At 64.1% G+C, this 115343-nt stretch carries 92 protein-coding genes, 6 pseudogenes and 1 riboswitch (1 of these 99 running past the window's edge); of the genes and pseudogenes, 49 read left to right on the top strand and 49 right to left on the bottom strand.

Features of this window, described 5'->3' with window-relative positions:
• Nucleotides 1-131: 131 nt before the first annotated feature.
• The 9 genes from FPB55_RS11280 to FPB55_RS11245 form a co-directional block, all read right to left on the bottom strand.
• Nucleotides 132-938, bottom strand: a complete 807-nt coding sequence (locus FPB55_RS11280) for a CpsD/CapB family tyrosine-protein kinase (RefSeq protein ID WP_009682735.1) — start codon at nt 936-938, stop codon at nt 132-134.
• A gap of 11 nt (nt 939-949) precedes the next feature.
• Nucleotides 950-2512, bottom strand: coding sequence for a Wzz/FepE/Etk N-terminal domain-containing protein (locus FPB55_RS11275; protein WP_029885426.1), 1563 nt, complete (start codon nt 2510-2512; stop codon nt 950-952).
• A 19-nt stretch (nt 2513-2531) separates the two neighbouring features.
• On the bottom strand, nt 2532-3647 hold the full coding sequence (locus FPB55_RS11270) for a hypothetical protein (RefSeq protein WP_115294070.1): 1116 nt from the start codon (nt 3645-3647) through the stop codon (nt 2532-2534).
• A gap of 24 nt (nt 3648-3671) precedes the next feature.
• Nucleotides 3672-4229 (bottom strand): polysaccharide biosynthesis/export family protein, encoded by a 558-nt coding sequence (locus FPB55_RS11265; RefSeq protein ID WP_029885424.1) that lies wholly within the window; start codon nt 4227-4229, stop codon nt 3672-3674.
• Nucleotides 4230-4482: 253 nt separating this feature from the next.
• Nucleotides 4483-4659 (bottom strand): hypothetical protein, encoded by a 177-nt coding sequence (locus tag FPB55_RS26250; protein WP_009682731.1) that lies wholly within the window; start codon nt 4657-4659, stop codon nt 4483-4485.
• Nucleotides 4660-4919: 260 nt separating this feature from the next.
• Nucleotides 4920-5462, bottom strand: a complete 543-nt coding sequence (locus FPB55_RS11260) for an XRE family transcriptional regulator (protein ID WP_029885423.1) — start codon at nt 5460-5462, stop codon at nt 4920-4922.
• A gap of 55 nt (nt 5463-5517) precedes the next feature.
• Complete coding sequence (locus FPB55_RS11255; protein WP_029885422.1) at nt 5518-6936, bottom strand: TIGR00366 family protein; 1419 nt, start codon at nt 6934-6936, stop codon at nt 5518-5520.
• Nucleotides 6937-7081: 145 nt separating this feature from the next.
• The gene (locus FPB55_RS11250) at nt 7082-7738 is read right to left on the bottom strand and encodes a CoA transferase subunit B (RefSeq protein WP_009682728.1); all 657 of its coding nucleotides are present in this window, start codon (nt 7736-7738) and stop codon (nt 7082-7084) included.
• Nucleotides 7739-7773: 35 nt separating this feature from the next.
• Nucleotides 7774-8472 carry a CoA transferase subunit A gene (locus tag FPB55_RS11245; RefSeq protein ID WP_009682727.1) on the bottom strand — a complete coding sequence of 233 codons (699 nt, stop codon included), beginning with the start codon at nt 8470-8472 and terminating at the stop codon, nt 7774-7776.
• Nucleotides 8473-8612: 140 nt separating this feature from the next.
• Here FPB55_RS11245 and FPB55_RS11240 point away from each other — a divergent pair, with 140 nt between their 5' ends.
• Nucleotides 8613-9518, top strand: coding sequence for a LysR family transcriptional regulator (locus FPB55_RS11240; protein ID WP_047149790.1), 906 nt, complete (start codon nt 8613-8615; stop codon nt 9516-9518).
• Complete coding sequence (locus FPB55_RS11235; protein WP_144188166.1) at nt 9506-10327, top strand: aldo/keto reductase; 822 nt, start codon at nt 9506-9508, stop codon at nt 10325-10327. Before FPB55_RS11240 ends, FPB55_RS11235 begins: the two co-directional genes overlap by 13 nt.
• A 57-nt stretch (nt 10328-10384) precedes the next feature.
• Here the strand turns inward: FPB55_RS11235 and FPB55_RS11230 are convergent, their stop codons facing one another.
• From FPB55_RS11230 to lexA, 4 genes are read right to left on the bottom strand one after another with little or no spacing between them, the layout of a single operon-like run.
• Nucleotides 10385-13465, bottom strand: coding sequence for an error-prone DNA polymerase (locus tag FPB55_RS11230; protein WP_144188164.1), 3081 nt, complete (start codon nt 13463-13465; stop codon nt 10385-10387).
• Entirely contained in the window at nt 13462-14880 is a 1419-nt protein-coding gene (locus FPB55_RS11225) for a DNA polymerase Y family protein (protein WP_144188162.1), read from the bottom strand. The genes FPB55_RS11230 and FPB55_RS11225 overlap by 4 nt, the downstream gene beginning before the upstream one ends.
• 6 nt (nt 14881-14886) lie before the next feature.
• The gene (imuA, locus tag FPB55_RS11220) at nt 14887-15507 is read right to left on the bottom strand and encodes a translesion DNA synthesis-associated protein ImuA (protein WP_029885417.1); all 621 of its coding nucleotides are present in this window, start codon (nt 15505-15507) and stop codon (nt 14887-14889) included.
• Entirely contained in the window at nt 15507-16124 is a 618-nt protein-coding gene (gene lexA, locus FPB55_RS11215) for a transcriptional repressor LexA (RefSeq protein WP_029885416.1), read from the bottom strand. The genes imuA and lexA overlap by 1 nt, the downstream gene beginning before the upstream one ends.
• 92 nt (nt 16125-16216) lie before the next feature.
• Between lexA and FPB55_RS11210 the strand changes: the two genes are divergently transcribed.
• Together FPB55_RS11210 and FPB55_RS11205 are read left to right on the top strand one after the other, a co-directional pair.
• Nucleotides 16217-16879, top strand: a complete 663-nt coding sequence (locus tag FPB55_RS11210) for an HAD-IA family hydrolase (RefSeq protein WP_144188160.1) — start codon at nt 16217-16219, stop codon at nt 16877-16879.
• A 60-nt stretch (nt 16880-16939) separates the two neighbouring features.
• On the top strand, nt 16940-17851 hold the full coding sequence (locus tag FPB55_RS11205) for a LysR substrate-binding domain-containing protein (protein ID WP_009682715.1): 912 nt from the start codon (nt 16940-16942) through the stop codon (nt 17849-17851).
• A 556-nt stretch (nt 17852-18407) separates the two neighbouring features.
• Here FPB55_RS11205 and FPB55_RS11200 read toward each other — a convergent pair.
• From FPB55_RS11200 to FPB55_RS11185, 4 genes are all read right to left on the bottom strand, one after another.
• Nucleotides 18408-19178: a helix-turn-helix domain-containing protein gene (locus tag FPB55_RS11200; RefSeq protein ID WP_029886042.1), complete on the bottom strand. Its 771-nt coding sequence runs from the start codon at nt 19176-19178 to the stop codon at nt 18408-18410.
• Between the two features lie 64 nt (nt 19179-19242).
• The gene (locus tag FPB55_RS11195; RefSeq protein WP_144188158.1) at nt 19243-20700 is read right to left on the bottom strand and encodes an amidase; all 1458 of its coding nucleotides are present in this window, start codon (nt 20698-20700) and stop codon (nt 19243-19245) included.
• Nucleotides 20697-22007 (bottom strand): citrate-proton symporter, encoded by a 1311-nt coding sequence (locus tag FPB55_RS11190; protein WP_144188156.1) that lies wholly within the window; start codon nt 22005-22007, stop codon nt 20697-20699. Before FPB55_RS11190 ends, FPB55_RS11195 begins: the two co-directional genes overlap by 4 nt.
• 84 nt (nt 22008-22091) lie before the next feature.
• Nucleotides 22092-23267, bottom strand: coding sequence for a M20 aminoacylase family protein (locus tag FPB55_RS11185; RefSeq protein ID WP_144188154.1), 1176 nt, complete (start codon nt 23265-23267; stop codon nt 22092-22094).
• Between the two features lie 295 nt (nt 23268-23562).
• Between FPB55_RS11185 and FPB55_RS11180 the strand changes: the two genes are divergently transcribed.
• Nucleotides 23563-25551, top strand: coding sequence for a TonB-dependent receptor (locus FPB55_RS11180; RefSeq protein WP_144188152.1), 1989 nt, complete (start codon nt 23563-23565; stop codon nt 25549-25551).
• 55 nt (nt 25552-25606) lie between these two features.
• Here FPB55_RS11180 and FPB55_RS11175 read toward each other — a convergent pair whose 3' ends face one another.
• Nucleotides 25607-26569, bottom strand: a complete 963-nt coding sequence (locus FPB55_RS11175) for an AraC family transcriptional regulator (protein WP_125855299.1) — start codon at nt 26567-26569, stop codon at nt 25607-25609.
• 182 nt (nt 26570-26751) lie between these two features.
• Between FPB55_RS11175 and FPB55_RS11170 the strand changes: the two genes are divergently transcribed.
• The 13 genes from FPB55_RS11170 (at nt 26752) to FPB55_RS11110 (ending at nt 43523) form a co-directional block, all read left to right on the top strand.
• Nucleotides 26752-27810: a class I SAM-dependent methyltransferase gene (locus FPB55_RS11170; RefSeq protein WP_125855298.1), complete on the top strand. Its 1059-nt coding sequence runs from the start codon at nt 26752-26754 to the stop codon at nt 27808-27810.
• Nucleotides 27811-27814: 4 nt separating this feature from the next.
• Complete coding sequence (locus FPB55_RS11165; protein ID WP_029886048.1) at nt 27815-29095, top strand: MFS transporter; 1281 nt, start codon at nt 27815-27817, stop codon at nt 29093-29095.
• Nucleotides 29092-31461, top strand: coding sequence for a thiamine pyrophosphate-binding protein (locus FPB55_RS11160; RefSeq protein WP_125855297.1), 2370 nt, complete (start codon nt 29092-29094; stop codon nt 31459-31461). The genes FPB55_RS11165 and FPB55_RS11160 overlap by 4 nt, the downstream gene beginning before the upstream one ends.
• Nucleotides 31461-33980, top strand: coding sequence for an aminotransferase class III-fold pyridoxal phosphate-dependent enzyme (locus FPB55_RS11155; protein WP_125855296.1), 2520 nt, complete (start codon nt 31461-31463; stop codon nt 33978-33980). The genes FPB55_RS11160 and FPB55_RS11155 overlap by 1 nt, the downstream gene beginning before the upstream one ends.
• A gap of 170 nt (nt 33981-34150) precedes the next feature.
• Nucleotides 34151-35323: a molybdopterin-synthase adenylyltransferase MoeB gene (gene moeB / locus FPB55_RS11150; protein WP_144188150.1), complete on the top strand. Its 1173-nt coding sequence runs from the start codon at nt 34151-34153 to the stop codon at nt 35321-35323.
• 10 nt (nt 35324-35333) lie between these two features.
• Nucleotides 35334-35744 (top strand): M67 family metallopeptidase, encoded by a 411-nt coding sequence (locus tag FPB55_RS11145; protein WP_009681733.1) that lies wholly within the window; start codon nt 35334-35336, stop codon nt 35742-35744.
• A gap of 46 nt (nt 35745-35790) precedes the next feature.
• Nucleotides 35791-36063, top strand: coding sequence for a MoaD/ThiS family protein (locus tag FPB55_RS11140; RefSeq protein ID WP_125855294.1), 273 nt, complete (start codon nt 35791-35793; stop codon nt 36061-36063).
• A gap of 70 nt (nt 36064-36133) precedes the next feature.
• Nucleotides 36134-37936, top strand: a complete 1803-nt coding sequence (locus FPB55_RS11135; RefSeq protein WP_125855293.1) for a CoA transferase — start codon at nt 36134-36136, stop codon at nt 37934-37936.
• Nucleotides 37933-39582: a class I adenylate-forming enzyme family protein gene (locus FPB55_RS11130; RefSeq protein WP_009681730.1), complete on the top strand. Its 1650-nt coding sequence runs from the start codon at nt 37933-37935 to the stop codon at nt 39580-39582. The genes FPB55_RS11135 and FPB55_RS11130 overlap by 4 nt, the downstream gene beginning before the upstream one ends.
• Before the next feature lie 3 nt (nt 39583-39585).
• Nucleotides 39586-40794: an acyl-CoA dehydrogenase family protein gene (locus FPB55_RS11125; RefSeq protein WP_029886054.1), complete on the top strand. Its 1209-nt coding sequence runs from the start codon at nt 39586-39588 to the stop codon at nt 40792-40794.
• Nucleotides 40791-41969: an MFS transporter gene (locus FPB55_RS11120; RefSeq protein ID WP_144188148.1), complete on the top strand. Its 1179-nt coding sequence runs from the start codon at nt 40791-40793 to the stop codon at nt 41967-41969. The genes FPB55_RS11125 and FPB55_RS11120 overlap by 4 nt, the downstream gene beginning before the upstream one ends.
• The gene (locus FPB55_RS11115; protein ID WP_054881960.1) at nt 41953-43011 is read left to right on the top strand and encodes a hypothetical protein; all 1059 of its coding nucleotides are present in this window, start codon (nt 41953-41955) and stop codon (nt 43009-43011) included. The genes FPB55_RS11120 and FPB55_RS11115 overlap by 17 nt, the downstream gene beginning before the upstream one ends.
• Nucleotides 43012-43211: 200 nt before the next feature.
• Nucleotides 43212-43523 (top strand): hypothetical protein, encoded by a 312-nt coding sequence (locus tag FPB55_RS11110; protein ID WP_033690092.1) that lies wholly within the window; start codon nt 43212-43214, stop codon nt 43521-43523.
• A gap of 310 nt (nt 43524-43833) precedes the next feature.
• On the opposite strand, the pseudogene FPB55_RS11105 reads toward FPB55_RS11110, so the two are convergent.
• The 9 genes and pseudogenes from FPB55_RS11105 to FPB55_RS26560 form a co-directional block, all read right to left on the bottom strand.
• Nucleotides 43834-44046, bottom strand: a pseudogene (locus FPB55_RS11105) (sugar-binding protein); the annotation flags it as partial.
• Nucleotides 44047-44203: 157 nt separating this feature from the next.
• Nucleotides 44204-44590: a hypothetical protein gene (locus tag FPB55_RS11100; RefSeq protein WP_009681724.1), complete on the bottom strand. Its 387-nt coding sequence runs from the start codon at nt 44588-44590 to the stop codon at nt 44204-44206.
• Nucleotides 44591-45256: 666 nt separating this feature from the next.
• Nucleotides 45257-45787 carry a DUF4303 domain-containing protein gene (locus FPB55_RS11095; protein ID WP_009681722.1) on the bottom strand — a complete coding sequence of 177 codons (531 nt, stop codon included), beginning with the start codon at nt 45785-45787 and terminating at the stop codon, nt 45257-45259.
• 9 nt (nt 45788-45796) lie between these two features.
• Nucleotides 45797-47416, bottom strand: a pseudogene (locus tag FPB55_RS11090) (RHS repeat-associated core domain-containing protein); the annotation flags it as partial.
• 207 nt (nt 47417-47623) lie between these two features.
• Nucleotides 47624-48250, bottom strand: coding sequence for a DUF1629 domain-containing protein (locus FPB55_RS11085; protein ID WP_165944178.1), 627 nt, complete (start codon nt 48248-48250; stop codon nt 47624-47626).
• Between the two features lie 5 nt (nt 48251-48255).
• Nucleotides 48256-50202 (bottom strand): annotated as a pseudogene (locus FPB55_RS11080) (RHS repeat-associated core domain-containing protein); the annotation flags it as partial.
• A gap of 158 nt (nt 50203-50360) precedes the next feature.
• Nucleotides 50361-50792 (bottom strand): tetratricopeptide repeat protein, encoded by a 432-nt coding sequence (locus tag FPB55_RS11075; protein WP_009681916.1) that lies wholly within the window; start codon nt 50790-50792, stop codon nt 50361-50363.
• Entirely contained in the window at nt 50789-51220 is a 432-nt protein-coding gene (locus tag FPB55_RS11070; protein ID WP_009681917.1) for a hypothetical protein, read from the bottom strand. The genes FPB55_RS11075 and FPB55_RS11070 overlap by 4 nt, the downstream gene beginning before the upstream one ends.
• Nucleotides 51221-51227: 7 nt before the next feature.
• Nucleotides 51228-52601, bottom strand: a pseudogene (locus FPB55_RS26560) (RHS repeat-associated core domain-containing protein); the annotation flags it as partial.
• On the opposite strand from FPB55_RS26560, the pseudogene FPB55_RS11060 reads away from it, so the two are divergent.
• The 19 genes and pseudogenes from FPB55_RS11060 to FPB55_RS10970 all read left to right on the top strand — a co-directional run.
• Nucleotides 52596-54122, top strand: a pseudogene (locus FPB55_RS11060) (type IV secretion protein Rhs); the annotation flags it as partial. The pseudogenes FPB55_RS26560 and FPB55_RS11060 sit on opposite strands and share 6 nt — an antisense overlap.
• Nucleotides 54116-55573 (top strand): annotated as a pseudogene (gene tssF, locus FPB55_RS11055) (type VI secretion system baseplate subunit TssF); the annotation flags it as partial. The pseudogenes FPB55_RS11060 and tssF, both read left to right, overlap by 7 nt.
• The gene (gene tssG, locus FPB55_RS11050) at nt 55537-56607 is read left to right on the top strand and encodes a type VI secretion system baseplate subunit TssG (protein ID WP_009686740.1); all 1071 of its coding nucleotides are present in this window, start codon (nt 55537-55539) and stop codon (nt 56605-56607) included. The pseudogene tssF and the gene tssG, both read left to right, overlap by 37 nt.
• The gene (gene tssH / locus FPB55_RS11045) at nt 56604-59201 is read left to right on the top strand and encodes a type VI secretion system ATPase TssH (protein ID WP_029887850.1); all 2598 of its coding nucleotides are present in this window, start codon (nt 56604-56606) and stop codon (nt 59199-59201) included. The genes tssG and tssH overlap by 4 nt, the downstream gene beginning before the upstream one ends.
• A gap of 25 nt (nt 59202-59226) precedes the next feature.
• Nucleotides 59227-59949 carry a type VI secretion system lipoprotein TssJ gene (tssJ, locus tag FPB55_RS11040; protein WP_125854813.1) on the top strand — a complete coding sequence of 241 codons (723 nt, stop codon included), beginning with the start codon at nt 59227-59229 and terminating at the stop codon, nt 59947-59949.
• Nucleotides 59946-61289: a type VI secretion system baseplate subunit TssK gene (gene tssK, locus FPB55_RS11035; RefSeq protein ID WP_009686737.1), complete on the top strand. Its 1344-nt coding sequence runs from the start codon at nt 59946-59948 to the stop codon at nt 61287-61289. The genes tssJ and tssK overlap by 4 nt, the downstream gene beginning before the upstream one ends.
• Nucleotides 61286-62002: a type IVB secretion system protein IcmH/DotU gene (gene icmH / locus FPB55_RS11030; protein WP_009686736.1), complete on the top strand. Its 717-nt coding sequence runs from the start codon at nt 61286-61288 to the stop codon at nt 62000-62002. The genes tssK and icmH overlap by 4 nt, the downstream gene beginning before the upstream one ends.
• 30 nt (nt 62003-62032) lie before the next feature.
• Entirely contained in the window at nt 62033-65833 is a 3801-nt protein-coding gene (locus tag FPB55_RS11025) for a type VI secretion protein IcmF/TssM N-terminal domain-containing protein (RefSeq protein ID WP_125854809.1), read from the top strand.
• Complete coding sequence (gene tagF, locus FPB55_RS11020) at nt 65830-66738, top strand: type VI secretion system-associated protein TagF (RefSeq protein ID WP_029887854.1); 909 nt, start codon at nt 65830-65832, stop codon at nt 66736-66738. The genes FPB55_RS11025 and tagF overlap by 4 nt, the downstream gene beginning before the upstream one ends.
• Nucleotides 66735-69227 carry a type VI secretion system membrane subunit TssM gene (gene tssM / locus FPB55_RS11015; RefSeq protein ID WP_144188146.1) on the top strand — a complete coding sequence of 831 codons (2493 nt, stop codon included), beginning with the start codon at nt 66735-66737 and terminating at the stop codon, nt 69225-69227. Before tagF ends, tssM begins: the two co-directional genes overlap by 4 nt.
• Before the next feature lie 143 nt (nt 69228-69370).
• Entirely contained in the window at nt 69371-69889 is a 519-nt protein-coding gene (locus FPB55_RS11010; RefSeq protein WP_029887856.1) for a type VI secretion system tube protein Hcp, read from the top strand.
• Between the two features lie 94 nt (nt 69890-69983).
• Nucleotides 69984-71081: a type VI secretion system protein TssA gene (tssA, locus tag FPB55_RS11005; protein WP_115294039.1), complete on the top strand. Its 1098-nt coding sequence runs from the start codon at nt 69984-69986 to the stop codon at nt 71079-71081.
• Nucleotides 71082-71138: 57 nt separating this feature from the next.
• On the top strand, nt 71139-73655 hold the full coding sequence (locus tag FPB55_RS11000) for an excinuclease ABC subunit UvrA (RefSeq protein ID WP_144188144.1): 2517 nt from the start codon (nt 71139-71141) through the stop codon (nt 73653-73655).
• A gap of 100 nt (nt 73656-73755) precedes the next feature.
• Nucleotides 73756-74265, top strand: a complete 510-nt coding sequence (locus tag FPB55_RS10995; RefSeq protein ID WP_009686728.1) for a sigma-70 family RNA polymerase sigma factor — start codon at nt 73756-73758, stop codon at nt 74263-74265.
• Nucleotides 74262-75227 carry a FecR domain-containing protein gene (locus FPB55_RS10990; RefSeq protein WP_009686727.1) on the top strand — a complete coding sequence of 322 codons (966 nt, stop codon included), beginning with the start codon at nt 74262-74264 and terminating at the stop codon, nt 75225-75227. Before FPB55_RS10995 ends, FPB55_RS10990 begins: the two co-directional genes overlap by 4 nt.
• A gap of 112 nt (nt 75228-75339) precedes the next feature.
• On the top strand, nt 75340-77742 hold the full coding sequence (locus FPB55_RS10985; RefSeq protein ID WP_125854807.1) for a TonB-dependent receptor: 2403 nt from the start codon (nt 75340-75342) through the stop codon (nt 77740-77742).
• A 213-nt stretch (nt 77743-77955) separates the two neighbouring features.
• Nucleotides 77956-79605, top strand: a complete 1650-nt coding sequence (locus tag FPB55_RS10980; RefSeq protein WP_029887240.1) for an MFS transporter — start codon at nt 77956-77958, stop codon at nt 79603-79605.
• Entirely contained in the window at nt 79602-80735 is a 1134-nt protein-coding gene (locus FPB55_RS10975; RefSeq protein WP_125854806.1) for an HlyD family secretion protein, read from the top strand. The genes FPB55_RS10980 and FPB55_RS10975 overlap by 4 nt, the downstream gene beginning before the upstream one ends.
• A gap of 326 nt (nt 80736-81061) precedes the next feature.
• Nucleotides 81062-82357 (top strand): MFS transporter, encoded by a 1296-nt coding sequence (locus FPB55_RS10970; protein WP_009686723.1) that lies wholly within the window; start codon nt 81062-81064, stop codon nt 82355-82357.
• Between the two features lie 29 nt (nt 82358-82386).
• On the opposite strand, the gene madM is transcribed toward FPB55_RS10970, so the two are convergent.
• The 9 genes from madM to mdcA form a co-directional block, all read right to left on the bottom strand.
• Complete coding sequence (gene madM / locus FPB55_RS10965) at nt 82387-83151, bottom strand: malonate transporter subunit MadM (protein ID WP_009686722.1); 765 nt, start codon at nt 83149-83151, stop codon at nt 82387-82389.
• A 2-nt stretch (nt 83152-83153) separates the two neighbouring features.
• Nucleotides 83154-83576: a malonate transporter subunit MadL gene (gene madL / locus FPB55_RS10960; RefSeq protein ID WP_009686721.1), complete on the bottom strand. Its 423-nt coding sequence runs from the start codon at nt 83574-83576 to the stop codon at nt 83154-83156.
• A gap of 123 nt (nt 83577-83699) precedes the next feature.
• Nucleotides 83700-84620, bottom strand: a complete 921-nt coding sequence (gene mdcH / locus FPB55_RS10955; RefSeq protein WP_115294034.1) for a malonate decarboxylase subunit epsilon — start codon at nt 84618-84620, stop codon at nt 83700-83702.
• Nucleotides 84617-85231, bottom strand: coding sequence for a malonate decarboxylase holo-ACP synthase (locus tag FPB55_RS10950; RefSeq protein WP_125854804.1), 615 nt, complete (start codon nt 85229-85231; stop codon nt 84617-84619). Before FPB55_RS10950 ends, mdcH begins: the two co-directional genes overlap by 4 nt.
• A gap of 1 nt (nt 85232) precedes the next feature.
• On the bottom strand, nt 85233-86024 hold the full coding sequence (gene mdcE, locus FPB55_RS10945) for a biotin-independent malonate decarboxylase subunit gamma (protein WP_125854803.1): 792 nt from the start codon (nt 86022-86024) through the stop codon (nt 85233-85235).
• The gene (locus tag FPB55_RS10940; RefSeq protein WP_064314480.1) at nt 86021-86869 is read right to left on the bottom strand and encodes a biotin-independent malonate decarboxylase subunit beta; all 849 of its coding nucleotides are present in this window, start codon (nt 86867-86869) and stop codon (nt 86021-86023) included. Before FPB55_RS10940 ends, mdcE begins: the two co-directional genes overlap by 4 nt.
• Nucleotides 86862-87161 carry a malonate decarboxylase subunit delta gene (locus FPB55_RS10935; RefSeq protein WP_009686716.1) on the bottom strand — a complete coding sequence of 100 codons (300 nt, stop codon included), beginning with the start codon at nt 87159-87161 and terminating at the stop codon, nt 86862-86864. The genes FPB55_RS10940 and FPB55_RS10935 overlap by 8 nt, the downstream gene beginning before the upstream one ends.
• Before the next feature lies 1 nt (nt 87162).
• Nucleotides 87163-88068: a triphosphoribosyl-dephospho-CoA synthase gene (locus tag FPB55_RS10930; RefSeq protein ID WP_144188142.1), complete on the bottom strand. Its 906-nt coding sequence runs from the start codon at nt 88066-88068 to the stop codon at nt 87163-87165.
• Nucleotides 88068-89729: a malonate decarboxylase subunit alpha gene (gene mdcA / locus FPB55_RS10925; protein ID WP_125854801.1), complete on the bottom strand. Its 1662-nt coding sequence runs from the start codon at nt 89727-89729 to the stop codon at nt 88068-88070. The genes FPB55_RS10930 and mdcA overlap by 1 nt, the downstream gene beginning before the upstream one ends.
• 329 nt (nt 89730-90058) lie before the next feature.
• Between mdcA and FPB55_RS10920 the strand changes: the two genes are divergently transcribed.
• Both FPB55_RS10920 and FPB55_RS10915 read left to right on the top strand, forming a co-directional pair.
• Nucleotides 90059-91129: an enoyl-CoA hydratase/isomerase family protein gene (locus tag FPB55_RS10920; RefSeq protein WP_115294029.1), complete on the top strand. Its 1071-nt coding sequence runs from the start codon at nt 90059-90061 to the stop codon at nt 91127-91129.
• Nucleotides 91130-91145: 16 nt separating this feature from the next.
• Nucleotides 91146-92297 carry an acyl-CoA dehydrogenase family protein gene (locus FPB55_RS10915; RefSeq protein WP_115294028.1) on the top strand — a complete coding sequence of 384 codons (1152 nt, stop codon included), beginning with the start codon at nt 91146-91148 and terminating at the stop codon, nt 92295-92297.
• A 39-nt stretch (nt 92298-92336) separates the two neighbouring features.
• Here the strand turns inward: FPB55_RS10915 and FPB55_RS10910 are convergent, their stop codons facing one another.
• Complete coding sequence (locus tag FPB55_RS10910) at nt 92337-93269, bottom strand: LysR family transcriptional regulator (protein ID WP_009686710.1); 933 nt, start codon at nt 93267-93269, stop codon at nt 92337-92339.
• Between the two features lie 124 nt (nt 93270-93393).
• Here FPB55_RS10910 and FPB55_RS10905 point away from each other — a divergent pair, with 124 nt between their 5' ends.
• Nucleotides 93394-93654, top strand: coding sequence for a DUF2790 domain-containing protein (locus tag FPB55_RS10905; protein WP_009686708.1), 261 nt, complete (start codon nt 93394-93396; stop codon nt 93652-93654).
• A 1-nt stretch (nt 93655) separates the two neighbouring features.
• Here FPB55_RS10905 and FPB55_RS10900 read toward each other — a convergent pair whose 3' ends face one another.
• Complete coding sequence (locus tag FPB55_RS10900; RefSeq protein WP_054904768.1) at nt 93656-94348, bottom strand: tRNA (adenine(22)-N(1))-methyltransferase TrmK; 693 nt, start codon at nt 94346-94348, stop codon at nt 93656-93658.
• A gap of 136 nt (nt 94349-94484) precedes the next feature.
• Between FPB55_RS10900 and FPB55_RS10895 the strand changes: the two genes are divergently transcribed.
• Together FPB55_RS10895 and FPB55_RS10890 are read left to right on the top strand one after the other, a co-directional pair.
• Nucleotides 94485-94865 (top strand): RidA family protein, encoded by a 381-nt coding sequence (locus FPB55_RS10895; RefSeq protein ID WP_115294026.1) that lies wholly within the window; start codon nt 94485-94487, stop codon nt 94863-94865.
• 123 nt (nt 94866-94988) lie between these two features.
• Entirely contained in the window at nt 94989-96989 is a 2001-nt protein-coding gene (locus tag FPB55_RS10890) for a U32 family peptidase (RefSeq protein WP_029887226.1), read from the top strand.
• 47 nt (nt 96990-97036) lie between these two features.
• Here the strand turns inward: FPB55_RS10890 and FPB55_RS10885 are convergent, their stop codons facing one another.
• Complete coding sequence (locus tag FPB55_RS10885) at nt 97037-98362, bottom strand: sigma-54 dependent transcriptional regulator (RefSeq protein ID WP_009686704.1); 1326 nt, start codon at nt 98360-98362, stop codon at nt 97037-97039.
• Between the two features lie 340 nt (nt 98363-98702).
• Here FPB55_RS10885 and FPB55_RS10880 point away from each other — a divergent pair, with 340 nt between their 5' ends.
• Complete coding sequence (locus FPB55_RS10880) at nt 98703-98969, top strand: hypothetical protein (protein WP_009686703.1); 267 nt, start codon at nt 98703-98705, stop codon at nt 98967-98969.
• A 106-nt stretch (nt 98970-99075) separates the two neighbouring features.
• Here FPB55_RS10880 and FPB55_RS10875 read toward each other — a convergent pair whose 3' ends face one another.
• The 4 genes from FPB55_RS10875 to cobW all read right to left on the bottom strand — a co-directional run bounded on the left by FPB55_RS10875 (nt 99076) and on the right by cobW (nt 105588).
• Entirely contained in the window at nt 99076-99654 is a 579-nt protein-coding gene (locus tag FPB55_RS10875; RefSeq protein WP_054913473.1) for a VWA domain-containing protein, read from the bottom strand.
• Between the two features lie 89 nt (nt 99655-99743).
• Nucleotides 99744-100754 (bottom strand): AAA family ATPase, encoded by a 1011-nt coding sequence (locus FPB55_RS10870; protein WP_009686701.1) that lies wholly within the window; start codon nt 100752-100754, stop codon nt 99744-99746.
• 1 nt (nt 100755) lies between these two features.
• Nucleotides 100756-104517, bottom strand: coding sequence for a cobaltochelatase subunit CobN (cobN, locus tag FPB55_RS10865; protein ID WP_144188140.1), 3762 nt, complete (start codon nt 104515-104517; stop codon nt 100756-100758).
• A gap of 3 nt (nt 104518-104520) precedes the next feature.
• Nucleotides 104521-105588: a cobalamin biosynthesis protein CobW gene (gene cobW, locus FPB55_RS10860; RefSeq protein ID WP_009686698.1), complete on the bottom strand. Its 1068-nt coding sequence runs from the start codon at nt 105586-105588 to the stop codon at nt 104521-104523.
• Between the two features lie 99 nt (nt 105589-105687).
• Nucleotides 105688-105901: riboswitch (cobalamin riboswitch) on the bottom strand.
• 480 nt (nt 105902-106381) lie between these two features.
• Here cobW and FPB55_RS10855 point away from each other — a divergent pair.
• From FPB55_RS10855 to FPB55_RS10845, 3 genes are all read left to right on the top strand, one after another.
• Nucleotides 106382-107401 carry a branched-chain amino acid aminotransferase gene (locus tag FPB55_RS10855; RefSeq protein ID WP_009686697.1) on the top strand — a complete coding sequence of 340 codons (1020 nt, stop codon included), beginning with the start codon at nt 106382-106384 and terminating at the stop codon, nt 107399-107401.
• Nucleotides 107402-107630: 229 nt separating this feature from the next.
• Nucleotides 107631-107882 carry a hypothetical protein gene (locus FPB55_RS10850; RefSeq protein ID WP_009686696.1) on the top strand — a complete coding sequence of 84 codons (252 nt, stop codon included), beginning with the start codon at nt 107631-107633 and terminating at the stop codon, nt 107880-107882.
• A gap of 81 nt (nt 107883-107963) precedes the next feature.
• Nucleotides 107964-108683, top strand: coding sequence for a TorF family putative porin (locus FPB55_RS10845; protein WP_009686695.1), 720 nt, complete (start codon nt 107964-107966; stop codon nt 108681-108683).
• On the opposite strand, the gene FPB55_RS10840 is transcribed toward FPB55_RS10845, so the two are convergent.
• Nucleotides 108658-109572, bottom strand: coding sequence for a DMT family transporter (locus tag FPB55_RS10840; protein WP_009686694.1), 915 nt, complete (start codon nt 109570-109572; stop codon nt 108658-108660). The two genes, FPB55_RS10845 and FPB55_RS10840, sit on opposite strands and share 26 nt — an antisense overlap.
• 140 nt (nt 109573-109712) lie before the next feature.
• Between FPB55_RS10840 and FPB55_RS10835 the strand changes: the two genes are divergently transcribed.
• Complete coding sequence (locus FPB55_RS10835; RefSeq protein ID WP_009686693.1) at nt 109713-110024, top strand: hypothetical protein; 312 nt, start codon at nt 109713-109715, stop codon at nt 110022-110024.
• A 72-nt stretch (nt 110025-110096) separates the two neighbouring features.
• Here the strand turns inward: FPB55_RS10835 and FPB55_RS10830 are convergent, their stop codons facing one another.
• Together FPB55_RS10830 and FPB55_RS10825 are read right to left on the bottom strand one after the other, a co-directional pair.
• Nucleotides 110097-110309 (bottom strand): PLDc N-terminal domain-containing protein, encoded by a 213-nt coding sequence (locus FPB55_RS10830; protein ID WP_009686692.1) that lies wholly within the window; start codon nt 110307-110309, stop codon nt 110097-110099.
• An 89-nt stretch (nt 110310-110398) separates the two neighbouring features.
• Nucleotides 110399-110869, bottom strand: a complete 471-nt coding sequence (locus FPB55_RS10825) for a hypothetical protein (RefSeq protein WP_009686691.1) — start codon at nt 110867-110869, stop codon at nt 110399-110401.
• A gap of 181 nt (nt 110870-111050) precedes the next feature.
• On the opposite strand from FPB55_RS10825, the gene FPB55_RS10820 reads away from it, so the two are divergent.
• Nucleotides 111051-112058 (top strand): GlxA family transcriptional regulator, encoded by a 1008-nt coding sequence (locus FPB55_RS10820; RefSeq protein WP_009686690.1) that lies wholly within the window; start codon nt 111051-111053, stop codon nt 112056-112058.
• Nucleotides 112059-112074: 16 nt separating this feature from the next.
• Here FPB55_RS10820 and FPB55_RS10815 read toward each other — a convergent pair whose 3' ends face one another.
• Both FPB55_RS10815 and FPB55_RS10810 read right to left on the bottom strand, forming a co-directional pair.
• Nucleotides 112075-112758: a TetR/AcrR family transcriptional regulator gene (locus FPB55_RS10815; RefSeq protein WP_029886484.1), complete on the bottom strand. Its 684-nt coding sequence runs from the start codon at nt 112756-112758 to the stop codon at nt 112075-112077.
• A 77-nt stretch (nt 112759-112835) separates the two neighbouring features.
• Nucleotides 112836-113714, bottom strand: coding sequence for a hypothetical protein (locus tag FPB55_RS10810; protein WP_144188138.1), 879 nt, complete (start codon nt 113712-113714; stop codon nt 112836-112838).
• A gap of 240 nt (nt 113715-113954) precedes the next feature.
• Between FPB55_RS10810 and FPB55_RS10800 the strand changes: the two genes are divergently transcribed.
• Nucleotides 113955-114791 carry a bifunctional allantoicase/(S)-ureidoglycine aminohydrolase gene (locus tag FPB55_RS10800; protein WP_029886486.1) on the top strand — a complete coding sequence of 279 codons (837 nt, stop codon included), beginning with the start codon at nt 113955-113957 and terminating at the stop codon, nt 114789-114791.
• A gap of 98 nt (nt 114792-114889) precedes the next feature.
• On the opposite strand, the gene sodC is transcribed toward FPB55_RS10800, so the two are convergent.
• Nucleotides 114890-115343, bottom strand: the 3' portion of a protein-coding gene (gene sodC / locus FPB55_RS10795; RefSeq protein WP_009686686.1) for a superoxide dismutase family protein. It continues 62 nt past the right edge of the window; 454 of the gene's 516 nt are visible here — the last part of the coding sequence; the start codon falls outside the window, past its right edge; the stop codon is at nt 114890-114892.

Genomic DNA, 115343 nt, shown 5'->3' with positions numbered 1-115343 from the left:
ATTGTGGGAGCGGGCTTGCCCGCGAAGCAGGCGACGCGGTGTCTGGCACCGGCTGCGCCGGTGTTCGCGGGCAAGCCCGCTCCCACAGTAATTTGTGGGCGCGGGTTCACCCGCGGTAACTTAGCGGCGCCTCAGTAATAGGTACGCGGCTGTTCGTCAGCCTTGTTCAACACCGTACCAATCAGGTTGACCCCTGCCAGATGGTGCAGGCAGTCCTCGATTTCTTTCTTGTTGTTCATGCCATTGGCCACCACCAGCAATACACAATCGAACTTGGGTATGACGGTGATCGCGTCGTCGGAGCTCAGCAACGGCGGCAGGTCGAAAATGCAGATGCGCGACTCGTAGCGGTTGCGCAACTCGCCAATCAGGTTACTCACCTTGGGCGACGACAACACCTCGGTCGACAACGGCACCGGCACCCGGGTCGGCAGCACCACGAAGCGCGGCAAGGTCGGGTTGACCAGGCAGTCCTGCAGTGGCGACTTGTCGTTCAGGAACTCATTCAGTGCATGCTCCATCGGCAGCCCCAATGTGCTTCCCACCTTGGGCCGGCGCAGGTCGAAGTCCACCAGCAAGGCGGTCTTGGTGGTGTGGTGGGCAATACTCATGGCCAGGTTGACCGCCAACACGGTTTTGCCTGCCTCCGGCGTGGGCGAGGTGATGGCCAGGGTGCGCCAGCCGTTCTCGTCCATCAGCCGCAGCACCTGGGTGCGCAGCAGGTCGATCGGCCCGTTCATGTTCGAGTTCTTGTTGAACGCCACAATGCGGTTGCGCTCCAGGTGGTCTGGATGCAGTGGCACCACCTTGGTGTTGACGTAATCGAACTGCCCCGGCACCTCCGCCAGCGCCGTGCCAGGGGCCGGCGACAGCGGCTGAGGGGTACCCGGTGTGACCTGATGAATAGTGTTGCCAACAGCCGGCTTGGTCCTGTCCATCACTGCATTCCCTATACGAACCGCGACATGACTTTGTACAGCAGCACATCCAGTGGCATGTAGTACACGTGCACCAGCACTATCATGATAGCCGCCAGCGCCAAGGCCGCCACGATCAAGCGGTTACGCCAGCGTTTGCGCCTGGCCACATCGGCCCGCGTCTCGATATACGGCAGTGCCACCAACACCCGTTTGCCCAGCAGGTTCTCCAGAGCACCAACGCCCCGCACCCGCTGGTTGAGCATTTCCAGCAACATGACCAGCGCGCCGCCACCGGCCGGCGCCAGAACCAGCCCCAGCGCGGCGATCTTCTTGCGGTTAGGCTTGATCGGCTTCTCGGGCAACAGGGGCGGCTCCAGCAGCACAAAGCGCTCGGCTTTGTTTTCCTGCTCCAGGCTTTCGGTGATTTTCGCACTCATTTCCTTGGCGCGGATTTCTTCGTATTTCTTGCGTGCGTTGTCGTGGTCACGCATCAGGGTGACCAAGCCACGCTCGACCTGCGGCGCCTCCAGGATCTCGGCTTCATAGCCTTCCATTTTTCGGGTCAGCTCGCGCTTTTGCTCGGCCAGCGAAGCGATGCGTTCCTGGGTGGCGCTCATTTTGGCGCGTACCCGGGCAACATCCAGGCTGACCGAAGACGCAGTGCTGGTGCGACCACCACTGGCCTCCAGCGCCTGAATCTTGCGTTTGACCGCCACCACATCGGGGTGGGCTTCCTTGTAACGGGTCAACAGCCGGGCGTACTCTGCTTTCAGGCTTGGCAGGTCCTGGGCCTGGTCGGCAGCGGCAGGGCGCGCGCCATCGGCAGCCTTGGTCGCCAGGCCGGCATTTGCCGCCGACAGTTCGAGCTCCAGGTAACGCAACTCTTCCTGCGCCGCCTTGTAGTCCCGGTCGACCTCACGGAATTCCAGCTCCGAACGCGACAGCATGTTCATGCGCAGCGTCTGGTGCTCGGGCAGTGCATTGGCATGTGCCTGCTTGAAATCGGCCAGCTGGTTTTCCAGGCTGGCCAGCTCAGCGCCCAGCTTGTTGGCTTCCTGGGTAAGAAACTCGGTGGTTTCGTTGGCCCGCTCGGTACGCTGCTTGAGGTTTTCGTTGAGGAACAGCGATACCAGCTCATCGGCGACCTGCTTGGCCACTTGCGGCTGCTTGTGCTCGAACGACACATTGAAGGCCACGGTCGCCTCGCCCCTGCCGCGCACGAACGTGGTAAGGGTCTCGACCACGATGGCGTTGCGCATCTGGTCGATTTTGTCGCTTTCGCCAAGACGCTTGTCGGCGAACAGGTCGTACTTGTCGATGATGCGCAGCAGGTTCTCGCGGGTCATGACACGCTGGCGGATCACCTCGATGCGTTCATCGGCAAAACTGGTGGTGTTGGTTGATACCAGCTCGGGCGAAATCTGCTGTGACTCCACCAGGATAGTGCCGGTCGACTGGTAGATCGGCGGCACCATCAAAGCCACCGCCACGGTCGCGGCCAGAATGACTACGGCACTCACCCCTAGCACCAGGGCTCGGTCCTTGATTATGGCGATGTAATCTCTAAGGGATAGCTCGTAGTCAGACTTCATGGGGCCACCTGCCTGAAGTTCAGATGTCGGGGTACCTGTACGTCAACGTCAAACCCACGATGGTTGCGGTTGCATCCGGTACGTGGTCCTGCTGGCGTTCCTTGTACATCAGCGACAGGCGCAGGTCCCAATACGGCGAGAACTCTCGGCTGGCCCATACGCTGTACGTTTGCAGTGTGTTCGGTGACTGCCCTTTGCTGTCTTGCCAGGCAGCGTCTGCGCCCACCCGCGTCAGCTCGGTAACGGCATAGCTCCACACCCCGCGTACCTGGTCGAGCTCGGCGAAGCCGCCTTCGGCACTGGCCACCGTGCTGCGTTCGGCGGTGAAGCTGGCATCGGCCCGCACACCGGTATAGAGCAACGCCACCCCACCCTCCCCGCGTCGGCCGCCTTCATCGCCCGACACCTGGTTGACACCAATGTGGGCATCGGCACTCAGGCCATCGGCCAGTTGGTACTTGATGCCCACAGCCGGGGTGTAACTGTTGGAAGCGGTGGCGGTCAGGTCCTGCTCGGGCTCGTAGCGCCGCGCGCCGAAGCGGGTATACACATCGGCGCGCTCGCTCCAGGCATAGGTCCAGGTAAACACGTTGGCCAGTTCGTTGTAACCCGTCAGCGTGCTGACGTCATACCGGGCGCGGCTGTAGGTGGTTTCGTTGCTCAAGGTACTGCGCTCGGTAACCGCCTGGCTCCAGTTGCCGGTCAGGGTGTAGAGCTTCTGCGTGCCATCGGTGGTGATCACCCCGGTATCCAGCACAGTGCCCGACAACGTCGAGCTTTCGTTGTAGCGTGCCACCAGGCCAAAACGCCCGCGCTCGGTGGTGCGCTGCCAGCCCAGGCTGATGTCGGGGTCCTCGCGGTTATCGACTACGTTGGTGTCGGACGAGCGCAACACATTCATGCCCAGCCCCAGTCTCAGTTCGTCACGGTCGAAGGTGCCGATCAGGGTGTAATCGGGCGCGATGATCGTACGCGTGATTCCCTTCTCGCCCGACGTCAGCAACAATGGGTTGCTGTCGTACTCGACGGATGTCGGCACCACCACCGTAGACTGCCAATTTGCCGCCAGGGCCGATTCCGTAAACGGCAAGACCAAGATTGCCGTTGCAATGCTAGTTGTTCTGAAAAGTGGCATTAAATGTTCTTATTGAAGGCAAGATCAAGGAACGACCAGCGTGTCGCCAGCCTGAAGTTGGATGTTGGTGGACATATCGCGCCCAGACACCAGGTCCTTATATCGCACGGGCAAGATCTTTTGGGAAGCGCCTGCGCCACGAACTACCTTGATCTCGCTTTCGTCGGCAAACTTGTCCAAGCCACCCGACATGCTCAGCGCCTGCAACACGGCGGTCGGCCCGGCCATTTGCACTGGCCCCGGCTTGATCACTTTGCCCTGGACATAGACCAGGTTGCCGGCGATGCTCTTGACGACAACGCTGACATTCGGGTCGGGAAGGTATTTTTCAAGTTTGGCAGCCACTTGCTTTTCGACTGCGGTTACATCGAGCCCGGCAACATTGATGCGCCCGGCCAGTGGGAAAGTGATACTGCCATCGGGTAGTACGGTCGCTTCCTGGCGCAAGCTGTCTTCCTGCCAGACCGATACCATCACCACATCGCCAGGGCTGAGCAAATACGCAGAGCTGCCGGTATCGGCGCAACTGGCACTCGACCACACCGTCAACAAGCAGAACGCGGCAAACAATGAACGCATCATGAGGGTCCCTCCGGCCAAATGGCCCGACAAAGAGCACTGTATGAGAACAACGCACCAACTCTCGCTCCGCTTCGCGACCCACCACTGCCGCGACGGCCTCGACCTTCCTGGAGGCCCTTAACTTGACGCTGTGCAGCCTGGGCTGCGGTGCCTGAAACCATGGACCTTCATGGGCTACAGGGAATATAGCAACGGTTGGTGAATTAACAAGCCAGCGGCAAAACCCCACCCCGCGACTTGCGGCAAAGGGTGTTCAGATTTTCCGGCGGTTGGCCACCGCCACAAAACCGACAACAGCGAACGCAAAGAACCAGCCAGCCGTTGAAACAGGAATGATACTGTTCTGGCTGATATAGGAATCGGCTGCGCGCGCAGCGCCACTCAAGAGCACCAGCAAGAACATCGATTTGATTATCAGAGTCGTGCGCATACGCCCTTCCTTTAAACAGGAAAATCAATGAGTTATTGGCGAGGTAGTGCGGGGTTTGTGTCGCTGTTGAATTGAGCTTATGGGCACAGTGACACTACGTCAATGATCCGACACCATAATAAAATTCAATGGGCGGCAGGCAGATTCGTCAAAAAAACGACAGACAGGAAGTGCTGCATCCAGCCAGCTGCTGGATGCCAGCGTTTCACGGATGAGAAAGTGAAAGGTTCAGGCAGGCCTGCAACAGCGCCCTGCCCGGCTCATTCCTCGGCATGGTGAACGACTACCAGCAATTGCGCCGGCTGCGCGCCTACCGAGCGCAGGCGATGCGGGGTTTGCGCGTTGAAATGCAAGGCATCGCCCTGCTCCAGCAGCACCCGCTCGTTCATGAAGTCCACCTCCACCTGGCCCGCGTGCACGAACAGGAACTCTTCGCCCTGGTGCTCCTTGAAGGTCGGGTCGCTAAACTCCGAAGGCGGCTGGATCAGGAACGGTACCAGGCTGCGCTGCCCCACCTGGCTGGTCAACGCCGCATAGCCGGGGCCCTGGCCGTCACCCACCAGCGCCTGGCGCTCGCCGTGGCGCACCAGGCTATAGCGGCTCTGGCCGGCCTGCTCTTCGGCAAACAGTTCCTCGACATTCACGTTCAATGCGCGCGCCAGCTTCAGGGCGGCAGCAATCGACGGCGTGTTGAGGCCACGTTCGACCTTGGACAGGTAGCTTTTGGTCATGCTGGTCTTTTCGGCCAGCATTTCCAGGGTCATTCCCAGTTTCTTGCGCAGCAGTTTCAATCGGATAGACATGTGACGCGTGTTTCCCAGGCCAAGGCAGCCCGGGCATGATACGTGGAGCCGCCGCTCATGGCATCACCGGTGGCACATACTGCAGCGTGGTGCCCAGCGCCCAGAGCAATACCAGCACCAGCGGCACATGCACCAGCAGTTGCACAAAGGAAAAGCCGATCAGGTCGCGTGCCTTGAGCCCCAGCACGCCCAGCAGTGGCAGCATGTAGAACGGGTTGATCAGGTTCGGCAAGGCCTCTGCCGCGTTGTAGATCTGCACCGCCCACCCCAGGTGGTATTGCAGGTCGTTGGCCACTAGCATCACGTAGGGCGCTTCGATGATCCATTTGCCGCCGCCCGACGGGATGAAGAAGCCCAGCACCGCCGAATACACGCCCATCAGCAAGGCATAGGTGTCGTGGGTGGCGATCTGGGTGAAGAACAACGATATGTGGTGGGCCAGGGTCTGTTCGTCCACGCCCTTCACCTGGGTGAGAATGGCCGCGATCGAACCGTACAGCGGGAACTGGATCAGCACCCCCGTGGTGGTCGGTACCGCGCGCGCCACGGCGTCGAGGAAACTGCGCGGGCGCCAGTGCAACAGGGCACCGAGCATGATGAACAACAGGTTGTAAGTGTTGAGCCCGGAGATGGCGGTAATCGCCGGTTTGGTAGCGAACTCCTGGTACAGCCAGCCGGCAGCCAGGGCGACCAGCAGCAGAATCAGGATGGGGCTGTGCTCCAGCCATTCACCGGGGCGGGTGCGCTGGGGTGCCGCCGGTGCAGTGAAGCTGGGGTCCACGCCACACGCTTCGGCGCTGCGTGCGCTGTTCGGCCCGGGTGCCGTGGCGTAGGCGATGACCAGCGAGACGATGACCAGCGCCGCCAGCATTACCCCGGATTGCCACAGAAAGATGGTTTCGGTGAACGGGATGACGCCGGTGATCGACAGGATCGAAGGCGGCAAGCTGGCCGGGTTGGCCTGCAGCTGCGCCGCCGACGAAGACAGGCCCAGTGCCCACACAGCGCCCAGGCCCAGGTAGGCGGCCGCACCCGCAGCACGGTAATCCATCTTCAGGTCGGTGCGTCGCGCCAGGGCGCGCACCAGCAAACCACCGAACACCAGCGACAGGCCCCAGTTGAGCAAGGAAGCCAGCATCGAGATCAGTGCCACCCAGCACACGGCCGAGCGGCCATTGCCAGGGATACGCGCCAGGCGGTCGATCAGGCGTGCCGCCGGTGGCGAACTGGCGACCACATAGCCACCGATGACCACGAAAGCCATCTGCATGGTGAACGGAATCAGGCTCCAGAAACCATCGCCAAAGGCCTTGGCGGTGTCGGTCGGCTTGGCCCCCATGGCCAGCGCGCCGATGCACACCAGCAGCACCGCCAAGGCGGCGAATACCCAGGAGTCGGGGAACCAGCGTTCGGCCCAGTTGGAGCAGCGCAAGGCAAAGCGCGCGCTACGGCTGTCTTGAATTTCAGCGGCCACAGTGGCATTCCTTTTATTGGTTTTATGAGGTGAAACAGACAACGCAAAAACCCTGTAGGTACAGGTTGACTCGCGACCATGCCGGTAATGTACCGACACACTCAGCGGTGCAACCTGCGCCTACAGGGTTGGGTGGCGTAACGCCTTAGAACGTCATTTCCTGCACATCATCCGGCACGATCAGTTTGCCGGCAGTCTTCTCGACGATTTCCTCGATGCTCACCCCTGGTGCGGTTTCGCGCAGGATGAACGCACCGTCTTCAATTTCCAGGTAGGCCAGGTCGGTCAGCACCTTGCGGATGCAACCGGCACCGGTCAGCGGCAGGCTGCACTGCGCCAGCAGCTTGGACTCGCCGTCCTTGGACGCGTGGGTCATGGTCACGATGATGTTCTCGGCGCCCGCCACCAGGTCCATGGCGCCGCCCATGCCCTTGACCAGCTTGCCCGGGATCATCCACGAGGCGATATTGCCCTGCACGTCTACCTCGAACGCACCCAGCACGGTGAGGTCGACATGGCCGCCACGAATCATGGCGAACGACTGCGCCGAGTCGAAGATCGAGGCACCCCGGCGGGCGGTGACGGTCTGCTTGCCGGCGTTGATCATGTCGGGGTCGAGGGTGCTTTCGGTGGGGAACTCGCCCATGCCGAGCAGGCCGTTTTCCGATTGCAGCATCACATCCATGTCAGCGGGTACATAGTTGGCCACCAGGGTCGGAATGCCGATACCCAGGTTGACGTAGTAGCCGTCCTTCAGTTCACGGGCGACGCGTTGCGCCATCTGTTCGCGGGTCAGTGCCATGGTCAGGATCTCTTTGTTGTTCTGGTGGAGGCCGCTCAGGCCTTGACGGTGCGCTTTTCGATACGCTTTTCGAAGGTGCCGACGATCACCCGGTCAACATAGATGCCTGGGGTGTGGATCTCGCTCGGCAGCAGCACACCGGGTTCGACGATTTCTTCCACTTCGACCACGGTGATCTTGCCGGCAGTGGCCGCCAGCGGGTTGAAGTTCTGCGCGGTGTTGCGGTACACCACGTTGCCGTAATGGTCGGCCTTCCAGCCCTTGACGATGGCGAAGTCACCGGTGATGGACTCTTCGAGGATGTACTTGCGGCCCTTGAATTCGCGAACCTCCTTGCCTTCGGCAACCGGCGTGCCGTAGCCGGTGGCGGTGAAGAACGCCGGGATGCCGGCGCCGCCAGCGCGCATTTTCTCGGCCAGGGTGCCTTGGGGTGTCAGCTCCACTTCCAGTTCACCGCTGAGCAACTGGCGCTCGAATTCGGCGTTTTCGCCCACGTAGGAGGCGATCATCTTGCGGATCTGCCGGTCTTCCAGCAGCACCCCCAGGCCAAAGCCGTCCACCCCGCAGTTGTTGGAGACCACGGTCAGGCCCTTGACGCCACGGCGCCTGATTTCGCTGATGAGGTTTTCCGGAATGCCGCACAGGCCAAAACCACCGGCCAGTACCGTCATGTTGTCGGTCAGCCCGTCGAGGGCCTGTTCGTAGGTTGCAACGCGCTTGTCCAGTCCGGCCATGCTGATCCGCCTTTTGTAGTTGTTGAACCGACGAGGCTGTCGGTGAGCGTGTGTAGCCATCTTCACCGCAAGCGACTGATTTGTTAATTTTGTTTTCATCATCGATTGATAAATTTCGCAAAATAAACGATAGGCCCGTCATGAACGTCAAGCAACTGCGCGCTTTTGTCGCCGTGGCCAAGTACCAGAGCTTCGCCCAGGCCGGTGAACACCTGCACGTATCGCAACCGGCCCTGAGCCTGACCATCAAGGCCCTGGAAGAGAACCTGGGCGGCGCCCTGCTCAGCCGCACCACCCGCAGCGTCAGCCTGACGGCCGAAGGCGAAGTGCTGCTGCCGCTGGCGCGGCGGCTGCTGGCCGACTGGGACGATACCGAAGAGATGCTGCGGCAACGCTTCACCCTGCAACTGGGCCGGGTCTCGGTGGCGGCGATGCCGTCGTTCGCCGGTAACCTGCTGCCCCATTCGCTCAAGGTCTTCCGCCAACGCTACCCCAAGGTCAACGTCACCGTGCACGATGTGATCAACGAACAGGTGCAGGAACTGGTGCGCCACCGCCGAGTCGAACTGGGCATTGGTTTCGAGCCGGACAATACCGACGGCCTGCACTTCCACCCGCTGTACATGGACCGTTTTGTCGCAGTGGTGCCCGCTGACTCACCCTTGGCGTTGTTGAAACAGGTCAGTTGGGCGCAACTGATGGCCGAAGATTTCGTGGCCCTGCAGCGGCCGTCGGCGGTACGCCTGTTGATGGAGCAGAATGTTGCCGCCCAGCACGGCAAACTGGCCGTGGCTTTTGAAAGCCACCAACTGGCGACCATCGGCCGCATGGTTGCCAGCGGCCTGGGCGTCAGCGCGGTGCCGGCCCTGTGCATCAACCAGATGCAGGAACTGGGTGCACGCTGCGTGCCCCTGGTCGAACCCACGGTCGAGCGGCGCATTGGGGTAATTGCCCTGAGCGAGCACAAACTGTCCACTGCAGCCCAGGCGTTGCTTGAAGTTCTACTGTCCAATACACAGCCCCCGGAGGTGACATGCGTTACGTGAAACTGGCAGGCGCGAGCGTGCCGGCCATTGGCCAAGGCACCTGGTACATGGGCGAAGACCCTGGGCGCAAGGCGGCAGAGGTAGCGGCCTTGCAACAGGGTATCGAGCTGGGCCTGAGCCTGATCGACACCGCCGAAATGTATGCCGAAGGCGGTGCGGAGACCGTGGTTGGCCAGGCCATTGCCGGGCGCCGCGACCAGGTGTTCCTGGTCAGCAAAGTCTACCCGCACAATGCCGGGCGGCAGGGCATGGCAAGCGCCTGCGAGCGCAGCCTGGCACGCCTGGGTACCGAGTGCATCGATCTGTACCTGCTGCACTGGCGGGGCCAGCACCCGCTGGAAGAAACCGTCGACGCCTTCGAGCGTTTGCGCGAGCAGGGCAAGATCAAGCGCTGGGGCGTTTCCAATTTCGATATCGACGACCTGCGCGAATTGAACAACCCTGCCTGCGCCACCAACCAGGTGCTGTACAACCCGGCCCAGCGGGGCATCGAATTCGACTTGCTGCCCTGGTGCCAACAACGCGCGCTACCGACCATGGCCTACTGCCCGTTGGCCCAGGCCGGGCGCTTGTTGCAGCACCCGGTGCTGGCAGAAATAGCCGAGCGCCATGGTGCCACGCCGGCTCAGGTCTGCCTGGCCTGGGTTACCCGTGATGATGGCCTCATTGCCATCCCCAAAGCCGTGGCGCCCGAGCATGTTCGGCTGAATGCAGCAGCGGGTGCATTGGCCTTGACCCGCGAAGACCTGCGCGCAATCGACCTGGCCTTCCCGGCGCCCACCCGCAAGCAGCGCTTGGCGATGGTGTAGTCCGCCAGGGCATTTTCGTGAATGCGTGGCCGCGCCGCCGCGGGGTAGCCCGCGGAGTTAATGAAAGTCGCGGCTACGCACGTCCAACCCCTGCAACAGCGCGGTCACATCTTCCAGGCGCCGTGCTATCAGGTGGCGCACGCCATTTTGCTGCTCCAGCCGCCCGCTGACCTTGAGCAACTGCGCCCCCACCAACGCCCGCCTTTGCCGCTCGGCCAGCGCCCGCCATACCACCACGTTGACCATACCGTGTTCGTCCTCGAGGGTGACGAACGTCACCCCGCTGGCGGTCTGCGGCCGCTGCCGCCCTACCACCAGCCCCGTCACGGCGATGTTGTCGCCATGCTCCAGGCCTTGCAGTTCTGCAGAGCTGCGGCAGCCCAGTGCCCGCAGACGCGTACGCAGCAAGGTCAACGGGTGCGGCCCCAATGTGGTACCCAATGCCTGGTAATCGGCCACCAGGTCCTGCGCCACTGTCGGGGCCGGCAACTGCACCGCCACCTCCGGCACGGCCTGTACATCGGCAAACAGCGGCAGTTGCGCCTGCACGGCCGCCACCTGCCAGCGCGCCTGATGCCGGTCGCTGGCCAAGGCGCGAAGCGCGCCGGCATCCGCCAGGCAGGCCCGCGCGCGGGTGGCCAGCCCGGCACGCAGGCACAGGTCTTCCACGTCGCGCCATGGCTGCTGCGCCCGGGCCTGCTCCAGGCGCCTGGCGTCGGCTTCGGCCAGGCCCCGGACCAAGCGCAAGCCCATGCGCAAGGCCAAGGTGCCCTGGGCATCCGGCTCCAGCGTGCAGTCCCATTCGCTGTGGCAGACATCCACCGGCCGTACCTCGATGCCCTGGCGACGCGCCTCCTGCAGCAGTTGGTCGGGGCTGTAGAAGCCCATGGGCCAACTGTTGACCAGGGCGCAGGTGAAAATGGCCGGTTCATGGCACTTGAGCCAGCTGCTGGCATAGCACAGCAAGGCAAAGCTGGCGGCATGCGACTCCGGAAAACCATAGCTGCCGAAGCCTTTGATCTGTTCGAAAATGCGCTCGGCGAATGCCAGCTCGTAGCCATTGCGCAACATGCCCTGCAGCAAGCGCTGGCGGTGCGGTTCAAGACCGCCATGGCGTTTCCAGGCGGCCATGCTGCGCCGTAACTGATCGGCCTCGCCTGGTGAATAGTCGGCTGCGACCATGGCCAGCTCCATCACCTGTTCCTGGAACAGCGGCACACCCAAGGTGCGCTCGAACACCTCCTTCAGTTTTGGCGACGGGTAGGTCACCGGCTCTTGCTTCAGCCGCCTGCGCAGGTAGGGGTGCACCATGTCGCCCTGGATTGGCCCCGGGCGCACGATGGCCACCTCGATCACAAGGTCGTAGAAGGTGTTGGGCCGCAGCCGCGGCAACATGGCCATTTGCGCGCGTGACTCGATCTGGAATACCCCCATGGTCTCGGCGCGGCTGATCATGGCGTAGGTGGCGGGGTCTTCGCTGGGGATGGTCGCCAGGGTCAGTTCACGGCCACGGTGGCGCTGCAGCAGGTCGAAGCAACGGCGCAAGGCACTGAGCATGCCCAGCGCCAGCACGTCCACCTTGAGCAGGCCGACCATGTCGAGGTCGTCCTTGTCCCACTGGATGACGGTACGTTCGGCCATGGCGGCGTTTTCCACCGGCACCAGCTGGTCCAGCGGCTGCTGCGAGATGACAAACCCGCCCGGGTGCTGCGACAGGTGCCTGGGGAAGCCGATCAACTCGCCGGCCAGTATCAGCACCCGCCGCAACAACGGGCTGCCAGCTTCGAACCCGGCCTCGGCCAGGCGTTGTTCGTCGGGTATGCGGTCGCTCCAGCGGCCACAGCATTTGGCCAGGGCATCGACCTGGTCCATGGGCAAACCCAGCACACGCGCGACATCGCGCACGGCACCTGCAGCATGGTACGTATTGACCACCGCCGTCAGCGCAGCACGGTGCCGCCCATAACGGCGGAACACGTACTGGATCACTTCTTCACGGCGGTCGTGTTCGAAATCCACGTCGATATCGGGCGGCTCGTTGCGCTCGCGTGACAAAAAACGCTCGAACAGCAGCCGGTGCTGCATGGGATCGAGCTCGGTGATGCCCAGCACGAAGCACACCACCGAATTGGCCGCCGAGCCGCGGCCCTGGCACAGGATACGCTGGCGCCGGGCGAAGGCGACGATGTCGTGCACGGTCAGAAAGTAGCTTTCGTACCCCAGCTCTTCGATCAGCGCCAGCTCCGTGTCCAGCACCTGCCGCACCTTGGCGCTCGGCCCGTGTGGCCAACGCACGAGCAAGCCCTGCTCGCACAGAGCACGCAGCCAAGTGGCCGGGGTATGGGCTTCAGGCACCAGTTCGCGTGGATACTGGTAGCGCAGTTGGCCGAGGTCGAACTGGCAGCGCTGGGCAATGGCCAGGGTCTCGGCCAGCATCTCGGGCGGGTAGAGTTCTGCCAGTTGTACCGGGCTGCGCAAGTGCCGTTCGCCATTGGCAAACAGAAAACGCCCGGCTTCGGCCACCTGGCAATGCTGACGAATCGCAGTCATGCAGTCCTGCAACGCCCGGCGGCCGCGCACATGCATATGCACATCGCCACAGGCCACCGCGCGGATACCCAGCTCGGCCGCCAGGGCTTGCTGGCCCTGCAGGTGCCGGGCATCGTCACTGCCACGGTGCAGGTGCACGGCCAACCACAGGCGCTCAGCAAACAGCCCGCGCAACCACTGGCCGGTGGCCGTGTCGCCCCTGTCGCCCGCCACCCACAAGGCCAGCAAACCGTGATGGTGCTGATGAAGGTCATCCCGAAAAAGCTGGTAGTCGCCCTTTTCCGCCCGCCGTCGGGCGCGGGTAATCAGTGCGCACAGGTTCTGGTAGCCCGCCAGGTCGGCAACCAGCAGCACCAACTTGGGGCCGTCGTGCAACTGCACTTCGCTGCCGACAACCAGCGGCAATTGGTGCACCTTGGCCGCCTGCCAGGCGCGCACGATACCGGCCAGCGTACATTCGTCAGTGATCGCCAGGGCCTGGTAACCCTGCTCTTTGGCCCGCCTGAACAGTTCGTCGGCGCTCGAAGCGCCGCGCTGGAAACTGAAATTGGACAGGCAATGCAGCTCGGCATACGGGGCGGGGTTCATGCGAACCAGCCCTGCAACCAAAGCGGGCCGGCCTGGCCCAGGTCACGGTAGGCCCAGCCACGCAGGCCGTCGCGGGTTTCGATGCGGTAGTAATCGCGGCGTACATCGCCGCCATCCCACCAGCCCGACTCGATGCGCTCGCCAGGGCCCAGCAAGCGGTAGCCAACCTCGTCCAGCGCCAGCGGCGCGGGCAGCAACCAACCAGGGCGACTGCCCGGGGCCACCGGCATGCCCCCGAGCGCCCCCTGCTCTGCCAGTTGCCAGGCACATTCGGGCCGGTGATCGGCGGCCGCGCTCAGGCCTTGGACGGCCTCATCGCCCAGCCGCGCGCGCAAGCGCTCGCGCAATTGTTCCCAAGGTTGCGCCTGTTGCGCCCGTGGGTCGAACAACGCCTGGTGTTGTGGCACAAAGGCTGGCAGGTCTTCGGCGACCAACCGCAGGTTGCGCACCGGGGCCGTAATACGCAGCGGCTCCAGGCGCCCACGGGCCAGTTCGAACAGCATCGCGGCGTCGCGCTCGGCGGCCAGCAAGCCGACCTTCAGCAACGTGTCCGGGCCTTCGACATGCTCCAGGTGCAGGCAAAAGCGCTGCACGCCACAATCGCGACCGGCCAGGAATGCGGCCAGGTCGTTGAGCATGCGCCGCAGCGGAAACAACAGCGCCTGGTGCGATTCAACATCGAAGTTCAGCTCCAGCCGGCTCTCGAAACGATCGGGCGGCAGGTAGAAGTCCAACCCCAGGGTGCGCAGGCCGAGCAACTGATCCAGGTGCAGTTGCACCTGGGCGGGAAAGCGTTTGGCCAAGGTGTCGCGCGGCAACGCCAGCACTTGGCCGAGTTGCCGCAAGCCCATGCCGATAAAGGCTTCGGCAGCCTCTGGCGGCAAGCCGATGCGCTGGATGGGCATGTTCAGCAACGCGTTACGGGTGGCTTCGGCATCGGCGACCACCAGGCCATCGTGGGCATTGGCCAGCATACGCGCTGCCACCGGGTTGCTGGCCACCACGATGCGCTGGCGCAAGCCCAGTTCAGCCAGTTCCTGGCGCAGGCGTGCTTCCATCACGGGCCATGGGCCGAACAGCTGCAGGCTTGAGCCCACCTCCAGCAACAGCGCACGCGGGTAATGCAGGCTGACCTGGGCACTGAAACGGTAGGCCCAGGCGGCCAGCAGTTGCTGCATGCGCTCGATGCGCCTGGGGTCTGTTTCGATACAGGTGAAACCATCGGCCAGCGCACGTGCAGCGGTCAGGGTTTGCCCGGCCCGCAGGCCGAGTGCTGCCGCTGCCGGGTTGACTGCCTGCAACACCCGCCGCTGGCTGGGCCCGCCAATGATGACCAGGGGGTTGGCTGGGTCTTCGCGCTCGCGCAGGACGGTGTCCAACGCCAGTTGCGGAAGCAGGATGCAGGCCCAGAGCATGTTGCATCAGCCCTGCCACGGGCTGGCAATGGGCAGGGCCGGCGGCATGCCGCCGCGGCTTTTCAGCACCCGCCATTGGGCTGGGCGGGTATCCACGGCGATGCGCAATGCTGCCGGTGACGGGTTGTGGGCGGCCTGCTGCGGCCGGCAGGCAAAGGCCAGCGCCTGGCCGGTTTCCGCCGCCACTTGCAGGCGCCGCAGGGCACGGTCATCGGCACGCTCGGGCCAGCACAGCACTGCCGCGCAACTGCCCGAGCGCAAGCACTGCTCGGCGGCCCACAGGGCGTCAGCGGGTTCGGCGTTTACCTGCACCAGCCAGCGCAGGTCTACCCCCGCGGCCTGCCAGGCCGGCGCATAGGGAATGAAAGGCGGGGCCACCAACACCACGCGGCTGGCTTCTGCGCTCAGGCGTGCCAGGGTTGGCCACAGCAACTGCAATTCGCCACAACCCGGGTTCGCCAACAGCAGTTCGCTCAATGCGGCTGCCGGCCAACCGCCTTCCGGCAAACGTTCGTCCAGCGCGGCATGGCCGGTTGGCTGCAGGCCCAGCGGTCGCGCCTGGGCCTGCCGGCCGCGCCATACCCGGCGCTGGTCCAACAGCCGGTCGAGGTCGACCACCGCGCCCATCAGTCACGCCTCAGCAAGCCACAGAACACGCCTTCGATGAAGAACTCCTGTGTGGGGAGCACATCGATAGGCGCATAGGCTGGGTTACGTGGCAACAACCGGTAGTGCTTGCCCACGCGTTGCAGGCGCTTGATGGTGACTTCGCCGTCGAGCCGGGCTACCACGATCTGGCCATCACGGGCATCGGCCTGTTGCAGGATGCCGACCAGGTCACCGTCGAAGATGCCGTCATCGATCATCGAATCGCCACGCACCTTGAGCAGGTAGTCGGGGGTGCGCCGGAACAAGCTGGGGTCGAGCAGCAACTGCTCGTGGATACCCAGGTCCGGGCCGATCGGGGCGCCTGCCGCCACTTGGCCGAGCACCGGTACTTCGAGCATTTCTGGCCGGCGCAGGGGGTCGGCCAGGCGAATGCCCCGCGCCTGGTTGGGGGTAACATCGATATAACCCGCCTGACACAGGGCGGTGATGTGTTTGCGCGCGACGCTGCGCGAGGCAAAACCGAAGCGCGTGGCGATGTCCGCCAGGCTCGGCGGCTGCCCGTGGTCGCTGATGCGCTCGCGGATGAAGTCGAAAATGGCGCGGCGTTTGGGGGTAAGGTTGTTCATGGAGCACATTTGTACTCCTTTCGCCGCGTGCTGAACAGACCCCTTCGTCGTCTGCATTGGTTATGATCCCCCGGCTTGTGTCTTTCTGAACGGGATACCCCATGCTCACCGCCCTGCTGTTCGACCTCGACGGAACCCTTACCGACACCGACAGCCTGCACTTGCAGGCCTTTCGCCAACTGCTGCGTGACCATGGCGGGCGCGAGCTGAGCCAGGCCCAGTTCGAGGCCCAGGTCAGCGGCAGGGCCAATGGCGAGCTGTTCGCCGAACTGTTCCCCGGCGCCAGTACCGAACAGTGCGCGAGGCTGGCCGACCGCAAGGAAGCCTTGTTCCGGGAGATGTCGCCGGCGTTGCAGCCCATGCCAGGCCTGCTGCGCCTGCTGGAACATGCCCAGGCCCACGCCATCGGCATGTGCGTGGTCACCAACGCGCCGCGGCTCAATGCCGAGCACATGCTCGCTGCCATGGGCTTGGCCCAGCGCTTCGAGCATGTGGTCGTGGCCGACGAGCTGGCCCGGCCCAAACCCGACCCGCTGCCCTACCTTACCGGGCTGCAGCGGCTGGGCGCCGCGGCCGGGCAGGCGCTGGCTTTCGAGGACTCCTTGCCGGGGGTGGCTGCAGCCACTGCGGCCGGTATCTTTACCGTCGGCGTAGCCACCACGCAAACGCCTGAGCGGTTGCGGGCAGCGGGCGCACAGCTGGTCATCGCTGATTTCAACGACGCCCAGTTATGGGCATTGCTCGAGCAACGCCAGCGCGCTTGATCCTCGACTGCACCATTGAAGCCCTAGCCATCCCAACCACCGCGCTGCCCAGGCCACCCCATGCTGATCGACGAAGAACTCACCCTGAAAAAGCTGGAAACCTTCCTCGCCTTCATGCGCAGCGGCAACCTCAGCCGCGCTGCCGCCGAACTGTGCACCAGTTCGGTCAGCGTGCACCGTGCCATCCACTCGCTGGAAAGCGCCCTGCGCTGCGCCCTTTTTAAGCACGAAGGCCGGCAGCTGATTCCGCTGGAAAGCGCCTACGTACTGGAAAAGAAAGCCCGCCTGCTGATCCAGGACGCCGAGCAGATGGTGCGCCAGACCCGCGAAGCTGCCGGCTTCTATGCCGAGCGCTTTCGCCTGGGCGCGCTGTACTCGCTAACGGTAAAAACCGTGCCCAAGCTGGTGATGGGGCTTAAGCTGCGGCGCAGCGAACTGAACATCGACCTCACCCTGGGCTCCAACCTCGACCTGCTGCAGCGCCTGAAAAACCATGAACTGGAGGCCATTCTCGTCTCCCTGGACGAGAGCGTCAGCGACCCGGCCTGCGAACAACTGCCGCTGTTTTCCGACGACATCTTCCTCGCCGTACCCACCGACTCCCCCTTCGCCGAGCAGGCCGAGGTGGACCTGGCCGACCTCGCCGACTCCACCTTCATCACCCTGACCCAAGGGTTTGCCACACACCGCGATGGCGCCCGGGTCTTCCAGCAAGCCGGCTTCGAGCCAAAGGTGGCCATGCAGGTCAACGACATCTTCACCCTGCTGAGCATGGTCAGCTCGGGCGTGGGCTTTGCCCTGCTGCCGGGGCGCATCGCGGCCGTCTACGAAAACCGCGTCAGGCTGATAGCCCTGCAGCCGCAGTACCGTTTGCAGCAGCATATCGGCGTGGTGTTTCTGAAGGCGCGGGAGCGGGAGCCGAACCTGCTGGCCTTGCTGGCGGAATGCCGGATGTACAGCCTGGAGCGCTAGGTTGTTGCACTGGCACCGATGCAGGGCGGCACCAGGAGCGTAGTGCTGTCCACTTGAGCAGTTGGGGCCGCTCCGCGACCCATCGCAGGCAAGCCAGCTCCCACAGGGATCGCCTTAGGGCTGACAGGTGTTTGTCAGAAGATATGCAGCGCCTGTGAGATCGAGCGCCGCCCGCGCGGCGCATCGCGAGCTGCGCTCGCTCCTACGTTTGTTTCGGGCCAGTAACGCCTGTGACAGGCGCGCGCGGCCGCCTTGTTTGTACGGCGCGATTTTGAGGCATGCGCCAAGGCGTTCGCGCGCAAATCCCACAGGAATAATTGGCCCGAAACAAACGTAGGAGCGAGCGTAGCTCGCGATGCGCCGCGCGGGCGGCGCTCGCTCTAACAGGCGCTGCATACCTTGTGGCAAACACCTGTCAGCCCTGATGCATTCCCTGTGGGAGCTGGCTTGCCTGCGATGGGCTGCGCAGCAGCCCCGATCAGTGTGGCATCACCCTCAAGTAAGCAGCATCAGGCACCAAGAGCGGCCATAGGGTGCGAAGGCACCGCCGCCAGCCTCAGGCCAACGCCCGCTGCACCTCGCCAACCGTGCTCGCCAGGCTGCTCAGGTGCAGGCTCAGTACCCGCTCGACAGGCGCCTGGTCCAACGGCCAGTGCAAGGCGATGCTCCCGGCCAGGCGGCCTTCGGCATGCACGGGCAAGGCAATGGCGCGAATCAGGTGCGGCAGGCGTACCGGGTACTCCCAGTGGCCCTCGGTGCGCTGGCCGAAACCTTTGTGTGCCTCTTTCTCGATATCGCGCAGCAACGCATCGTCCCCCAGCCGCGCATCGGCCGCCAGGCGTTGCACCTCCTCCAGCCCCAGCTCACCCAGGCAGGCGCGGCCCATCGCCGAATGGAACAAGCTGGCATGATGGCCGACGATCTGGCAGGTATGCGGGTAACGCTTGCGCAGGATCTGCGGAATGGCGCTTTCCATGACCTCCAGCCGCTGACCATCGAAACACGACAGGTCCACCACCAACCCGGTACGTTCGCTCAACTCCAGCAGCATCGGCGCGGCGCGTTCCACCAGGCGCCGCTTGAAGCGCAACTGGCGGTCACCGTACAAGCGCCGCGAGCACAGCCGATAGCGCCGGTCGCTGAGGCCGCGATAAACCCAGCCCTGCACCTGCAAAGTAGCAAGCATGCGCGACACCGTGGCCTTGGGCAGTGTGGTCAGGTAATGCAGTTCTTCAAGGCCCAGTGCCTGGTGCTCGCCCAGCAGGTCGACGATGGCCAGCGCCCGCTCCACCGAACGCACGCCGCCACCTTCTGCCGTGATGCCCATGGGGATGACCTCCTGGTTGCCAGAGGGTCAGCATAGCCAGCAAAAAGCGCGCCTGGCCAGCACCTCATGGCGCCTGCAGGCTGGGCGGCGGGCAACGTTGCACCCAGCCGGTAAGTTGTTCATGGGCATAGGCCAACTGCAACACGGCATGGTCTGCCTGGGCCGGGCCAATGATCTGCAAGCCCATGGGCAAGCCGCCAGGGTTGAAACCGATCGGCACGCTCATGCTCGGCAAGCCGGCCAGGGTCGGCCCGATCACCACTTCCATCCAGCGGTGGTAGGTATCCATGGGCCGCCCGCCTACCCGCTGCGGCCATGGCAGGCCTGCATCGAAAGGGAACACCTGGGCCGATGGCAGCAGCAGGAAATCGTGATGCTCGAACAGCTCAGCCATGGCGCGGTACCAGTCACTGCGGTCCAGCGAAGCCTGGTACAGCGCTGCAGCACTCAACTGCAAGCCGCCTTCCACCTCCCACTGTGCTTCGGGCTTGAGCAGTGTGCGCCGGGCCGGGTCGGCATAGGCTGCGCTGAGGCTGCCATGCACCAGGAAGTGGCGGTGCGTGAGCCAGCACTGCCACAAGCGAGCCAGGTCGAATGCCGGTTGGCAGGCCTCGACCCGGCAGCCCAGCTCGGCGAAATCGGCCAAGGCCGATTCGCACAGGCTCATCACCCCGTCATCCATCGGCAGGTAGCCGTTGTAGTCCCCCAGCCAGCCCACCCGTACGCCGCGCAGATCACGTTGCAAGCCGGCGGCGAAATCGCGCCGGCCTTCGCTCAGCGCCAGCGGTGCCCGCGCATCTGCCCCGGCCTGAACCGATAACAGCCGGGCCACATCGGTCACGCTGCGGCCCATCGGCCCCTCGGTGGCCAACTGCTGCACGAACAATTCCGGCGCAGGGCCGTGGGGCACCCGCCCCTGCGAGGGGCGCAGGCCGAACACGTTGTTGAACGCCGCCGGGTTGCGCAACGAGCCCATCATGTCGCTGCCGTCGGCCACCGGCAGCAGGCGCATGGCCAGTGCCGCCGCCGCGCCACCGCTGCTGCCCCCCGCCACCCGTGTCGGGTCGTAGGCATTGGTGGTGGTGCCGAACAAGGTGTTGTAACTCTGCGACCCCAGGCCGAACTCGGGCACGTTGCTTTTGCCCACGATCAAGGCGCCACTTGCCCGCACCCGCGCCACACTGATCGCGTCGTGCTGGGGAACCTGGTCGGCGAACAGCGGCGAACCCAGTGTGGTACGCAGCCCGGCCGTGGCCGCCAGGTCCTTGATGGCCTGGGGCATGCCATGCATCCAGCCGCGTGAATGGCCGCGGGCCAGTTCGCGGTCACGTTGGTCGGCCTCGGCCAGCAGCGCCGCGGCCGGGCGCAACGAGACCAGCGCATTGACCCGTGGGTTGCACCGCTCGATGTGCACCAGGTAGGCCTGCATCACCTCGCGACACGACAGCTGGCGAGCGTGTATGGCCTGGGACAAGGCTTCGGCGCCGAGGGCGACAATGGGGTCGATGACAAGCGGCTTCACGGTTTCACTCCAAGGTTGAAGGCAGCCCGGTTGCCCGCCCGGGGTGCGTCTTTCAGGCAGTAGGTAGCCAACAAGGTCAGCAGGCAGGCAAACAGTACATAGAACGATGGCGCCACCGGGGTTCCCAGCGCCTGGGTCAGCCAGGTCACGATCAACGGGGCAAAGCCACCGAATACCATGACGGCCACGTTATAGGCCACCGACACGCCGGTGGAACGCACCTCGACCGGGAACTGCTCGGCCAGGGCAGTCGGCGCCGGGCCGAAGAAACCGCCGATGGCCGTGCACAGCAGCAATTGCATGACCAGCAGGCGCTCCAGGGATGGCGCCGCGGCGACCCAGACATACAGCGGGTAGACCATCACGAAGAATGCCAGGGTGAAGGCCATCAGCACCGGCCGCCGCCCAAAACGGTCCGACAGCGCCCCGGCCAGTGGAATGACCACCGTCATCAGGCCCACCGCGAGCATCTGCACCAGCAGCACCTGGTCCAACGGCAGGCCCAGGCTTTTGTGAGCAAACGTCGGCATGTTCACCAGCACCACATAGAACGACACTGTGGCGCCAGAAGCCAGGCCCATGGCCACCAGCAGGCTGCGCCGGTGTTCACGCAGCACCTGCGGCAGGCTGGGCGAGCGGCCCTTGGCCTGGCGGCGGGCCTCGATGAACGCCTCGGGCTCTTCCATGTGCTTGCGAATCCACAGCCCTACCGGGCCGATCAGCAGGCCCAGCACGAACGGGATACGCCAGCCCCAGCTGTCCAGCGCCGCAGGCGAGCACAGGTGGGTCACCAGCGCCACCAGCGCCGCACCGCCGAACACCGCCAGGCATTGCCCCACCAGTTGCCAGGAACCGTACAGGCCCTTGCGGTGGGCCGGGGCACTCTCCACCAGGAAGGCCGTGGCGCTGGCGTACTCACCGCCCGTGGCAAAGCCCTGCAGCATGCGCGCCACCACGATCAACAGCGGCGCGGCCATGCCAATGGCCAGGTAATCGGGGGCAAAGGCGATCATGGCGATCGACACGGTCATCAGGCGGATGATCAGCTGCATCGCTGCCTTGCGCCCCTTGCGGTCGGCGTACATGCCCAGCAGCACACCGCCCACCGGGCGCATGAAAAAGCCGACACCGAAGGTGGCCAGGGCCATCAGCAGCGAGGCGTATTCATCGTCGGAGGGGAAGAATTGCCGGGCAATGATGCTGGCCAGAAAGCCGTACACGATAAAGTCATACCACTCCAGGGCGTTGCCAATGACGGCAGCCACCACTTGCCGGGTACGCGACACGCCATTACTCGAAGTCTGCATAGGGAGCACTCCACACGGTGTTTGGGTGATCGCCCGGGCACGGTCGCACCCGGGTTCCAGCGGCAGTCTGTAAAAACGGCAGGATCAGGCAGGTGCTAGCCAGCGCTCTGCCAGCGCGCCCCAGTAGGCAGCGCCGGTCAGCAGGATGTCGTCGTTGAAGTCGTAGCCGGGGTTGTGCACCATCGGCCCCGCGACGCCGTTGCCGATGAACAGGTAGGCCCCCGGGCAGCGTTGCAGCATCCAGGCAAAATCCTCGCTGCCCATCAGCTTGCGGGTGTTGGTATCCACCGCGTCGGCGCCCAGCAACTCCACGGCTACCTGGGTGGCGAAGGCGTTTTCTGCCGGGTGGTTGACCAGCACGGGGTACGCCGGGCGGTGCTCGATGCTGGCGCGGCAGCCGAAGCTTTCAGCCTGGTGGGTGATGATCGCCCGCACCCGCTGCAGGGTCTGCGCCCGTACTTCAGCATCCAGCGCCCGCAGGCTCAGGCGCAGCAGTGCCTGTTGCGGGATCACGTTGGCCGCTTCGCCGGCCTGCAGGGCCCCCACCGTCACAACCGCTGCCTCCTGGGCATCGATATTGCGCGCCACCACGGTTTGCAATGCCAGCACCACACTGGCGGCGGCGACCAGCGGGTCGACGGTCAGGTGCGGCATGGAGCCGTGGCCCCCCACGCCGTCCAGGGTTACGGTGAGCAGATCTTGCGAAGCCATCATCGGCCCTTCACGCAAGCCCAGCTGCCCCGCGGGCAACCCTGGCATGTTGTGCATGCCAAACAATGCATCGCAGGGAAAACGCGTCAGCAAGCCATCGGCCAGCATCGCCTCGGCACCACCCTGCCCCTCTTCTGCCGGCTGGAATATCAGCGTCAGTGTGCCGTCGAACTGCCGGGTGGCGGCCAGGTAGCGGGCGGCACCGAGCAGCATGGTGGTATGCCCATCGTGGCCGCAGGCGTGCATGCAGCCTTGGTGCTGGCTGCTGTAGGCGGCACCGGTGGCCTCATGAATGGGCAGCGCATCCATGTCGGCACGCAAGCCCAGGCGGCGCTGGCTGCTGCCATGGCGCAGCACGCCCACTACGCCGGTCTTGCCGATGCCGGTGTGCACCTCGTAGCCCCATTGTTCCAGGTGGCGGGCGACCAGCGCTGAGGTGCGGTTTTCTTCGAAGCCCAGTTCCGGGTGGGCGTGAATATCATGGCGGATTGCGTGCAGGTCGCTGGCCACCTCGTTCAGCCAGGCCAGGATGTGCTGATGTCGGGACATGTGCAGTCTCCTTGTGCGGGTGGTTTCCCGTTCTTGTTGTTCGCCTTGAGGTCACGACGGGTGAGGCAGGTCGTGCTGGCTGCCAGCTAAACCTGGCCTGCCGTGGCACACAACCGAAACTGGTTTCATGCTGCGGAACAAAAGCCTGGTGCTGGTGGTGCTCCATCCGCAGCCACGCATAGGAAACCGTCGCTGGCGCATAGGTTACAGACGCGAATGATTCTCGGTCAGGCGATACAATGCCGGCCGTTGCGTGCCCGTGCGGGGTGCGCGTTGCCAACATCGAGGAACGGGCATGGCCAGAACAACGCTGGTGGGGGTTTTCACAGGGCTGGTGGTCGCAGGCGGTATGACGCCGACGAGCGCGAGCGAACGGCTGGTGCTGGAAGACACGGTGGTGGCCAGCGACAAGCTTGAACAAGCCCGCGACCAGTTGCCTGCCAGCCTCTCGGTGATCGACGCCAGGACCCTGCAGAGCACACCGGTGGACTCGCTGGAACAACTGGTGCGGCGCACCCCGGGGTTCACCTTCCAGCCCTTTGGCCAGTCGGGCACGCAACTGCCGGTGGTGCGCGGCCTGACCTCCAATGCCACGGCCTTCTCCAACTCGCTGCTGATGCTGGTCGACGGCGTGCCGGTGTTGCGCGGCCAAGGCTTCGACAATGACCTGGTGGGCGTCGAGCGCGTGGAGATCCTGCGCGGTCCGCAATCGGCACTGTACGGTCGCAACGCCGAGGCCGGCGTGCTCAGCGTGTTCACGCGCCAGCCGGGCGACGCCGACTACGCCCGGGTGGAAACCGGGCTGGGCAGCCGTGACAAGCGCCTGGTCAGCGCCGACCTGAGCACCGCGCTGATAGAAGGCACCCTGTATGCAGGCGCCGCCGGCCAATGGACAAGCCAGGACGGCTACCTGGACGACGACTTCGCCGGTGGCCAAGCCGACGACCGCGAGCGCCAGAGCGGCCGCCTGACCCTGCGCTGGACGCCGGACGCGCTCACCGACGCGACCCTGCGCTACAGCACCCTGAAATACCGCGACCAGGCCGCGCAATGGGGCAGCCGCACGGGCCGCGACCGGGCAGTGAATTCCGGGCTGGCCGGGCGTAACCACTCCAGCGGCGACACCTGGTCGCTGGACCTGCACCGGCAACTGGGCGGCGACTTGGAACTGCGCTCGATCACCGCACGCAGCGTGTTCGACGACCGTCTACGCCAGGACACCGACTTCCAGCCAAGCGACCTCATGCACCTGGCCCGCGACTACCACTTCGAAACCCTGAGCCAGGAACTGCGCCTGAGTGGCAGCCACGGGCAAGGCCGCTGGCTGCTGGGCGCGTATGCCGACCGTGAAGACCACGACCTGGATTACCAGCAGAAACTGCCGATGGGGCTCAGCCGCACCCAGGCCGGCCTGGGGGGCAATACCGCCGCGCTGTTCGGCCAATGGCTGCAGCCGCTGTCCGGGGCCTGGTCGTTGACCTTGGGTGGCCGCTATGAGTACGCACGTGCCTGGATCGACCCGGCAGGCAACCGCAACCAGTCCGACAGCTGGCAGCACTTCACCCCCAAGGTGGCATTGCAGTATGCGCTGAGCGACGATGCCCAGGCCTACGTCAGCTACAGCCAGGGCATGCGTGCGGGCGGCTTCAATGCCTTCGCCAGCAGCGCCGGCAACCCGGCGTACGACCCGGAGCAGGTGCGCAGCCTTGAGGTGGGCCTGAAGGGCCTGACCGCGGACCAGCGCCTGCGCTACTCAGCGGCGCTGTACCGCATGCAGGTGCGTGACATGCAGGTACAGCAACTGGTGCAGCAGGGGCTGGTGTACATCACCAATGCGGCGGCGGCGACCTCCACCGGCCTGGACCTGGACCTGGAATACCTGCTGGGCGAACGCTGGACCCTCACTGCAGCGCTGGGGCTGAACCGCACCCGCTTCGAGCGGTTCCGCGAGGGGAGCAACGACTACGAGGATAACCGCAACCCGTTCGCCCCGGACTTCACCGGCCACCTGGGCCTGCGTTACGACGCCGATGCCGGCTGGTACGTACAGGGCGCGCTGAGTGCGGTGGGCAAGGTGTATCTGGACGCTGCCAATACCTATCGGCGCCCTGGCTACGGCCTGGTGGACCTGAGCGCTGGCTACCGCTTCGGGCAGTACACCGTCAGCACCTACGTCGACAACCTGCTGGACAAGCGCTACGACGCCCAGGGATTGCTCAATGGCGCTGTGACCGTGTACAGCCCGCCACGCGAGGTGGGGATGAGGGTCAGCTTCGAGCTGTAGGGGGGGCGCGCCGCTGCGACCCACGCCATGGCCCGCAGCGGCGCCCTGACCGGGCTCAGCGCTTGCGCCCGAAGATCGACTTTGGTGACCGCCCGAAATAGCGGGTGAACGCCACGGTGAAGTTGTTCGGGTATTTGTACCCCACCTGCCACGCCGCCTGCGCCACCTGTTGCCCGGCCTCCAGCAAGGTCATGGCCTTGCGCATGCGCAATTCCAGCAGCATGCGTGCCGGTGTGGTGTCGAACAGGTAACGAAACCCCTCCTTGAGCTTGTGTTCGTTCATGCCCACCGCCGTGGCCAGGTAATCCACGGTCAACGGCTTGTCCAGTTGCTCGCACAACAGGTTGCGCGCCCGCTCGATACGCTGCACGTCGCTGGTACTCAAGGCCGCGGCGGCGCTGGGTGGCGGCGCCAGCAGGTTGAACTGCTCGGCCAGCAGGCTGAGGGTGTGGATATGCAGGTCCAGCCGGTGGGCCGGGTCCAGACCGCCCGGTTGCAGGTAGCGCACCAGCGCGGCGGCATGGGCTTGGGCGGCCTGGGAGCTGGGCCGGAAATCCAGGCGGTGCAACCGGCCGCTGCCCAGCACTTCAGTGGCCCGTGCCTCGCCCACGTACTTGCACAGCGTCGCGTGGTCGATCACCACGCGCAGTTGCGAAGCGGTTTCGTTGGCCTGGTACCGGCGCTCGCCAGGCGTGGCACGGAAGGCGGTGATGGTGGTGTGCCCCGCCTCGAACGCCAGGGTGCTGCCGTCCTGGCCGATGAAGCCGGATTTTCCCTGCAGCCCCACCGTCACCACCATCACGTGGCCGTCATGCGGCCCGCAGGTCTCCTCCACCAGCGGGCGTGTGGGGTGGTAATGCAGGCGCCCCAGCGACAGGCCTTGCTCCAGTTGCAGCAGGTCGGTGTGGCACTGCCCGTAGGCTTCGTCCAGTTGCAGGCGCAGGCGCCCGTCGGCGCTCAGCGAACGGTGCCGGGGCTGGTCCAGGCCCAGGCGGCAGGTGGCGTTGCTCGTGTTCATGAAGACATCCCTGAGGATCTGCGGCCGTCGCACCGCATAGAAACGGCTCCGGCTCGCATATTTTATGTGAATGATTCTTATTTAATATATACCACCCTTTGAGCTGATTCGGCCATGCCCCGTTTCGTTCCTTATCCGTGGGCCCGCAACGGCCACACACGCGACAACTACAGGAAGTTACCGTGACCCGACTTGCACCCCGCCCCCGCGACCCGCACCCCACCGCCACCCACCCCTTGCAAGCCTGTTGGGACCTGCAACTGGGAGGGCTGGCGGCCGACGCCTTGCAGCTGGCGCTGGCACACGGCCTGTTCGATCACCTGCAGCAATACCTCGCCCCCGCCCAGGTGGCGCAGGCCCTGGACTGGCATGCCGAGAGCGCCGACTACTTCCTCGAACTGCTGTGGAGCCTGGACCTGCTCGAACGCCATGCTCAGCGCCCGGCGCGCTACCGCAATAGCCCGCTGGCCGACCGCCACCTGCGCAGCGACGCGGTCCAGTACTGCGGCGATGCCTTGATGTTCCGCCACCGCGTGCTGCGGGAAACCGGCGCACAACTGGACGGCTACCTGCGCACGGGCATGCCGCGCCAGGCGCCGAGTACCGCCCAGCTCGACCAGGGGTGGGCCAATGCCGCGCGCTTGCAGATCGCCCAGGAACAACGAGCGGTCACCTGCGACAGCGCCTGTGCCTTGCTGGCCAGCCTGCCGGAGTACCCACGCCTGCAACGCCTGCTCGACCTCGGCGGCGGGCCGGGCCTGGTGGCCATCGCCCTGGCCCGACAACTGCCGGCGCTCAGCGGCGTGGTCCTCGAATACCCCGAGACGGCACAGGTGGCCGCCGACAATATCGCCGCCGCCGGCCTGGGCGCCCGGCTGAGCGCGCGCGGCGCAGACCTGAACAGCGACGACATCGGCAGCGGCTACGACCTGATCTGGTGCTCGTCGGTGCTGCACTTCGTCGACGACCTGCCGGCCACCTTGCAGCGCCTGCACGCGGCGCTCGCGCCCGGTGGCCTGCTGGTGTGCTGCCAGGCTGAAGTGCCCCAGGCCCGTCAGGTCGCGGCCCAGGTGCTGCCCTACTACCTGCACATGCGCCTGCAAGGCCGCCACGTACTGGCCGAGGGCGAGCTGGCGCAGCTGCTGCGCGACAGCGGCTGGCGTGGTGTAGAGCAGGTCGATGGCGTGCGCTACCCACTAACGCCGGTAACGGCAGTCATCGCCCGCAAGGCCAAGGAGTGACACCATGACCCGCCCCCCTGTCATCGCCCTGCAACTGCTGTTCGGCTGGCTCAACCTGGCCTTGGCCGTGCCGAGCATCTACCTGATGTTCGGCCTGCCGCTGGTCATGCGCCAATACGGCTGGAGCGGAACCGAGATCGGTCTGTTCCAGCTGGCCGGGTTGCCGGCAGTGTTCAAGTTCCTCATGGCCGTGCCGGTGCAGCGGGTGCGCCTGGGGCGCTCGCCGTTGCCGCGCTGGCTGGCGTTGCTCGGTGGCGTGCTGATCGTGCTGTACGCGCTGATCGCCCGCGACAACCTCATCGAACAGCGCCTGGCGCTGTTCGCCATGACCTTCGCCATCAGCATCGTCGCCACCTGGATGGACATCCCACTCAATGCCCTGGCGGTGCAATGGCTGCCGCGCCACGAACAGGTGCGTGCCGGCAGCATCCGCGCCGCGGCCTTGTTCGTGGGTGCGATCGTGGGCGGCGGCGCGATGTTGCTGGTGCAGTCGCGCCTGGGCTGGCAGGCGCCGTTCGTGATCATGGGCGCGGCATTGGCACTGGGGGTGCTGGCGCTGCTGCTCGTAGCCAGGCGCCTGCCGAGCGTGCCCACACCGGCGGCCATGGCACCGGGCCTGGTGGCCGATTGGGCCGGCTTTTTCGGCCAGCCGGCGGCACGCCAGTGGACTTGGTTGCTGCTCAGCGCCTTCCCGTTCATCGGGGCGGCCTGGCTGTACCTTAAACCCCTGCTGCTCGACCAGGGCATGGCCCTGGAGCAGGTGGCCTGGCTGGTGGGCATTGCCGGGGGCACGCTGGGCGCATTTGCCAGCCTGGTGGGCGGGCGCCTGATTCCGCTGCTGGGCACGGCACGGGCGATTGTCCTGTACCTGCTGGCGGCGCTGCTGGCCTTGGGGGTGCTGGGCCTGGCGGTGTGGCTGCGGCTGGGCCAGCCCTGGCTGATCGCCGGTGCATTACTGCTGGCCTTGGCCATGGGGGCGGTGTCGGCGCTGATGTTCGGCCTGACCCTGTTCTTCAGCCGCCAGCAACGCAGCGCCAGCGACTATGGCCTGCAGTCGAGCCTGTTCGTGGTCACCCGCCTGGCTGCACCGGTGCTCGCCGGCCTGCTGCTCGACCGCCTGGGCTATGGCGGCCTGTTGGCCAGCCTGGGCGCTGGCCTGGCGCTGGCGCTGGTACTGGCGTGGCGGGTGCGCCACAGCATCGCCCGCAGCACCGACGCCCTGTTGCGCACCCCCGGCGACGCCGCCCCAGGCACCGCTTCCATCACCCTTGAGGGCAAACCATGAAGCCACACCGCTACGGCATCTGCCTGATCAGCCGCGATCCGGCGCTACGGGCCGACGTCAGCGCCGTGCTCGACCGGCTCAACCACTGGCTGGGGCATGAGACCCCGCACGCCAGCCAGCACTGGCCCGACGCCCAGTTGCAGAGCCTGTACCGACAGGTCGCCGGCCAGGCCGAAGCCTACCTGCGCCAACAGGCCAAGCCAGGGGCGCTGGCCCTGCAACTGCTGGCCTTCGACGACCTTGCCCAGGCCCAGGCGGCGCTGGCCACCGCCTGCCCCTGCGACCACGTGCTGCTGGACACCCGTGACCTGCAAGCGCAACCCGAGCACGACCCCTTGGGCGCCCTGCTCGACACCCAGCCCGAAGCCCGCCGCTCGCCCAGCAGCGCCGTGCTGCTGTGCCATGCGCAGCACCTGCAGCACTGGCTGACCCGCCTGGGCGGCAACCGCCTGCTGCGCGTGCCCCACGAAGACCGCGCGCTGCGCCGCGCCGACCTGCTGCGCCTGTTCGTCGACCACCTCGAGCACGCCTACTGCAACCGCTTGCTGGCACGCACCACCCTGCAATCGGCTGAGCCGGTGAGCCTGGCCCGCGACATCCAGCAGCGCATGACCCAACGCTGGGGCCAGGCCTGGGATTGCCATTTCTTTACCGGCTCCATGGTCGCCGGCCTGCTCGACTCGCTGGGCGAACTGCTGCGGCCAACCGCCTGCGGTTTCCACAGCGCCTGCAACGAGCACGCCCTGGCGGTCAGCGCCCTGGCCGGCTGGCAGCTGTACCAACGGGCCTACGTGATCGTGATGACCTCGGGCATGCTTGACGAGATGCGCGGCACCCTGGCCAACCTCAAGCGCGCCGGTGCGCCGGGCCTGGTGGTCTGCGCCGACTCCCCGGAGTCGGTCTGGTTCGCCTTCCAGGGCACCCTGGACGCCGACAACGATGGCCATCAGGTCATCGCCGCCCGCGGCCTGTGGCAGCGCTTCGTGCGCCGCCCGGATGAAGCCGCGGCCTGTGTCGAACAGGCCTTCGCTGCCCTTGACCAACGCCCGGCGCCGACTTTCCTGTTCGCCACCCAGGCGGTGCTCGAATCCCGCGCGCAGTTGGAAGGCCCGCCCCCGCCCATGCCCGCCACAGCCATGCAGCAGGCGCTTACGGCACCGGAGTTGGCGGCGCTGGAGCAGTTGCTGGCGGTGATCAACCACACGCCTTCGCGCCTGCTCTGGCAATGCGGGCGGCTGGCTGCCGACGAGCGCCAGCGGGTGGTCGAACTGGCGCGCCGCGCTGGCATCGCGCTGGCCGACAGCATTGTCGCGCCCGGTAGCGTATGCGCCTATCAGGACCAGGAGCCGGTGCCCAATTACCTCGGGCCGCTGTCGATGTACGGATTCAGCCGCCGCGTGCACGCGTTTCTCGAAGGCACCGACAACGAGCCGGGCAAACCCTGGCTGATGTTCGTCAAAAGCAAGATCGACCAGTCCGCCACGCCCTACTCGGAAGGTCGCCTGCCCAGGCTGTTCCACATTGCCCAGGTCAACCACCAGCCCGGCCATATCGCGCCGTTTTGCGAGCTGCCAGTGCCGCTGGCCCTGAACAGGGTGCTCGACTACCTGGAGCCGCGCCTGGCCGTACCGGCCGCGCTGCTGCGCACCCGCCGCGAGCGGCTGCAAAGGTTGCAGCGCACCCGCGAGGTGCTGCCCAGCGACCAGATCGAAACCCTGCCGATGACGCCGAACTACTTCTTTCATCGCCTCGGCCAGTTGCTTGGCGAGCTGATCGAGCGCGATGGCTACCGCTACACCGGTGTCTACGACGTGGGCCGTTGCAGCCTGTCGGCCCTGCGTAACCTGCCCCGTACCGACGCCGGCTTCTCCGGTTGGTACGGCCGGGCGCTGATGGGCGATGCGCTGATGTCGCTGCCCTACATAGCCCTGAACGACGAACGCCATGTGCTGGCGTTCATTGGCGACGGTGCCCGCGCCCTGGTGCCGGACATCGAGCAGCGCCTGGCGATGAGCCTGGCCAGCAGCGCCGATGCCGGCCGGCGCAACGTCACGGTGATGTACCTGGCCAACGGCGTGCTGTCGATGATCCAGACCTACCTGGACAAACGCTATGCCTGCCACGGCGCCAGCCAGGTCAACGTGCCGCTGGCCGAGGGGCCGCTGTGGGAAGAGCGCGCGTTCGGCCCGCTGCGTGTCTGCCGCGCCCGCCTGCTGCAGTTCTGCCCCGACACCCTGCGCCAGGCGCTGACTGCGCCGGGGCGCCTGAACTTCTTCGACGTATGGCTGGGCCACAACTCCGAGGGCGATGGCTTGAGCCTGGTCTCGGAAACCGCCTGGAGCCGCCTGAACATGGAAAACTGCTGATGAAATTCGGATTCATTGCCCACCCCACCTCCACCGGCCTGCTGCATCAGGTCAAGCTGGTGGACATGCTCGACCGCACCCTGGAAGAACAGGCCTGGGGTTTCCAGGCCGAGCGCTGGCAGCAGCGCAACCTGGTGCCGTTCATCGATTTCGGGCGCATCGTCAGCGCCTGTGGCGCCGAGTGCTCGGGAATGCTGCAGTTCATGCCGCTGACCGCCGAGCAGATGCTGCGCCAGCCGCGCGCGATTGCCGAACGGGTGCTGCAGGGCGTGGCCGCGCTCAAGGCCGAAGGCGCCGAACTGGTGGGCCTGGGCGGCTTTACCGCGATCGTCGGCAACCGCGGCGTGGCGACCATGCAGCAGGCTGAGGTGGCCGTTACCACCGGCAACTCGCTGACCGCCTTCGCCGCCTACGCCAACCTGATGGACAGCCTGCGCCTGCTGGGCATCGCCGCAGCGGACGCCGAGGTGGCGGTACTCGGCTACCCCGGGTCGATCGCCCTGGCCGTGGCGCGGTTGCTGGCCGAACAGGGCTGCCGGCTGCGCCTGGTGCACCGGGGCAACGCCCAGCAGGCCCAGGCGCACCTGGACTACCTGCCCAGCCAGTACCACGCCCAGGTCACCCTGCATGACAACCTTGAAGACTGTTACGCCCAGGTGCGCTTCTATGTAGCCGCGACGTCCAGCGGCGGCCTGATCGACCCACGCCGGCTGCTGCCAGGCTCGGTGGTGCTGGATGCCGCCTTGCCCAAGGACGTGATGGACGTGCCCCACCAGCGCCGCGACATCCTGCTGGTGGACGCCGGCCTGGTCTCCGCCAGCCCCGCCGTGCACCTGGGGCTGCGCAGCCTGGGCCTGGAGCCCAAGCGCAGCCTCAATGGCTGCCTGGCCGAAACCATGATCCTGGCGCTGGAGGGCCGCGCCGAGCCATTCTCCCTGGGCCGTGAGTTGCCGGTGCACAAGGTGCTGGAGATCGGCCGCATCGCCGAGCGTCACGGCTTCAGCCCTTCGCCCATGACCCATGACGGCGAAGTGCTCGCCAGCGAGGCCTTCGACCGCCTGCACCGCCACCACCACCCGCGCCGTGCGCTACGCGCCAGCGACGCCACCGACGAGCCCCTGGCCTTGCGCCGCGAAGTGCTCAACAGCTTTGCCGAGCACATCAACCCGGTGCTGCGCGAGTTCTACCGGTTCAACCACATCGAGCGGGTATTCAGCCAGGGCCAGGGCTGCTGGCTCACCGACCTGGACGGCCGGCGCTTTCTCGACTTCGTCGCCGGCTACGGCTGCCTCAACACCGGCCATAATCACCCAGCCATCAGCCAGGCCTTGCAAGGCTACCTGCAGGCGCAATTTCCCACCTTCATCCAGTACCTCTCGGCGCCATTGCACGCCAGCCTGCTGGCCCAGCGCCTGGCGGCACTGGCGCCCGGTGGGCTGAACCGGGTGTTCTTCAGCAACTCCGGAACCGAGGCGGTAGAGGCGGCACTGAAACTGGCCCTGGCCGCCAGCGACAAGCGCAGCGTGGTCTACTGCGACAACGGCTACCACGGCAAGACCCTGGGCGCACTGTCGGTGACCGGCCGGGCCAAGCACCGCACCCCCTTCGAGCCCCTGCTGCCGCGCTGCGACAGCCTGCCCTTCGGCGACCTGCACGCGTTGCGCAGGCGCCTGGAGCAAGGCGACGTGGCTGCCTTCATCGTCGAGCCGATCCAGGGCGAAGGCGGCGTGATCCTGCCACCGCCTGGCTACCTGGCTGGGGTTCGTGCGCTGTGCGATGAGTTCGACTGCCTGTGGATACTCGACGAGATCCAGACCGGCCTGGGCCGCACGGGCAAGCTGTTCGCCTGTGAGTGGGACAATACCGCGCCAGACATCATGGTGCTTTCCAAGTCGCTGTCCGGCGGCCTGGTGCCAATCGGTGCCACGTTGTCGCGCGACGCCGTGTGGGAACGTGCCTATGGCGATATCGACAGCTTCGCCCTGCACACCTCGACCTTCGGTGGCGGTAACTTCGCTGCCGCCGCGGCCCTGGCGGCGCTGGATGTGCTGGAGCAGGACGGCCTGTGTGCCAATGCCGCCGAAGTGGGGGCGTTTCTGCAGGCCGGCTTGCAGCACCTGGTGGACCGCTACCCGTTCCTGGTGGCGGTGCGCGGCCGCGGGCTGATGCTGGCGATCGAGTTTCACCAGGACATGCGCGGCGGCGTGCAGGCGTTGGTCAAGGAACTGGCGGGGCGCATACCGGGCCAGGCCATGGCCACCTACCGCATGCTGTCGGGCGCTGCCCGCGCGCACCTGGAGGCCGCCGCCCAGGCATTGGAGCAGAACCTGGAAGACATGTTCGTGCTGCGCTTCATGACCAAGCTGTCCGAGGAACATGGCGTGCTCACCTTCGTTACCGCCAACAACAACCGGGTGATGCGTATCCAGCCGCCGCTGGTGCTCACGCGCGAGGAAGCCGAACGCTTTCTGAGCGCCTTCGCCAGCGTCTGCGAGGACTTGGCCACGTTCCAGTCCTGAGCCACGGGGGCTGCCACGCAGCCCGTTTGCGCCCTGCCACCGCCCCGCCGACAAAACCCATAGTTTTACCGCGCTTTGCCATACGAATCGGGCCGCTCGGCGGATTGAACCGGCGGCCCACACAATTGAAAATGGTTCCAGTTCGTATCTACTGAATGGAAGAAAGCGATATGACCTTACCGCCTCTGGTCGAGCCCGCAGCCGAGCTCAGCCGCGAAGAAGTGAACCGCTACAGCCGTCACCTGTTGATCCCCGACATCGGCGTACTCGGCCAGCGCCGCCTGAAGAACGCCAGGGTGCTGGTGATCGGCGCCGGCGGGCTGGGCTCGCCGACCCTGCTCTACCTTGCCGCAGCCGGCATCGGCACCCTGGGCGTGATCGACTTCGACCGGGTCGACGAGTCCAACCTGCAACGCCAGGTGATTCACAGCGTCGACACCCTCGGCGAGCTCAAGGCCGAGAGCGCTCGCCAGGCCATTGCCCGCCTCAACCCCCTGGTCAAGGTGCACACCCATACCGAACGCCTGGAGGCGGACATGGCCGTGGAGCTGTTCAGCGGCTACGACCTGATCCTCGACGGCACCGACAACTTCGCCACCCGCTACCTGGTCAACGACGCCTGCATCCTGGCCGACAAGCCCTACGTATGGGGCTCGATCTTCCGCTTCGAAGGCCAGGCGTCGGTGTTCTGGGATAATGCCCCGGGCGGTCGCGGCCTGAACTACCGCGACCTCTACCCGGAGCCACCGCCGCCGGAGCTGGCGACTTCCTGCGCCGAAGGTGGCGTGCTCGGCGTGCTGTGCGCGGCCATCGCCTCGATCATGGCTACCGAAGCGATCAAGCTGCTGACCGGCATCGGCGAGCCACTGCTGGGCCGCCTGATGGTCTACGACGCGTTGCAGATGAGCTACCGCGAGCTGCCCTTGCGCCGTTTGCCGCAGCGCCAGCCGGTCACCGCCCTGGGCGACTACCAGGCGTTGTGCGGGCTGGACCGCCCCGCTGCCAGTGATGCAGCGCCCGTGCCGCAGATCAGCGCGGTGCAGCTCAAGTCGCTGCAGGATGCCGGACGCGCGCCGGTGATCATCGACGTGCGCGAGCCGACCGAATGGGACATCGTGCGCATCGACGGCGCGGTGCTCATGCCCAAGTCTGCGCAGGTGGCGACGCAGATCGTCGAGCGCTACGGCCACGACACCGACCTGGTGATCACCTGCAAGTCGGGCATGCGCTCCAGAGCCGTGGCCGGCGACCTGCAACGGCTCGGCCACGGCAGGGTGCGTGACCTGCAAGGCGGCGTGCTGGCGTGGGTGCGCGAAGTGGAACCGGCCCTGCCGAGCTATTGAGGGCGCCCGCATGGTTCTGCGCATCACCGCTCAGGCCCTGGAACAGGTAAGGCACCTGGCCCAAGCCGCGCATCCCATCGAGGCCTGTGGGCTGATTGCCGCCGCCAGCGGCGAGCCGCTTGCACACAGGGTGGTGCCGATGCGCAACCAGGCCGCCAGCCCCACCTGGTTCAGCTTCGATCCGCGCGAGCAGTTGCAGGTCTGGCGTGAGCTGGATCAGCGCGACGAAGACTGCCGGGTGATCTACCACTCGCACACCGCCAGCGAAGCCTGGCCAAGCCGCGAGGATATCGCCCTGGCCAGCGACCCCCAGGTGCATTACCTGATCGTCTCGACCTGGGGCGAGGCGCGGCACGCCGCGCGCAGCTTTCGCATCATCGACGGACGGGTGTTCGAAGAGCCCCTGTGCGTCCAGCCCTGACCCTTGCCGGCACCCCCGGCACAACGTGTACCACAAGGAGAAAAGCATGTCGGTTTCCGTGATCGTCCCCACCCTGCTGCGCCCACTCACCCACGGCCAGAAGCAGGTCCAGGCCCAGGGCGATACCGTGCGCCACATCATCGAGCACCTGGACAGCCGCTACCCCGGCATCAAGGCCCGCTTGGTGAAAGACGACCAGGTGCACCGTTTCGTCAACATCTACGTCAACGACGACGACATCCGCTTCGCCGACGGCCTGGCCACGCCTATCCGCCCCGGTGACCAGCTGACCGTACTGCCCGCCGTGGCCGGCGGCTGACCCACCGCTCACCGCTTCGCGGGCCCGCCCGCGAAGCCTGCTCGCCCGTAACCTGTCCGCGAGATCCGCCATGTCCCGTATGCTAGATGACGCCAGCCTCGGCTGGCGCAGCGGCCCCTCCCTGCCCGGCTGGCAGGGCCTGAGCCGCGCCCTGCAACACCACGGCCAGTGCCTTGGCCTGCGTGCCCTCGACGGCCTGGCCGAAGGGGCCGCGCTGCAGTTGGCCCACCCTGATCTGCACCCCGTTCACATGCGGTTCGTTGCACCGCCAGGTATGCCCCTGGAGAGCACCAGCGAGTTCATACAGCAAGCGGCCTGCGGCCTGATGTCGGTGCACGGCCGTGCCAGCGGGCGCCCGCAAGCACTGGGCGTGGATTACCTGGCCGCCCTCAACGCCGCCCTCGCCTGGCAGGCCAGCCTGGCTGCCGCCGTCGGCCAGCTGCGCGGCGGGCAGTTCACCCAGGTAAGCCTGGACCCGCTGCGCGGCGGCCTGCTGAGTATCGGCCAGTACCTGGCTGGCGCAACCGCACCGGAAGACGCCGAACGGCTGCTGCCGGGGCAGGACGACGCCCTTGCCCGCCCGCCGTTCGTTTCCCTGGAAGGCACGGCCTTCGAACTGGAAACCCTCGACAGCCAGCCCTGGCGCCACTTCTGGCACGCCCTCGGCTTGCCCGACAGCCTGGCCGGCAAAGCCTGGCAGCACTTTCTGCTGCGCTATGCCAAGGCCGTGGCGCCGATGCCGGCCGAATGCCTGGACGCACTGGCGCGCCTGCCGCTGGCGCAGATCCGGCAGCAGGCGCGGGCCAGCGGGGTAGCGCTGGTGGTACTGCGCAGCCCGGCGCAGCGCCAGGCCGATGCCGACTACCCGGCCAGCCTGCATACCCCCTGGCGGCTGACACCCGGCCCGCAGGCACCGCTGCGGCCAGCCCCGCGCCCAGCCGCGCTACCGCTGCAAGGCCTGCGCGTGCTGGAGTCATGCCGCCGTATCCAGGGGCCGCTGGCCGGGCACCTGCTGGCCATGCTAGGTGCCGAGGTGATCCGCCTGGAGCCGCCAGGCGGCGACCCCCTGCGGCACATGCCGCCCTGCGCCGATGGCTGCTCGGTGCGCTTCGACGCGCTCAATCACCTGAAGACGGTACGCGAAGTGGATATCAAGTCCGCTGCAGGTCGCGCCGAGATCCGCGCCCTGTGCGCCGACGCCGACGTGTTCCTGCACAACTGGGCCCCCGGCAAGGCCACCGAGCTGGGTCTGGATGCCGCCGACCTGCAGCTTGCCCGGCCGGGCTTGGTGCATGCCTACGCCGGTGGCTGGGGCGATGCCCCGGTATCGGCGCCCGGCACCGACTTCACCGTGCAGGCGTGGTCCGGCGTCGCCGAGCGCATCGCCCGCGCCAGTGGCACACGTGGCGGCACGCTATTCACCGCGCTCGATGTCCTGGGTGGTGTGATCAGCGCGCAAGGCATCTGCGCCGCGCTGCTCGACCGCAGCCTGCACGGGCGCGGCAACCAGGTACACAGCTCGCTGCTGGGCGCCGCCGACCTGTTGCTGGCCACCCCCTGCAACAGCACCCCGCCCAGCCTGCTGCAAGGCGTGTTCGAGACCGGCGACGGCCTGCTCGCACTGGACTGCCAGACACGCCAGCAGTGGCAAGCGCTGGGGCAACTGCTGGGCGGCACCTGCACCCCCGCAGAGCTGCCCCGGCGCCTGGCCAGCGCCGACGCCCGGCACTGGCAGATGCGCTGCCAGCAGGCTGGCATTGCCGCCAGCCAGGTGCATCAGGACCTGGCGTGCCTGGCCAACGACCCGCGCCTGGCCGACTGCTTCGGTCAGCGCGCCTACCGATCCGTTCAATCACCCTGGAGTTTCACATGAACACTGCCGGCATCATCGACCTGGTACCCCAGGCTGCCCGTCGCCGCTGGCGCGAAGACGGCAGCTACCCTAATCGCGACGTGTTCGACCTGTTCCGCGAACGCGCCCGGGAAACGCCGGCCAAGCCGGCGGTGCTGTCCCCCGAGGGCGACGTCAGCTATGCCGAACTGCTGGGCGCAGCCCTGCGCCTGGCCGGCAGCCTGCGCCAGTCGGGCATCGTTGCCGGCGACGTGGTGGCCTACCAATTGAGCAACAGCTGGCGCTGCTGCGCCATCGACCTGGCGGTGGCGGCCCTGGGCGCCATCGTCGCACCCTTCCCGCCGGGGCGCGGCAAGCTCGACATCCAGGCGCTGGTGCGCCGCTGCGATGCCCGGGCGGTCATCGTACCGGCCACGTATGCCGACATCGACCTGTGCGAGGTCATCGAGTCGCTACGCCCAACCCTGCTCTCGTTGCGCGTGCTGATCGTAGACGGCGCACCGCGTGCAGGCTGGTCGACCCTCGACGCCCTGTTCGAGCATGCGCCGATCGACAGCACCAGCCTGCCGCGGGTATGCCCGGACTCGCCAGTACGCCTGCTGGTGTCTTCCGGTACCGAATCCGAGCCCAAGCTGGTGGCGTATTCGCACAACGCACTGATCGGTGGACGGGGGCGCTTCCTGCAGCGCATCAGCGATGACGGCGCCGAATTCCGCGGCCTGTACCTGGTCCCGCTGGGGTCCTCGTTCGGCTCTACCGCCACCTTCGGCGTGCTCAGCTGGCTGGGCGGCTCGCTGGTGGTACTGCCGCGCTTCGAGGTGGGCGAGGCGATCAAGGCCATCGCGCGCCTACGCCCAACCTTCATCCTTGGCGTGCCGACCATGCTGCAACGCATCGCCGCCGACCCGGCCCTGGCGCAGATCGACACCTCCAGCCTGCGCGGGCTGATCTGCGGCGGTTCGGTGATCGACCAGGCCACCGTGCTGCGCTGCAGCGAAGCGTTCGGCTGCGGTTTCATCAGCCTGTATGGCTCGGCCGACGGGGTGAACTGCCACAACACCCTGGACGACCCGCTGGAAGCGGTGCTGGGCAGCGTGGGCAAGCCCAACCCGGCGGTCTGCGAAATACGTATCGTCGACGACCTGGGCCGCGAAGTGCCCCAGGGCAGCGTGGGTGAAATCACGGCACGCGGGCCGCTGAGCCCGATGCAGTACGTCAATGCGCCTGAGCTGGACGAGCGCTATCGCGACGCCGAGGGTTGGGTGCGCACCGGCGATCTGGGGTTCATCGACGCGGCCGGCTACCTCAAGCTCGCCGGGCGCAAGAAGGACATCATCATCCGCGGCGGCGCCAACATCAGCCCGGTGCAGATCGAAGGCCTGGCCATGGCCCACCCGGACGTGGTGAGCGTGGCCTGCGTGCCGGTGCCCGACCCAGACCTGGGCCAGCGCGTATGCCTGTGCGTGACCCTGCGCGACGGCGCCCCGCGCTTCGCCCTGCAGGACATCACCGGGTTCCTGCGCGAACAGGGGCTGGAAGTGAACAAGCTGCCGGAATACCTGCGCTTTTATCGCCACCTGCCACTGACACCGGCCGGCAAGGTCGACAAGCGTGCCTTGGCCGCCGACGCAGCCGGGCTGGGCGAGCCCGTGCGGCAGGTGGGCTGAGCCATGGCCAACGAGCACGTCATTGAACTGGCGCAACGGGTACGCCACTTCGTCGAGCGGCAGATTTTGCCCCGTGAGGCGGAGCTGGGCCGCTGCGACGCGGCGGCGGCGCGGCTAAGCGCCGAACTGCAGGCGCAGGCCAAGGCCGCCGGGGTATTCGGCAATTTCTACCCCGTGGCCGACGGCGGTCGCCTCGCGCGCCTGAGCGACTACCTGGAGGTGGCCGCCGAAGAAGGCCGCAGCGAGTTCGCGCCGGCGATTCTCGGCTGCGACGCCACGCTGGACTGCCACATGCTGGCACGCCACGCCAACCCAAGCCTGCGCGAGCGCGTGTACCTGCCGCTGGTGCGCGGCGAGCAAGTGCCCTGCTATGCCATGTCCGAGCCCGACAGCATCGGCTCGATCCCGGCCACCCTGAACAGCCGCGCCCAATGGCAAGGCGACCACTGGCGGCTGACGGCGCGCAAGTGGTTCATCTGCCGTGCCGAGCGGGCAGATTTCGCCACCGTCATCGCCCGCACCGACGAGGGCCCGTTGCAGACCGGCCTGTCGATGCTGGTGGTGCCCTGCAACAGCCCAGGCTTTCGTTTCGTGCGGCCACTGGCGCTGCTAGGCCGTCAGCAGGGCCAGGGCGAGCTGCACCTGGAGGCGGTGCGGGTGGAGCCTGACCAGGTGCTGGGCGCGCCAGGCCAGGGCCTGATGCTGATGCAGCAACGCCTGGGCCTCGGCCGCCTGTTGCGCGCCGCCCACTGGCTGGGCCTGGCCCGGCGCTGCTTCGACGATCTGTGCGCGCGGGTGCACTCGGCCCGCGGCGCGCAGGCACGGCTCGCCGACAAGCAACTGGTACGTGCCCGGGTATACCGCTGTTACCGCGAGATCGCCGCGGCCCGGGGCCTGCTGCGCGAGGCAGCGGCCACCTTCGATCGCGGCCAGGCCAGCGCCATCGAAGTCAACCTGGCCAAGCTGGCGGCCTCCGATGCGCTGTCGCTGGCCGTGGATTCGGCGATCCAGATAATGGGCGCCGAGGGCCTGAGCGAGCTGTCGCCGCTGTCGGGCATCTACCGCGGCGCCCGCACCGCGCACATTCTCGACGGCACCGACGACGCGCTGATCAGCACCCTGGGGCGCGACCTGCTCCAGGCCACGCGCCCCGGCCGCGCCTTCGACGTGCTGACCCCTTCCGTACCTTCGCCTGCCAAGGAGGCCCCATGAAGCGGCATGTTCCGCTGGCCGCCCTGCTCACCTGCGCCATGGGCCTGCCGATGATGGTGTTCTATGCGCTGGGTGTACTCGGCCCGCAACTGATTCAAGCGCTGGGGCTGGACCGTGAGCAACTGGGCTGGCTGACCACCAGCGCATTCGGCCTGGCGGCGCTGCTCTCGCCATGGGCCGGGGCGCTGGTACAGCGCATTGGCTCGCGCCGTGGCTTGCAGGCGCTGTTCATGCTGGTGGCACTGTCCTTCAGCCTGGTGCTGGTGCTGCCGGGCTTCGTCGGGCTGGTGATCGCCCTGGCCTTCTGCGGCGTGGCCCAGGCGCTGGCCAACCCGGCTACCAACCAGGCCATCGCCCAGGCGGTGGACGCACCGCGCGCCAGCCTGGTAGGCATCAAGCAGGCCGGGGTGCAGGCCTCGGCGCTGCTCGCCGGCCTGGCCCTGCCGGTGCTCAGCCAGGCCCTGGGCTGGCGCATGGCGCTGGGCTGCTGGGCGCCATTGGCGCTGCTGCTGGCGCTGCTGGTCGCTCGGCAGATCGCCCCGGCGCCCCAGGCGCATCGACCGCCCGTACGCGTACAGCGGCCCAACGGCTGGCTGCTGCGGCTGATGGCCATCCAGGGCTGCGCCGGGCTGTGCCTGTCGGCCTTCATCACCTTTTTTGGCGTGCATGCCAGCAGCCTCGGTGTGACGCCCGCGAGTATCGGCTTGATGATCAGTGCGTTCGGCGTAACCGGTGTGCTTTCACGGCTGCTGCTCACGCCGTTGGGCGCGGCTTTCAGGGATGAAACCGTGTTACTGGGCGGCCTGTTCCTGTTCGCCCTGGCGACGATCGTGTTGATGCAACTGGCCACGCCCGCGCGCCACTGGCCCCTGTGGGCCGCGGTGGTCGGAATGGGCCTGAGCCTGGTAGCCAGCAACGCGGTGGCCATGAGCATGCTGCTGCGCGAACCGCGCTTCGGCGGAGTTGCCAGTAGCGCCGGGCTGCTGTCGCTGGGGTTCTTTGGCGGTATCGCACTGGGCCCACCGCTGTTCGCCGTGCTGCTGCGCCAGCCCGGCGGCTTCACCGCGGGCTGGACACTGCTGATGATCGCCTTGTGCCTGGGCGCCGGGCTATGCCGCAGCCTGTACCGGGCGCGGCAGGTGTCGGAGGGCTCCGCCGATGCCGGAACAGCGTAAACGCGAGGCGATCATCGAAGCCCTGCTGGCGCCCCTGCCGCGCATCTCGCAGCAGTGCGATGGCCATTTCCCGTTGTACCGCGTCGATCGGGACTCGCCCTGGAAACTGTCGCGCCGCGGCTCCTGGCTGGGCGGCTTCTGGGCCGCGCTTTGGTGGCGGCGCGCCCAGGCCAGTGGCAATGCGGTGGATGTGGCCGAAGCACGGACCTGGAGCGCCCGGCTGGCCGCACAGCTTGGCGAACCGAGTGTTAACCGCAGCTTCGTGTTCTGGTACGGCGCCGGCCTTGCCGCCCGCCAGTCGTGCGATGAGCAGGCCCGTGGCCTGGCCACCCAGGCGGCCGCGGCACTGGCCGCGGACTACGATCCACAGTTGGGCGGTTGGTGGCTGGGCACAGGGCTGGGGGCTGGCGAGGCTGGCGCCAGGACCTTGGACATCGACGCACTGGCCCCGACGCTCGCCCTGCTGCATGCCAGCCCGGACGCCGACCATTGGGCCCTGGCACGCCAACACCTGCAGCGTTGCCTGAACAGCTTGTCCGAGCCCTCGGGCGCCTGGGCCAATCAGGCCCTGTTGCTGCCAGGCGGTAACTGGCAGCGTACCGCGCCAGGCCAATGGGCACGGGGGCAGGCCTGGGCGATGCTGGGGCTGGCCGAGGCCGTAGGTCGCTATGGTGGTGAGTACGCCGAGGCCGCAGGCCGGGCCTGCGAGTACTGGACCCAGCGCTGGGGCGCTGCCGCCGCCAGCGGCCGCCCACGCGCCGACGAGGCCGACCCCTGCGCCATCGCCATCGCCTCGGTGGCCTTGCTGCGCCTATGGCAATGCCTGCCGGGGCGTAATGCCTGGTGCGAGCTGGCCTGCCGGCAGATAGCCGGGCTGCTGACAACGTCGGTGCGGCACGGCTGCTTCATCGGCCACCGCTATCGCCTTGATGCACAGCGTACCGGCCTGGTGGAAACGCCCTGCGCGACCTTTTTCCTGGTCGAGGCGCTGCGCGCCCAGGGTCAGGTACTGGCTGGCGACGGCGGCGTGGCGGGGTGGTGAGCGGCGGGCGTGCCGGGGCGTTCGCCTTTGGACAGATCGGCCTTGCAGCAAACCGAAGTTTTTGTGAGTGGAGTTGCCCCTACCACAGAGCTCAATGGCACAATTTCACCCACCGGTGCGGCAATGCAATACCTCACACCTAATCGTAGCGAATGGGGCACTCCAAAATTGATAGGCACCCTTTCCAACTAGGGCTGAACATGAACACCGAAAAACTCAAACAGAAGTCGGTCAAGCTTCGCATGTTGATCGACAGCCTGAAGGCACAGGACCCCGCTGCCATGAAATTGAGCGTAGAGCTAGAGCCGCTGCTGCATGCGGCAGAGCGACAGCTGATCCATTCCGCCATGGAATGGCGCGACATCCCGGGTCGCTACCTGTTCACTGAAGAAGGCTTGCAGCAGTATGGCGATCTCGAGCATGCGTTTGCAGAGTTTGGCATTGAGTTGACAGGTGGAGAGTCACCTACATTGGCCCGACTCAAAGCAAGTATGGGGGAGAAACCCCAATAAGATAGCAACTGATTTCCTTTATGTTTTGGCTTGAACGCGCTTGATAGTCCCTTCGGTATTACAAATAGGGTGAAAGCCGGGCTGCGCGATGCGGGGCCCTCCACTCGACCTGAAGATGGCCAAAGTCGTGAGGCGCGAGCGCAGTACTGGAATATCGATGTAGATCTGGCGCCAACGAGCCAGCGCCGAAAAATGCATGGTGGTGGCCGCCCCCAAATGCCCAGCCGAGAGTGATTCGGTAGAAGGGGACTTCGCGGCTGTCGCCTAATGCACCGGCTTGTTCAAGACCGAGCTGGGAGCGGGCGGTACTGCGGCTGCGCAACTGGCCGTTGGCTTCGTATTCGTACTTGAACTCGCCGCGTAGCTTATAGAGGGTTTGCACCAGTACACCGGCCGGGTCGTACTGGTAACGGCGGTGGATCGGGTTGTAGGCGTGCTCAACCAGTGACGAGGTATTGAGGCCGGTGTTGTCCACCTGCGACAGCTTGTTGTGGGACAAGGTCGAGGTAAACTGCCAGGCCTCGCACAGGTTATCGAGGCTCTGCAGTATGTAGTGGCCGCCTTCGGTGCACACCAGGTCCACCTGCTCTTGGATAATGTAGATGTAACTCGCGATATAGGCCTCCGGATACTAAAAAGCTGACTTAGAACGCCCACCCTCAACGAAAAACGCGCAAAGCTTAAAGAATCAGTTCATTAGGAAATTCTCCAACACAATAAATATCGAATAACTTTTTCACCCACTGAACATCGCACACTTTCGATATAGACTCAGCCACCAGCCCTATATCATCCGAAATATATCCTGCAGCATCCGAACTACCAATCAACCCGTATACTTTCTTAAACACATACTCTCGGATATCGCTTACACCCTTTTCATCGCTTTTAGATGAGTATTCAATTTTTTTCAATTCCTCAAATGCACCGGTCCATGCAGAGTCGAAGATGACATCATCGCGCCTATCCAATGCTTCATCCCAATCATGCACACTACACACAACAGCCTCAAAAAAACTATCCTGCTGGATTATGCGCCTCAAATCATCCAAAGAGTCTATTTTCATCTTAGCCCATCCTCTCTAAGCCAATTTTCTATTAAATTGACTGCTGCGCGCGGCGTCAAATTTTCACCAAATACATGGGTTCCGTTCGGCGAAACGACATCAACTTTGTTATGATGCAAATCCTTTTAAACCTCACGATATGCCGCAAAAGGTTGATCATCTGTACCTGGGAAATTGCCTTGCCGAGGCCCGACCGGTCCTCTTTCTGCCTGATGTAGAGGCCAATATTCATGCCCTGGGTTTCCACCTCTAGGTAATCGTGCTGGCCGCGTTTTATCTGGTCTACAAACGGCGAAAAGTCTACCTTTCGACTTTCGCACCGATGGCACATGATGTCCCGATTTGCTCACCACCATACTTTCTCGCACCAACCCCAAAAATCAACTCCTGTGAGGGGGGCTAGACACATAACGATAGAGATTGAAACCTCCATCCAAACCTATCGGATTTGCCCGTGCTTGTTGGGTGGCGCTGTGGATGCTCAGCAAGCGGTCGGCCTCGTCGTACGCGACGTCTTGCCAGGCATCGAGATTGACCTTGGCCATCAGTCGGCCAAGGCCATCACGCTCGAGCTACGTATGCAGCTCTGGGCGTTCGCCGATGAGCCCTCATTGGCCGCAACACCAACAATCAGACTAAAAGACAGGGTCCAATAGCCTCATACCATCACTTTTCATACCTGTTAACAAACTCCGCATAAGCGGCAGGCGTACTTAGGACTTTTGCTGAATTATTCTCCACAACCTCAGCCGTATCATCATCCGTAACAGTGACAAATAGTGTTGGATTTTGCACGACAAACGGATCAAAAAAACGCTCCTTACCAAGCTCTTTCAACACGTTCGTCATGGACAAATATAGATTCTCTCTGAAAGCCGCAATTTCATCGCGCCCAGATGCTTCCCTTAACTCCTTGGATATCCCTTTAAACAGATCGCCGCGCCAGGCTTCATATTCCCACTCTGAGGTAGCCCATTGATAGTAACTACGAGACTCATCGCGATCCTCTTCATCCTCATCCTGAAGCTTTAGCTCCAGTGCCTCAAGAGAATTAGCTGCCATTGCAACTGTCATTGCGCTAGTATCTGTATAAAGGGCGAATGTATAGAAATGCTCACTTGGCCGTGCATCATGCAAATCTTTAATTGCCTGCTTCACAATGGACGAAACTTCAACTTCAAAATTCTTCCAATCCATCATCCTCTCCTAGGAACCACCAAAAATTTCAGCACCAATTTTTTGCAACTCACCCGTCATGGCGAAAGCTTCCTTATTGAAGGGTAAATCTTGAGCCATAATGGCTTTATCCGCCGCTTCAAGCTTGCCTGCAACCAGCTTCGCGTTCGCTATCGTATGACCTTGGTTTTCTGCCCACATCATGGCAGATGTATCGTGCCCAGGATCGATTTTGTATTTAGCCAGCACCGCCCTACTACGCTCTAGGGCTTTTTGCATGCCTGGAGATCGCGCAAAATCACCTTTGAATACTATATGGTGAGCGTGTGGTCGCTCCATTGTCGCCGGTGGACGTGTTTCCGTCTTCTTCGCGTAGTAAGCCCCCCAGTCTTTTCCAGCACACAGCCCCCAAGCATCAGTCCAGGTAACCGGGTTACGTGTGTACTCATAGAAGTTGAAACTCCCCAATAATCCGATCGGGTCTTGAGCGATAAATCTACCAATTTCGGGATCATAGAAACGATACGTATTGTAGTGCAGGCCGGTTTCGTCATCGAAATACTGCCCCTGAAAGCGCAGATTCTGCTCGACCTGCTTGACGGCCAGATCCTCAATCGCCCCCCACGAACGGTACGTCGCCTGCCAAACGATCTTGCCATCGCTGCCCGTCAGCTCCAACGGCGTACCAATCTGGTCAGTATGGAAGTAATAAAGCTTCTGCGCTTGCCCTTCAGCCTGATCAACCCGCGCCAACGGCGCATAACTACCCGGCTCGTAAAGGTACAGGATGTTCTGCCCAGGCGTTTCCTCCCGCAGCATCCGCAAGCCTTGCCACAGAAAGCGCTTCTGTTCGACCTCGCCGTTGATCTCAGCCCGCTTGGCCACCCGCCGCCCAAGGCTGTCGTAACGGTACTCGCCTCGGCTTGCCAGCTTGCCATTGACCAACGTCTCTGCCCGCACCAGCCGGTTCTCGCAGTCGTAGCTGAAGCTTTGCAGCTTGCTATGCCCCGAGCGCTTCTCGATCAGGTTGCCCCACGGGTCGTAGCGGTACTCCTGATCCCGCCACTGTTTGATGCGGTTGTCCTTGACCTTGGCAAACTGCCGCGCATTGAAGTCCAACCGGTTGGCTGCCGGGTCATAACGAAACTCTTCGCTGCCCACCAGCGAGCCGGTATCACGGCTGCGCAACTGGCCGTTGGCTTCGTACTCGTACTTGATCTCACCACGCAGTTTGTCCAACGTGCGCACCAACTCCCCCGCCGGGTCGTACTGGTAACGGCGGTGAATCGGGTTGTAGGCATGCTCGACCAGCAACGAGGTGTTAATGCCGGTGTTGTGCACCTGCGAGAGCTTGTCGGTCGGCAAGGTCGAGGCAAACTGCCAGGCCTTGCGCCCCATGGCGTCATAACCGAAGCAACTGGTGAGCTTGCCCTGGGTGCGGTACACCTCGCGGTGCAGGTCATCGCGCTCCATGTCACTGATGACCTGGCCGTCCAGGTTCAACTGGTGCAAATGGCCGCTGCCGTAGTACAGGTGGTTGACCTTGCGGCCATCTGGCAACGTCAGCGTGGTCAAGTTGCTGAGTACATCGTACTCATAGCCCAAGGCACCGCTCGGGGTCAGTTCCTGTGTCAGGCGCCCTAGAAGATCATTGCCGTGGACAGGTCGAGACCAACCGTAACTCATGCACCAACTGCGAACATCGGTACGCGCTTGGTTTCGTGTCTCCAAACTCTGTAGCTTACCAGTACTGACTCTGCCACATGACACGGAGAGCCGTCGCCGAATACTCTTGAAGAGTACGATTGATCAGCTTACAACCTTATGCGCACCTATCTCACCAACAACTTAATCTCTTTAAATATCGTTGAATTCAGCCCACGTATCATATGTATATTTCTCATCAACCGCTTCAAACCTGACACCCTTCAAACCACTGGCGGCAGCTTTAAATCTCTCACTGCAAAACAACTCCAACGTTTCCTGACATCTAAAAAGATCACCTTCCAATGTCGGAGTCATCACGAAACTCGAAATGCTCTCTATACTCACAGAACCTGGATAAATCGGACTTTCTACCTCTAAACCGGTGACCATGTCTTTTGAGACCTCAAACACCGACTTGCTCTTATCTAGCGCCGCCAGACTTTCACCAGGAATAAATATATAAAACTCATCCTTCCGCGAAGCCCCGCCATATGATATTTCGAGTGGGATAGCCCTGTACTTTGCGCCCACGCCATCGCAAACTTCTAAGAATCTTTTCGACACGTAAGTGTCGCCAAGCTCATAGAAGTCGAAATCCAAATCATTGAGTGGCACTTCAAGACTGGTCAGTTCCAGAGCATACATCTTTTCTATCACCAGCTCCATTGGGTTAATCTCGAAAGCGCCCCACTCAAACTCTTCACAATTAAAAAAACCCGACAATACAGTCGGACAGCCCGCATCATGAGAGTCATAGCGCAGAGCATAATATTTCATACTACTCACAGTAGCCTCCCAGTAACAGAGTCCACTACAAAATTATTATTCATTAGATTTTCTCTTGCGAAATTCTGAATCTTACCAATACCCAACACCAACTGGGTGTCTGAAATTTTTCCAGCGCTGAATGCGTCATTTAGTGCTGACACTTTGGTCTCTATCGCCTTAGTATATCGAGAATGGCTAGACCAATGCCCAGGAAGATCAATTTTTTGCGTCAAACCTTTAGTGCCAGGCAAAAATATACCATTGGATGCCCCGTCATCGTTGAACCCCATTGATCGGAGTCTGTTAAACATTTTTGCATAACGCGGCTTCTTAAGGATCTCTTCCGGAATGAGGTGATGGTTCGCCATCCCATCGCCTTTTTTGGCACCCATGCTATTACCCAGCTTCGTCGAACACCACCCCAGCGGATCGATTTCCTGAACAGGATTTTCAGCATATAAATAGACATTAATTCCACCTGCAAGCCCTATAGGATCCTGGGACAGAAACCGTCCGAGCTCAGCATCATAGAAACGGAACGTATTGTAATGCAGCCCAGCTTCAGAATCGAAATACTGACCTGGGAAGCGCAGATTCTGCTCGACCTGATTGACGACCAGATTCTCTATCGCACCCCATGAACGATACGTCGCCTGCCAAACGGTCTTGCCGTCACTGTCCGTCAATTCCAACGGCGTACCAATCTGGTCAGTATGGAAGTAATAAAGCTTCTGCGCTTCCCCTTCAGCTTGATCAACCCGCGCCAACGGCGCATAGCTACCCGGCTCGTACAGGTACAGGATGTTCTGCCCAGGCGTTTCCTCCCGCAGCATCCGCAAGCCTTGCCACAGAAAGCGCTTCTGTTCGACCTCGCCGTTGATTTCAGCCCGCTTGGCCACCCGCCGCCCAAGGCTGTCGTAACGGTACTCGCCTCGGCTTGCCAGCTTGCCATTGACCAACGTCTCCGCCCGCACCAGCCGGTTCTCGCAGTCGTAGCTGAAGCTTTGCAGCTTGCTATGCCCCGAGCGCTTCTCGATCAGGTTGCCCCACGGGTCGTAGCGGTACTCCTGATCCCGCCACTGTTTGATGCGGTTGTCCTTGACCTTGGCAAACTGCCGCGCATTGAAGTCCAACCGGTTAGCTGCCGGGTCGTAGCGGAATTCCTCGCTCCCGATCAGCGAGCCAGTATCACGGCTGCGCAACTGGCCATTGGCTTCATACTCGTACTTGATCTCGCCGCGTAGCTTGTCCAGCGTACGCACCAGTTCACCGGCAGGGTCGTACTGGTAACGGCGGTGGATCGGGTTGTAGGCATGCTCGACCAGCAACGACGTGTTGATGCCGGTGTTATGCATCTGCGAGAGCTTGTCGGCCGGTAAGGTCGAGGCAAACTGCCAGGCCTTGCGCCCCATGGTGTCATAACCGAAGCAACTGGTGAGCTTGCCCTGGGTGCGGTACACCTCGCGGTGCAGGTCATCGCGCTCCATGTCACTGATGACCTGGCCGTCCAGGTTCAACTGGTGCAAATGGCCGCTGCCGTAGTACAGGTGGTTGACCTTGCGGCCATCTGGCAACGTCAGCGTGGTCAGGTTGCTGAGTACATCGTACTCATAGCCCAAGGCACCGCTCGGGGTCAGTTCCTGTGTCAGGCGCCCTAGAAGATCATAGCTGTAGCCAAGCTTTTCGACGGTGACACCCAACTGCCTGCCTGCAGGTGTAGGTTGACGCTGAATGCTCAACAGCCGGTCAGCGTCGTCGTAACCGAAGTCTTGTCGTGCATCGCCGTTGACTTTGGCCAGTAAACGGCCAATGGCATCGCGCTCGAACAGCGTGCTGCGCTCGGGACGTTCACCACTTTCGCCATAGCCGATTTCGTCGAGGCGAATCAGGTGACCGCCAGCGCGGTAGCTGAAGCGCAGGATCAGGTTGTCGACCCGTGCTACCTCACTCAAGCGGTCCGATACGCATAGACATACTGCCAATGGTTGACTTACGTCCTAATTTTTCAAAAGGTTGAAAGTCGTCACATGCGCTGGCCCTTAAATAGCCAATAAGAGGGTTAGCATAATTAATTTCGAGTGCAGTCTTTAACACTAGACCATAACAAACCTGAAGCTTATCAATTAACCCTACTACCCAACACTGATTTAACCGCGCCAATGTATTTCTTATCTTCATGCCTAAAAACGTCATCACCTTCTAAAAAGTAGGCTTTACATAGATAATCCATCGCTTTCGGATCTGCTTGTTCGTACAGGCACTGACCGAGCCGCAAGAGTACAAAACTGTTGTGAGAACCATCCGCACCACCCATGGCATCAAAAAATTCTTCCGCGGCATCAGCATAATTTTTCAAGTGAAAAATTGCATCCCCAACACTGGCTTTAAGCCAAACAAACGCATCCCACTGCACATATGGCTCGGGCAACTTTATCAACGCAACTCGATAAGCCTCAGCTGCCCTCAAGTACTCTCCTTTATCCATCAATTCGTTACCCTGCTCACTTAGAGCAAGAATTTCGTCATATAGCTGATCTGGCAAATCTTTCATTTTTCTTCATAGCCAGTAAAAAAATCCAGATATTTTTTATCAAACCCTTGAAAGGCTCTCCCCTTACCAAGCTCAAAGGCCTTTTTAAAAAACTTGTAAGCCGATTCTTTTTCATTCGCACCAAGATGAGATGCACCAAGGAGTATGAAACTTGACGTCTCGCGAGGGGGTTTTGTTTGAACTGCCCTAACTGCCCAAACTTTCGCTTCGTCATAGCACTCAAGCTCTAAGTAAAGCCTGGAATAACACTTGGCAATCCAATGAGCAAGATCCCACTGTTCTTTAGGCTCAGGCAGCATATTCCAAGATTCGCCGTACTTCTCCAGCGCAGATTCATAGGCGCCAGCCTCATGCAATAAATTACCCGCCTCTACAATCGCGACAATCTCTTGAGATAACGGCAAATTAATTTCCGACAAATCGTTCATGCACACCTCAATAGCTAAAATATTCATGCGGCCCGATAAAATTATCTGGCGACCTATAAAACTGGTTCAGCCTGGCACCTGCCGACCGATTGAATGAAAAGTGCTCTAACTCATAATTCTTAGAGTCAAGCATCCATTTCCGAACTTCTTTGGACTTGGCACCGAAGAAACCTCCGCGATCATTCCAATAAGTCACCGCATCATACTTGTGCGCCATGTCAGCTTCCGCAACCGAGTACCACTGCTTGTCTGTCGAACTTTTAAACTCCATTTCATTACCGCGACCTCGAATACGCCCCTCTTTTCTCATGGCCTCAATAACTTCTCGACCAGTTTTGCTGGATTTGCCCGGCGTCCTTCCTAAATACTCAGTCCGGCAGCTTAGTCCCCACGGATCAATCCACCCAGTCGAGTTAGGTGCAAATGCATATAAATTAATCCCACCCAGCAAACTTATGGGATCATGAGAAATAAACCTGCCTACTTCTGCATCATAGAACCTTAATGTATTATAGTGCAGCCCTGTTGCAGAATCGAAATACTGGCCCTGGAAGCGCAGATTCTGCTCGACCTGATTGACGACCAGATTCTCTATCGCACCCCATGAACGATACGTCGCCTGCCAAACGATCTTGCCATCACTGTCCGTCAACTCCAACGGCGTACCAATCTGATCCGTATGGAAGTAATAGACCTTCTGCCTTTCCCCTTCAACCTGATCAACCCGCGCCAACGGCGCATAGCTACCCGGCTCGTACAGATACAAGATGCTGTGCCCAGGCGTTTCCTCCCTCAGCATCCGCAAGCCTTGCCAGAGAAAGCGCTTCTGTTCGACCTCGCCCTCGATTTCAGCCCACTTGGCCACCCGCCGCCCAAGGCTGTCGTAACGGTACTCGCCTCGGCTTGCCAGCTTGCCATTGACCAACGTCTCCGCCCGCACCAGCCGGTTCTCGCAGTCGTAGCTGAAGCTCTGCAGCTTGCTGTGCCCCGAGCGCTTCTCGATCAGGTTGCCCCACGGGTCGTAGCGGTACTCCTGATCCCGCCACTGTTTGATGCGGTTGTCCTTGACCTTGGCAAACTGCCGCGCATTGAAGTCCAACCGGTTGGCTGCCGGGTCGTAGCGGAATTCCTCGCTGCCCACCAGCGAGCCGGTATCACGGCTGCGCAACTGGCCATTGGCTTCATACTCGTACTTGATCTCGCCACGCAGCTTGTCCAGCGTACGCACCAGTTCACCGGCCGGGTCGTACTGGTAACGGCGGTGGATCGGGTTGTAGGCGTGCTCGACCAGCAACGAGGTATTGATGCCGGTGTTGTGCACCTGCGACAGCTTGTCAGCCGGCAAGGTCGAGGCAAACTGCCAGGCCTTGCGCCCCATGGCCAGCTTACCGAAGTGATCAATCGCAACGGCGATTCGGTACGCCAGTTCGGCTACGCTGAAAAACTCATGACGCGGCACAGTAACGCTCTGGGCCTGATCTGCGAATACCGCTGGGAGACGCACGACGGCAAACCGCGCGTCGTCGAGCACTGGACCAGCGACGGCGAGCATTATCACTTCCGATACGACTTCGCCCAGCGGACCAGCTGGGCGACCGATGTGCTGGGCCGTGAACTGGAAATCCGTTACAACGAGGATAATCGCGTCATCGGCAGCCGTGACTTCGGCGGTGAATGCTATGGCATGGACTTCGACACCTCCGGCAATCTGGTCGGCATCAAGCTGCCTGATGGCAATCGCCTCGCCCTGAAGTACGACGAATTCTCCCGGCTGATCGAGGAAACCGACCCGCTGGGTCGCAAGATCAGCTACAAGCACTACCGCACCACGCCACTCATCACCGAAACCCGCTTCCCCGACGGCAGCGTCTGGCAGGCGCGTTACGACGAAAAAGGCAACCTGGTTGCCGAGATTGACCCGCTGGGTAACAAGACCCGGTATCTCAACAGCGATGACGGCCTGCCGCACACGATCATCGATGCCAACTTCAAGTCCAAGTATCTGTGGTGGAATGCCTACGCGCAGGTCGAGCGCTTCGAGGACTGTTCGGGCAAAAGCACCTACTACCGCTACGACGAACGCCAGCACCTGGTTGCCGTTACCGATGCGTTGAACCAGACCACTACGCTGGAACGCAAGCCCGATGGTGAAGTGCTTCGTATCAATCATCCGGACGGCACTGCGGAAACCTTTACCTACAATACTCTTGGCCAGGTGCTGAAGCACACCGATGGAAAAGGCCAGACAACCTACCTGCAACGCACCTCGCGCGGCCTGCCCAGCAGTCGCCAGGATGCCAAGGGCGAGTGGATCCGCTACGAGTATGACAAGGCCCTGCGCCTGACCGCACTGGTCAACGAGAACGGCGCGGCCTACCGCTTTGCCTATGACGCGTCGGACCGCCTGAGCGAAGAGGTGCGGGTGGACAACCTGACCCGGCGCTTCAGTTACGACGCCGGTGGTCATCTGGTGCGCCTGGACGAAATTGGCTATGGCGAAAGCGGCGAACGTCCGGAGCGCCATACGCTGTTCGAGCGTGACGCCATTGGCCGCTTGATGGCCAAGGTCAATCGCGATGCACGGCAAGATTTCGAGTATGACGAGGCTGACCGGTTACTGAGCATTCAGCGCCACCCAACAAGCGCGGGTAAGCAGCTGGGCATCACCGATGAAAAGCTAGGTTACATCTACGACCTGCTGGGGCGACTGACCCAGGAACTGACCCCAAGTGGGGCACTGGACTATGAATACGACCCACTTAGCAACCTAACTACGCTGACCCTGCCGGATGGCCGCAAGCTCAATCATCTGTATTACGGCAGTGGGCACCTGCACCAACTGAACCTGGATGGCCAGGTGATCAGCGACATGGAGCGCGATGATTTGCACCGCGAGGTGTGGTGTGTAAATTCCGCACTTGCTACCCGGTTGAGTTATGGCCGATTGCCGTGCAGAAGGCCACGTTCGCCGAAATGGAGCGCTCCGCTTTCAACGGCCACAGCGCCGACCTGGTCGCCCGCCTGAGCATCGATCTGGCCGCCACCGGCGACGCCCTGTTCGGGCAAATGCAAATCGACCGCCTGCGCTTCTTCCTCGACGGTGAAGCAACGCTGATGCTGCATTTGTACGAGCTGCTGTTCAACAACCTCGCCAAAGCGACCCTGAGCTTCCACGACCAAGGCCGCAGGCGCGAAATCGTGCTGCCAGCAGGTGCCCTGAGCGCTGTAGGTTATGGGCGTGACGAAGGCCTGGTGGACTATTCCGAACGCTCGTTCCTGGGCTACCGGCTGTTGCACGAGTATTTCACCTTCCCAGACAAGTTCATGTTCTTCGACCTCGGCGGGTTCGCTCGCCCCCTGAATGGTCAGGCCGTGGAACAGGTACAGGTCAATTTCTATTTCAGCGACTACGACCTGGGCGACCGCCTGGCGCGGCTGAGCCAGAACATCGGGCGCAACAACTTCAAGCTCAACTGCACGCCAATCATCAACTTGTTCCGGCAACAGGCCGAGCCGATCAAGCTTACCCATACGCGGCACGAGTACCCGGTCACCCCCGACACCCGCCTGCACAATGCCGCAGAAGTGGTGTCGATCGATCGGGTACGGCGCGTGCGCAAACTGGGTGGCATCGACCAGGTCGCCACCTGCCAGGCATTCTTCGAGCCGCGTGGCGAGCAAGACCCGCACACCAGCTTCTGGATCGCCCGCCGGCGCAACCAAGGCGATGCCACAGCCATGAGCATCCGCGTGGTCGACCGCGACCTGGAGCTGATAGACGCCAGCAGCGATACCCTCAGCATCAGCCTTACCTGCAGCAACCGCGATGTGCCGCTGATGCTGCCTTTCGGTGGTGAACGCGGTGATTTCAACATCCCGGCCAACTCGGTGATCAAGGACATCCGCTGCCTGCGCAAGCCCACCGCCACCATGCGTGTGCCACTGGGCAAAGGCCTTATCTGGCGGCTTATTGCGCACCTGTCGCTCAACCACCTGTCGCTGGTAAGCCAGGGCCGCGAAGTACTGCTCGAGTTGCTGTCGCTCTACAACTACCGCAACGTCTCGGCCATTCGTAAACAAATCAACGGCATCAAGGCTATCGCCAGCGAACCGGTGGTTGCGCGTATCGGCCACCCGCGGCCGAACTTCGTGCGCGGTGTGGGTATCACCCTGACGCTGGACGAAAGCCAGTTCACCGGCAGCGGTGTGTTCCTGTTCGGCATGGTGCTGGACCATTTCTTCGGCCAGTACTGTTCGATGAACAGCTTCACCCAACTGACGCTGCGTACCCAACAACGAGAAAAGAGAGTCGTCCAATGGCCAGCACGCACTGGCGATCAGCCCCTGGTCTGATCGATCAGGCCCGAGCCGAGCCGCACCGATTCGAATTTTTTCAATTGGTGCGCCTGCTTCGCCTGCACTACAGCCGCACCGGGCGCATGGACCTGGCAACGCGCCCGCACGAAGACCCGCTGCGTTTTCGCACCCAGCTGTCCCTGGCGTTCCCGGCGAGCGAAGTCAGCGACTTGCATTTCGAACGCGAGGGCAAGGTTTCGCCTGCCGGCCGGCCGTTGTCGGAGGTCCAGGTGACCTTCATGGGCCTGGTAGGGCCGTCTGGTGTGCTGCCACGCCCGTACACCGAGCTGCTGCTGGAGCGGCACGTACAGTATCGCGACGATGCTGCGCATGCGTTCCTCGACATGTTTTCGCACCGCATGACCACGCTGTTCTACGAAGCCTGGCAAAAATACAAGTTTCATATCGAACACGAGCGCAACGGCACATCGCGCTTCGACGGCTACCTGCTCAACATGGTGGGGTTCGGGCCCATGGCCCAGCGGCTCAAGTTCGAGCAGCAGCCCACGGCGCTGCGCCGCGAGCTGTTCAGCTACTTTGCCGGCCTGCTCAGCCAGAAGCCACGCAACGCCCTGAACCTGGAGCGCATGCTCGGCTTCTACTTCGCGCTGCCGATCAAAGTCCGCCAGTTCGCCGGGCGCTGGCTGCGCCTGCAGCCGGAACAATGTACCCAGCTGGGGCGGCGCAATGCCCAGCTGGGCCACAGTGCCGTGGCCGGTAACCGGGTCTGGGACTACCAGTCGTGCATCCGCATCGAGCTCGGCCCGCTTGGCCTGGCCGATTACCAACGGTTCCAGCCCGGCACCGCGTGCTACCGCAAGCTGGTCGAGCTGGTGCGCTTCTACCTGGGTGCCGAGCTGGATTTCGAAATTGCCCCGCGGCTCAAGCCCGAGGCTGTACCACCCGCCCAGCTCGGTCGCACAGGCAACCTTGCCCTGGGCTGGCTGGGCTGGCTCAAACGCCCTGGCCGTGACGCGGAGCCATCGCGTTGCGCCGTCTTCCACATTCCTTACGATGGGGTCGCCTTGTGAACCTGAAGTCTTTGTTCGCCAAGCTCAACGAAACCAGCCGCACGGCGACAGAAAGCGCTGCAGCCCTGTGCCTCTCGGAGCAACACTACGACGTGGAAGTCGAGCACCTGCTGTTGCAGCTGCTCGATGCCGGCGACACTGACCTGGCGCCAATCCTGCGCCACTACGATGTGGTCGCCGAGCGCCTGCAGGCGCAACTGGTAACGGCCCTGGGCACATTCAAGAAAGGCAACACCCGCACCCCGGCGCTGTCGCCACATATCACCCGCATGATCGAACAGGCCTGGCTGCTGGCATCGATCGAGTACGGCGTCGCGCAAGTACGCAGTGCCCATCTGCTGCAAGCCCTGCTGGACGATGCCGAACTGCATCGCGTAGTGGTCGCCTCGGCCCCTGAGCTGGAGAAGATCAACCCAGACGACCTTCGCCTGAACCTTGCCGCCCTGGTCGAGGGCAGCGCCGAATCGCGCCACGCCAGCGCCTTGGCTGGCCCAGCGGCACCGGCCCCTGCCACGGGCAAGGCTGGCGGCAAGACCCCGGCGCTGGACCAATACACGGTCAACCTTACCCAAAGTGCCCGCGAAGGCCGCATCGACCCCGTGCTTGGGCGCGAATTCGAGGTGCGGCAGATGGTCGACATTCTCACGCGCCGCCGGCAGAACAATCCGATCCTCACCGGTGAGGCCGGGGTGGGCAAAACAGCCGTAGTCGAAGGTCTGGCCCTGCGCATTGCCCAAGGCGACGTGCCGGCCGTGCTCAAGGATGTGGCACTGCATACCCTCGACCTGGGGTTGCTGCAGGCGGGCGCCGGGGTCAAAGGTGAGTTCGAGAACCGCCTCAAGGCAGTGATCGAAGAGGTCAAGCGCAGCCTGCACCCGATCATCCTGTTCATCGATGAAGCCCACACCCTGATCGGCTCCGGTGGCCAGGCGGGGCAAAATGACGCCGCCAACCTGCTCAAGCCTGCGCTGGCACGTGGCGAGCTGCGCACCATCGCCGCCACCACCTGGGCCGAGTACAAGAAGTACTTCGAAAAGGACGCAGCCCTCGCCCGCCGCTTCCAGGTGGTCAAGGTCGAAGAGCCGGATGAAGACAAAGCCATCCACATGCTGCGCGGCCTGCTAGGCAAAATGCGCGAACACCACAAGGTGGCGGTCATGGACGAAGCGCTGGTGCAGGCAGTGCGCCTGTCCAACCGCTACATCACCGGCCGCCAGCTGCCAGACAAAGCTGTCAGCGTGCTCGACACCGCCTGCGCACGCATCGCCCTGGCGCAAACCTCGCAGCCTGGCGCACTGGAAGACTGCCGTCGGCAGATCGACAACCTGCAAGCTGAAATCAGCGTGCTGGGCGACGAAGCCGGCAAAGGCCACGATCATGCCCGCCGCCTCGGCGAACTGCAGGCTGCCTTGCAAGCCGCGCAGTTGCAGGAACAGCAACTGAACACCCAGTGGCAACAGGAACTGGCACTGGTCGAACAGCTCAAGGCGCTGAGCGCCGCCAGTGAAGCCGACCCCGCGCAGCTCAATGCCCTGCGCAGCGAACTGGCCCGGGTGCAAGGCGACCAGCCACTGGTGCATGCCTTGGTCGACAGTGGCGCCATCGCCCAGGTCATCAGCGGCTGGACCGGTATCCCGCTGGGCAAGATGCTGCGCGATGAGATCGATACCGTTCAGCGCTTGCCTGAACTGCTGAGCCAGCGCGTACTGGGCCAGGACCATGCCCTGCACGAAATCGGCAAACGCATCAAAATTTCCCGTGCGCGCATGGAAGACCCGAACAAACCGATCGGCGTATTCCTGCTGCTTGGCCCCAGCGGCGTCGGCAAGACCGAAACCGCCCTGGCCCTTGCCGACACCCTGTATGGCGGTGAACGCAACCTGATCACCATCAACATGTCCGAGTACCAGGAAGCGCATACGGTATCCAGCCTCAAAGGCTCACCACCGGGCTATGTCGGCTACGGCGAAGGCGGCGTGCTGACAGAGGCGGTGCGCCGCAAACCGTACAGCGTGGTACTGCTGGACGAGGTGGAAAAGGCTCACCCCGATGTACTTGAACTGTTCTTCCAGGTGTTCGACAAAGGGGTGCTGGACGACGGTGAAGGCCGCGAGATCAATTTCCGCAACACGGTGATCATCCTCACCTCCAACACCGGCACCGAGCACATCATGCACACCTGCCTGAATGCCGAGCAGCAGCCCACCCCCGCAGCCATCATCGAAGGCTTGCGCGGTGAGCTGAACCAGGTATTCAAGCCAGCTTTCCTTGGCCGCCTGAGCATCGTGCCGTTCTACCCGGTGCAGGACCAGGTGCTGGAGCGCATCGTCGCGCTCAAGCTCGAGCGCATCGCCAAACGCTTCGCGCGCAACCACCAGGCCGAACTGAGCTACGAACCGGCGCTGGTGAAGGCCATCGCCGCACGCTGCACCGAAGTCGATAGCGGTGCGCGCAACATCGACAACATTCTGTCCCAGACCCTGATGCCCGAACTCGCCCAGCGCGTGCTAGAGCGCATGGCCCAGGGCACGCCCATCGAGCGCCTGGTCATCGAGCTGGGCAGCGATGGCGATTTCGCCTATCGCCTGGCCTGACCCGCACCCGGAGGTTTTTGCCGTCATGTACCACAAGCACACTGCCCTCAAACGCTTGACTGCCCTTGCCCTGCTGTTGGCAATGGCCGGCTGCGGGGTTACCGACCGCATCGGCAAGCGCATGGAAGACAGCTGGGCGGCCGACATGCTGGCCGACAGCGAAAAAGTCATTCTGACCTCTGATGGCGGCAACCAGCTCAACCCGGATGCCGACGGCAAACCGCTGTCGGTGGTGATGCGCGTGTACCAGCTGACCGACCTCGAGCGCTTCGCCGCCAGCGATGCCGGAACCCTGTGGGCTACCCCGCAGAAAGCCCTGGGCAACACCCTGGTGGAGGCACGCGAGATCACCCTGCTACCGGGCATCGGCCAGATCGACCAATGGCCGCTGGCCAAGAGCGCCCGGTATGTCGGCGTGGCAGCGTTTTTCCGCGACGAGCAGGATGCCCGCTGGAAAGTCGCCTTCGACGCCGACTCGCTGCGCAAGGACGGGATCTGGTTCTCATCGGACGGCCTGCGCGTGCTGGTGGACAAGACCGAGATCCATGCCATGCGCGGTGTGGACGTATTGAACAAGCCGCCGACCGCCGAGCAGCAGGCCGCCGCCGAGCGCGCCAGGCAAGCCGCGCCTGGCCTCACCGACAAAGTGCAGGACGCCGCGCTGGACAAGGCCAGCGATATGGCTGGCAAATCAGCACAAAACGCCGTCGACAATTCCTTCAACTCTTTCGTGGATAGCGTCAAATGAGCAAGCAGAGCCGGGTGATGTGGTCGGAAGGCATGTTCCTGCTGCCCCAGCACTTTCAGTATCAGGACGAGTTTCACCAACACCAGTTGGCCGAAGCGACCCTGCGCAGCACCCCCTTCCACTGGGGTGTACAGGCGCTGCAAGTGGACGAGGACGCCCTGAGCAACGGCTCGCTGCAACTCAAGCGCCTTAAGCTGGTTTTCCCCGATGGCAGCCTGTACGACGCGCCGCAGCACGACCCACTGCCGGCCGCGCGTGACCTCAAAGACCTGCTCAAGGCCAACGACCTCAAGGTGTACGCTGCCCTGAAGCTGCCCGAGCCGTTCGGCCTCAACTACGTCGAAGACGGCCAGGAACACAAGGCAGCGCGGCGCTATCGCAAACAGTTCGACACCCTGCCCGACCTCAACGAAGGCGAACTGGAGAACGAGATCACCAGCCTGCGCCTGAACGTCGTGCTGCTGGTCGATGGCGATAGCCTCGATGGCTATAGCTACTGCCCACTGGCCAAGCTGACCCGCAACAGCATGGGCGGTTTCAATCTGGACCCGCATTTCGTCCACCCTACCCTGCACCTGGGTTGCCACGAAACCCTGGCCGGCATTGGCAAGCGCCTGCTCGGCGCCTTGCAGGCCAAAAGCAAGGCACTGTCTGGCCGGCGCCGCGAACGCGCCGACCAGATCGCCGAGTTCGGCTCCAGCGACGTCACCTTGTTCTGGCTGCTGAACACCGTCAACCGGGCGCACCCGCAACTGGCCCACCTGCTGGCCCACCCACGCCTGCACCCAGAGCGCCTGTACCTGTTCCTTGCCGACCTTGCCGGTGGCCTGCTGACCTTCACCCTCGACACTCAACTGGCCGACATCCCCGAGTACGACCACCACGACCCCGCCGCATCGCTGGTCAAGCTGGACGAGATGATCAGGGTGATGCTGGACAACGTCGTGCCCAACCAGTGCATCGTCATCAACCTCACCCAGACCAAACCGTCGTATTGGCAAGGGCAGTTGCACGACCCGCGCCTGGTCGAGGCCGACTTCTACGTGTCGGTCCATGCCGACATGCCCGGTGCCAGCTTGCTGGAACTGGTGCCGCGGGCCTTCAAGATCGGCTCGCCCGAAGACATCGAGGTGGTGGTCAACAGTGCCATGCCCGGCGTTACCCTCAACCACGCCGCGCGGCTCCCCAACGCGATCCCGGTGCGCCTGGACAACCAGTACTTCGCCATCGAGCCGCATGGCCAGGTGTATGAGCGAATGATGAACGCCCAGACCATCTGCTTCTACGCGCCCAGCGCCTTTACCAACCTCAAGCTTGAACTGATGGCGGTGCTCAAATGACCGAAGCCGTACTGCAACAGGGCGCTACCATGCCCACCCCTGCCAAACCGTCGCTCAAGGACCTGGTGCAAGACTTCATCAGCATGGCGCTGATCGTGCGCCGTGGCCGCCAGGTCACTTCGGTGCAGGCCTTCGAAGGAAGTGTCGAACGCTTCTTCGCCAACCTTGAACGTGACGCCCGTGCCGCCAACTACAGCGCCGAACAGGTCAAGGATACCCAGTACGCGCTTTGCGCATTCCTGGATGAAAGCGTGTTGCGCGCTGGCGACAACGCGTTGCGCCAGCACTTCGAGCTGCAACCCTTGCAGTTCCGCTATTTCGGCGTGCACCTGGCGGGTGAAGGCTTTTTCGAAAAGGTCGAGGCTCTGCGGGGCGATGTCAAACAGAACCTCGATGTGCTCGAGGTTTATCACCTGTGCCTGGCGCTTGGCTTCGAGGGCAAGTTCAGCCTTGGCCAGAAAGACCAGCTGCGTTACCTGGCCAACACTCTCGGCCAGGACATCGCCCGCTACCGCAAGGCACCCAAGGCCTTGTCACCGGACTGGGCACTGCCGGACCAGGTGTCGCAGATGCTGCGCCACGAAGTGCCGCTGTGGGTGTACCTGGCGCTGATCGCGCTGGTTTGCGTCGCCGTGTACCTGACCCTTGACTGGTTGCTGGACAAGGACGTCGCCGCCCTCTCCGAACAAATCCGCCAGCTGTTCAGTGCCTGAGTGCACCTCAGGTAGCCGAGTCAGGAAGACATGAAAACATTACTGCGCCTCTTGAAAAGTTTCTGGGTTCTGCTGCTACTGCTGTGGCTGGGGAGCCTGTTGGTCTGTTGGCTGGTGTCGCCGCTGCTGCCGTGGCTGCAGCAGCACCTGCCCGAAGCCCTGGCCATCATCAGCGCCTGCTTCCTGCTGGCCGTCGTGCTGCGCCAGTACCAGCGTATTCGTGCCGAGCACAACCTGGAGAACCTGCTGCAGATCGAAGTCGACCGCTCGTGGAATGCCACCGGCGAGTTCCGTGACCAGCAGGTACTGCGCGAGCGCCTCAAGCATGCCATCAGCATGCTGCGCACCGACCGCTCCGCCGGCGGCGGTGGCAAATCGGCGCTGTCCGACCTGCCCTGGTACCTGGTGGTCGGCATGTCGGCGGCAGGCAAGACTTCGCTGCTGACCCACTCCGGCCTGTCAGCCAGTATCGCCACCGCCAACGACAGCGAAAGTGGCACCCAGCACTGCGACTGGTATTTCAGCCCCGACGCGGTGATGATCGACACCGCCGGCCGTTACCTGCGTGACGACCAGTCGGCAAGCGAGTTTTCGGCGTTCCTGCGCATGCTGCGCAAGCAGCGCGGCAAGGCAGCGATCAATGGCCTGGTGCTCGTGGTCAGCCTGCCCGAACTGCTGGCCGCCAACAGCGAAGAGCGTGATGCCCTGGCAGCGCAGCTGGTAGCCCGGGTGGAAGAATACGCCCAGTGCCTCGACACCAACCCACCGCTCTACCTGATGCTCAGCAAGACCGACCAGTTGCCGGGCTTCAGCCAGGCTTTCGATGGCCTGGACTTGCACCAACGCCAGCAACCGCTGGGCATGACCTTCGCGTTGTCGGAAATCCGCAATCAAGGCCTGCAGGCCGTGCTGCAAGCGCGCCTGGGCAACCTGCACAGCCACATTCGCCAGCACGTCGACGCACAAGTGATCGCCTTGGGCGCTGCAGCCGACAGCACGCTGCTGAACTTCCCGCAATACTTCGCCGCGCTGGGCGGTGTGCTCGAGCAGTTCCTCGGGCACTTCACCCACGGCCAGCGCAGCGGCGCCCCACTGATGCTGCGCGGCCTGTACTTCACCAGCGCCCTGCAGACCGGGCAACAACTGGGGCACGTGTACGAAGACGCCATCGCCGACGAATTCGCCTTGCAGGCGGCCGAGGATGGCCAGGCCGAACAGGCTGGCACGACAACGGGCAACCGCAGCTACTTCATTACCGACACCTTCCGCCGGGTCATTTTCCCCGACCGTGACCTCAGCCTGTATCACTCGCGCCAAGGCCGCCAGGCGGGGCTCAGCCCGCTGCTGCTGGGCCTTGCCGTTGCCGCCGGCGTGCTGCTTGTCAGCTGGCAGGCAGTGTCGTTCGTCAACAACCGCCAATGGCTGGACAATCTGCGCCTGCAGCTGGCGCAGATAGGCCAGGCCGAAGACAGCCAGCAGCAGTTGGCCGCGGGCAAAGGCCTGCAAGTGCTGCGCGAGCAGATGGCCACTGTCGAGTCGCATCGCACACAAGGCGTGCCGCTGCGCCTCAGCGCCGGCCTGTACCACGGTGAGGCGGTTGACCAGGTGACCCGCAGCGCGTATCTGGCGCAATTGCGCAGCCAGGCCCTGGAACCGATCGCCCGTAGCCTGCAAGTGCAAATGCGCGCGTTCAATACCTTCGCCGCGGGTATCAACCAGTCACTGGAGTTCACCCCGGCCCCGCCGAAAAAGCGCAACGCCAAGCCATTGGCCCCAGCGGTTGCAGCCAAAGCGCAGGCCGCGCTGGCCAACACCCGCGCAGGCGCCCATGCGGCCAAGGTCAACCTGGCCACAGCCAGCGATGCCGCCGAGCTGTCCGCGACCACCGGTGGCCTGTCGTTGTCCGAAGAGATGCTGGGGCGCCTCGACGAGCAGCAAGTCGCCTCGATCATCGATGCCTACAACACGCTCAAACTGTACCTGCTGCTGACGGCACCCGATGCCCACCCAGACCCGGCCTTCATTGCCGCAAGCCTGCCACAGGCCTGGGCCGCGGCGGCCGGCGAAGGCACCCCCGCCAGCGCCGACGTGATCGCCGCAAACACTCCGCTGTACGTGCAGTTGCTGGAACAGGGCCAGGCGCCCTCACTGCCACGCAACGACCAACTGATCAACGAAACCCGGCAGAACCTCAAGTCGTTCATGATTTCCAGTTCGCTGGTCGATCGCGAATACCTGCGCCTGCAACTCGAATCCAGCCGCCAATTCCCGGCACTGAGCCTCAACGACCTTGTGCCTCAACCTGGGCGCGCACTGCTGTACGGGTCGGCCGGGGTACCTGCGATCTATACCCGCCAAGGCTGGGATACGTTCGTCAAGCCTGAACTGATCAAGCTGGTATCGAGCAACTTGCGCAACGAGTCCGACTGGGTACTGGACGGCGACGGCGGCGATGCCCTGGTGCAGAAGGCCAACTTCGTGCGCGAATTCATGAGCCGCTACAAGCGCGATTACACCCAAGCCTGGTACAAGATGGTCAGTAGCGTGGGCGTGCGCCACTTCGCCGACCTGGCATCGGCGACCCAGCAGTTGGGGCTTTTGAGCGACGTTCAGCACTCTCCCGTAAAGAACCTGCTGCAAGCTGTGAACGACAATACCCAGTGGGACCTGCCGGTCAAACGCGAAGTACCGTCGGCCGGCACTGGTCGTGATGACGGTTTCTGGAGCAAGGTTACCGGGCTGTTCGACGCCAACGACAGCCTGCCTGCCAACGTAGCCCCGGCCCTGCCGGCGGTGGACGATGGCAGCCTCGCCAAGCGCTTCGAACCGGTTGCCCGTGTATTCGCCCAGAACAACGCCGAAGGCGCCGACAGCACCATCATGGACCGCTATCTGGCGGCGCTGCGCAAGCTCAAGGTCCGCATGAACAACATCCAGCGGTCGCAGGATGTCGGCAAAAGCAGCAAGCAGCTGATCAGCGAAACCCTGGAAGGCCAGCCAAGCGAGGTCACCACGGTACGCAATTACGTGGAAACCAGCGTCGACACCAGCCAGGACAGCCTGTCGCGTTCGCTGCAAGGCTTGTTCAACCTGCCGATCCAGTACGCCTGGGCGACCTTGCGTGACCCGGCCGGCCAGCAGATCGCCAAAGCCTGGGCGCAGCAGATCGCCAAGCCCTGGCAGCAGGTCATGGCGCACCGCTACCCGATTGCCGGTGGTAGCCGCAACGAAGCCTCGGTCAAAGACCTGCAACGTTTCGTAGACCCTGACTCGGGGCTGCTGCCGGCCTTCAAACGCAACGAAATCGGCAACCTCGCCGGCGGCGAAGGCCTGGGCGTGGGTGATGGCAAGGCACCGGCGTTGGTCAACCCTGGCATGCTCAACAGCATCGACCGGGCCAGTTCGGTAGGCCAGGTGATCGCCAGCCTGTCAGACCGCGACAACGGCTTTGAAATCATGCTGGAGCCCTCGGCCAACTTCACCGACATCGTGTTCACCCTCGATGGGCAGGAACAGCACTACCGCAACGGCCGCAGCAGCTGGAGCCGCTTCGCCTGGCCAGGCACCAGCAACGCCCCGGGCGCTCGCCTGGATGTGGTCACGCTCAGTGGCGCACGGGTAACGGTGTTCGACTTCCCTGGGCGTTGGGGCCTGCTGCGCATGAACGAAAGCGCCCGCGTCGACGACCTCGACGGCATCCAGCAGCGCTTCAGCTGGAACACCGCCAATGGCCGAGTGAGCCTGGTGGTGCGCAACTTCGGTGGGGTAAAACTGACCGACCTGAGCCAGGTCAAGGCCCTAAGCGCACTCAACGACAGGAGTGCCCAATGATCGGCTGCTTCGGCAAACTGCCATCGAGCGCAGACTTCGTCAGCCTGCATGGCGCGGCGGAGGAAGTCTGCGAATTCGACAGTTGGCTGCAGACCTCGCTGGCGGCCATGCGCCACCGCGAAGACTGGCAGGCACTGTTCGATGGGTTGCCGATGTGCTTCTTCACCTACCGCGCACGCAATGGCAACTGGCTGCTGGGCGGGCTGTTGAGCTCGCGTGACGCCAGTAACCGGCGCTATCCGTTCTTCATCTACCAACTGCTCAAGGGCAAGGAAGGCATGGCCCTGGGCAACCCATTCACCTTGGGCGAGCTGTTCTGCGCGCAGATAAAGCCTTTGCTGCACCAGGCCGTGCAAGGTGCCGACGGCACCCGCCTGTTCGAACGGGTCAAGGCCTTGCGCCCCCTGCAAGCCCAGGACCTGGACCTGTTCCGCCGGGTGCACGCCAAGTTCCTGCGTGACTTCAGCTTCACCGATATCGCGCGTGCACTGCACGGCTCCTGGCCAGGTTTCGACAGCGCCGCCGCTTTGACACGGCTGCGCGCATGCCGGCCGGCGCTGCACAGTGACTTCGAGGGTGGCATTGAGTTGCCCCTCCCCGCTGAGCGCGGTTTGAAAAACCCTACAGCCGATCTATGGCTGACTTGGCTGTGCCACATGAACGGGCAGCCAGATACGCCAGCCGTGAGCCTGCTGGCAGACGATTTCATGCACCCGCGCCTGTTCTGCTTCCCGTCACGCCACGCCAGCAGTGCCTATCGCCTGCTCTGCGGCTGTGCCGAAGCCCAGCAGCATCTGGCGCTACTGGGCCCTGCGGCATCGGCCCGCGGCCAACACGACTTCGATCTACCCCTTGAACGCGTTATCGAGCAATTCGTCGATGCGCTGGATGCGACGCCTGTATGAACAAGATCAAGTACTACTGCCTGCGTTACCAACCCTATCTGCTGGGGGTGGCGTTTTTCCTGGTGATCTTCCTGGTATGGGCGATCGGCAGCGCGTTGGGCTTCGCTTCGCTGCACAGCCTGTTGGCTGGCATCGGGGCTTTCCTGCTGCTGTCGGCGGGCTACGTCCTGCTGCTGTACCGTGGCGCCGGCCAGCATCACAACCTCGAAGGCTTGCTGCGCGACGACGCCGACCAGGCTGTACTCAATGCCACGCCGGCCGACCGCGAGGAGGTCAGCCTGTTGCGCGAGCGCCTGCTGCAGGGCATCGAGCGCCTGCACAAGAACACGCCACGCGGCACCTCTGCCAAAGACGCCCTGTACGCGCTGCCCTGGTACCTGGTGATCGGCCAGCCCGCCGCTGGCAAGAGCACCATGATCCTGCAGTCCGGCCTCAACTTCCCTTACGCCGAGCGCGAAGGTGCACGCGTCGCAGGGTTGGGTGGCACGCGCAACTGTGACTGGTTCTTCAGCTCTGAAGCGGTGCTGCTGGACACTGCCGGGCGCTACATGAACAGCCCGGAAGAGGCCGGCAAGTGGCGTGGCTTCCTGCAGTTGCTGCGCCAGCACCGGCAACGCTGCCCGCTCAACGGTCTGATCGTCAGTGTCAGCATCGCCGACGTTGTGCACGGCTCGGCCGAAGACCAGCAGCGGGTGGCCAAGCGTTTGCGCGAACGCATCCAGGAAAGCTGCGCCTTGCTGGAAGTGCGCCTGCCGATCTACCTGGTATTCACCAAGTGCGACCTGATACCCGGCTTCACCCCCTTCTATCGCCAGCTGGATGAGGCCGCGCGCGGCGAAGTGATGGGCAAGACCTTCGCGCACAAAGGCTACGAACAGGCGGACTGGGGCCAGCGTTTTGGCCAGGCGATGGACGACCTGACCCGCTACTGGCAGCAGGTTGCCAGCCAGCAACTGGTGCAGCAGGACATTCAGGTAACGCGGCAAAACGACGCCGCTTACCGCTTCCCGCTGGAGCTGGCCGCAATCAAGCCACGGCTGCAGGCGTTCGTCGACAGCCTGCTGCGGGCCAACCCCTACCAGAATGCCGAAATGCTGCGTGGCTTCTACTTCACTGCCGCCTTGCAGGCCGATGAAGCGCTGTGGGGCAGCCATGGCCAGCATGTTGCCGAGCGTTTTGCCCTGGAATACGGCGAAGGGGCGGTCAGCGCAGGCAGCCAGCCTGCGCCGCTGTTCATCAACAGCCTGTTCCGCAAGGTCATCATCCCCGACCAGCACCTGGTGGCGCTGTACACCAGCAACCACCGCGAGCGCCGGCGCAAGGCCGCCTGGGTGGCCTGTGCCAGCCTCGCCGGGTTGGTGCTGTGCAGCCTGTGGGGCTGGTCGTACCTGAACAACCGTGCGGTGCTGGGCAGCATCGCGAGCGAGCTGGCCGAGGCCAAGCGCCAGGACCAGGCTGCCGCTGGCCAGTACGCCGCCTGGCGCAGCCTGGACCGCCTGCGCTTCTGGGCCGCCCATTACTACCGGCAGCACCGTGAGCAGGGTGTACCGTTCAGCCTGCGTCTGGGCCTGTACCAGGGCCATCAGGTTGAGCCGCTGCTGCGCGACCGTTACTTCACCACCCTGCAGCAGGTGATGCTCAAGCCCACCGCAGACAACCTCACCCGCACGCTCTACCTGCTGACCACACTCAAGGTCTACCAACGCAATACCCGCGAATTGCAACCGGTGAGCGGCGTGGACAGTGTGGAGGCCGAAGCCCTGCCACATGACAACCGCGCCCAGTCGATCGCCGATTTCGGCAAGGCGACACTGGACACCTACGTGATGCTTTCGCCCGCACAGCGGGAGAAGGCCGACCCAGCGTTTCTCAAGGCGCACCTGCCCGACTACTGGTACCCGGCCATCGCTCGGCACACCGGCCACAGCCTGTCCGAGGCCAACCAGGGCAAGGGCGACCAGGACTACCTGTACGCCAGCCGGCAGATCACCTTCTATGCCGACCAGATCCGCGAAACGGATGTGCCGCGCATTCTCGACAACGCCTTCCTGATTTCTAGCTCGCGCAACTACATCGACAGCCTGCGTGCCCAGTCGCTACGCGCGATCGAGACCATCACGCTGGAATCGGACACCTTGTTCGCCTTTGGCCGGGCAGATTTCCAGAGCCTGAAAAGCGAGGGCCAGAACCAACTCAGTGCCATCGCCAGCAAACTGTTGAACACGCCCAATATCGGCAAGATCGTCATCTCCGGCCACGCCGACCAGCTCGGTGACAGCCAGAGCAACCTGCAGGTATCGAAACAACGGGCGCAAACCATTCGGACTTATCTGGTCGGCAAGGGCGTCCCAGCCGAACTGGTGGTGGCCCAAGGCGAAGGCAGCCGTAAACCGTTGGTCAACTGTGACATGCAACAGGCACGGGCCCAGTTGATCAAATGCCTGGAGCCCAACCGCCGGGTAGAAATCGAAGTGCGCGGGCTCAACTGAGCGCGCGCCGCACCAACCGGCTACCTGGGCTCACAGGAGGAGCACCGGGTGGCGGCACGCTACCTCTGCCGCCCTGTTGGCGAGGTGAAAAACCAAGGGTCGCATGAGCAACCCTTTACCAGTTGTTAATGGAGAGTTTCACAATGGCATTTGACGCGTATATCCAAATCGACGGCATCCCAGGCGAAGTACTGGACGAAAAGCACAAGGACTGGATCGAAGTGCTGGGCTACGAGTACGGCGCCACCCAGGCGACCTCGGCGACTGCCAGCTCCTCGGGCGGCGCGTCGTCCGAGCGTGTTGCCCTGAGCGACTTCAAGATCCGCAAATCGGTCGACAAGGCATCGGCCAAACTGTTCGAGCACTGCTGCACCGGCAAACACATTGCCAAGCTGAAGCTCAACGTCAACCGCGCCGGTGGTGACAAGGTCACCTACCTGACCATCGACATGGAAGAAGTCGTGGTGTCGTCGGTCAGGTTCGTTGCCGGTGGCAACCAGGCCGGTGAAGACAAGGCGGTCAGCGACCTGCCGATCGAAGAAATCACCTTCAACTTCGCCCGCATCAAAACCACCTACACCCAGCAGAACCGTACCGACGGCCAGGCCGGCGGCAACATCGTCGGTGGCTGGGACCGCACCGCGAACAAAGTCTTCGCCTGATTACCTGCATGCCCAGGGCCGCTTCAGCGGCCCATCCTTCACAGCGTGCCAGCCAGCCTGGCACGCTGTTCACTAGCCAGAACCTGAGTGCTTTATGCCTGACATTCTCAATGACCTCTCGCTGGCCGCACTGGTCGCACCCATCGAAGGTGGCAGTGGCGAAGACTTGAGCTTCTCTGCGTTGTTCGACCAGATCAAGGAGGCGCGCCGGGCTGACCCGGACTACCTGACCCAGGGCGACTGGCAAACCGATTTGAAAACCGCCGACTGGGAGCAGGTGATCAACTTGTCTGCCCAGGGCCTCGCCCAACACAGCAAGGACCTGATGCTGGCAGCCTGGCTCAGCGAAGGCCTGGCCCAGCGCGCGCACTTCGAAGGCATCACCTTCGGCCTGGAACTGACTGAACAGTTGCTGCAGGCGTTCTGGGAAAACTTGTACCCAACCCTCGAAGAGGGCCTTGACGAGCGGGCGGCCCGGTTGTCCTGGCTCAAGAGCACACTCACCGACATCGCCGGTGGCTTGCCCATCACCCAAGGGCAGAATTTTGGCGTGTTGCGTTACGACGAATCACGTCTTGTGGAAAACCTGGCCCTGCGCGACACCAAGGCCATGCAGACCGCATTGAACGAAGGCAAGATCAACGCCGAGATATTCCAGCGCTCGGTGGCGCTGTCCGACACCGAATACCTGCGCAACAAGGCGCTGCAGATCAACGACAGTCTGCAAGCCTGCAAACGCCTGCAGGCCACTGCGGAGCAACTGTTCGGCCACGAGGCACCGAGCTTTGCCAGCCTCGCCGACATGCTGACCCGGGCCAGCCAGCTGGCTGAAAAACTGCTGAAAGACCGTGGTGTCGAGCTGCAGCCGCCAGCCCCCGTGGTCGACGAACCCGAAGCCAGCGTCGCCCCCGTCGAACAGGCAGGTGAAGCCATGAACACTCCCGCCCAGCCCACTGCGCCTGCGCCCATGCGTACCACCCCGCTGACCCGGGACGAAGCCTTCAGCATGCTGGCCGGCATCGCTCAGTTTTTCAAACAGACTGAACCGCAAAGCCCGGTGCCGTATCTGATAGAACGTGCCATCAAGTGGGGCAACATGCCGCTGGAAGGCTGGCTGAGCGATGTGATCAAAGACAGCAATGTGGTGGACAACATTCGCGACGTACTTGGCACCCGCGAACCGAAACCCTGACCCACGTCAGCGACTATGCTGCTACCGTGAGCTTCCCGTACCGCCAAGGAAAGCGCCATGCCGCCACGTTCCACTCCCCCCACCGGTTTCGTTCGTGTCCGTGGTGCCCGCGAGCACAACCTGAAAAACATCGACGTGGATATTCCGCGCGATGCGCTGGTGGTGTTCACCGGGGTGTCCGGCTCGGGGAAATCCTCACTGGCGTTCTCCACCCTGTACGCCGAAGCCCAGCGCCGCTATTTCGAATCGGTGGCACCCTACGCGCGGCGCCTGATCGACCAGGTGGGTGTGCCGGATGTGGATGCCATCGAAGGCCTGCCCCCGGCAGTTGCCTTGCAACAGCAACGGGGCACGCCAAGCGCCCGTTCTTCGGTAGGCAGCGTGACCACATTGTCCAGCTCCATCCGCATGCTCTATTCACGCGCGGGGCAGTACCCGGCAGGTCAGGCCATGCTGTACGCCGAGGACTTTTCGCCGAACACCCCGCAGGGTGCCTGCCCGCAGTGCCACGGCCTGGGCCGCGTCTATGAGGTGAACGAGGCGACCATGGTGCCCGACCCGTCACTGACCATCCGCGAACGCGCGATCGCGGCCTGGCCAATGGCCTGGCAAGGGCAGAACCTGCGCGACATCCTGGTCACGTTGGGGTATGACGTGGACATACCCTGGCGCGACCTGCCCCAGGCCCAGCGCGACTGGATCCTGTTCACTGAAGAAACGCCCACCGCACCGGTCTATGCCGGCCTGACCCCGGCGCAAACCCGCCAGGCCCTCAAGCGCAAGCTGGAGCCCAGCTACCAGGGCACTTTCACGGGTGCCCGGCGCTATGTCATGCATACCTTCATGCATTCGCAAAGTGCACAGATGCGCAAGCGCGTCGCCCGGTACATGCGCCCCAGCGCCTGCCCACTGTGCCACGGCAAACGCCTGAAGCGTGAAGCGCTGGGCGTGACCTTTGCCGGGCTGGACATCGCCGAGCTGTCGCAGTTGCCGCTGCAAGCGCTGGCCGAGGTGCTGCGCAAGGTCGCGGCAGCAGGCTACCTGGAGCCACAGCAAAGCCAGCTGACCCTGGAAAAGCGCCTGGCCGCGCAGCGCATCGCCCATGAACTGCTGGAGCGCATCGACACCCTGCTCGAACTGGGCCTGGGCTACCTGGCCCTGGAGCGCAGCACGCCCACCTTGTCATCTGGCGAACTGCAACGCCTGCGCCTGGCCACCCAGCTGAATTCGCAGCTTTTCGGCGTGATCTACGTACTCGACGAACCCTCGGCCGGCCTGCACCCGGCCGACAGTGAAGCGCTGTTCCAGGCACTGCAACGGCTGAAGCAGGCGGGCAACTCGGTGTATGTGGTGGAGCACGACCTGGACACCATGCGCCGGGCCGACTGGCTGGTGGATGTAGGCCCCGCCGCCGGCGAGCACGGGGGTAGCATCCTGTACAGCGGGCCCCCGGCGGGGCTGGCCAAGGTCGAACAGTCCTGCACCCGCGCCTACCTGTTCGGCGCCCAGGCCCAGGCCCCGCGTGCGCCACGCCAGCCCCGTGGCTGGCTGAAGCTGGAAGGCATCAGCCGCAACAACCTCGACAACCTCAGCGCGGCATTTGCGCTGGGCTGCTTCACGGCGGTAACGGGTATTTCCGGTTCGGGCAAGTCGAGCCTGGTCAGCCAGGCCCTGCTGGAGCTGGTGGGCGCGCACCTGGGCCATGCCAGGCAAGGCGACGAGCCTGAGGAGCAGAGCCTGGAAGACGAACCGCAACAGACCAGCAGCGGCCATGTCAGCGCCGGGCTCGAGGCTATCAAGCGCCTGGTGCAGGTAGACCAGAAGCCGATCGGGCGCACGCCGCGCTCCAACCTGGCGACCTACACCGGGTTGTTCGACCATGTGCGCAAGCTGTTTGCCGCCACCGAACAAGCCAAGGCGCAAGGCTTCGACGCCGGCCGCTTTTCCTTCAACGTGGCCAAGGGCCGCTGCGCCAATTGCGAAGGCGAGGGTTTCGTCAGCGTCGAGTTGCTGTTCATGCCCAGCGTGTACGCACCCTGCCCGACCTGCCACGGTGCGCGCTACAACCCCGAAACCCTGGCGGTCAGCTGGCAAGGCATGAACATTGCGCAAGTGCTGCAACTGACCGTCGACCAGGCCCTGCAGGTGTTTGCCGAACAGCCTCCGGCCCGGCGGTGCCTGCAGGTGCTGCAAGACATCGGCCTGGGTTACCTGCGCCTGGGCCAGCCGGCCACCGAGCTGTCCGGGGGGGAGGCGCAACGCATCAAGCTGGCGACCGAACTGCAACGCATGGCCCGGGGCGCGACCCTGTACGTGCTGGATGAGCCGACCAATGGCCTGCACCCGCAAGACATCGACCGGCTGCTGCTGCAACTGAACCGCTTGGTCGAGGCTGGGCACAGCGTGGTGGTGGTGGAACATGACATGCGGGTGGTGGCGCAGAGTGACTGGGTGATCGATATTGGGCCAGGTGCCGGGGCTGCCGGGGGCAAGGTGGTGGTCAGCGGAACGCCGCAAGTGGTGGCCAACTGCAAGGAAAGCCGCACGGCGGCGTTTCTGGCCAAGGCATTGTAAGGGCCTGTACCCGCACTTTTGTACATTGCCAGTTCTGCAACCCGGGGCATAGAATGCGATCAATTCCTAATTGCACCTATTTCCCGGAAACCCGCGCCCCATGCCGCCCGCCGACCCCACCCTCAACCTGCAGGTTCAGACGCTGTACACCGAGCACCACGGCTGGCTGCAGGGCTGGCTGGGGCGCAGGCTGGGTAATGCCTGCGATGCAGCCGATCTGGCCCATGACACCTTCCTGCGCCTGCTCAGCCGTCAGGGCAACAGCTATTTCGGCGGTGAGCCTCGGGCATTGCTGACGCACATTGCCAAGGGCCTGGTGATAGACCGCTGGCGTCGCCAGGATGTCGAACGGGCGTATCTGCAGGCCATCGCGCATCTGCCCGAACCAGAAGTGCCGTCGGCCGAGACCCGCTGGATGATCCTCGAAACGCTGTACCGCATCGATGCCATGCTGCGCGAGTTGCCGGCGCGGGTTCGCCACGTATTCCTGCTGTCGCAACTGGACGGGCTGACCTACGCGCAAATCGCCGAACAACTGCAGGTTTCGCTGGTGACCATCAAGCGCGACATGCGCACCGCCTTCCTCGCCTGCCTGAGCATGGACGAATGAGGCCACCTATCGACCCACTGATCCTCGGCGAGGCCGCCGACTGGCTGGTGCAGCTGCAGTCGGGCGCAGCCACCGACGATGACCATCGCGCTGTCCAGGCCTGGTGCCAGCGCAGTAGCCAGCATGCCCTGGCCTGGCAGCGCGCCGAGGCCATCCTCGGTGAGTTTCGCCGCCTGCCTGCGCCGGTTACCGGGGAAACCTTGCGCCGGCTCAGCCGCCAGGGTGCGGTCAGCCGCCGCCAGGCCCTGCAGCGTCTGGGGATGTGGCTGCTGGCGGCACCAGCAGCCTGGATGGCCTGGCGCGAGGCACCCTGGCAGCAATGGGCCGCCGATGCCCGCACGGCGGTTGGCGAACAACGCTCACTGACACTGGCCGACGGCAGCCACGTACTGTTGAACACCCACACCGCCATCGATATCCGCTTCGATGCCCGGCAACGCCGTATCGCCTTGCTGGCAGGTGAAGTGCTCGTGACCAGCGCCAACGACCCGGCAACCCCGCCGCGCCCGCTGGTGGTGACCACCCCGCAGGGGCATGCGCGGGCGCTGGGCTCGCGCTTCAGCGTACGTATCGACGGCGCACTGACCCGGGTAGCGGTGTTGCAGGGCACCGTCGCCAACCGCCCGCTGCACGCCGCCGCCAGCGTGCAGCTCAAGGCGGGCGAGCGCACCGCGTTCGATGCCGACCGTGTACTGCCCGCCACCCCGCTGGAAAAAGGCGACCTGGCCTGGGAACACGGCATGCTGCTGGCGCGCGACATGCGCCTGGCCGACCTGTTGCAGGAGCTGGGCCGCTACCGCCCGGGCGTGCTGCGCTGCCACCCGGCGGTGCGCGGCCTGAAAGTGTCTGGCGCCTTTCCGGTGACCGATACCGATGCCAGCCTGCGGCTGCTGGCCGACACCTTGCCGGTAACTGTCCAGGGCCTGACTCGCTATTGGGTGACGGTCGAGCCCCTGAGCTGACCCGGGCTCAGCGCACACGGGAATCAACGACAGGCTTTTTGATACCTTTTCCGGCGTCGTCCGGTGATCAGTGCAGAACCTCCCTTTTCTGCACCTACAGGACCCTCGCCCAATGCCCCATTTGCCTTTCAAGGCACTGAGCCTTGCCATCGCCATGGCCGCCCTGGCACCAGCGGCGATCGCTGCCGACGCCACCACCCGCGACTATCACCTGGCCGCTGGCCCGCTGGCCGATGTGCTGGCACGCTTCGCCGCCAATGCCGGGGTGCCCTTGTCATTCGACCCGGCGCTGCTTCAGGGCAGGCAAAGCCAGGGCCTGCAGGGCAGTTTCAGTGTGCCGGAGGGTTTTGCTCGCCTGCTGGCCGGCAGTGGCTACAGCCTGATCAGCACCGGCAGCGGGGGCTACACCCTGGCGCCGACAGTGGACCTGGGCAGTGCCCTGGAGCTGGGCGCCACCACCATCAACAGCAACCTGGCCGCCAGCGGCGATACCTGGCAAGGCGGCCAGGTGGCGCGTAGCGCACGCCTGGGTGTGCTTGGTGAACAGCCGACCAGCGATGTACCGTTCAGCGTCACCAGCTACACCGCCAAGACCATTGCCGATCAACAGGCGCGTACCCTGGGTGATGTGTTGCTCAATGACGCGGCAGTGCGCCAGTCGGCAGGCTTTGGCAATTTCTCGCAGGTGTTCACCATCCGCGGGCTGCCACTGAGCACTGACGACATCAGCTACAACGGCCTGTACGGCGTGCTACCGCGGCAGATCATCACCACCGAAGCACTCGAGCGCGTCGAGGTGTTCAAGGGCCCGAACGCCTTTCTGAACGGCGTCGCCCCCCAGGGCAGCGGTATTGGCGGTGCGGTCAACCTGGTTCCCAAGCGTGCCGCAGACACGCCAACCCGCCACGTCAGCCTCGATTATGCCACCGGCGCCAATGTCGGCGGCCACCTGGACCTGGGCCAAAGGTTTGGTGAAGACAACCGCTTCGGCGCCCGTATCAACCTGGCCCAGCATGACGGCGGCACGGGTGTGCACGACGAAGCGCAGCACGCCACCTTGGTAGCTGTAGCCTTGGACTACCGGGGCGAACGCCTGCGCCTGTCCACCGACCTGGGTTACCAGAAAGAACGCATCAACCAGGGCCGGGCGGTGATCTACCCAACCGGCAGCAAAGTGCCCCATGCCCCCTCGGCGCGCGACAATTACGCCCAACCGTGGACCTGGTCACAGCTGGAAGACACCTACGGCATGCTCAACGCCGAATACGACCTCAACGACAACTGGGTGCTTTATGCCGGTGCCGGGGCCAAGCACACTCGCGAAAACGGCGAATACTCCTCGTTGTACGTCAGCGACGCCAACGGTACTGCGCGGGGTGGCTACCTCTATTCACCACACGATGAAGACAACAAGAGCGCCATGGCCGGCATCAATGGCCAGTTCGCCACGGGGGCGGTCAGCCATCGGCTCAACGTCGGGCTTTCGGGCATGTGGGGCGAACAACGTTCGGCTTACGCCGCAGTTGCTGCTGCAAACCGCTATGCCACCGACCTGTACCACCCGGTCAAGGTGCCGCGCCCGACCAATACGTACACGGGCAGTGACCTGCACGACCCGCGTATCGTGGGCAAGAACCGGGTCAAGAGCGTGGCGCTGTCCGACACCCTTGGTTTTGTGGATGACCGTGTGCTGCTGACCCTGGGCGTGCGCCGGCAATCGATCGGTGTCGACGGCTGGTCTACCGCTAGCGGTGAGCGCAACGCCAACTATGACGAGTCGGTGACCACGCCGGTCTATGGCCTGGTGCTCAAGCCGTGGGAGCATGTGTCGTTCTACGCCAACCGCATCGAGGGCCTGGCACAAGGCCCCACTGCCCCGTCGAGCGTGACCAATGCCAATGAAGTGTTCCCGCCCAGGCGCAGCAAGCAGGTCGAGGCCGGGGTCAAGCTGGACTGGGACAGCTTTGGTGCAACGCTTGGCCTGTACCGCATCGAGCAGCCCAACAGCACCACGTTTCGCAGCGCCGGTGCCGAGCGCGACACCTTCAGCATGGACGGCGAGCAGGTCAACAAAGGGGTGGAATTGAATGTGTTCGGCGAGCCGGTGCACGGCTTGCGCCTGCTGACCGGTGCAGTGTTCATGCACACCGAGCTCAAGAACACTGCCAATGGCGCCAACGACGGCAACCGTGCGCCGGGCGTGCCGCGCTTCCAGTACAACCTGGGCGCGGACTGGGACGTTCCAGGCATCGCCGGCGCGGCATTGAATGCGCGGGTGTTGCGTACCGGCGGCCAGTACGTCAATGCCAGCAACAGCCTGAACATCCCGGCCTGGACCCGGGTCGACCTCGGCGCACGTTACCGTTTCAAGCTGGATGAGCAATGGGTGACCTTGCGGGCCAACCTGGAGAACGTCGCCAACAAGGCCTATTGGGCGTCGGCCTCGACCACCAACAACTACCTGACCCAAGGCACACCACGGGTGCTGCGCTTGTCCGCCAGCGTAGACTTCTGACGCCCCCGTCAGCCAGCAGCCCCGGCCCTTTAGCGGGTAAACCCGCTCCCTTGTGGGAGCGGGCGTGCCCGCGAACACCGGCGCAGCCGGTGCCAGCCACCGCGTCGGGTTCGGTGCCACCCGCGAATACGGTGCTACCGGCAACGCACAATATGCTCAAAACCAAAGCCTGCACCTAGCAGCACCAAGCGCCGCTCAAGTACAGTCTGCCCCATGGACAAATACGCCCCACACGCGTGGCTACCCCACGAAAAACCCACCCTGCCAGGCTCCCCTTCCACGCCTTTGCATTCGCCAGCCAAACGCCTGGCGTATGGCGTGGTCGGCCTGCTGGTAGCCATTACCGGTGGCTTGGGCAACGCGCTGGTCACCGCCAACCTGATGTTCCTGCAAGGCGCGCTAGGTGCAACCACGGCGGAAATGGCGTGGCTTCCAGCGGCCTACGTGATGACCAACGTGTCCATGAACCTGCTGTTGGTGAAATTCCGCCAACAATTCGGCTTGCGCGCCTTCACCGAGGTGTTCCTGGTCCTATACGTCCTGGTCACCTTCGCCCACCTGCTGGTCAACGACCTCAACTCGGCCATCGCCGTCCGCGCGGCCCACGGCATGGTGGGGGCGGCGCTCAGCTCGCTGGGGCTGTACTATATGATCCAGGCCTTCCCCGCCCAGTGGCGGTTGAAGGCCATGGTACTGGGCCTGGGCGCTTCGCAGCTGGCATTACCCCTGGCGCGGATCTTTTCCGAAGACTTGCTGCAGATAGCCGAATGGCGCGGGCTGTACCTGTTCGAGCTCGGGCTGGCCCTGGCGGCACTGGGCTGTGTCCTGCTGCTCAAGCTGCCGCCCGGTGACCGCTTCAAAACCTTCGAGCCACTGGACTTCCTGACCTTCACCCTGATGGCCAGCGGTACCGCCCTGCTTTGTGCCGTGCTGTCGCTGGGGCGCATCGACTGGTGGCTGGAGGCCCCGTGGCTCGGCGTGGCGCTGGCGGCATCGATTGCGCTGATGCTCAGCGGCCTGGCCATCGAACACAACCGCCGCAACCCGTTGCTGATGACCCGCTGGCTTGGCAGTGGCGCCATCATCCGTCTGGCCCTGTGCGTGGTGCTGATCCGCATGGTCACCTCGGAGCAATCCACAGGGGCGGTAGGCTTCCTGCAGGCCTTGAACATGAGCAGCGAGCAGATGCGCAGCCTGTACTGGATCATGCTGCTGGGTGCCGTGGCGGGCCTGGCCAGCAGTGCCCTGACCATAAACCCCAACCACCTGATCATCCCGCTGTTCGTGTCCTTGCTGGCCATGGCCGTCGGTGCATTCATCGACAGCGGTTCCAGCAACCTCACGCGCCCGGCGCAAATGTACTTCAGCCAGTTTCTGCTGGCCTTTGGCAGTACCTTCTTCCTGGGGCCGTCGATGGCCCTGGGTATCAGCCATGTGCGCGCCAACCCCCGTAACCTGGTCAGCTTTTCGGTGCTGTTCGGCATCTGCAACAACGTCGGCGGCCTGGTTGGCGCGGCACTGCTCGGCACCTTCCAGACCTGGCGGGAGAAGTTCCACTCCAGCCACCTGATGGACCACCTGAGTTATTTGGAACCACTGGTCAATGCCCGCGTACAAAGCGGTGCAGCAGCCTACAGTGGCATCCTCGCCGACCCGGCCCTGCGCACCGAAGCCGGCATGCGCCTGCTGGCCACGGCCGCCAGCCGCGAAGCCAATGTCATGGCCTACAACGATGTGTTCGTACTGATCGGCAGCATCGCCATACTGACCATGATCTGGATCTGCATCCGTAGCACCTGGCTCTGGTACTCGAAACGCCAGGCCACCACCACCGACTCCACCCCCGGCGTGCCCACCCGATGACCGACGACACCCGTACCACGACCACCACCGCCATCGCCGAAACCCCGGAAGGCACAACGCCGCCCAGCGAGCCGGGTAGCCCAGTACGCACGCGGCGGGTGCGGTTGCTGTCCTCGATCTGCTTTGCCGCCGTGGCCTTGGCAGGTGTTCTGCTGGTGCTGTATGCCTGGCGCCTGCCGCCCTTCAGCAGTGCCATCGAAAGCACCGAAAACGCCCTGGTGCGCGGGCAGGTCACCCTGATAGGCCCCCAACTCAGTGGTTACATCGTCGACGTGCCCGTGCACGACTTCCAGTTCGTCAAGGCCGGCGACCTGCTGGTGCAACTGGACGACCGTATCTACAAGCAGCGCCTGGCCCAGGCCCTCGCCCAGTTGCAGCAGCAACAGGCAGCCCTGGCCAACAACCTGCAACAGCGCAAGAGCGCCGAAGCCACCATTGCCCAGCGCCAGGCCGCCATTGGCGATGCCCAGGCCCAGGCGGCCAAAGCCAAGGCCGACCTGCGCCGCAATCAGGCGCTGGTCAGCGACGGCTCGGTTTCCCGCAGCGAACTGGACGTGACCCGCGCCAACGAGGCAGCTGCCGTCGCCAGCCTGGCCCAGGCCAAGGCCGCGCTGGAAATCGCCCGCCAGGACCGGGAGACCGTGGTGGTCAACCGGGCTGCGCTCGAAGCGGCTGTGGAAAACGCCAGGGCCGCCGTGGAGCTGGCGCGCATCGACCTCGACAACACCCGGGTTACCGCCCCGCGTGACGGCCAACTGGGGCAGATCGGCACGCGCCTGGGTGCTTATGTCAATTCAGGTGCACAGTTGATGGCGCTGGTGCCCGACACCCTGTGGGTCATCGCCAACATGAAGGAAACCCAGATGGCCAATGTGCGCATCGGCCAACCCGTGAGCTTTACCGTGGACGCGCTGAACCACCTGAAGCTGTACGGGCACGTGCAGCAGATTTCGCCGGCCACCGGTTCGGAGTTCGCCTTGCTGCAGGCCGACAATGCCACCGGCAACTTCGTCAAGATCGCCCAGCGGATACCGGTACGGATCACCGTGGATGCCGACCAGCCACCCGCCCGGCAGTTGCGGCCGGGGATGTCGGTGGTGGTCAGTATCGATACCCGGGTGCAGCCTTAGCTGCCGGGCGCAGTTGCCTGGCTGCCTGCGGCGTCTCGTCGCAGGGCCAGGCCCCTTGGGCAAACCCTCGCAACCCCGTAGAATCGCGCTTCCTTTTCGCCCGTCGCCGTCAACGGTGGCAACCAGCAGCAATGACAGAGTCCGTGCCTGAACACATGCCCACCATGTGAAATAGGCTCAACCCTCCCCGCCCGGCCCCATCCCCTACGGCCCAGCGGTTGAGTCTTGCCCAGGTCGCATCCGTGCAGCTACTCGCCCCTTGCGGGGTCGAGCCGGTGTGCGCGTCCGAAAAGGCGCTCATTCCGCTCATCCAACCAGAGGTACCTATGTCTCCGCGTTTGCTGGCCATGGCGCTGGCGCCCCTGCTCGGGCTGTTCATCATCGCCCTGGGCAACGGCTTCATGTCTTCCCTCACCACCCTGCGCCTGGGCGCTGCCGGTGAGTCTGCCACCACCATTGGCATCGTTTCGTCGACCTACTTCATCGGCCTCACACTGGGCGCCATCTTCAACGACCGGCTGATCCTGCGCATCGGCCACATTCGCGCCTATACCAGCTTCGCCTCGCTGATTGCCGTGACCATCTTGCTGCAGGGCTTGTTCTACGACGTGACCTGGTGGTCGGTGCTGCGCCTGATCAACGGCTGGGCCGCCGTGGGCGTGTTCCTGGTGATCGAAAGCTGGCTGCTGCTGGCCGGCGACGCGAAAATCCGCGGCCGCCTGCTGGCGCTGTACATGATCGCCTTCTATGGCGCCGGGGTCATCGCCCAGGCCGGCCTGGGGGAGATCACCCAGTTGGGCGATACCGCGCCGTTCATGCTGGCCGGCGTGCTCGCCGCGCTGTCGGTGCTGCCCATCGTGATCCTGCCGCGGGTATCGCCCTTGCTAGAGCAGGTCGAACCCCTCAAGCCCCGGCAGTTGCTGGGCGTGGCCCCTTCGGGCCTGGTGGGTTGTTTCGGCTCGGGCGTCGCCATCGCCGGCATCTATGCCCTGCTGCCGCTGTACCTGCAACGCATCGGCCTGGAGGTGGGCGAAGTCGGCAACATGATGGCCTGGGTCATCCTTGGCGCCATGCTGTTGCAGTACCCGGTCGGGCGCTGGTCGGACCGCAAAGACCGCCTGGACGTACTGCTGGCGCTGGCCGCCTTGTGCGTTGTGCTGTCACTGGTCACGGTCTTCCTGCCCTCGGACTCGTTCCTGCTGCCGGCCATGCTGTTCCTGTTGGGCGGAGGCGTGTTCACCCTGTACCCGGTCGCGGTCAGCCATGCCGCCGACCGCGCACCGTCCGATGCGCTGGTGCCGATGATCCAGGGTTTGCTGCTGATCAACTCACTGGGCTCGGCCATGGCACCGGTGGCCATTTCGCCGATGATGACCGAGTTTGGCGAGGCCGGACTGTTCTGGGCGTTTGCCGTGGTCAACCTGGCGATGCTGTGCTTCTTCATGTGGCGCCGTGGCAAGCGCCCGGCGGCAGAGCACCCGGCGCCCTTCGCCGCCTCGACCACGTTCTCGCCCACCGGTGCCGAACTGCGGGTAACCGAAGACCTGATGCATGCCGCGCAAGAGCATCCGCCGCTGGAGCCCGCCGACCCTGCACCGGCTGCCCAGAGCCAGGCCCACTGAGCCAACGGGCTGCCATGCAGCCCGGTTGTCTACCCCACCAACCCTCGCACACAGAAGTACAGGATCGACGGCCCCATCAGGCACCCCAAGCCGGTATGGAACGTGGCGGTCAGTGCCCCGTAAGGCACCAGCCGCCGGTCCGTCGCCGCCAACCCGGCGGTCACACCCGACACAGTCCCCGCCAAACCGCCGAACACCATTGCCGAGCGTGGGTTGTCCAGCGCCAGCAAACGGGCCGATACCGGGGTGAATACCATCACCAGAATCGCCTTGATCAAACCGGTGGCGATCGACAGGGCCATCACGTCCGAACTGGCACCCAGCGCCGCGCCGGTCACCGGGCCGACGATGTACGTCACGGCACCGGCACCAATGGTGGTCATGCTCACCGCGTCGCGGTAACCAAAGGCGTACGCCACGCCCGCCCCGACAATGAACGGCAAGACCGTGCCGAGCAGCAGCGCCACCGCGCCGATCATCCCGGCACGGCGAGCCTCGGTGGCCTGCACCTCGAACGCCGTGGCAACGATGGCGAAGTCGCGCAGCATGGCCCCGCCCATCAGGCCGATGCCGGAAAACAGCGCCATGTCGGCCAGGCCTTTCTGGCCGCCTGTGAGGGTACCGCCCACCCAGGCCAACACCAGCCCGATGACAATGGCGATGGCCGAGCCGTGCACGCGGCCGAAGGTCAGGTACCTGGACAACAACACCGACAGCCACATGATGCCGCCCACCACCGCGAAGGCAGTGATCAGGCCGTTATGTTCCAGGGCATTATCAATGATCGGCCACATGTTCAGCGCCCCCCTGCAGGGGCAGCATGCCCATTGGCCTGGGGTGGCGCCTCGACCGCGGGTAGCGGTTCGCCGCGGTGGCTGCGGCTGATCAGTGCAATGGTCGCACCGCACACCAGCACCGCACCTATCGCAGCCAGCAGCGCCACCGGCCCGCCGTGCAGGGCAGTGACCACGTTCTGTTGCGCCGCCATGGCCACCACGACCGGAATGTACATGGCCCCCCAGAAGCCCACACCGAACTCGCACTCCTTGCTCATGCCACCGTGACGGTGCATGTAAAGGCGTGCGCAGATCAGCAGGATCATGGCGATGCCGACCCCGCCTACATTGGATTTGACGCCCAGCAGTACGCCCAGGAAGTCGCCGACGATAACCCCAGCCAGCGTACAGACCGCCAGCAGTGCCACACCATAGATGATCATTGTTGTTGTCCTCAGGTAGTGTCGAAGTTGCTTGTTGTTGTTCTTCGCCATCGGTAAACCCGCAAGCGCCGCACCGGCTTCATTAACGGGCGTAGCCCGTGCCAGCCGGCGCGCTGCCCGCCGTCATCGCCGGTCCGCCACCTCCTGGCGCAGCAGCGCATCCAGGCTGTCCCATCGGGTGCCTTCCACCGCCAGCACCCTGCCCTGTTCGAACACCGGCCGGGCCAGGCCGCTGAGCGTGCTGCCAGGCGGCATTTCCAGGTGCAGGCGCACGCCGCGTTCATAGGCATTGCGCAACGCTGCCCGCCAGTCCACCCGGCGCGCCATGTTGCCGGCCAGATCGTCGCGCAGGCGCTGCGGGTCGACTATCACCCGTGCGCTGCTGCCACTGAGGTAAGTGATACGTGGCCGCTGCAGTTCGACCGCAGCGAAGGCCGCAGCCAGCTCTGCTGCCGGGCCAGCCAGCAACGGGCAATGCGATGGCACGCTGACTGCCAGCCGGCGCGCGATGCCCCTGCCCAGGCTGCGCGCGCGGGCCGCCACCGCCGCCATCGCCGTTTCGCTGCCGGCAATAACGATCTGTTGCTCGCTGTTGAGGTTGGCGACATACACCTCGCCGCCCACCTCTCCCAGCAAGCGCTCGACACTGGCCAGCTCCAGGCCACTGAGCGCAGTCATGCCATAGCCGCGCGGATAGGCCCGTTGCATCAGTTCGCCGCGCAGGGCAACCAGGCGCACAGCGTCGGCAAAGCCCAAAGCACCGGCCACCACTGCCGCCGGATAGGCGCCGACCGACAAGCCCGCCACGCAATCCGGCCCTGGGCTGCGCTGCATCAACCAGCGCGCCCAGGCCACGCCACTGAGCAGCAGGCACAGCTGCACGGCGCGGGTCGACTGCAGGGCGTGCTCGCTGTCCAACGCCAGTGCGTTCTGGCCAAGGGCATCGCTGGCCTCTTCCAGCACCGGCCCGCTGCCTTCGGGCAGGCGCTGCAACATGCCGACCTGCTGGGCACCCTGGCCCGGGAACGCGAACAGAGTGCTCATGCGGCACGCTCCCGTACAGCCCACGGGTCTTCGCACAGGCATGGCCCCACGGGCGACTTGAGCAACACGCGCTGGGCGAAACCGGCCCACTCGCGCAACGCCACAGCCCCGCCCGGGGTTTCCAACTGCGCATCGATACGGCATGGCGCGGCGGCCAGCATCGCCAACAGCGTGCGGGCCTGTATACGCGCCAGCGGTTGCGGCGTGCGTACCAGTAGGTCCAGGTCGCTGTCGGCGTGCAGCACGTCGATACCCGTTGCAATCTGGTAACCCACGCCACCTGTCGGCCCCCAGGCCAGGCCGCAGGCATCGAGCATTGGCGCTACCCAGGCCAGGGCCTGCAATGCTGGCCAGGCGCGCTGTGTTGGCCGCTGCAAGGCTTCGGGGGCCTGCTGGCGTTGAATGTCGCCAACCCGCATCAACGCTGCCAGGCGCTGCGCCCGCCCTTGGCCACGCACGCCCACGGCGACCCAGCCGGCGTCACACACCGCGCGGCGCACGACCACCGGCTGGCCGCCGGCCAACACTTCCCGTGCCCACAGCGGCGCGTCGGCCGGCAGGGCCGAAGTGGGCATGCCCCACAGCAGGTCATGGGGGCGTGGCGCGTTCACCTCAGGCACCCTGCCATTGGCGGCGCAGTTGCTCACGCACTTGCCGCGAGGCACTGCGGTGTTCGCCCGCCAGCCGCGACGACAGGTCGGTCGAGCTGCCAATATCCCGGACCGCGTCGGCAAGGCAGGCACGCACCCGGGCAATGTCGGCGCTGCCAGGCGCTTGGGCGTTGGCCACCGTCAACCGACGCCACAGCAGGCCCAGTGACGCATAGCTGGCCAGGTCATAGGCCATGGGCGGCACCTCGGCGGCCAACGCTTCCAGTTGCTCGACACTGCGCAGGGTAATCCGCGCGGCTGCCGCCTTGCCCATGGCATGCACCATTACCCCGGCATCGTCCAGGGCGATCAGGCGCTGGGCCTGGTAGCCGTGGGCAAGAAAAGCGCCAGACATGGCCTTGCCGACCAGCAGCCCGATTACCGGGTGACCGGCCAGCCGGGCCTGGGCGTAAGCCTGCACCGCGCCAGCCAAGGCCTGATGGATACCCAAGGCCTCCTCACGGCGACCGTAGGCCTGGCTGGGCACATCGATTACCGCGACAATTGCGCGCTTGTGCCCCTGGCTGTCAGCGTCGACCGCGTCGCTCACGGCCTTGGCCAGGCCCCAACCCTCCAGCAGGCCGACTTCGCCCCCGCGGGCGCGGGGGAACGGATTGGCGGGGTCGGGGACCACGGCGATAAAGCGCGCCAGGCGGTTGTCCAGTTCGCCATCGATAACCTGCAACGACGCCGGGTAGCCCGGCAAGGGTTGGCCGCCCGCCAGGCCCGGCAACCAGTTCATGGCACGGTTCATTGGGCTTCTCCTTGGTAAAGGGCACGCACAGCGGCAGCGTCCAGTTGCGGGCACTCGGCGCCCAGCCGGGCCAGGCGCTCGAGGTACCAGGCGTGTTGCCGGGCGCGGTCAGCGCCAGGCGAGTCGAGCAGTTGCAGCAGGCAGTCGCGCAGCGCCTGGATGTCATCGGCCACATAGCCATCGACCAGCCCGCTGGCATGGCGCTGTTCGCCGCCGCTCAGGCTCCAGATGAACGGCCGGTCCTTGGCGTCATACTCGGCAATGCCGGCTTCCTGTTCGATGACCTGAGGCCCGTTGAGGCCCAGGCGGGCCTCGCGGGTGACCAGTAAATGGCTGCACAAGCCAGCGGCGATTGACATGCCGCCGAAGCACCCGACGGAACCTGCAATCAGCCCGATTACCGGCTGCCAGGCCCGCAGTTCGACAATCGCCGCCTGGATTTCGGCAATCGCTGCCAGGCCAAGGTTGGCTTCCTGCAACCGCACACCGCCGGTTTCCAGCAGCAGCACTGCACACGTGGGGATGCCATTGCGGTTGTCTTCGATGGCCAGCTCCAACGCCCCGGCAATCTTGGCGCCGCCCACCTCGCCCATGCTGCCGCCCTGGAAGCCGCCCTCGATAGCGGCGACCACCGCATTGCGCCCGTTCAGCGTGCCTTTGGCGATGACCACGCCGTCGTCAGCCTGCGGCACGATGCCCTGCAAGGGCAGCCAAGGCGACATCAGCCGGTCGAAGGGGCCGAGCAGCTCGCGGAAACTGCCCGGGTCGAGCACGGCGCGGGCGCGCTGCCGGGCACCCAGTTCTACGAAGCTGCGGCTGCGCAGCAAGCGTGCGGTGTCAGTCATGGGCGATCTCCTCGAAGCCTTGTTCCAGGCGCAGGCGGACCACCCCCGGGGTGGCGCCGAAGTCATGAATGTCGATGTTCACGGCCGGCCAGGCGCGGCCCTCGAACAGGCGCTGGAACAGTTGCGCCCAGCGCGCGGCGCTGCCATCGACCGAAGTCACCACCTGGATCTGCAGGTGGCCGGCGGTGCCGGGTTCGATCAGTACTTCAAGGTCGCCGGAGCTGACACAGCCCACCAGCGTGCGGCCACGCCCCGGTTCGGCGGCGGGGAAATCGAAGGTCAGGGTTTCCATGTCACAGGCTCCCGGCTTTGTCGAGGAACAGGCAGGCGGCCAGTAGATCGGCGGCGCCGCCCGGTGAGGCGTTCAGTTGCAGCAGTTGCTGGTCCAGCGCACGCAGGTGGCGGCGCCCGGCCAGGGTGGCACTGCCCCCGGCATCCAGTACCGCGCGGGCGCCCTGCTGCACGGCGGCCAGCCCGGCAGGGCCGCTGCGCCATAGCACACAGGTATCGCTGAGCACGGCCATGATGGCGAGCAAGGCATCGAGCCGGGCGTTGGCCTCACTGGCACCGCTGGCACGGCTGCGTTGCAGGTGTGGCAAGCCGTGGCCGATAACCGCAGGGAAGCCTTGTTGCGCCTGTTCGCGGGCACCGCTGCGGCCATAGCGCTGGCGCACCTGCAGGCCGTGGCTGTGCTGCTGCGGCATGGCCGGATCGTCGAACAGGGCGATGCGCCCGGCCCGCGCGGCCACCGTGCTGGCGCTGGCATCGGGGTCGAGGGCCTTGGCGGCGACCAGCAGGCCCAGGGCCCAGATAGCGCCGCGGTGGGTGTTGACCCCATGGGTCGCGGCCAGCATCGCGGCTTCGCCTTCACGGCCGAGCTGGCCCAAGCTGGCGCGCAGGGGTTGGCCGATGGTGCCAATGGTTTGCGCGGCTGCGGCCATGTTGCGCAGGCAGGGCCACAGGGCCAGGGCCGAGGCGTGCATCAGGGCCAGGGTCATGTCGGTGTGAGCGCCGTTGCTGCGGCGGTCGACCAGGCCGGGTTTGGGGGACAGCTCGGCTTCGTCGATCAGGGCTTCCACGGCCAGGTCGGCCAAGTGGTCTGGCAGTTGAATCCGGGTTGTGTGGGCTGGCCTGTTCGCGGGTAAACCCGCGCCCACAGGGACCGTAACAGGTTCAAGGCGCAAGTCGCGTGCTTTCATCACCAGCTCCTGAACCGTGCCGGCGGGTTGTACAGGCCGCCGGACCATTCAACCAGGTCGGCAACGCTGCGCGCTGCCAGCAGCTCGCGGCTGGCGTCGGTGCGGCGGATGCCCAGGTCTTCGGGCAATGCGACCAGGCCTTGCTGGCGCAGGCGCGCAGTGTCTTTCGGGTCATGCCGCAGGCCGATGGCGGTAACCCCGGCCACAGCGGCAATCATCTGCTGGCGCTCTTCCAGGCTGCGGGCCTTGTACAGGTAGGCAATGCCCTCTTCGGTCAACAGGTGGGTAACGTCGTCACCGTAGATCATCACCGGGGCCAGCGGCATGCCGGCCTTTTTCGCCACGGCCACCGCATCCAGGGTTTCCACGAAGGTCGGTTTGCCGCCTTCCTGGTAGGTTTCGACCATCTGCACCACCAGCTTGCGGCCGCGCTCCAGCAGGGTTTGCGGCACGGTCATGTCGAGCCAGGCCGGCGTTGCATGGCGCCGGCCCCGGGGGTCGTGGCCCATGTTCGGCGCCCCGCCAAAGCCGGCCAGGCGGCCGCGGGTCACTGTCGACGAATGGCCATCGCCGTCTACCTGCAGGGTCGCGCCAATGAACAGGTCCACGGCGTACTGCCCGGCCAGCTGGCACATCATGCGGTTGGAGCGCAGTGAACCGTCACGGCCGGTGAAGAACACATCGGGCCGCTGGGCGATGTAGTCCTCCATGCCCAGCTCGGTGCCAAAGCAATGCACGCTTTGCACCCAACCGCTTTCGATAGCCGGGATCAGCGTAGGGTGCGGGTTGAGGGTCCAGTTGCGGCAGATCTTGCCCTTGAGCCCCAGCGACTCGCCGTAGGTGGGCAGGATCAGCTCGATGGCAGCGGTATTGAAGCCGATGCCATGGTTCAACGACTGCACCTGGTGTTTTTCGTAGATGCCGCGAATGGCCATCATCGCCATCAGCACATGCACCGGCTTGATATGACGCGGGTCGCGGGTGAATAGCGGTTCGATGTAGAAAGGCTGGTCGGCAACCACCACGAAATCGACCCATGATGCCGGGATATCGACCCGCGGCAGGTCATCGACACGGTCGACCAGCTGGTTGACCTGGGCGATGACGATACCGTCGCTGAACGCGGCCGGCTCCACCAGCGCTGGGGTGTCTTCGGTGCTGGGCCCGGTGTACAGGTTGCCCTCACGGTCGGCCATGAAGCCTGCCACCAAGGTCACGTTGGGGATCAGGTCGACCAGCAGCCGCGAGTACAGCTCGATATAAGTGTGGATCGCGCCGACTTCGAGCAAGCCGTCTTCAAGCAACTGGCCAATGCGCAGGCTTTGTGGCCCCGCGAAGGAAAAATCCAGCTTGCGGGCGATGCCGCGCTCGAACAAGTCCAGGTGCTCTGCACGGCTGACGCTGGGCATGATCATGTGCAGGTCGTGCAGGCGCCCAGGGTCGACCTTGGCCAGCGAACGCGAGAGGAAGTCGGCCTGCTTCTGGTTGTTGCCTTCCAGCACCACCCGGTCGCCGGGGGCCAGCAACAGCTCCAGTGCTTCGACGATACGCTCGCTGGGCAGCACCGCACCGTCGGCAAGGTGGCGGACCTGATCGAGGCGGCGTTGCTTTTCGGCACGCCGTCGCGACCATTGCGGCGGTGGATTCTGTGTTGTTGTCATGGTGACTCCACGGGTTCGCTGTCGTGGGGCCACCTTAGGGCGGGGGCCAGCCGGGCATCAATCAAGCTCGGCGGTGGATCGTTACGCTAAGGTTAATGATCGTGATTCTGGTGGACCAAAACACCAAGAACATCGGCGCCCATCCACCAAGGCAATCCGGTAAACCTCAAACCTTGCTAGAGTGGCAACACTGCCAGGCACGCAAAAATGCAGATTCCCCCTGCAGATTTGTCGATTGTACAAGGCAAATTCGCATGCAAGGATCGCCAGATCCTCCAGCGAAATCCAGACTTCACTTGGAAAATCAATAACAAAGCAGGGAGAAGGCAATGACTGCGCACGCTTACACCTCGGCCACCGACCATGTATTGGCCGAGGTCCGCAACCAGGTCGGCCACCTGACACTGAACCGCCCCGCCGGCCTCAATGCCCTTACCCTGGACATGGTCCGTAGCCTGCGCCACCACCTGGAACAGTGGGCCCGGGACCCGCACGTACGGGCGGTGGTGCTGCGCGGTGCAGGCCCCAAGGGTTTTTGCGCCGGTGGCGATATCCGTTCGCTGCACGACAGCTTCAAGGCCGGCGATACGCTGCATGAGACCTTTTTCGTCGAGGAGTATGCCCTCGACCTGGCCATCCACCGTTACCGCAAACCGGTGCTGGTGCTGATGGACGGCTTCACCCTCGGCGGTGGCATGGGCCTGGCTCAGGGCTGTGACCTGCGTGTGGTGACCGAGCGCAGCCGGCTGGGTATGCCCGAAGTCGGCATTGGCTATTTCCCCGACGTGGGCGGCAGTTATTTTCTGTCGCGCCTCCCTGGCGAGCTGGGCATCTACCTGGGTGTGAGCGGCGCACAGGTGCAGGCCGCCGATGCGCTGTATTGCGGCCTGGCCGACTGGTACCTGGCCAGCGACCAGCTCGCCGCCCTGGATCAAGGCCTGGACCAGCTGAGTTTCGGCGACCACCCGCTCAAGGACCTGCAGGGCCTGCTGGCCAAGCTCGGTAGCCAGGTGCTGGAGGATGCCCCGCTGGAAAAGCTGCGCCCGGTCATCGACCACTTCTTCGCCCTGCCCGACCTGCCAGCCATCGTCGAGCAATTGCGCACGGTCAGCATTGGCGACAGCCACGCCTGGGCCACGGCCACCGCCGATCAGCTGGAAAGCCGCTCACCGCTGGCCATGGCCGTTACGCTGGAGATGCTGCGCCGGGGCCGCCAACGGGACCTGGAGGCGTGCTTTGCCATGGAGCTGCACCTGGACCGCCAGTGGTTCCAGCATGGCGATATCATCGAAGGCGTACGCGCCCTGATCATCGACAAGGACAAGCAACCGCGCTGGAACCCAGCCACCCTGGCTGCACTGCAACGCCAGCGGGTCGACCAATTCTTCGAAGGCCTGTGAGCCCGGGAGTACACCGATGCAAGACCTGGAACTGAGCGAAGAACAGATCATGATCCGCGACATGGCGCGCGATTTTGCCCGTGGCGAAATCGCCCCGTACGCCCAGGCCTGGGAAAAGGCCGGCTGGATCGATGACGACGTGGTACGCAAGATGGGCGAACTGGGCCTGCTGGGCATGGTCGTGCCCGAAGCCTTTGGCGGCAGCTACACCGACTACGTTGCCTATGCCCTGGCGGTAGAGGAAATTTCCGCCGGTTGTGGCGCCACCGGGGCGATGATGAGCATTCACAACTCCGTAGGTTGCGGCCCGCTGCTGGCGTATGGCACGGCCGACCAACAGCAGCAATGGCTGCCGCGCCTGGCCACGGGTGAAGTGATCGGCTGCTTCTGCCTGACCGAGCCGCAAGCCGGCTCCGAGGCGCATAACCTGCGGACCCGCGCAGAGTTGGTAGACGGCCAATGGGTAATCAATGGCGCCAAGCAGTTCGTCAGCAATGCCCGGCGTGCCGGCCTGGCGATCGTGTTTGCGGTAACCGACCCGGACCTGGGCAAGAAGGGCCTGTCGGCCTTTCTGGTGCCTACCGACAACCCGGGCTTCAAAGTCGACCGCAGCGAACACAAGATGGGCATCCGCGCCTCTGATACCTGCGCGGTCACGTTCGACAACTGCCGTGTACCGGCCGCCAACCTGCTGGGTGAGCGCGGCAAGGGCCTGGCCATCGCCTTGTCCAACCTTGAAGGGGGCCGGATCGGTATCGCCGCGCAAGCGCTGGGCATCGCCCGTGCGGCGTTCGAAGCAGCGCTGGGTTATTCACGGGACCGTGTGCAATTCGGCAAGCCGATCAACGAGCACCAGAGCATCGCCAACCTGTTGGCCGACATGCAGGTGCAGGTCAACGCTGCGCGGCTGCTGATTTTGCATGCTGCGCGCCTGCGCAGCGCCGGCAGGCCGTGCCTGTCAGAGGCATCCCAGGCCAAGCTGTTCGCCTCGGAAATGGCCGAACGGGTATGCTCGATGGCGATCCAGGTACATGGCGGCTACGGCTACCTAGAAGACTACCCGGTAGAGCGTTACTACCGCGATGCCCGGATCACCCAGATCTACGAAGGCTCGAGCGAAATCCAGCGCATGCTGATTGCGCGGGAGCTGAAGCACTACACGCTTTAGTAGGTCGACGACCGAGCCCTGGCGCCAGGCTCTGCCCACCTAGCGCCAGTAGCGGGCGTCGTCCACCAGCTCGGCGTGCCTTTCGAACAGCGCTGGCAACTGCTCCTTGAGGTAGTCGATCCAGGTACGCACCTTGGCATCCAGGTAGTGCCGTGACGGGTAAATTGCATACAGCGCACTCTCGCGCAGCCGATACGGCGCCAACAGGCGGCACAGCCGTCCCTGCCCGATCGCCTGGCTGGCGGTGTAGAACGGCAACAGGCCTATGCCCATGCCCAACTCGCTGGCCACCAGCATGGCATCGGCAACATTGGTGGAGAAACCGTCCTTCGGTACGATCACACACTGGTCGACCCCCTGCGGGAACACCCAGTCACCTTCGTACATGGGGTACGACATGCGCAGGCAACGATGGCCGTGCAAGTCTTCGGGGCTTTCCGGTACGCCATTGGCTTCCAGGTAGGCCGGGGCCGCGCAGGGGATACTGAAGATATTGCCCAGCGGCACGGCGATCAGCTGCGAATCGGGCAACGCGCCGTCCACGGTAATCACCACATCATGCCCTTCGGCCAGCGGGTCGGGGTTGCGCTGTGACAGGGTCAGCTCGATCACCACCTCCGGGCACAACGCGTTGTAGCCGGCCACCAGCGGCATCAGCAACAGCCCCAGGCCATGGGGACAGTGCAGGCGTAACCGCCCACGCGGGGTCAGGTGCGCACCACGGGCCTCGCCCACCGCTTCTTCGGTCAGCAGCATGATCTGCCGCGCCCGCTCGAGAAACCGCTCGCCGGCCTCGCTCATGCGCAAGCGCCGGGTGGTGCGGTGCAACAGGCGGGTCTGCAACTGGTTTTCCAGCTCCGCCACGATGCGCGAAACCTGTGCCGCAGAGATGTCCAGGGCGTTGGCGGCCGCCGCGAAGCTGCCGCATTCCACCACACGGGCGAAGGTACGCATGGCATGCAGCATGTCCATGAAAGTGAGCTCCTTACTGGGTGTTATTGTTACGTTAAAGGCAGGAATCTATCACGACTTAGCCCATTTATTGTGTAAGGCCTTTGAATACATCATTAGTCATACATTGTAAAAGGAGCCAGCCATGAAACCCTCCCTCGCTATAATCGCCATTTCCGCTGCCTTGGCTTCGTGCGCAGCCCTCGCCGCCACGGGCAACGATCAGCCAGCCAGTAGCAACTATGCATACGGTATGCACCTGGATGTGGCCAAAGTGATTTCCATCACCCCGCCCAGCAACGTCGGCGACTGCCAGATCGGCACCGCTCACATGGTGTACCTCGACCACCATGACCAGAAGCACGAAATCAGTTACCGCGAGATGAGCAACTGCCCGCAACAGTGACTCAGGCCAGCAGCTGCGTTATCCAGCCTACCTGCTGGTTGAAGTCGTCTATCTTCGCTTGCGGCACTGCGCCCCGTGCCCGCTGGAAATTGGCCAGGGTGTGCTGCTTCTGGCGCAGCATGCGCTGCCATTTACCCAGGAACGCCGCGCTTTTTTCCTGCATCAGCAACGGCCCGAAGTACAGCTGTTGAGCGGTGTACACCGCCCTGCCCGGCTCGGCAACGATGATCTCGTAGTCGAAACGGTTTTCCCGCAGCAGTTCCTCGTGGACGATCCGGTAGCCATTGCCGGCCAGCCACTGGCGTAGTTCGCGCTCACCGCCGTTGGGCTGCAGTACCAGGCGGGTGACGCCGGCCAGGCGCTGCGGGCCTGCCTGCAGGATGGCGCACATGGTGTCGCCGCCCATGCCGCACAGGCTGACCACCGTGATACGGTCCTGTGGCTCGATGGCTGCCAAGCCATCGGCCAGGCGCACGGCCACAGAGGCCTCCAGGCCGTTGCGGCTCACCGTGCGTTGGGCCGAGGCGAACGGCACCTGCGCCACCTCACCGGCCACCCCGGCCTCGATCACCCCGCGCAGCATCAACGCCACCGGCAGGAAGCCGTGGTCCGAGCCAATGTCGGCCAGGCGCGCGCCCTGCGGCACATAGGCAGCCACGCGCTCCAGGCGCCGGGACAAAGTCTGTTCGTTCAACGTAAACCTCTGGTCTGGCAATCGGCCGCGATTCTGCCGGTGAACGCCGCGCTTTACAAACGCCGGGGTGCGCTCGACCGGTGCGTTGCGCTCGCGTAGGCTTGCCGTTTCCTTCCGTTGCAAGGCAAACCACACCATGGCTCAAGCAGACATCATCTATACCCCCGACCCGGACGCCGACTCGATTTCTTCCGACGTCGCCGAGTACAACGGCGTGCTGGTCACCACCCAGATCCCGACCCGTGCCGACGGCAGCCTGGAGCTGGGTGACATCGTCGCGCAAAGCGAGTGCACCCTGCAGGCCTTGAAAGTGGCGCTGGAAAAAGCCGGCAGCGGCATGGACCGCGTGCTGCACCTGACCATCTACCTGACCGACATGGCCGACCGCGCGGCATTCAACGAAGTGTACCAGCGCTTCTTCAGCAAACCCTGGCCGGTACGTGCCGCCGTTGGGGTGGCCGCCCTGGCTTTCGACGGGATGCGCGTCGAAGTGACGGCGATGGCCGCCAAGCGCTGACCGACCGTCGTTGCCGCCCCCTCGCACCCTGGCTGCACACCTTCGGGCAGCCCAAGGGTGCCGCCAGCCCGTTTCGCCGCTACAATGCGCGCCTAACCCGTGACAGCCCGAAAATACAACGACATGTCCCTTCCAAAGAACCAGCTGGAACTGCTCAGCCCTGCGCGTGACGTGGCCATCGCCCGTGAGGCGATCCTGCACGGCGCTGATGCCATCTACATCGGCGGCCCAAGCTTCGGCGCGCGCCACAATGCCTGCAACGAAGTCAGCGACATTGCCGAACTGGTCGAGTTCGCCCATCGGTACCATGCGCGCGTGTTCACCACCATCAACACCATCCTCCACGACAACGAGCTGGAGCCGGCGCGCAAGCTGATCCACCAGTTGCATGACGCCGGTGTCGATGCACTGATCGTGCAGGACCTGGGGGTGATGGAGCTGGACATCCCGCCAATCGAGCTGCACGCCAGCACCCAGACCGACATTCGCACCCTGGAGCGGGCGAAATTCCTCGACCAGGCCGGTTTCTCGCAACTGGTGCTGGCCCGCGAGCTGAATTTGCAGCAAATCCGCAGCATCGCCGCCGAAACCGACGCGGCCATCGAGTTCTTCATCCATGGTGCACTGTGCGTGGCATTTTCCGGCCAGTGCAACATCTCCCACGCGCAAACCGGGCGCAGCGCCAACCGTGGCGACTGCTCGCAGGCCTGCCGCCTGCCCTATACCCTCAAGGACGACCAGGGCCGCGTGGTCGCGTTCGAGAAACACCTGCTGTCGATGAAAGACAACAACCAGACCGCCAACCTGGCCGACCTGGTCGATGCCGGCGTGCGCTCGTTCAAGATCGAAGGGCGTTACAAGGACATGGGCTATGTGAAGAACATCACGGCCCACTACCGCAAGGAACTGGACGCCATCCTGGAAGGCCGCCCGCACTATGCCCGCGCTTCCAGCGGGCGCACCGAGCACTTCTTCCTGCCCGACCCGGACAAGACCTTCCACCGCGGCAGCACCGACTACTTCGTCACCGACCGCAAGGTCGATATCGGCGCGTTCGACTCGCCAACCTTCACCGGCCTGCCGGTGGGCGTGGTGGAAAAGGTCGGCAAGCGCGACCTGCACGTGGTGACCGACGTGCCGTTGACCAACGGCGACGGCCTGAATGTGCTGGTCAAACGCGAAGTGCTGGGTTTTCGCGCCAACATCGCCGAGCCCCGCGGCGAGTTTGAAGAAGACGGCCAAACACGCTACCGCTACCGCGTCGAGCCCAATGAAATGCCCGAAGGGCTGCACAAGCTGCGCCCCAACCACCCGTTGTCGCGCAACCTGGACCACAACTGGCAACAGGCCCTGCAGCGCACGTCCTCCGAACGCCGGGTGGGCGTGGAGTGGCACGCGGTGCTGCGCGAGCAACGCCTGCTGCTGACCCTGAGCAGCGAGGAAGGGGTCAGTGTGCAGGTAGCCCTGGAGGGCCCGTTCGGCGTCGCCAACAAGCCCCAGCAGGCACTGGAGCAACTGCACGACCTGCTCGGCCAGCTGGGTACCACTATGTACCACGCCGACCGTATCGAGCTGGACGCCCCGCAGGCGTACTTCATCCCCAACTCGCAGCTCAAGGCCCTGCGCCGCGAGGCCATCGAGGCACTGACCGCCGCGCGGGTACAGGCCCACCCACGCGGCGCGCGCAAGGCCGAGACCACGCCGCCGCCGGTGTACCCCGAGTCGCACCTGTCGTTCCTGGCCAACGTGTACAACCAGAAGGCTCGCGACTTCTACCACCGCCATGGCGTGCAACTGATCGACGCCGCCTACGAGGCCCATGAAGAGCACGGCGAGGTGCCGGTGATGATCACCAAGCACTGCCTGCGTTTCAGCTTCAACCTGTGCCCCAAGCAGGCCAAGGGTGTCACCGGCGTACGCACCAAGGTCGCGCCCATGCAGCTGATTCAGGGCGACGAGGTACTGACGCTGAAATTCGACTGCAAGCCGTGCGAGATGCATGTGATCGGCAAGATGAAGAGCCATATCATCGACCTGCCGACACCGGGCAGCGCGGTCGCACAAGTGGTTGGGCACATCAGCCCCGAAGACCTGCTCAAGACCATCCCGCGCGGGCCGCATTGAGGGGTTCGGCCCTGGGTGATGTTCGCCCAGGTGCCGTGGTGTAACGCTCAGCGTATCTGGTGCTTGTGCAACAAGCGGTAGAACGTCGGCCGCGAAACACCCAGCACCTTGGCAGCCATGCTCAGGTTGTCACTGTGCCGGTTGAGCACATCGCACAAGGCCTGGCGCTCGGCGCGGTGCTTGTATTCTTCCAGGGTGCCTAACGGCTGCTGCTCCTGGTCGTGCAACTGCAAGCCCAGGTCCTGCGCCTCGATCTGCCGCCCTTCGGCCAGCACCAGCCCGCGGCGTACGCGGTTGGCCAGCTCGCGAACGTTCCCCGGCCAGTCATGGTGGCCCATGGCTGCCAAGGCGTGTTCACTGAAGGAGCGCGGCCGGCGCCCGGTTTCCAGGCTGTAGAAATGGGCAAAATGGTTGGCCAGCATGGACAAGTCGCCGTGCCGGTCGCGCAGCGGTGCTGTCACCACCTGCAATACGTTCAGGCGGTAATACAGGTCTTCGCGAAAACGCCCCTGCTCAATGGCCCGTTCCAGGTCCACGTGGGTCGCCGCCAGCACCCGCACATCCACAGGTATTGGCTGGCTGCCGCCTACGCGCTCGATGTGCTTTTCCTGCAAAAAGCGCAGCAGGTTGGCCTGCAGTTCCAGCGGCAAGTCGCCAATTTCGTCCAGGAACAAGGTGCCGCCGTGGGCCGCTTCGATACGCCCGACCTTGCGCTGGTGCGCCCCGGTAAAAGCGCCTTTCTCGTGGCCGAACAATTCGGACTGGATCAAATGCTCAGGGATGGCGCCACAGTTGATGGCGATGAACGGCTGATCACTGCGCTGCGACTGGCGGTGCAGCGTGCGCGCCACCAGCTCCTTGCCAGTGCCGCTTTCACCGCGGATGAGCACAGGTGATTCGGTAGGCGCCAGTTTGCCCAGCAGCTTGCGCAGTTCGCGAATCGGCCGGCTGTCACCGAGCAATTCGTCGTTCGCGTCATCGACCTTGACCGCACCCTTGCCGCGCAGGCGCGCCATGCCGAACGCCCGGCCCAGGGTAACCTGCACCCGCGAGACGTCGAACGGCAAGGTGTGGAAGTCGAAAAACCACTCACAGACAAAGTCACCGAAGGCTGGCATGCGCAGTTGGTCGGCGCTCAGCACGGCGATCCACTCGGTGTTGCTGCGCTTGATCATGTCCTTGACCGCGTCCGGGTGCCGCAGGTGCGCGGCCTGCAAGCGCAGCAGGCCCACATCGCAGGGGTGGTCCAGTGCGGCGGCGAGCATGCAGCTGTCGACATCCCAGCCGGCGTTGCGCAGGCCCGGCAATAGGCGGTGGCAATCGTCGCAGGGGTCGACGATCAGCAAACGGCGTTGCGCGGCAGGCTGTTGCATGACCGATCCTTGGCGCCATTGTTTGATTTTTTTAAAGTAAAACAGCAAGTTGTGGCGCCCGTTTAACAGTAGCAACGAAGTTGACACTGCCCAGTACCGTCCGTCTGCCGACGCATTTTTTTACAAACGCCCACGGGAATTTTCGCACTTTAACGACATCACATGGCGGCGCAGGGAATAACGAAGATTGCCCTGGCAAAAAATTTATTCGCAATGTGTGACTTGCTACCGCACAGCGAGCATCAGTACACATAACCCCGCGCTGCACTTCGCGCACCTGAGGCGACTTTTAAGCAACGCGGACTTACTTCGCTGTTTGGGACCATAGAGAGACCGAACCATGAATGCCCCGCTCCGTGTCAACGAAGCACTGCTGATTGCCGACCACGCCTTCGAACCCTTCCAGTGCGTAGCCTGGGATGCCCCCAATGGCACTGGTGAACTCAGCCTGGCAGTGATCGACCGGACCAACACCCGCATTGGCGCCAAGCAGGTGTCTTCGCGCATCTACTCCGACCCCGCGCAGTGGGCCAGCCTGATCGAGGAAGTGCGCGCCGAATTGTGCGAAAAAGGTTACGACCTGCAACCGTGGTCGATGCCTAAATAATACCGGCGCCTATAACAAGTGCGTGCAGCGCCACGCACTTGTGCAACTTTCATCGTGCAGGCCTGACAACTTTGTCACTTGCGACATTGTGCCGCAGTGCTCCTGTTCAATACGCGAGCTTGAAGTGGTGCAAGTGCTGATAATCCGCCTGCAATTGCTCGGCCAGGCGCTGGGCACGCCCTAGCCGTACCGGCGCCAGTTCCATGTCGACCAACAGCGTGGCACAAGGCATGGGTTGGACCGTGTTGCTGTGCTGCACGCGCCCATCGGTAAACACCAGGCAGCGCAGCACTTCTTGCGGGTGTGCCCGCTGGCGTGCCTGCAGCCAATGCCGGGCCTGCTCCAGGGCTGCGAACAGTGGCGTGCCCCCGCCAGCCCCCAACGCCTGTAGCCATGGCTGCAAGGCCGCCGACGCCTTGAGGCCATGGCGCTGCCACTGCGGCATGCGCCCGCTGGCCGTGAGCAGCGCCAGGCGAGCACGCTGGCGATAAGCCTGATCGAACAGTGCTGCCAACACCCCCTTGGTTTGCGCCAGGGCCTGGTGGCGGCGGGTTGAAGCCGACGCATCGACGATCACCAGCCACAGTTCGGCAGGCCTGGCCCGGCGTTGCTGCCAGCACAGGTCCTGGCGCTGGCGTGGGCGCCCCTTGAGCAAGGTCGGCAGCCAGGCGACCCTACCTGCCACCGCGTCGCGTGCGCGCCCCCGGCTGGCACCGTGCTGCTTGCCTGCACCCGCCTTGGCATCCCCCCCTATGGCGTGTGGCTGGGGGGGGCTCAGGGCTTTTTTGCCCAGTTTGGCACCTCGCGACGGGCGCCACTGGCCACCGGCTGCGCGGGCAATGCACCCCAATCGCCCTGCCCGCCTTGTTCACCAGGGTTGCTGCCGGCCGGCTGTTCGGCCTGTTGCGGGGGGGCTGGCGGATTGGCCTGTGGCGCCACCCGGCGGCGATGGCGCAAGGCGAATTCGGCTACGGCCTCCACGTCGGTTTCTTCAATGGCTGCACCACCGCGCCAGGCACAGTGGGCGCGCGCCGCGCGCAGCCAGACCAGGTCGGCGCGCAAGCCATCCACGCCAGCAGCAAAACAGCGCTCGGTGATCCAGGCCAGTGCCTGGTCGTCCAGCGCAATGCCCGCCAGCACATGGCGCGCCGCCTGGCAGCGCTCGCGCAACTGCGCCTGCGCCTGCGCCCATTGCGCGCAAAAAGCCTGCGGGTCATGGTCGAAGGCCAGGCGCCGACGGATGATCTGCTGCCGGGCCGCAGGTTCGGGCAAACCTTCCAGGGCCACATTAAGGCCGAACCGGTCGAGCAACTGCGGGCGCAGTTCGCCTTCTTCCGGGTTCATGGTGCCGATCAGCACGAAGCGGGCGCTGTGGCGGTGCGAGATGCCGTCGCGCTCGACGCGGTTGGTACCGCTGGCGGCCACGTCAAGCAACAGGTCGACCAGGGTATCTGGCAGCAGGTTGACTTCATCCACATACAGCACGCCGCCATCGGCCTGGGCCAGCACCCCTGGGGAGAACTGAGCCTTGCCCTGGCCAAGCGCGGCGTCGAGGTCCAGGGTACCGACCAACCGTTCCTCACTGGCACCCAGCGGCAGGGTCACGAACGGGCCCTCACCCAGCAGGTCGGCCAGGCCACGGGCCAAGGTGCTCTTGGCCATGCCGCGCGGGCCTTCGATCAGCACGCCGCCGATTTTCGGGTCGATGGCCGTCAGGCACAGGGCCAGCTTCAGGTCCTCGGCACCCACCACGGCCACCAGCGGAAATTGTACGGGTTCACTCATGTCAAGCCTGTTCCTCGCCGTCGAGCAGTTGCTCCTCAAGCGCTTCGCGGTAGTCACCAGGCGCTTGCCACAGGCCACGTTGCTGGGCCTCAAGCAGTCGCTCGGTAAGGTCACGCAAGGCCTCGGGGTTGTGCTCGCGCATGAAGTCGCGGGTGGCCGGGTCGAGCACATAGGCGTCGGCCAGCCCCTGGTAATGATGGTCGTCGATCAGGTGCGTGGTGGCGTCGAAGGCGAACAGGTTGTCCACCGTCGCCGCCATCTCGAAGGCGCCTTTGTAGCCATGTCGCTTGACCCCATCGATCCACTTGGGGTTCAGCGCACGGGCGCGGATCACCCGGTTCAGCTCTTCTTTCAAGGTGCGGATGCGCGGCCGGTCCACCTGGCTGTGGTCACCGTGGTAACTGGCCACGCCGGCCCCGCCCAGGGTTTCTGAAGTAGCCAGCATGCCACCCTGGAACTGGTAGTAGTCGTTGGAATCGAGCAGGTCGTGCTCGTGGTTGTCCTGGTTTTGCAACACCGCCTGGACCTTGGCCAGGCGCTGGGCGAACTGGGCGCGGGCCGGGGTGCCGTCATCGCTGCCGCCGTAGGCATAGCCGCCATGGTTGAGGTAGACCTCGGCCAGGTCTTCGCGGCTGTGCCACAGGCGGCCGTCGATGGCATTCTGCACCCCGGCACCGTAGGCGCCGGGTTTGGCCCCGAACACCCGCCAGCCAGCCTGCCGAGCGGCCTGTTCGGCGCTTGCACCCTGGGCCTGCAGCGCAGCGCGCTCGGAGCGTACACGGGCAGCCAAGGGGTTGAGGTCGTCGGGCTCGTCCAGCGCCGCCACCGCCTGCACCGCGGCATCGAACAGGCGGATCAGGTTGCCGAAGGCATCGCGGAAGAACCCGGAAACGCGCAAGGTCACGTCCACCCGAGGGCGGTCAAGCAAACTCAGCGGCAAGATCTCGAAGTCATCGACCCGTTGGCTACCGCTGGCCCACACCGGCCGCACGCCCATCAGCGCCATGGCCTGGGCGATGTCGTCGCCGCCGGTACGCATGGTAGCGGTACCCCACACTGAAAGGCCCAACTGGCGCAGGTGGTCGCCATGGTCCTGCAGGTGGCGTTCAAGAATCAGGTTGGCCGAGGCGAAGCCCAGGCGCCAGGCCGTGGTGGTAGGCAGGTTGCGCACGTCCACGGTATAGAAGTTACGGCCGGTGGGCAGCACATCGAGGCGGCCACGGCTGGGCGCACCACTGGGCCCTGCCGGCACGAAGCGCCCGGCCAGCGCCGCCAGCAAGCCCTGCATTTCTGCGCTGCCGCAGGCATCCAGGCCCGGCGCCACGTCCATGCACAGGGCTTGCAGCACCGCATGCACGGGGTGCCATGCGGCGCTGTCAGGTAGCTGTGCAGTGCCGGCCAGCGCCTGCTCGATCAGGTGTAGCGCCAACAGCTCCAGGCGCTCCCGTGTATCGCCACAGGTGCGCCATGCCTCGCTGGTTACCGCTTGCAACGGCTCGGGGCGGTCGCCCTGCCACGGCTGGCCGAGTTCGCAATCCAGCGGGTCGAAGCCGGGTACCAGCGCCTTGGCCAAGGTGCGTAGCAGGCTGGCATTGCCGCCTCGGCCGTCGCCGCGCTCGACCCTGAGCAACGCCAGCAGCGTATCCAGCCGCAGGCGCCCGGCAGGCGATTGGCCAAACACATGCAGGCCGTCGCGGATCTGCGACTCCTTGAGGTCGCACAGGTAAGTGTCCAGGCGCGGCAGCCATACGGCAGCATCGTCCAACTGCCCCTCCAGCTGCAGCTCGCGGTCGATATGGTTGGCCTTGACCAGTTCGAGGATGTCGCGCTGCAACTCGCGAGCCCGCCGAGGGTCGAGCAGTTGCGCTTCATAGAACTCGTCGGCCAGTTGCTCCAGGTGGCGCAACGGCCCGTAAGTCTCGGCACGGGTCAGCGGTGGCATGAGGTGGTCGATGATCACCGCCTGGGTACGGCGCTTGGCCTGGGCGCCCTCACCGGGGTCGTTGACGATGAACGGGTAGATGTTCGGCAGCGGGCCGAGCAAGGCGTCCGGCCAGCACTGCGCCGACAGCCCTACGCCCTTGCCTGGTAGCCATTCGAGGTTGCCGTGCTTGCCAACGTGTATCACCGCGTCGGCAGCGAAGGCATGGCGCAGCCAGAAGTGAAACGCCAGGTAACCATGTGGCGGCACCAGGTCGGGGTCGTGGTAGACCGCGCTGGGGTCCACCTGGTAGCCACGTGCCGGCTGGATGCCGACAAAGGTCAGGCCAAACCGCAGGCCGGCGACCATCAGCCGGCCACTGCGGAACATCGGGTCCTGCTGGGGTGGCCCCCACCGTTCCAGCACCGCCTGGCGGTTGGCTTCGGGCAGGCGCGCGAACGCAGCCTGGTAGTCGGCCAGGCTCAAGCTCTGGGCGCAAGGGCGCTGGTCGAGGTGGTCAAGGTCGTTGGTCACGCCACCGAGCAACTGCTGGATCAGCTGCGTGCCACTGCCCGGCAGGTCGGCCACCGGGTAGCCTTCGGCCTGCAATGCCGTGAGTATGTTCAGGGCCGCAGCGGGCGTATCCAGGCCAACGCCGTTGCCAATACGGCCATCCCGGGTCGGGTAGCTGGCCAGCACCAGGGCCACGCGCTTCTGCCCATTGGGCAGGCGCGCCAGCTCGACCCAACGGCGCGCCAGCTCGGCGACGAAGTCCATGCGTTCGGGGTGGGCGCGGTAGCACACCACGTCCGACTGGCTGCGCTCGCTGCGCCAGGCCATGTCCTTGAAACTGACCGGCCGGGTGATGATGCGCCCGTCCAGTTCGGGCAAGGCAATGTGCATGGCCAGGTCGCGCGCACCCAGGCCCTGTTCGCTGGCTTCCCAGCCGGGCTGGTTGTCCTGCGCGCAAATGGCCTGCAACACCGGGATATCACGGCGGAACGGGCGCAGGTTGGGGCGTTCGGGGCTGGACAGGGCAAAACCGGTGGTGTTGACCAGCACCTCGGCGCCGACCTCGTCCAGCCAGGCTTCGACCTGCTCCAGGCAGGCGCTTTCCTTCAGGCTGGCCACGGCGATCGGCAATGGATTCAGACCGGCCGCCTGCAGGCGCTGGCAGAACACGTCGATGAACGCGGTGTTGGCGGCTTGCAGGTGCGAGCGGTAGAACAGCAGCGGCGCTACCGGGTGTTCGGGGTGCCACTGCGGGTACCAGTCTTCCAGCGCCGCGCTGCCCTTTTGTGGGTGGTACACCGCCGTGCGCGGCAACGGCTGCGGCTCGTCCCAGGCATAGTCGCGGCCCAGCCACTGGCTGGCCAGGCAGTTGAACAGGTTGATGGCGTTGGCCTTGCCGCCTTGGCGCAGGTAGTGCCACAGGCGTTCGGCCTGCGCGCCGGTGACGTTGCCCAGGCTGGTCAGTTCCGGGTCCGGGCGGTCGTCGCCCGGCACCAGGATCAGCTGCACGCCACGGGCCGCCAGTTCGACCAGTTGTTCTACGCCATAGCGCCAATAACCGACGCCACCGTGCAGCGACACCAGAATGACCTTGGCATGGCGCAGCACCTGGTCAACGTACAGGTCGACCGAGGCATGGTTCTGCACCTGCATCGGGTTGGCCAGGCGCAGGCTGGGGAAGCCTGCGGGCAATTGCTCGGCCGTGTCGGCCAGCAACGCCAGGTGAGAATCGCCGCTGCAGAGTATCACCAGCTCGGCGGGTGTCTGGCCAAGGTCGGCGATGCTGTCATCCGGCACAAAGCCGCCGGGCTGGGTCCGCAGCAGGTGCATGGGTCAGGCGCCCAAGGCCTGGCGCAGGCGCGCTTCCAGCTGGGCCGCATCAAGGTCCTGGCCGATCAGCACCAGGCGGGTGATGCGCGGCTCGTCGGCACGCCAGGCACGATCGAAGTGCTTGTCGAAACGGGTACCCACGCCTTGCACCAGCAGGCGCATCGGCTTGCCCGGGATGGCAGCGAAGCCTTTGGCACGCAGGATGCCGAACTCCACCACCAGCTGGCTCAGGGCATCGAGCAGCAGGCTTTCGTCGGCTTCCGGCAGGTCGATGGAGATGGAGTCGAAGGCGTCGTGGTCATGATCGTCATGGTCGTCGCCGTCGTGGTGCGAGTCGTGGTGGGTACGGCGGCCATCGATGTGCGCCTCGGACTCGGCGCCCACGCCCAGCAGCACTTCCAGTGGCAGCTTGCCGCTGCTGGCTTCGACCACTTTCACCGCCGGCGGCAGTTCTTCGGCGACTTCGGCACGCACCTTGGCCAGGCCTTCGGCGTCGATCAAGTCAGCCTTGTTCAATACCACCAGGTCAGCGCTGGCGAGCTGGTCGGCGAACAGCTCGTGCAGGGGCGACTCGTGGTCCAGGTTGGGGTCCAGCTTGCGCTGCGCATCGACCTGGTCCGGGTAGGCGGCAAAGGTGCCGGCAGCCACCGCCGGGCTGTCGACCACGGTGATCACGGCGTCGACGGTGCAGGCGTTGCGGATCTCCGGCCACTGGAAGGCCTGCACCAACGGTTTGGGCAGGGCCAGGCCGCTGGTCTCGATCAGGATGTGGTCCAGGTCGCCACGGCGTGCCACCAGCTCGCGCATCACCGGGAAGAATTCTTCCTGCACGGTGCAGCACAAGCAGCCGTTGGCCAGCTCGTAAACACGGCCGGTGGCCTCTTCTTCAGTACAACCGATGCTGCATTGCTTGAGGATTTCGCCATCGATGCCCAGTTCGCCGAACTCGTTGACGATGACCGCGATGCGGCGGCCCTGGGCGTTGTCGAGCATGTGGCGCAGCAACGTGGTCTTGCCCGAGCCGAGAAAGCCGGTAACGATGGTAACGGGGAGCTTGGCCAGTGTTTTCATGTCGCAGTGCCCTTGGCAGTATGGCGCGGGCATGCAGGACGACAGCCACCGGCCAGGCCGGCCGGGCTTGTTCGCCACCGGATCACCCCGCCCGGTTGAAAGTCGAAAACGTGACGAGGCAGGTCTCCTGGCTTGCACCGTTCCAGTTGCCTGCCGCGGCAGCAGTCTGGCGGGATGACGCCTTCCCGCGCGTTGGCGCAGTGGCTGTGTCGATCCGTTGTCGGTGCTTACAGTTGCGGGGGCAGCCGCGGCTTGTACCGCGTTCCCGTCTTAGCTTCGGCCTGGCCGAAGAACCTCGAAGTGGCAAGGCTACGCAGTGGTTGGCGGGTGGTCAACCGTTGGCTCGCCTCGATTCTTTTAGCGCCTGTGAGATCGAGCGCCGCCCGCGCGGCGCATCGCGAGCTGCGCTCGCTCCTACGTTCGTTTCGGGCCAATTATGCCTGGGGGATTTGCGCGCGAACCCTTTGGCGCATGCCTCAATATCGCGTCGTATGAACCAGGCGGTCGCGCGCGCCTCTCACAGGCCTCACTGGCCCGAAACAAACGTAGGAGCGAGCGCAGCTCGCGATGCGCCGCGCGGGCGGCGCTCGATCTCACAGGCGCTGACAATATTGTGACAATCACCTTGCAGCCTCGATGCCGTCCCTGCGCCTGCAGCACCCGCAAATAATGCATCGCAGCCTGTCAATTCTTGACCGGCCGTTCCCGATCCGCCACGGATGTATTAAGGTGGCATGGTGCGCATATAACAGCAGCCCGAGCGATCGGGCATTAGCAAGACAATGAGGGTGTCATGAGCAACGAAAGCATTAATTGGGACAAGCTGGGTTTCGACTACATCAAGACCGACAAACGCTACCTGTCCGTATGGCGCAATGGCGAGTGGGACAAGGGCACCCTGACCGAAGACAACGTGCTGCACATCAGTGAAGGCTCCACCGCGCTGCACTATGGCCAGCAATGTTTCGAGGGCCTGAAGGCCTACCGCTGCAAGGATGGCTCCATCAACCTGTTCCGCCCGGACCAGAATGCCGCCCGCATGCAGCGCAGCTGCGCCCGCCTGCTGATGCCGCAGGTGCCGACCGATGTGTTCATCGAGGCGTGCAAGCAAGTGGTCAAGGCCAACGAAAAGTTCGTGCCACCGCATGGTAAAGGCGCCCTGTACCTGCGCCCGTTCGTGATCGGCACCGGCGACAACATTGGCGTGCGCACCGCCCCCGAGTTCATCTTCTCGGTTTTCGCCATTCCGGTTGGCTCGTACTTCAAGGGCGGCATGAAGCCGCACAACTTCCAGATCTCCAGCTTCGACCGTGCAGCACCGCAGGGCACCGGTGCCGCCAAGGTCGGTGGCAACTACGCTGCCAGCCTGCAGCCAGGTGCCGAAGCGAAGAAAGCCAACTTCGCCGACGCCATCTACCTCGACCCGCTGACCCACACCAAGATTGAAGAAGTCGGCTCGGCCAACTTCTTCGGCATTACCGCCAACAATGAGTTCGTCACGCCTAAATCGGCCTCGGTGCTGCCAGGCATCACCCGCCTGTCGCTGATGGAGCTGGCGCAATCGCGCCTGGGCCTGACCGTGGTCGAAGGTGACGTGGAAATCAGCAAGCTGGACCGCTTTGTCGAAGCCGGCGCCTGCGGTACTGCTGCGGTGATCACCCCGATTGGTGGCATCGAGTACAACGGCAAGCTGCACGTGTTCCACGACCTGGAGAAGGTCGGCCCGGTCACGCAGAAGCTCTACAACGAGCTGACCGGCATCCAGAGCGGTGATGTGGAAGCACCGGCTGGCTGGATCGTCAAAGTCGCCTGAAACGCTTTTGCGGTATAAAAACGGGGCATGCCATCGCTGGCATGCCCCGTTTTTCATGGATCGAGCCACCAGGCGGCAGCCTGCAAGGTTTGAGCTTCTGCGCGTCAATGGCCAGGGCGCCGTGCATCAATAGTCACTATCGAGAGGGGCAATTTCTACCAGACGCGACAACCACATAACCTAGCTCCATCGCCTCGCCACCTACACCCTTGGCCCCTGGAGCTACCTGATGAACACCCTGGCCCGCTTGCTGACTGCCACGTTTGCCCTGCTTACCCTCGCCATCAGCAGCGGCTGTGCCAGCCACCCTGAACTGCGCCCGTACAGCGCCGACGAAACCCGCCAGTTACAGCTGGAGGCCTTGCAGCGCCGCGGTCTGTCGCTGGACGACTATGAGCAGCAACGCCGGGTGATCCAGCGTGCCGGCAACCTGCCGGTGGTGACCGAGGCAGCCGATGCCGACCGTTCGACCAAAGGCTGAACCCGCCGCTACATGGTTTTCAGCGGCCGCTCGGGCAGGTATCCTTGAACGCTCTACCGTAAGCCCTCCAGGACGGTGACCATGTTCAGGCCCCTGCTGTTGCTGAGCATTGCCCTGCTGTTCAGCCCCCCTCTGCTGGCCCAGCAGATGAAGCGCCAACTGGGCGATTTCGACTTTACACTCGGCACCACCCCTTCCCGCAGCATGGCCCAAGGGTTGATTTCACCCACGGCGGTCGGCGCGTTTCATGGCGGCATGGATTTCAGCCACCCCAGTGGGCTGTACGTCGGCCAATATGCCCCGAGCATGGGGGTGACGGCCAACTCGACCCTGCGCCTGGACAGCTACATGGGCTACAAGCACCACTTCGACAGCACCTTGGGCTATGAAGTGGGGTTGATCCACTACAGCCAGCCAAACATCGCCGGCGCCGAGAGCGTAGCCCTGTATGGGGGAGTTTCGGTACTTGGCAGCCGGTTCGGCGGCGCACTGCGCGACAACCCCGACAACCGCACCGGTACGCTGTTCGCCGATTTTGGCCAACTGCCCTTGTTCGATGTCGACCTCACCGTCAAACTCGCCCATCACCGCCTGGGCACACCCTTCACCATCGGCGATGGCAGCCAGGTGAATGCCTTTTCCGACTGGTCGCTGGAACTGTCGCGCCCTTGGCTAGGCATCGACCTGAACCTGATCTACAGCAACTCGAGCCTCAGTGGCACCAGCTGTGACGCCTACTCAGGCATGAACACCTATTGCGACAGCGTGGTCACCCTCAAGGCCCAGCGCAGCTTTTTCTAGGCTTTGCCTGCAGGGCCTGGCGGCGCGGCGCCAGCGCCAGCGCAATACCGCCCAGCACTACCACACTGGCGAGCAACAAACGCAGCGATAACGGCTCACCGATCAGCGCAACCCCGCCCAACCCCGCCAGCACCGGCACACTCAGCTGCAGGGTCGCCGCCTGTTGCGCACTGACCTGCCGCACCACGCCATACCACACGGCATAACCGGCTCCGGAAGCCAGCACACCGGAGCCCAGGGCGAACAGCAAGCCACCGGCGCTAAGGTGTGGCCCGGCCCCCAGCCACAGCAGCGGTGCCAGCACCACCAGCCAGGGCAGGCTGCGGGCAAAGTTGCCGGCCGTGTCGGCCAGCGGCCTGGGCGACCCTCTGCCGAGCAAGGTGTACGCCCCCCAGGCGATGCCGGAAATAACCATCAGCAAGGCACTGCTGAACGGTGGCGCCGAAGCGCCTGGCAACAACAGCACCAGCAAGCCGGCGAAGGCGATCAGCATACCCAGCAGGCCCCGTGCGCTGATGCGTTCGCCTTTGCACCAGGCAAAGCCGAACATCGTGATCTGCACGGCACCGAAGAGCAGCAAGGCGCCCGCCCCGGCGCTCAGTTGCAGGTAGGCCGCTGAAAACAGGAAGGCATACAGGCACAAGGCCAGGCCTGCTCGCCAGGTGCCACCCATGCGCTGCGCCGGTCTGCGCAAGCGAATCAGCAACAACAGGAATACTGCACCGCTGGCCAGGCGCACCACGGTGAACGAGGCCGGGTCGATCGCCCCGTTCTTGAGGGCCAGGCGGCAGAACACCGAGTTGGCGGCAAATGCCACCAGGCTGAACAGCGCTGGCCAGAGCCAGGCACGAGCCTTATGCCCGGCAAGCGAGGTGGTGCCAGTGCTCATGGTGTGGGACTCGAGGTCAAGTAGGTCGTTTCCTACAAACAGATGAGATTGTTGAACACCTCGTTCGTTTTCACAACTTGCGCATGCCGGTAAGGTGCACGGCACGGCACGGACGCTTTAGCGCAACCAAGGACAAAACCATGAGCAAATTCGATTTTCAGTTGGCTTACACCGTCGAAGGGGATGAGGCAGATGCGGCGAAGGCACGTACGTACCTTCGCGAGAAAACCGGCCTGGAAACCGTCCAGCACATCGAGACCACCTTGCTTGGGGTGGTCACGCTCGAGGCCGCGACGCTTGCCGACCGCCAGAAGGATGCCGAGCGCGTATTCCACGCATTCATACACGATGCGTTGAAGGCGCTGGGCGTGCTGTCCACCGTGAAGTTCTACGGCTGCCTGATGGTGAACGGCCTCGGCCCCGCCATTCGCTTCAACGTGCTGCCCAAATGACCGCTGAGAAGTGACCGCTGGAAAGTGACCGCTGACGGTATCAGGCGCGCGAGCGCCTGATACCCGTGCCTGTCATTTTTCTTCGAGTACGGACCGGCCTTTGACGGCGCGCGGGCCGCGCCAGGCCCAGAACAACAAGCCGGGGATTGGCGCGTAGACGACGAACACCACCCACAACATCTTGCGTTCGGCGCGCCGCTCACTGCCGATGATGTTCCAGATGGCCCAGATTTCCATGAGGATGACCAAGGCTGCGACAATGATCCAGATCGTTCCGACTTCCATAAGCGCTCTCTCTTTGCCGTGTAATGGCTTGGGTTGTTATTGACGCTGAGGGTTCAGATTGTTTTGACCACTCCTGCAGGTAACGCACCTCACTGCTGCGGCGCACGCTCCAGCGCCGCCTTCAATGCCGCGGCATCGGTGAACGCCTGCTGGCTCACCAATCTGCCTTCTTGCAACTGCAACCACTGCACCTGCCCTGGCTGCCCGGGGTACCGGCTGGCTACCCGCCCTTCCCGGTCGAGCAGCACCCTATAGCTGTAACCGCGCATGGCCGGGATGGCGAACAGCTTGCTGACCAACGCAGGCATGCGCTGGATGTCGGCGACGAATACGGCCTTGCGTGCTTCCAGGTAGTCTTTGGGCGCGTCGGCCAGTGCAGCCTTGACCAACTTGGCGCCGTCCATGTCGCGCGCCACCAGTAGTACCTGGGTGTCCGCGCTCAGGGTGTAGGCCTTGTCATGCTGGTCAAGCAACGTGAAGGGCGCGAGCGGTTCGCCCGGCTCCATGGCCGTGGCCAGCAATGGCAACAAGCTGAGCAACAAGGCAGCGGCGTATTTCATCGATAGGTTCCTCAAGGGCCAGGCGTTTCATGCAAGCGCCTATGGCAAAGCATAGTGGGAAAGTCTGCAGCCATACAGGTTGCCTGAACACGACCTGTAATACGACACCGCCACCGGGGAGATTGTCTTTCCTCCAGCCACCGGCCACACTCTGCGAGCCAGCCAGCAAGCGGAGTTCAGAGTGCCCACGCCACGCCAGTTCAGCAAGAAGACCAGTACCAGCAACATGCTGCGGCTCAAGGCCAGCAGCGCCGACGCCCAGGCCCCTTATCAAGTCGATTTCGTGCTGCTCGAACACTTCTCCATGGCCAGTTTCACCGTGGCCATGGACGTGCTGGTCACGGCCAACCTGCTGCGTACCGACAGCTTCAGTTTCACCCCGCTGTCGCTGGACGGCGACCGCGTGCTCAGCGACCTTGGGCTGGAACTGGTGGCCACCGAATTGTCCCCCCAGGCGTTGCAGTCACCAGACCTGCTGGTCATCTGCGGGGGCTTGCGTACGCCGCTGAAATACCCGGTACTCGACCGCTTGCTGAGTGATTGCGCGGCCCATGGCATGGCCTTGGGTGGCTTGTGGAACGGCGCCTGGTTCCTGGGGCGCGCCGGGGTGCTGGATGACTATGGCTGCAGCGTTCACCCCGAGCAGCGTGCCAGTTTGTCCGAGCGCAGCCCGCAAACCCGCATTACTCCGGCCAGCTTCACCCTCGACCGTGACCGGCTCAGTGCCGCCAGCCCGAACGGCGCCATGGAACTGATGCTGGGGCTGGTGCGGCGCTTGTATGGTGACGGCCTGGCCGAAGGCGTGGAAGAAATTCTGTCGTTCTCAGGCGCCCGTTACCGCCAGGTCGGGCCGGGGGCCAAGAAGTCCATGAGCCTGCACCTGCGTACCATTGTCGAACTGATGGAGAACAACCTCGAAGAAACCCTCAGCCTCGACCAGCTGGCCGCCTACAGCGGGCGTTCACGGCGGCAGATCGACCGGTTGTTCCAGGCCCAGCTGGGCACATCGCCGCGGCGTTACTACATGGAGCTGCGCATTACCAAAAGCCGCAGGCTGCTGCAGTATTCCGACCTGTCGGTGATGGAAGTGGCGGTGGCTTGCGGCTTTGTTTCGGTGTCACATTTCAGCAAATGCTATGCGGCGTATTTTGGCTACCCGCCCTCGCGTGAGCAGCGGTTGGGCGACTGAGCAGGCTGGCGCAGCGTCAGGGGCGCTGCCCAACCTGAATGTAGCGCAGCACCGCATCACAGATCATCGCCTTGTGCCGCAGCTTGACCTGGTCATCCGACAGGTCTATCTGGAAGATCTCGCCAAAGGTATGCCGGTTGGACACCCGGTAAAAACAGAACGAGCTCATCAGCATGTGCAGGTCGATCACCTCGATACCGCTGCGGAACACCCCTTCTTCTACCCCGCGGCGCAGCGTGTTGCCCAAGGCTTCGAGCACCAGGCTGCTCATTTCGCGAATAGCCGGGGACTGCTTGACGTATTCGCCGTAGTGGATGTTTTCGGTGCAGATGATCCGCACGAAGTCGACATTGCGGTCGTGGTGGTCGAAGGTGAACTCCACCAGCCTGCGGATCGCCTGGTCGGCCGGCAGCGACTCCAGGTCCAGGCTTTGCTCGGTCTTGCGAATATCGCCGTATAGCTTGACCAGGCACTCGCAATACAACTGCTCCTTGCTGCCGAAGTAGTAGTAGATCATGCGCTTGGACGTAGCCGTGCGTTCAGCGATGGCGTCTACGCGAGCCCCGGCCAGCCCTTGCTGAACGAATTCGTGGATGGCGGCCTGGAGGATATCCTCGCGGGTTTTCTCGGGGTTGTTCTTGCGCGTTCTGCGCCCCCCTTCGGTTTCAGGCTGGCCAAGGCCGACTACGGAATCACTCATACCCACTCACAGGCTGTTTATTGGAATGTGGGGGATTATCCGTGAGCACGGCCGTGCAGGGAAGCTCGCTGTTGCGGCTAGCGCTGGGCCGTGACCGGCTCTGCTGGCGGCGTCAGGTGCAAGACACGGTCGCGTCCGCCCTCGGCCAGCAGGTAACCGCCCTTGCCGTCGGCGATGATGGCCTGGGGCGCCTTGAGAAACGTCAGCACCGTGTGCTGGCTGCCGTCGGCAGCGATGCGCAGCAGCCGGGCGCGGTGCGTGTTGTCCTCGCTGATCCACAGGCCACGCTGGTCACAGTACAGGAACGTGGGGTTGCGCAAACCGTCGACCACCACCGGGTCGTTGCCATCGGCGGACAGGGCGCGCACGATGCCCTTGGCTTTTTCGGTGAACAACAGGTCGCCCCGACAGCGTGTCAGCCCTTCGGTTTCTGTCAGGCCGGAACGCAGCACGTCCAGTTGCCCGCTCTGCCAGTCGTAGCGCATGAGGCGGCCGTTACCTTTGCGGTCTTCGATGGCATACAGGTGCTTGCCGTCGTTCCACAGCCCTTGCACGCTGTCGCCATTGAACAACGGCGTGACCTCGCCATCGCGGGCCAGGCTGACGGGCGCGGCACCGCCCTCCTGGCTGAATACCCAACCGCCCTGGGCCGCGACCATGCCGTCGGGTTTGGACAGGTTATCAATGACTACCACCCGGGCGCCGTCGGCGGCGATCTTGAGGATGCTGCCGCGGCCGTCGTCCAGCTCGCGGCTGACCAGCAGGCTGCCATCGGCTTGCGGCAGCAGTGACGCGGCCTTGGTCACGTCACTGTGCAGCACACCGACTTTCCAACCTGCCGCGGCCTGCACCGGATAGAAGCTTTGCCAGGCGAAAAAGCCCAATGTGGCCACGAGCAGGCCAGTGGTGGCGGTGAAGACGATTCGGGTGCTGCGCTTGCGCAGGATAGACGGCATAAGGGGGGGGCTCCTTGGAAATGCCGGGGGATCCTAACAAGGGAATGTGAAAAATATGTCGGAATTATCTGCTCAGCAGCCCCTGCGAGCGAACGCGCATTCAGCGATCGAATCCTGGGTATTCCAACATTTAATTTGTGCATGGCGCGCGCTCGACCCTATTCTGTCGCCACATCCCCTGCGCCGCACCGGCCGGTGCGGTTCACGGCACGGGGAGAGAACAACAAGTCGAGATTGTCCATGTCGAACCATTCGTACTTCGCCCCCCACGGTGGGCACCCGGCTCAAACCGAGCTGCTGACTGACCGTGCCATGTTCACCGAAGCCTACGCCGTCATCCCCAAAGGCGTGATGCGTGACATCGTCACCAGCCACTTGCCATTCTGGGACAAGATGCGCATGTGGGTCATCGCCCGCCCACTGACCGGTTTTGCCGAGACTTTCTCGCAGTACATCGTCGAAGTGGCCCCGGAAGGCGGCAGTGAACGCCCTGAGCTGGACCCTGATGCCGAGGCCGTGGTGTTCATCGTCGAAGGCGAACTGGACATCACCGTCGAAGGCAAGCACCACACCCTGGTGCCAGGCGGCTACGCGTTCCTGGCGCCAGGCGCCGAGTGGAGCCTGCGCAACAACAGCAAAGCCAATGTCACCTTCCACTGGCTGCGCAAGCACTACCAGAAAGTCGAGGGCCTGGACGCACCTGAGTCGTTCGTGACCCACCGTGACAACGCCACCGTCATTGAAATGCCGGGCACCGAAGGCCGCTGGGTCACTACCCGCTTCGTCGACATGGCCGACATGCGTCACGACATGCATGTGAACATCGTCACCTTCCAGCCCGGCGGCGTGATCCCGTTCGCGGAAACCCACGTGATGGAGCATGGCCTGTACGTGCTGGAAGGCAAGGCGGTGTACCGCCTGAACCAGGACTGGGTCGAAGTGGAAGCCGGCGACTTCATGTGGCTGCGCGCCTTCTGCCCGCAAGCCTGCTACGCAGGTGGCCCAGGCAAGTTCAGCTACCTGCTGTACAAGGACGTGAACCGTCACGTGCACCTGACGCTGAACCCCAAGCGCTGAGGCACCGGGGCGCATGGCGCCCTCCCGACACAAGGCCGCCCCCGCAGGTTTGCGTGAACCTGCAGGGGCGGCCTTGTTTCAGGCGCACGGGCAAGCGTTTACTGCACGACCCCGCAGGCCACCCGGGCTCCACCGCCACCCAGCTTCTCGGGGTGGTCGCTGTGGTTGTCACCGCCGGCGTGCACCATCAGTGCATGGCCTTTGAAATCGGTGGCCTTCAGCCGCGGCGCGAGGACCGGATAGGTGGCCTTGCCATCGGCCCCCACATACAGCGCCGGCAAGTCGCCACGATGACCACTGTCATCATAGGGGCCTTTGTGGGCGTTGCTGGAATCCGGGTCCCAGTGCCCGCCCGCAGCACCCGCTGGCACAGGCTTGCCGCCTTCTTGCGCCGGTGCGCACGAGGCGTTCTGGTGGAGGTGGAAGCCGTGCACACCTGGCGGCAGGTCCTTCAGGTCGGGGGTTAGCAACGTGCCATATTTGTTCTGCTCGATGCTGATAGTGCCAATGGACTTGCCAGGGCCGTCGGGGCCGGCCAGCTTGAGTTCGACC

Source organism: Pseudomonas sp. BJP69, assembly GCF_007633355.1.
Classification (GTDB): domain Bacteria; phylum Pseudomonadota; class Gammaproteobacteria; order Pseudomonadales; family Pseudomonadaceae; genus Aquipseudomonas; species Aquipseudomonas juntendi.
Note: the sequence above shows the minus strand (reverse complement) of the source record. Positions and strands in the feature narration are given on the sequence as shown.

Coding starts and splice junctions, on each gene's coding strand:
- FPB55_RS11280 (WP_009682735.1), bottom strand. CDS start 938: ATGGACAGGACCAAGCCGGCTGTTGGCAACACTATTCATCAGGTCACA.
- FPB55_RS11275 (WP_029885426.1), bottom strand. CDS start 2,512: ATGAAGTCTGACTACGAGCTATCCCTTAGAGATTACATCGCCATAATC.
- FPB55_RS11270 (WP_115294070.1), bottom strand. CDS start 3,647: ATGCCACTTTTCAGAACAACTAGCATTGCAACGGCAATCTTGGTCTTG.
- FPB55_RS11265 (WP_029885424.1), bottom strand. CDS start 4,229: ATGATGCGTTCATTGTTTGCCGCGTTCTGCTTGTTGACGGTGTGGTCG.
- FPB55_RS26250 (WP_009682731.1), bottom strand. CDS start 4,659: ATGCGCACGACTCTGATAATCAAATCGATGTTCTTGCTGGTGCTCTTG.
- FPB55_RS11260 (WP_029885423.1), bottom strand. CDS start 5,462: ATGTCTATCCGATTGAAACTGCTGCGCAAGAAACTGGGAATGACCCTG.
- FPB55_RS11250 (WP_009682728.1), bottom strand. CDS start 7,738: ATGGCACTGACCCGCGAACAGATGGCGCAACGCGTCGCCCGTGAACTG.
- FPB55_RS11245 (WP_009682727.1), bottom strand. CDS start 8,472: ATGGCCGGACTGGACAAGCGCGTTGCAACCTACGAACAGGCCCTCGAC.
- FPB55_RS11240 (WP_047149790.1), top strand. CDS start 8,613: ATGAACGTCAAGCAACTGCGCGCTTTTGTCGCCGTGGCCAAGTACCAG.
- FPB55_RS11235 (WP_144188166.1), top strand. CDS start 9,506: ATGCGTTACGTGAAACTGGCAGGCGCGAGCGTGCCGGCCATTGGCCAA.
- FPB55_RS11230 (WP_144188164.1), bottom strand. CDS start 13,465: ATGAACCCCGCCCCGTATGCCGAGCTGCATTGCCTGTCCAATTTCAGT.
- FPB55_RS11225 (WP_144188162.1), bottom strand. CDS start 14,880: ATGCTCTGGGCCTGCATCCTGCTTCCGCAACTGGCGTTGGACACCGTC.
- imuA (WP_029885417.1), bottom strand. CDS start 15,507: ATGGGCGCGGTGGTCGACCTCGACCGGCTGTTGGACCAGCGCCGGGTA.
- lexA (WP_029885416.1), bottom strand. CDS start 16,124: ATGTGCTCCATGAACAACCTTACCCCCAAACGCCGCGCCATTTTCGAC.
- FPB55_RS11210 (WP_144188160.1), top strand. CDS start 16,217: ATGCTCACCGCCCTGCTGTTCGACCTCGACGGAACCCTTACCGACACC.
- FPB55_RS11205 (WP_009682715.1), top strand. CDS start 16,940: ATGCTGATCGACGAAGAACTCACCCTGAAAAAGCTGGAAACCTTCCTC.
- FPB55_RS11200 (WP_029886042.1), bottom strand. CDS start 19,178: ATGGGCATCACGGCAGAAGGTGGCGGCGTGCGTTCGGTGGAGCGGGCG.
- FPB55_RS11190 (WP_144188156.1), bottom strand. CDS start 22,007: ATGCAGACTTCGAGTAATGGCGTGTCGCGTACCCGGCAAGTGGTGGCT.
- FPB55_RS11185 (WP_144188154.1), bottom strand. CDS start 23,267: ATGTCCCGACATCAGCACATCCTGGCCTGGCTGAACGAGGTGGCCAGC.
- FPB55_RS11180 (WP_144188152.1), top strand. CDS start 23,563: ATGGCCAGAACAACGCTGGTGGGGGTTTTCACAGGGCTGGTGGTCGCA.
- FPB55_RS11175 (WP_125855299.1), bottom strand. CDS start 26,569: ATGAACACGAGCAACGCCACCTGCCGCCTGGGCCTGGACCAGCCCCGG.
- FPB55_RS11165 (WP_029886048.1), top strand. CDS start 27,815: ATGACCCGCCCCCCTGTCATCGCCCTGCAACTGCTGTTCGGCTGGCTC.
- FPB55_RS11160 (WP_125855297.1), top strand. CDS start 29,092: ATGAAGCCACACCGCTACGGCATCTGCCTGATCAGCCGCGATCCGGCG.
- FPB55_RS11155 (WP_125855296.1), top strand. CDS start 31,461: ATGAAATTCGGATTCATTGCCCACCCCACCTCCACCGGCCTGCTGCAT.
- moeB (WP_144188150.1), top strand. CDS start 34,151: ATGACCTTACCGCCTCTGGTCGAGCCCGCAGCCGAGCTCAGCCGCGAA.
- FPB55_RS11145 (WP_009681733.1), top strand. CDS start 35,334: ATGGTTCTGCGCATCACCGCTCAGGCCCTGGAACAGGTAAGGCACCTG.
- FPB55_RS11140 (WP_125855294.1), top strand. CDS start 35,791: ATGTCGGTTTCCGTGATCGTCCCCACCCTGCTGCGCCCACTCACCCAC.
- FPB55_RS11135 (WP_125855293.1), top strand. CDS start 36,134: ATGTCCCGTATGCTAGATGACGCCAGCCTCGGCTGGCGCAGCGGCCCC.
- FPB55_RS11130 (WP_009681730.1), top strand. CDS start 37,933: ATGAACACTGCCGGCATCATCGACCTGGTACCCCAGGCTGCCCGTCGC.
- FPB55_RS11125 (WP_029886054.1), top strand. CDS start 39,586: ATGGCCAACGAGCACGTCATTGAACTGGCGCAACGGGTACGCCACTTC.
- FPB55_RS11120 (WP_144188148.1), top strand. CDS start 40,791: ATGAAGCGGCATGTTCCGCTGGCCGCCCTGCTCACCTGCGCCATGGGC.
- FPB55_RS11115 (WP_054881960.1), top strand. CDS start 41,953: ATGCCGGAACAGCGTAAACGCGAGGCGATCATCGAAGCCCTGCTGGCG.
- FPB55_RS11110 (WP_033690092.1), top strand. CDS start 43,212: ATGAACACCGAAAAACTCAAACAGAAGTCGGTCAAGCTTCGCATGTTG.
- FPB55_RS11100 (WP_009681724.1), bottom strand. CDS start 44,590: ATGAAAATAGACTCTTTGGATGATTTGAGGCGCATAATCCAGCAGGAT.
- FPB55_RS11095 (WP_009681722.1), bottom strand. CDS start 45,787: ATGGATTGGAAGAATTTTGAAGTTGAAGTTTCGTCCATTGTGAAGCAG.
- FPB55_RS11085 (WP_165944178.1), bottom strand. CDS start 48,250: ATGAAATATTATGCTCTGCGCTATGACTCTCATGATGCGGGCTGTCCG.
- FPB55_RS11075 (WP_009681916.1), bottom strand. CDS start 50,792: ATGAAAGATTTGCCAGATCAGCTATATGACGAAATTCTTGCTCTAAGT.
- FPB55_RS11070 (WP_009681917.1), bottom strand. CDS start 51,220: ATGAACGATTTGTCGGAAATTAATTTGCCGTTATCTCAAGAGATTGTC.
- tssG (WP_009686740.1), top strand. CDS start 55,537: ATGGCCAGCACGCACTGGCGATCAGCCCCTGGTCTGATCGATCAGGCC.
- tssJ (WP_125854813.1), top strand. CDS start 59,227: ATGTACCACAAGCACACTGCCCTCAAACGCTTGACTGCCCTTGCCCTG.
- tssK (WP_009686737.1), top strand. CDS start 59,946: ATGAGCAAGCAGAGCCGGGTGATGTGGTCGGAAGGCATGTTCCTGCTG.
- icmH (WP_009686736.1), top strand. CDS start 61,286: ATGACCGAAGCCGTACTGCAACAGGGCGCTACCATGCCCACCCCTGCC.
- FPB55_RS11025 (WP_125854809.1), top strand. CDS start 62,033: ATGAAAACATTACTGCGCCTCTTGAAAAGTTTCTGGGTTCTGCTGCTA.
- tagF (WP_029887854.1), top strand. CDS start 65,830: ATGATCGGCTGCTTCGGCAAACTGCCATCGAGCGCAGACTTCGTCAGC.
- tssM (WP_144188146.1), top strand. CDS start 66,735: ATGAACAAGATCAAGTACTACTGCCTGCGTTACCAACCCTATCTGCTG.
- FPB55_RS11010 (WP_029887856.1), top strand. CDS start 69,371: ATGGCATTTGACGCGTATATCCAAATCGACGGCATCCCAGGCGAAGTA.
- tssA (WP_115294039.1), top strand. CDS start 69,984: ATGCCTGACATTCTCAATGACCTCTCGCTGGCCGCACTGGTCGCACCC.
- FPB55_RS11000 (WP_144188144.1), top strand. CDS start 71,139: ATGCCGCCACGTTCCACTCCCCCCACCGGTTTCGTTCGTGTCCGTGGT.
- FPB55_RS10995 (WP_009686728.1), top strand. CDS start 73,756: ATGCCGCCCGCCGACCCCACCCTCAACCTGCAGGTTCAGACGCTGTAC.
- FPB55_RS10990 (WP_009686727.1), top strand. CDS start 74,262: ATGAGGCCACCTATCGACCCACTGATCCTCGGCGAGGCCGCCGACTGG.
- FPB55_RS10985 (WP_125854807.1), top strand. CDS start 75,340: ATGCCCCATTTGCCTTTCAAGGCACTGAGCCTTGCCATCGCCATGGCC.
- FPB55_RS10980 (WP_029887240.1), top strand. CDS start 77,956: ATGGACAAATACGCCCCACACGCGTGGCTACCCCACGAAAAACCCACC.
- FPB55_RS10975 (WP_125854806.1), top strand. CDS start 79,602: ATGACCGACGACACCCGTACCACGACCACCACCGCCATCGCCGAAACC.
- FPB55_RS10970 (WP_009686723.1), top strand. CDS start 81,062: ATGTCTCCGCGTTTGCTGGCCATGGCGCTGGCGCCCCTGCTCGGGCTG.
- madM (WP_009686722.1), bottom strand. CDS start 83,151: ATGTGGCCGATCATTGATAATGCCCTGGAACATAACGGCCTGATCACT.
- madL (WP_009686721.1), bottom strand. CDS start 83,576: ATGATCATCTATGGTGTGGCACTGCTGGCGGTCTGTACGCTGGCTGGG.
- mdcH (WP_115294034.1), bottom strand. CDS start 84,620: ATGAGCACTCTGTTCGCGTTCCCGGGCCAGGGTGCCCAGCAGGTCGGC.
- mdcE (WP_125854803.1), bottom strand. CDS start 86,024: ATGAACCGTGCCATGAACTGGTTGCCGGGCCTGGCGGGCGGCCAACCC.
- FPB55_RS10940 (WP_064314480.1), bottom strand. CDS start 86,869: ATGACTGACACCGCACGCTTGCTGCGCAGCCGCAGCTTCGTAGAACTG.
- FPB55_RS10935 (WP_009686716.1), bottom strand. CDS start 87,161: ATGGAAACCCTGACCTTCGATTTCCCCGCCGCCGAACCGGGGCGTGGC.
- FPB55_RS10930 (WP_144188142.1), bottom strand. CDS start 88,068: ATGAAAGCACGCGACTTGCGCCTTGAACCTGTTACGGTCCCTGTGGGC.
- mdcA (WP_125854801.1), bottom strand. CDS start 89,729: ATGACAACAACACAGAATCCACCGCCGCAATGGTCGCGACGGCGTGCC.
- FPB55_RS10920 (WP_115294029.1), top strand. CDS start 90,059: ATGACTGCGCACGCTTACACCTCGGCCACCGACCATGTATTGGCCGAG.
- FPB55_RS10915 (WP_115294028.1), top strand. CDS start 91,146: ATGCAAGACCTGGAACTGAGCGAAGAACAGATCATGATCCGCGACATG.
- FPB55_RS10910 (WP_009686710.1), bottom strand. CDS start 93,269: ATGGACATGCTGCATGCCATGCGTACCTTCGCCCGTGTGGTGGAATGC.
- FPB55_RS10905 (WP_009686708.1), top strand. CDS start 93,394: ATGAAACCCTCCCTCGCTATAATCGCCATTTCCGCTGCCTTGGCTTCG.
- FPB55_RS10895 (WP_115294026.1), top strand. CDS start 94,485: ATGGCTCAAGCAGACATCATCTATACCCCCGACCCGGACGCCGACTCG.
- FPB55_RS10890 (WP_029887226.1), top strand. CDS start 94,989: ATGTCCCTTCCAAAGAACCAGCTGGAACTGCTCAGCCCTGCGCGTGAC.
- FPB55_RS10885 (WP_009686704.1), bottom strand. CDS start 98,362: ATGCAACAGCCTGCCGCGCAACGCCGTTTGCTGATCGTCGACCCCTGC.
- FPB55_RS10880 (WP_009686703.1), top strand. CDS start 98,703: ATGAATGCCCCGCTCCGTGTCAACGAAGCACTGCTGATTGCCGACCAC.
- FPB55_RS10870 (WP_009686701.1), bottom strand. CDS start 100,754: ATGAGTGAACCCGTACAATTTCCGCTGGTGGCCGTGGTGGGTGCCGAG.
- cobN (WP_144188140.1), bottom strand. CDS start 104,517: ATGCACCTGCTGCGGACCCAGCCCGGCGGCTTTGTGCCGGATGACAGC.
- cobW (WP_009686698.1), bottom strand. CDS start 105,588: ATGAAAACACTGGCCAAGCTCCCCGTTACCATCGTTACCGGCTTTCTC.
- FPB55_RS10855 (WP_009686697.1), top strand. CDS start 106,382: ATGAGCAACGAAAGCATTAATTGGGACAAGCTGGGTTTCGACTACATC.
- FPB55_RS10850 (WP_009686696.1), top strand. CDS start 107,631: ATGAACACCCTGGCCCGCTTGCTGACTGCCACGTTTGCCCTGCTTACC.
- FPB55_RS10845 (WP_009686695.1), top strand. CDS start 107,964: ATGTTCAGGCCCCTGCTGTTGCTGAGCATTGCCCTGCTGTTCAGCCCC.
- FPB55_RS10840 (WP_009686694.1), bottom strand. CDS start 109,572: ATGAGCACTGGCACCACCTCGCTTGCCGGGCATAAGGCTCGTGCCTGG.
- FPB55_RS10835 (WP_009686693.1), top strand. CDS start 109,713: ATGAGCAAATTCGATTTTCAGTTGGCTTACACCGTCGAAGGGGATGAG.
- FPB55_RS10830 (WP_009686692.1), bottom strand. CDS start 110,309: ATGGAAGTCGGAACGATCTGGATCATTGTCGCAGCCTTGGTCATCCTC.
- FPB55_RS10825 (WP_009686691.1), bottom strand. CDS start 110,869: ATGAAATACGCCGCTGCCTTGTTGCTCAGCTTGTTGCCATTGCTGGCC.
- FPB55_RS10815 (WP_029886484.1), bottom strand. CDS start 112,758: ATGAGTGATTCCGTAGTCGGCCTTGGCCAGCCTGAAACCGAAGGGGGG.
- FPB55_RS10810 (WP_144188138.1), bottom strand. CDS start 113,714: ATGCCGTCTATCCTGCGCAAGCGCAGCACCCGAATCGTCTTCACCGCC.
- FPB55_RS10800 (WP_029886486.1), top strand. CDS start 113,955: ATGTCGAACCATTCGTACTTCGCCCCCCACGGTGGGCACCCGGCTCAA.